82 protein-coding genes and 2 pseudogenes are annotated in these 88,469 nt (G+C 46.3%); 29 read left to right on the forward strand and 55 right to left on the reverse strand.

The window, feature by feature from the left end; genetic code table 11:
* Positions 1-90: 90 nt before the first annotated feature.
* Positions 91-411 carry a hypothetical protein gene (locus tag QUB06_RS12810; RefSeq protein WP_333435569.1) on the forward strand — a complete coding sequence of 107 codons (321 nt, stop codon included), beginning with the start codon at positions 91-93 and terminating at the stop codon, positions 409-411.
* 118 nt (positions 412-529) lie between these two features.
* On the opposite strand, the gene QUB06_RS12815 is transcribed toward QUB06_RS12810, so the two are convergent.
* The 7 genes and pseudogenes from QUB06_RS12815 to QUB06_RS12840 form a co-directional block, all read right to left on the reverse strand.
* Positions 530-931 (reverse strand): HNH endonuclease, encoded by a 402-nt coding sequence (locus QUB06_RS12815; protein ID WP_333435570.1) that lies wholly within the window; start codon positions 929-931, stop codon positions 530-532.
* Positions 931-1,290, reverse strand: a complete 360-nt coding sequence (locus tag QUB06_RS12820) for a hypothetical protein (RefSeq protein WP_333435571.1) — start codon at positions 1,288-1,290, stop codon at positions 931-933. Before QUB06_RS12820 ends, QUB06_RS12815 begins: the two co-directional genes overlap by 1 nt.
* 161 nt (positions 1,291-1,451) lie before the next feature.
* Positions 1,452-3,323, reverse strand: coding sequence for a serine/threonine-protein kinase (locus tag QUB06_RS12825; RefSeq protein WP_333435572.1), 1,872 nt, complete (start codon positions 3,321-3,323; stop codon positions 1,452-1,454).
* Positions 3,324-3,548: 225 nt separating this feature from the next.
* Positions 3,549-4,070, reverse strand: coding sequence for an aldo/keto reductase (locus QUB06_RS12830; protein WP_445251379.1), 522 nt, complete (start codon positions 4,068-4,070; stop codon positions 3,549-3,551).
* Positions 4,071-4,125: 55 nt separating this feature from the next.
* Positions 4,126-4,188: pseudogene (locus QUB06_RS34695) on the reverse strand (hypothetical protein); the annotation flags it as partial.
* A gap of 203 nt (positions 4,189-4,391) precedes the next feature.
* Complete coding sequence (gene gatC, locus QUB06_RS12835; protein ID WP_006635952.1) at positions 4,392-4,673, reverse strand: Asp-tRNA(Asn)/Glu-tRNA(Gln) amidotransferase subunit GatC; 282 nt, start codon at positions 4,671-4,673, stop codon at positions 4,392-4,394.
* A 162-nt stretch (positions 4,674-4,835) separates the two neighbouring features.
* The gene (locus QUB06_RS12840; protein ID WP_333039118.1) at positions 4,836-5,357 is read right to left on the reverse strand and encodes a photosystem I assembly protein Ycf3; all 522 of its coding nucleotides are present in this window, start codon (positions 5,355-5,357) and stop codon (positions 4,836-4,838) included.
* Positions 5,358-5,992: 635 nt separating this feature from the next.
* Between QUB06_RS12840 and QUB06_RS12845 the strand changes: the two genes are divergently transcribed.
* Positions 5,993-7,309 (forward strand): hypothetical protein, encoded by a 1,317-nt coding sequence (locus QUB06_RS12845; protein ID WP_333435573.1) that lies wholly within the window; start codon positions 5,993-5,995, stop codon positions 7,307-7,309.
* Positions 7,310-7,502: 193 nt separating this feature from the next.
* Here the strand turns inward: QUB06_RS12845 and QUB06_RS12850 are convergent, their stop codons facing one another.
* From QUB06_RS12850 to QUB06_RS12860, 3 genes are all read right to left on the reverse strand, one after another.
* Positions 7,503-7,727, reverse strand: a complete 225-nt coding sequence (locus QUB06_RS12850; RefSeq protein ID WP_015174403.1) for a hypothetical protein — start codon at positions 7,725-7,727, stop codon at positions 7,503-7,505.
* 107 nt (positions 7,728-7,834) lie between these two features.
* Positions 7,835-8,140, reverse strand: coding sequence for a hypothetical protein (locus QUB06_RS12855; RefSeq protein ID WP_333435574.1), 306 nt, complete (start codon positions 8,138-8,140; stop codon positions 7,835-7,837).
* Positions 8,109-9,284: a SpoIID/LytB domain-containing protein gene (locus tag QUB06_RS12860; RefSeq protein ID WP_333435575.1), complete on the reverse strand. Its 1,176-nt coding sequence runs from the start codon at positions 9,282-9,284 to the stop codon at positions 8,109-8,111. Before QUB06_RS12860 ends, QUB06_RS12855 begins: the two co-directional genes overlap by 32 nt.
* Before the next feature lie 269 nt (positions 9,285-9,553).
* Between QUB06_RS12860 and QUB06_RS12865 the strand changes: the two genes are divergently transcribed.
* The 5 genes from QUB06_RS12865 (at position 9,554) to QUB06_RS12885 (ending at position 15,747) form a co-directional block, all read left to right on the forward strand.
* Positions 9,554-10,498 (forward strand): ribonuclease Z, encoded by a 945-nt coding sequence (locus QUB06_RS12865; protein WP_333435576.1) that lies wholly within the window; start codon positions 9,554-9,556, stop codon positions 10,496-10,498.
* Positions 10,499-10,893: 395 nt separating this feature from the next.
* Positions 10,894-13,710 carry a preprotein translocase subunit SecA gene (gene secA, locus QUB06_RS12870; RefSeq protein WP_333435577.1) on the forward strand — a complete coding sequence of 939 codons (2,817 nt, stop codon included), beginning with the start codon at positions 10,894-10,896 and terminating at the stop codon, positions 13,708-13,710.
* A 307-nt stretch (positions 13,711-14,017) separates the two neighbouring features.
* Positions 14,018-15,142, forward strand: a complete 1,125-nt coding sequence (locus QUB06_RS12875; protein ID WP_333435578.1) for an RNA-guided endonuclease TnpB family protein — start codon at positions 14,018-14,020, stop codon at positions 15,140-15,142.
* A 118-nt stretch (positions 15,143-15,260) separates the two neighbouring features.
* Positions 15,261-15,515, forward strand: a complete 255-nt coding sequence (locus QUB06_RS12880) for a DUF4160 domain-containing protein (protein WP_333288196.1) — start codon at positions 15,261-15,263, stop codon at positions 15,513-15,515.
* The gene (locus QUB06_RS12885) at positions 15,478-15,747 is read left to right on the forward strand and encodes a DUF2442 domain-containing protein (protein WP_333108088.1); all 270 of its coding nucleotides are present in this window, start codon (positions 15,478-15,480) and stop codon (positions 15,745-15,747) included. The genes QUB06_RS12880 and QUB06_RS12885 overlap by 38 nt, the downstream gene beginning before the upstream one ends.
* A gap of 86 nt (positions 15,748-15,833) precedes the next feature.
* Here the strand turns inward: QUB06_RS12885 and QUB06_RS12890 are convergent, their stop codons facing one another.
* The 4 genes from QUB06_RS12890 to QUB06_RS12905 form a co-directional block, all read right to left on the reverse strand.
* Complete coding sequence (locus tag QUB06_RS12890; RefSeq protein ID WP_333435579.1) at positions 15,834-16,127, reverse strand: DUF3288 family protein; 294 nt, start codon at positions 16,125-16,127, stop codon at positions 15,834-15,836.
* Between the two features lie 98 nt (positions 16,128-16,225).
* Positions 16,226-17,137 (reverse strand): hypothetical protein, encoded by a 912-nt coding sequence (locus QUB06_RS12895; RefSeq protein WP_333435580.1) that lies wholly within the window; start codon positions 17,135-17,137, stop codon positions 16,226-16,228.
* Between the two features lie 55 nt (positions 17,138-17,192).
* Positions 17,193-17,762 (reverse strand): tetratricopeptide repeat protein, encoded by a 570-nt coding sequence (locus tag QUB06_RS12900; RefSeq protein WP_333435581.1) that lies wholly within the window; start codon positions 17,760-17,762, stop codon positions 17,193-17,195.
* 485 nt (positions 17,763-18,247) lie between these two features.
* Complete coding sequence (locus tag QUB06_RS12905; protein ID WP_333435582.1) at positions 18,248-20,326, reverse strand: serine/threonine-protein kinase; 2,079 nt, start codon at positions 20,324-20,326, stop codon at positions 18,248-18,250.
* Between the two features lie 504 nt (positions 20,327-20,830).
* On the opposite strand from QUB06_RS12905, the gene msrP reads away from it, so the two are divergent.
* On the forward strand, positions 20,831-21,814 hold the full coding sequence (gene msrP, locus QUB06_RS12910) for a protein-methionine-sulfoxide reductase catalytic subunit MsrP (RefSeq protein ID WP_333435583.1): 984 nt from the start codon (positions 20,831-20,833) through the stop codon (positions 21,812-21,814).
* Between the two features lie 253 nt (positions 21,815-22,067).
* A pseudogene (locus QUB06_RS12915) lies at positions 22,068-22,754 on the forward strand (Uma2 family endonuclease).
* Between the two features lie 106 nt (positions 22,755-22,860).
* On the opposite strand, the gene miaA reads toward QUB06_RS12915, so the two are convergent.
* Complete coding sequence (gene miaA, locus QUB06_RS12920; RefSeq protein ID WP_333435584.1) at positions 22,861-23,763, reverse strand: tRNA (adenosine(37)-N6)-dimethylallyltransferase MiaA; 903 nt, start codon at positions 23,761-23,763, stop codon at positions 22,861-22,863.
* A gap of 257 nt (positions 23,764-24,020) precedes the next feature.
* On the opposite strand from miaA, the gene gyrB reads away from it, so the two are divergent.
* Together gyrB and QUB06_RS12930 are read left to right on the forward strand one after the other, a co-directional pair.
* On the forward strand, positions 24,021-27,266 hold the full coding sequence (gene gyrB, locus QUB06_RS12925) for a DNA topoisomerase (ATP-hydrolyzing) subunit B (protein ID WP_333435585.1): 3,246 nt from the start codon (positions 24,021-24,023) through the stop codon (positions 27,264-27,266).
* A gap of 259 nt (positions 27,267-27,525) precedes the next feature.
* Positions 27,526-28,242 (forward strand): heme oxygenase (biliverdin-producing), encoded by a 717-nt coding sequence (locus tag QUB06_RS12930; RefSeq protein ID WP_333435586.1) that lies wholly within the window; start codon positions 27,526-27,528, stop codon positions 28,240-28,242.
* Between the two features lie 261 nt (positions 28,243-28,503).
* Here QUB06_RS12930 and QUB06_RS12935 read toward each other — a convergent pair whose 3' ends face one another.
* The 3 genes from QUB06_RS12935 to QUB06_RS12945 form a co-directional block, all read right to left on the reverse strand.
* Positions 28,504-29,169 carry an S-layer homology domain-containing protein gene (locus QUB06_RS12935; RefSeq protein WP_333409174.1) on the reverse strand — a complete coding sequence of 222 codons (666 nt, stop codon included), beginning with the start codon at positions 29,167-29,169 and terminating at the stop codon, positions 28,504-28,506.
* A gap of 120 nt (positions 29,170-29,289) precedes the next feature.
* On the reverse strand, positions 29,290-32,859 hold the full coding sequence (gene mfd, locus QUB06_RS12940; protein ID WP_333435587.1) for a transcription-repair coupling factor: 3,570 nt from the start codon (positions 32,857-32,859) through the stop codon (positions 29,290-29,292).
* A gap of 125 nt (positions 32,860-32,984) precedes the next feature.
* The gene (locus QUB06_RS12945) at positions 32,985-34,178 is read right to left on the reverse strand and encodes an RNA-guided endonuclease InsQ/TnpB family protein (protein ID WP_445251378.1); all 1,194 of its coding nucleotides are present in this window, start codon (positions 34,176-34,178) and stop codon (positions 32,985-32,987) included.
* 408 nt (positions 34,179-34,586) lie between these two features.
* Between QUB06_RS12945 and QUB06_RS12950 the strand changes: the two genes are divergently transcribed.
* The gene (locus QUB06_RS12950) at positions 34,587-35,918 is read left to right on the forward strand and encodes a hemolysin family protein (protein ID WP_333435588.1); all 1,332 of its coding nucleotides are present in this window, start codon (positions 34,587-34,589) and stop codon (positions 35,916-35,918) included.
* 152 nt (positions 35,919-36,070) lie between these two features.
* Here QUB06_RS12950 and QUB06_RS12955 read toward each other — a convergent pair whose 3' ends face one another.
* Genes QUB06_RS12955 through QUB06_RS12975 form a run of 5 tightly spaced genes read right to left on the reverse strand, consistent with a single transcriptional unit; the run spans position 36,071 to position 40,620 of the window.
* Positions 36,071-37,465, reverse strand: coding sequence for a hypothetical protein (locus QUB06_RS12955; RefSeq protein ID WP_333435589.1), 1,395 nt, complete (start codon positions 37,463-37,465; stop codon positions 36,071-36,073).
* 6 nt (positions 37,466-37,471) lie between these two features.
* Positions 37,472-38,797, reverse strand: coding sequence for a hypothetical protein (locus QUB06_RS12960; RefSeq protein ID WP_333435590.1), 1,326 nt, complete (start codon positions 38,795-38,797; stop codon positions 37,472-37,474).
* A 13-nt stretch (positions 38,798-38,810) separates the two neighbouring features.
* Complete coding sequence (locus QUB06_RS12965; protein ID WP_333435591.1) at positions 38,811-40,043, reverse strand: SGNH/GDSL hydrolase family protein; 1,233 nt, start codon at positions 40,041-40,043, stop codon at positions 38,811-38,813.
* 4 nt (positions 40,044-40,047) lie between these two features.
* Positions 40,048-40,212: a DUF5989 family protein gene (locus QUB06_RS12970; RefSeq protein ID WP_190657062.1), complete on the reverse strand. Its 165-nt coding sequence runs from the start codon at positions 40,210-40,212 to the stop codon at positions 40,048-40,050.
* Positions 40,213-40,620 (reverse strand): SxtJ family membrane protein, encoded by a 408-nt coding sequence (locus QUB06_RS12975; RefSeq protein WP_333154419.1) that lies wholly within the window; start codon positions 40,618-40,620, stop codon positions 40,213-40,215.
* Between QUB06_RS12975 and QUB06_RS12980 the strand changes: the two genes are divergently transcribed.
* Entirely contained in the window at positions 40,619-40,744 is a 126-nt protein-coding gene (locus tag QUB06_RS12980; RefSeq protein ID WP_333435592.1) for a hypothetical protein, read from the forward strand. The genes QUB06_RS12975 and QUB06_RS12980 overlap by 2 nt on opposite strands.
* Positions 40,745-40,786: 42 nt before the next feature.
* On the opposite strand, the gene QUB06_RS12985 is transcribed toward QUB06_RS12980, so the two are convergent.
* From QUB06_RS12985 to QUB06_RS13030, 10 genes are all read right to left on the reverse strand, one after another.
* Positions 40,787-42,763, reverse strand: coding sequence for a carbamoyltransferase (locus tag QUB06_RS12985; protein ID WP_333435593.1), 1,977 nt, complete (start codon positions 42,761-42,763; stop codon positions 40,787-40,789).
* Positions 42,764-42,932: 169 nt separating this feature from the next.
* Positions 42,933-43,418: a hypothetical protein gene (locus tag QUB06_RS12990; RefSeq protein ID WP_333372577.1), complete on the reverse strand. Its 486-nt coding sequence runs from the start codon at positions 43,416-43,418 to the stop codon at positions 42,933-42,935.
* A 237-nt stretch (positions 43,419-43,655) separates the two neighbouring features.
* Entirely contained in the window at positions 43,656-44,576 is a 921-nt protein-coding gene (locus tag QUB06_RS12995; protein ID WP_333226232.1) for an NAD(+) kinase, read from the reverse strand.
* A gap of 366 nt (positions 44,577-44,942) precedes the next feature.
* On the reverse strand, positions 44,943-46,676 hold the full coding sequence (locus tag QUB06_RS13000) for a hypothetical protein (RefSeq protein ID WP_333435594.1): 1,734 nt from the start codon (positions 46,674-46,676) through the stop codon (positions 44,943-44,945).
* Between the two features lie 41 nt (positions 46,677-46,717).
* On the reverse strand, positions 46,718-47,413 hold the full coding sequence (locus QUB06_RS13005; protein WP_333435595.1) for a DUF3226 domain-containing protein: 696 nt from the start codon (positions 47,411-47,413) through the stop codon (positions 46,718-46,720).
* Positions 47,413-48,522 (reverse strand): AAA family ATPase, encoded by a 1,110-nt coding sequence (locus QUB06_RS13010; RefSeq protein WP_333435596.1) that lies wholly within the window; start codon positions 48,520-48,522, stop codon positions 47,413-47,415. The genes QUB06_RS13005 and QUB06_RS13010 overlap by 1 nt, the downstream gene beginning before the upstream one ends.
* Before the next feature lie 45 nt (positions 48,523-48,567).
* Positions 48,568-52,722 (reverse strand): cobaltochelatase subunit CobN, encoded by a 4,155-nt coding sequence (gene cobN, locus QUB06_RS13015; protein ID WP_333435597.1) that lies wholly within the window; start codon positions 52,720-52,722, stop codon positions 48,568-48,570.
* Between the two features lie 191 nt (positions 52,723-52,913).
* Entirely contained in the window at positions 52,914-53,774 is an 861-nt protein-coding gene (locus QUB06_RS13020) for an EamA family transporter (protein WP_333435598.1), read from the reverse strand.
* Positions 53,771-54,508, reverse strand: coding sequence for an ABC transporter ATP-binding protein (locus tag QUB06_RS13025; protein WP_333435599.1), 738 nt, complete (start codon positions 54,506-54,508; stop codon positions 53,771-53,773). Before QUB06_RS13025 ends, QUB06_RS13020 begins: the two co-directional genes overlap by 4 nt.
* A 171-nt stretch (positions 54,509-54,679) precedes the next feature.
* Complete coding sequence (locus QUB06_RS13030; RefSeq protein WP_333435600.1) at positions 54,680-55,492, reverse strand: ABC transporter ATP-binding protein; 813 nt, start codon at positions 55,490-55,492, stop codon at positions 54,680-54,682.
* A 51-nt stretch (positions 55,493-55,543) separates the two neighbouring features.
* Here QUB06_RS13030 and QUB06_RS13035 point away from each other — a divergent pair, with 51 nt between their 5' ends.
* The 8 genes from QUB06_RS13035 (at position 55,544) to QUB06_RS13070 (ending at position 60,849) form a co-directional block, all read left to right on the forward strand.
* Positions 55,544-55,843, forward strand: a complete 300-nt coding sequence (locus tag QUB06_RS13035) for a DUF4258 domain-containing protein (RefSeq protein WP_333078238.1) — start codon at positions 55,544-55,546, stop codon at positions 55,841-55,843.
* A 4-nt stretch (positions 55,844-55,847) separates the two neighbouring features.
* Positions 55,848-56,096: a type II toxin-antitoxin system MqsA family antitoxin gene (locus tag QUB06_RS13040; protein ID WP_333435601.1), complete on the forward strand. Its 249-nt coding sequence runs from the start codon at positions 55,848-55,850 to the stop codon at positions 56,094-56,096.
* A gap of 191 nt (positions 56,097-56,287) precedes the next feature.
* Entirely contained in the window at positions 56,288-57,154 is an 867-nt protein-coding gene (locus QUB06_RS13045) for a HEAT repeat domain-containing protein (RefSeq protein WP_333435602.1), read from the forward strand.
* 46 nt (positions 57,155-57,200) lie between these two features.
* A complete protein-coding gene (locus QUB06_RS13050) occupies positions 57,201-57,392 on the forward strand; it encodes a hypothetical protein (RefSeq protein ID WP_333435603.1) in 192 nt (63 codons plus the stop codon).
* Positions 57,393-57,601: 209 nt separating this feature from the next.
* Positions 57,602-57,826, forward strand: coding sequence for a hypothetical protein (locus QUB06_RS13055; protein WP_333435604.1), 225 nt, complete (start codon positions 57,602-57,604; stop codon positions 57,824-57,826).
* Positions 57,827-57,857: 31 nt separating this feature from the next.
* Positions 57,858-58,046 (forward strand): hypothetical protein, encoded by a 189-nt coding sequence (locus QUB06_RS13060; RefSeq protein WP_333435605.1) that lies wholly within the window; start codon positions 57,858-57,860, stop codon positions 58,044-58,046.
* Between the two features lie 4 nt (positions 58,047-58,050).
* Positions 58,051-58,908 (forward strand): Uma2 family endonuclease, encoded by an 858-nt coding sequence (locus QUB06_RS13065; RefSeq protein WP_333409160.1) that lies wholly within the window; start codon positions 58,051-58,053, stop codon positions 58,906-58,908.
* 72 nt (positions 58,909-58,980) lie between these two features.
* Positions 58,981-60,849: a tetratricopeptide repeat protein gene (locus QUB06_RS13070; protein ID WP_333435606.1), complete on the forward strand. Its 1,869-nt coding sequence runs from the start codon at positions 58,981-58,983 to the stop codon at positions 60,847-60,849.
* A 195-nt stretch (positions 60,850-61,044) separates the two neighbouring features.
* Here the strand turns inward: QUB06_RS13070 and QUB06_RS13075 are convergent, their stop codons facing one another.
* The gene (locus QUB06_RS13075; protein WP_333435607.1) at positions 61,045-61,680 is read right to left on the reverse strand and encodes a L,D-transpeptidase; all 636 of its coding nucleotides are present in this window, start codon (positions 61,678-61,680) and stop codon (positions 61,045-61,047) included.
* 669 nt (positions 61,681-62,349) lie between these two features.
* On the opposite strand from QUB06_RS13075, the gene QUB06_RS13080 reads away from it, so the two are divergent.
* Together QUB06_RS13080 and QUB06_RS13085 are read left to right on the forward strand one after the other, a co-directional pair.
* Positions 62,350-62,850 (forward strand): autotransporter, encoded by a 501-nt coding sequence (locus QUB06_RS13080; protein WP_333435608.1) that lies wholly within the window; start codon positions 62,350-62,352, stop codon positions 62,848-62,850.
* A gap of 312 nt (positions 62,851-63,162) precedes the next feature.
* Positions 63,163-64,509 carry a sorbosone dehydrogenase family protein gene (locus QUB06_RS13085; RefSeq protein ID WP_333435609.1) on the forward strand — a complete coding sequence of 449 codons (1,347 nt, stop codon included), beginning with the start codon at positions 63,163-63,165 and terminating at the stop codon, positions 64,507-64,509.
* A gap of 210 nt (positions 64,510-64,719) precedes the next feature.
* On the opposite strand, the gene QUB06_RS13090 is transcribed toward QUB06_RS13085, so the two are convergent.
* The 4 genes from QUB06_RS13090 to QUB06_RS13105 form a co-directional block, all read right to left on the reverse strand.
* The gene (locus QUB06_RS13090) at positions 64,720-65,286 is read right to left on the reverse strand and encodes a DUF924 family protein (protein ID WP_333435610.1); all 567 of its coding nucleotides are present in this window, start codon (positions 65,284-65,286) and stop codon (positions 64,720-64,722) included.
* Between the two features lie 282 nt (positions 65,287-65,568).
* Positions 65,569-65,925 carry a peptidoglycan-binding domain-containing protein gene (locus tag QUB06_RS13095; protein WP_333435611.1) on the reverse strand — a complete coding sequence of 119 codons (357 nt, stop codon included), beginning with the start codon at positions 65,923-65,925 and terminating at the stop codon, positions 65,569-65,571.
* A gap of 130 nt (positions 65,926-66,055) precedes the next feature.
* Positions 66,056-66,694 carry a ThiF family adenylyltransferase gene (locus QUB06_RS13100; RefSeq protein WP_333145281.1) on the reverse strand — a complete coding sequence of 213 codons (639 nt, stop codon included), beginning with the start codon at positions 66,692-66,694 and terminating at the stop codon, positions 66,056-66,058.
* A gap of 54 nt (positions 66,695-66,748) precedes the next feature.
* Complete coding sequence (locus QUB06_RS13105) at positions 66,749-67,576, reverse strand: hypothetical protein (protein ID WP_333435612.1); 828 nt, start codon at positions 67,574-67,576, stop codon at positions 66,749-66,751.
* A gap of 153 nt (positions 67,577-67,729) precedes the next feature.
* Here QUB06_RS13105 and QUB06_RS13110 point away from each other — a divergent pair, with 153 nt between their 5' ends.
* On the forward strand, positions 67,730-68,122 hold the full coding sequence (locus tag QUB06_RS13110) for a DUF4189 domain-containing protein (RefSeq protein WP_333435613.1): 393 nt from the start codon (positions 67,730-67,732) through the stop codon (positions 68,120-68,122).
* A gap of 143 nt (positions 68,123-68,265) precedes the next feature.
* Here QUB06_RS13110 and QUB06_RS13115 read toward each other — a convergent pair whose 3' ends face one another.
* A complete protein-coding gene (locus QUB06_RS13115; protein ID WP_333435614.1) occupies positions 68,266-68,607 on the reverse strand; it encodes a hypothetical protein in 342 nt (113 codons plus the stop codon).
* A gap of 419 nt (positions 68,608-69,026) precedes the next feature.
* Between QUB06_RS13115 and QUB06_RS13120 the strand changes: the two genes are divergently transcribed.
* A complete protein-coding gene (locus QUB06_RS13120; RefSeq protein WP_333435615.1) occupies positions 69,027-69,281 on the forward strand; it encodes a DUF433 domain-containing protein in 255 nt (84 codons plus the stop codon).
* A gap of 81 nt (positions 69,282-69,362) precedes the next feature.
* Here the strand turns inward: QUB06_RS13120 and QUB06_RS13125 are convergent, their stop codons facing one another.
* The 15 genes from QUB06_RS13125 to grxC form a co-directional block, all read right to left on the reverse strand.
* Complete coding sequence (locus tag QUB06_RS13125; protein WP_333435616.1) at positions 69,363-69,683, reverse strand: type II toxin-antitoxin system prevent-host-death family antitoxin; 321 nt, start codon at positions 69,681-69,683, stop codon at positions 69,363-69,365.
* Between the two features lie 47 nt (positions 69,684-69,730).
* Complete coding sequence (locus QUB06_RS13130) at positions 69,731-70,018, reverse strand: Txe/YoeB family addiction module toxin (RefSeq protein WP_006634628.1); 288 nt, start codon at positions 70,016-70,018, stop codon at positions 69,731-69,733.
* 101 nt (positions 70,019-70,119) lie between these two features.
* Positions 70,120-71,559: a hypothetical protein gene (locus tag QUB06_RS13135; RefSeq protein ID WP_333435617.1), complete on the reverse strand. Its 1,440-nt coding sequence runs from the start codon at positions 71,557-71,559 to the stop codon at positions 70,120-70,122.
* Positions 71,560-71,753: 194 nt separating this feature from the next.
* Positions 71,754-72,215 carry a hypothetical protein gene (locus QUB06_RS13140; protein ID WP_333435618.1) on the reverse strand — a complete coding sequence of 154 codons (462 nt, stop codon included), beginning with the start codon at positions 72,213-72,215 and terminating at the stop codon, positions 71,754-71,756.
* Between the two features lie 601 nt (positions 72,216-72,816).
* Positions 72,817-73,017, reverse strand: a complete 201-nt coding sequence (locus tag QUB06_RS13145; protein ID WP_333184028.1) for a hypothetical protein — start codon at positions 73,015-73,017, stop codon at positions 72,817-72,819.
* Between the two features lie 123 nt (positions 73,018-73,140).
* Complete coding sequence (locus QUB06_RS13150) at positions 73,141-73,347, reverse strand: radical SAM protein (RefSeq protein WP_333435619.1); 207 nt, start codon at positions 73,345-73,347, stop codon at positions 73,141-73,143.
* A gap of 377 nt (positions 73,348-73,724) precedes the next feature.
* A complete protein-coding gene (locus tag QUB06_RS13155) occupies positions 73,725-74,687 on the reverse strand; it encodes a GNAT family N-acetyltransferase (RefSeq protein WP_333435620.1) in 963 nt (320 codons plus the stop codon).
* Between the two features lie 58 nt (positions 74,688-74,745).
* On the reverse strand, positions 74,746-74,898 hold the full coding sequence (locus QUB06_RS13160) for a hypothetical protein (RefSeq protein WP_333435621.1): 153 nt from the start codon (positions 74,896-74,898) through the stop codon (positions 74,746-74,748).
* 243 nt (positions 74,899-75,141) lie between these two features.
* On the reverse strand, positions 75,142-77,646 hold the full coding sequence (locus QUB06_RS13165; protein ID WP_333435622.1) for a glycosyltransferase family 2 protein: 2,505 nt from the start codon (positions 77,644-77,646) through the stop codon (positions 75,142-75,144).
* A gap of 347 nt (positions 77,647-77,993) precedes the next feature.
* Positions 77,994-78,167, reverse strand: a complete 174-nt coding sequence (locus QUB06_RS13170) for a hypothetical protein (protein ID WP_333435623.1) — start codon at positions 78,165-78,167, stop codon at positions 77,994-77,996.
* 170 nt (positions 78,168-78,337) lie between these two features.
* The gene (locus QUB06_RS13175; RefSeq protein ID WP_333435624.1) at positions 78,338-78,919 is read right to left on the reverse strand and encodes a hypothetical protein; all 582 of its coding nucleotides are present in this window, start codon (positions 78,917-78,919) and stop codon (positions 78,338-78,340) included.
* A 162-nt stretch (positions 78,920-79,081) separates the two neighbouring features.
* Entirely contained in the window at positions 79,082-80,896 is a 1,815-nt protein-coding gene (locus tag QUB06_RS13180; protein ID WP_333435625.1) for a CHAT domain-containing protein, read from the reverse strand.
* A 475-nt stretch (positions 80,897-81,371) separates the two neighbouring features.
* Positions 81,372-82,511: a Gfo/Idh/MocA family oxidoreductase gene (locus tag QUB06_RS13185; protein WP_333435626.1), complete on the reverse strand. Its 1,140-nt coding sequence runs from the start codon at positions 82,509-82,511 to the stop codon at positions 81,372-81,374.
* 177 nt (positions 82,512-82,688) lie between these two features.
* On the reverse strand, positions 82,689-83,675 hold the full coding sequence (gene gshB, locus QUB06_RS13190; RefSeq protein ID WP_333435627.1) for a glutathione synthase: 987 nt from the start codon (positions 83,673-83,675) through the stop codon (positions 82,689-82,691).
* Positions 83,676-83,742: 67 nt separating this feature from the next.
* Positions 83,743-84,006 (reverse strand): glutaredoxin 3, encoded by a 264-nt coding sequence (gene grxC, locus QUB06_RS13195; protein ID WP_333106127.1) that lies wholly within the window; start codon positions 84,004-84,006, stop codon positions 83,743-83,745.
* A gap of 518 nt (positions 84,007-84,524) precedes the next feature.
* On the opposite strand from grxC, the gene QUB06_RS13200 reads away from it, so the two are divergent.
* Positions 84,525-84,737: a hypothetical protein gene (locus tag QUB06_RS13200; protein WP_333435628.1), complete on the forward strand. Its 213-nt coding sequence runs from the start codon at positions 84,525-84,527 to the stop codon at positions 84,735-84,737.
* A gap of 583 nt (positions 84,738-85,320) precedes the next feature.
* Here QUB06_RS13200 and hflX read toward each other — a convergent pair.
* Entirely contained in the window at positions 85,321-86,913 is a 1,593-nt protein-coding gene (gene hflX, locus QUB06_RS13205; RefSeq protein WP_333435629.1) for a GTPase HflX, read from the reverse strand.
* Positions 86,914-87,204: 291 nt separating this feature from the next.
* On the opposite strand from hflX, the gene QUB06_RS13210 reads away from it, so the two are divergent.
* From QUB06_RS13210 to QUB06_RS13220, 3 genes are all read left to right on the forward strand, one after another.
* Positions 87,205-87,417, forward strand: a complete 213-nt coding sequence (locus QUB06_RS13210) for a hypothetical protein (RefSeq protein ID WP_333435630.1) — start codon at positions 87,205-87,207, stop codon at positions 87,415-87,417.
* A 74-nt stretch (positions 87,418-87,491) separates the two neighbouring features.
* The gene (locus QUB06_RS13215) at positions 87,492-87,704 is read left to right on the forward strand and encodes a chlorophyll a/b-binding protein (RefSeq protein ID WP_333041855.1); all 213 of its coding nucleotides are present in this window, start codon (positions 87,492-87,494) and stop codon (positions 87,702-87,704) included.
* Between the two features lie 298 nt (positions 87,705-88,002).
* Positions 88,003-88,281 (forward strand): Photosystem I reaction center subunit PsaK, encoded by a 279-nt coding sequence (locus QUB06_RS13220; RefSeq protein WP_333435631.1) that lies wholly within the window; start codon positions 88,003-88,005, stop codon positions 88,279-88,281.
* The last annotated feature ends 188 nt before the right edge of the window (positions 88,282-88,469 follow it).

Here is an 88,469-nt window from a genome sequence, read left to right on the forward strand (position 1 = left end):
CTCGACTTTTTTTGACGCTTTTATTGATTTTAACTATTTTACACTTATTCGGATATTTACAAAACCGGGATGCTCCCCAAGCTTTTGCATATGTTATCTGATGTTTTTGATGAACCAGTTGATAAAGGGAATCTGGAATCTGTTCTAGAACGGCAATTAAATCTGAATATAAATTTTGGCGATCGCACTACTAATTTTGGTAATAGCCACACAATTAACTATATCAATGGTTGCTCAGAACCACCCACTCCTACTCCCGATAAAAGTCGGCCTGAAACTCCTGACTTCCAGGGGAACCAGAATCAAATTAAGATTGAAACCGTTGGTAAGTTACGGCTATTTGGCTTGAGCGATGAGCAAATTGCAGAGGTGCTAGGACTACCCTTGGAGGTGGTGAGGCAGATAGATTGAAAAAAATGACTTTATTTCTAGTTTCAAACGCTGTTAATTCGTCAGAATAAAATATAATTTATAAGTGCGATCGCAAGACGTGTTTTGGATTGTTCATTAAGTAACTAAATTAGGCTACTTACGGAAACAAACCTAAACGAATCCATAATTGTCGCGCTATTAACTGTGCTTGAGAGTTCATTCCCAAACCCGTAACTGTTACTCTACCTGTGGGTGTCATTCCGGCGATCGCACCCGACTCGGTTTGCACTTGAAAATGCTCGTCCCACCTATCTTGTCTTGGGTGAAAGAGAGAAACTTCTGTGTTAGACGTAGAATCAATTCCGCTTGTATTAGTCCCTTTCCGAAGATTGCAAGAGCGACAAGCTAATGCTAGGTTTGATATTTCATCATTACCGCCTCGATAAAGTGGAACAATATGTTCAACCTCAAAATGAAAGTTGAATACGATTTCAGGTGCGCGGCAATATTCGCAGCGATGAGCAGCGCGATCGGCTACTAAAGTGTAGTAAGGATTCATCAGTTCAATTGTTGTACGAGAACTCCTGTCCGAACTGTAGCAGCTTTAAGTTCTGCCTCCACAAGACTTTCTAATTCCGCTTGTTGTTTGGGAGAAAGGCTTTGTCCTCGATCGCGTGCTGTACGCCACAAATTCATTAATTCTGATAATCGTTTTTGTTGTTGGACAGTAAAGAATTCGTCAGGGTTAAAGCTTTGAATGACTATTAAGGCGCTGAAGTCTGTTTCACCTAACAAAGCAGTCAAAGCATCTAAAGCTTGACCCGCAGTTCTGCCAACAGACTGCCGATCGCCCGCAATAGCACGATAAGATTTCTCACCGTTGGTATTAAGTACAGGCAGGATTGCTACTGTAGTCATATCTGGTTCAAAGTTAGTTACTTATTAAGTATAACCTTATAGTAAGTGTCTAGTCTTCAATGCTCAAGCCTTTACTATTATAGCTCTGCTGACTCCGAGCGCAATGGTCGGTCAAAAACCCGGTTTCTTTGGTTGGAGTGCGTCCAGGACTGTGTGGGTAATTAAACAAACATCATATTCTGCCAAATTTTAATACTTTTGTCACTGCTGCCGCTAGCCAAAAACTCTCCTTCAGGGCTAAAATTAACCGAATAAACCGAGTTAGTATGACCTGTAATATTAGAAAATTCTTGACCGTCTTTCACTCGCCAAATCTTGATAGTTTGATTGCTGCTGCTAGCCAGAATCTCGCCATCGGGACTAAAAGCAATAGAATCAACATACCAAGAATGTCCTGTGATAGTTAAAACTTCTTGCCAATCTTTGACCCACCAAATTTTAATAGTATTGTCATGGCTGCCGCTAGCCAAAAACTCTCCATTTGGACTAAAAGCTATGCAGCGAACGGAGTCTGTATGACCTGTAAGTGTGCGAATTAGCTTCCCATCTGTGACGCGCCAAATCTTGATTGTTCTGTCCCAACTGCAACTAGCAATAGTTTCGCCATCAGGGCTAAAAGCAACAAAATAAACTAAGTTGGTGTGACCCGCAAGGGTGCGAATTTCTTGCCCGTCTTTGACGCGCCAAATCTTGATTGTTTTGTCCCAACTGCTGCTAGCAATCAGAGTTCCATCGGGACTGAAAGCTGCGCCGTAAACTGAGTTAATGTGACCGATGAGGGTGCGGATTTCTTGTCCATCTTTCATCCGCCAAAGTTTGACAGTTTTGTCGTGGCTGCTGCTGGCTAGCATTAGTCCGTCCGGGCTGAAAGCTACTGTATAAACCGAGTTAGCGTGTCCTGTGAGGGTGACAATTTCTTGCCCGTCTTCAACTCCCCACAGCTTAATTGTTTTGTCATCGCTGCCGCTGGCTACAACTTCTCCGTTGGGGCTGAAAGCAACAGAGTAAATTAAGTTTTTGTGACCTGTTAGGGTGTGAAGACATTGCCAGTTATAGGTTTGCTGTCGGGGCTGGGCGGGAGTTTTTCGTGGTTTTACTAACTTGGAATTTGTTTGAGTAATTGGTAGATCGATCGCAACTTGGGGATTAATTTCTTTTAATACTTCAACACCCGTTTGATAGCGGCGGTTGGTAGCATTTTCAATCATTTTGTCTAAAATTTTCCCGAGTTGTTCACTCACCGGATTGTTAGCCAAATACTGCCGCCATATCCAGGCATCTTCACCAGGATCGAAGAGGTCAAATGGGGAAACTTGAGTTAGCAAATACAAACAAGTTACGCCTAAACTGTACACATCGCTGGTAAAAAATGCTTTGCCTCTAGCTTGTTCGGGGGCGATGTATTCGGGGCTGCCGATGCTGGTTCCTGTTTTGAGTAAAGCTGTACCTGTGGCAATTTTTGCTGCGCCAAAGTCTACTAGAACTAATTGTTTGTCGGCGCGGCGGATGATGTTTCCGGGTTTGATGTCTCGGTGAATAACGTTGTGGGAATGGATGAAGTGAAGGACGGGTAATAAGCTATTGAGTAAGTCTTGAATTTGATTTTCGGTAAATCTGCCTTCTGTTTCTACAATTTGTGCTAAATTTTGCCCGTCGATAAATTCTTGGACTACATATTGTCGGCCCTCTTGGATGGAATAGGCTAATAGTTCGGGAATTTGAGGGTGTTTGCCCAATTCGTCTAATCGCATTGCTTCTTGTTCAAAAAGTTCGGCTGCTTTTTTGCTGTTGCGATTGCTTGCTGATGGGATGAGTGGGGTTTCTGGGGGTAAAAATTGTTTGATGACGCAGCGGGGTTTTGAGGGTTTGTCTTCGTCAACGGCGAGGAATGTTCTACCAAAACCGCCTTGTCCGATCGCCTTTATAGCCCGGTATCTGTCGCGCAGCAGCAGTTTTGAACGGCAATGTTTGCATAATTTGACAGCAGGGGGATTTTGCGGCTTGGAACAGTTAGGATTCAGACAGTAACTCATTCGATTTTAGATTTCGGATTTGTGATTTTGGATTTTAACTTTTTGAATATTTCCACAGCGCAGTAGATATTATACCTCATTAGCTTTTTAGGAACGGGCTAGAAGCCCATTCCACAAGAAATTCACTCTTTGTGGAACGGGCTTCTAGCCCGTTAAGCGAGAATGGTGATCTGGGCGTGAGTTCCGGGATACCTTAATATATATGCCAGTTGCGTCAGTTCTGTTTTAGAAGTTCCACATTACCGGATTATCGTCTAAATGATCGGTGACTGTTCGCCCGATCGCGTCAATTTCTTTTAATTCCTCTTCACTCAATTTTACCTCAGCAGCTTTAGCATTTTCGGCTGCTTGTTCCCCGTCGCGCGCGCCGACAATTGCATTTGTTTGTGGCTGGGAAATCAACCAAGCTAAAGCTAAGTTGCCCAAGCTTGTCTGGTGGCGATCGGCAATTGGCCTGAGTTGATTTAATGCTGTTTGCACTCGGTCGTAATTTTGTTTGATGAACAGCTTATTTTTGGCGCGGTGGTCGCCTTCTTCAAACTTGTGTTCGGGCCCGAATTTACCTGTCAATATTCCTTGAGCTAGAGATGAATAGGCAAGGATGGAGATATGATTGTCCACACAATAGGACATAGCATCTTTTTCTACCCCGCGCCAAAACAGAGAATAGGGCGGTTGCAGGCTGTCGATGCGTCCGTATTGGGTGGCTTCTTCTATTTGGGCACGGGAGAAGTTGGAAACGCCGATCGCACGCGCGAATTTTTACCTGTTTTTTTAACTTGTTCAGGGCGTCCATTGTTTCTGCAATTAGCCCTAACTCGGAATTCCAAGTGCCAGCGGGCCAGTGGATTTGGTAAAGGTCGATATAATCGGTTCTTCCGTATTTAGTATGCTAAATACGGAAGAACCAGATTATTTTGGGTGTGTATCAGTTTAATCTGCTTGTGGGGTGGCTTTTACCGACCTTACTTATTACCTGTTCCAAAGTTAGTTTAATCTGCTTGTGGGCTGTTCACTACTAGCCTGCCCCTCAAGAGATTTTCCTCAGTTAGATACCTAGCGGGAACCCTACATAATCTTAGGCACTTTAAAAAACTCCCCATCGCGATCGGGAGCTCCCTCCAAAATACTTTCTCCCTTAGCAAAAGGTTGCAAATCGTCCGATCGCATTACATTACTAACATCGATCGCCCGCGTTGTCGGCTGTACCTTACTCGTATCCAGTTCGCTCAACTGCTCGAAATAATCCAAAATACCGTTAAGTTGACCAGTAAACTGCTCTTCTTCTTCCGGCGTTAATTCCAATCTCGCTAAATTCGCTACTTTCCGAACTTCTTCTCTGTCAATCATAAAAATTGGGAATGGGGAATGGGGAATTGGGAATTGGGAATTGGGAATTGGGCATTGGGAATTGGGCATTGGGAATTGGTTATTTGTTATTAGAGAAACGACTAACTACCAACTATTAACTACTAACTATGCCCCATGCCCGGTGCCCCATGCCCATCCTAGTTAAAAATACACATCAATTTGCGATCGGCCTGTCGTCTTCAGCCAATTTTGTACCTCAATGTAATTGTTTGGGGCCAAGCGAATAGCCTCCTTCCAATAATCTGCAGCTTTATCAAACAGCCCTTCCGCGCCTTCAATATTGCCAGCTTCCTTTTCCTTTTCCCCTTGATAGTGGTAAATTACAGCAATATTATTCAGTGCTTGTGGCATTCTCGGATTGAGATCCAAAGCCTCGCTGTAATATTCCAAAGCTTTATCGTGTTCGCCGTTGCTAGTATGGATCAGCCCCATATTGTACAAGACATAACTGCGATCGTAAGGATCTTCCTCCAGCTTCAGCGCTTCATGATAATTGTCCAGCGCTTCAGCGTATTCGCCATCAGCTTGAGCTGACATACCATCCCGGTAATAAGCAAAAGCTTCCTTCGCCTGCTTTTTGGCTGGCATAATCTTGAGGATGATATCAGCCATTACCGTGAAACTTTTGTCAATAAAGTTATCGTTGCGTTGAGTTCTTGGCATATGCGATTCTTTGGTTAGTGGCTAATCAGAAAAATTAGCCTGTAAAGTTTTGCTATTAATAATTGCGCCACTGTTGTAGTGGGCCGTTGTGTTGAGGGCGCTAAAAAGTTTAGTCGATCGCACCTGCGAACCTTAAAACACGCCCTTGGGTTTAACACCCGCGCAAGCTCTATCTATTTTATAGAAGTCTTGCAAGACTTGCAAAAAAACTAGATTTCTTTAACATATCTCTGGCACTCTACACAAAACTTACAAAAACCCGCGCCGAAGGGAAAAGTTCTGCTGGAGGGTGCAGGGGCAATCCTCTCCTCTTCGATGGCTTTCCTTCGGATTGCTTTGCTAACCCCAACGGGCGATCGCACACCGTACCCTACTAACTGTACCCATAATCCCCCCTCCTTGACCTCAGAGCAAACAAGCAAAAGCAAAGGCCGAGGAGAAATTCAATCACAAAGTTTTATTAAGCTATTCGATTTCAGCCCATACTTAAAAGTTATTCGGCAAAACACTAGCAATATTTTGCCCCAAAGTCAAGGGCAGCATCAAAAAAAATCCGAAACGCGATCGCCAAAACCAGCTCGAATTCCCGCAATATATAATAAAAATAACCGGGTAATTTTCACAGAGAGAAACCTATGGCTCCGAATCCCACCATTATGCAAGCCGTCGAACAACTTGGCTACCGCGTTACGGTTGGAGACGTGGCGGCAAAAGCTGGATTAGATGTCAATTTTGCCCAGCGAGAACTGTTAAGCCTCGCCTCCGAAGCAGGCGGCAACCTGCAAGTAGCAGAATCCGGCGACATTGCCTACCTATTTCCCAAGAACTTTCGAGATATTTTGCGAAACAAATTCTTGCGCTTGCAGTTGCAGGAATGGTGGCAAAAAATCTGGCGCATTTTATTTTATCTGATTCGGATATCTTTCGGCATAGTGCTGGTAGCTTCCATCCTCTTAATTTTTGTTGCTATCACCATTTTACTCTCCAGCGGCGATAGCAATAACAGCGGTGGCGGAGGAGGAGATAGTGGCGGCGGGGGCGGCAGAGGCGGCGGCTTTTCCTTTTTTCCCTACTTCTGGAACGACTTAATCTGGATATTTTACTGGAACCATGACCAACCATACTACCAGCAGCGATCGCGCTTAACTGACCAAAAACCCCAGATGAGTTTTCTAGAAGGAGTTTTCTCCTTTCTATTTGGAGACGGCAATCCCAATTACAATCTAGAAGAGCGCAAGTGGAGCGATATTGCCACTGCAATTCGCAACAGCCGAGGCGCCGTCGTCGCCGAACAAATTGCCCCATATCTAGACAATCTCGGACAAGGATACGCCCGAGAATACGAAGAATATATGTTACCAGCCCTCGCCCGTTTTGACGGCCGCCCCGAAGTCAGTCCCGAAGGGCAAATAGTCTACCACTTCCCGCAATTGCAAACCACAGCCACCGAGAGAAATTCTGAACCAGTAGCAGCTTATTTGCGAGAAATGCTGTGGCGTTTCAGCAACGCCAGTTCCGGCCAAATCATGCTCGCAGCAGGGTTAGGAGCAGTCAATCTTGTCGGTGCGTTAGTTTTGGGGAATTTATTAACTAATAATTTAATTGCAGGTGGATTTATCGGTTTTGTCAGCGCTGTTTATCCCATGATCCTGATTTATGGCGTCGGATTTCTCGCAATTCCTTTAATTCGCTACTTCTGGGTTCAGTGGAAAAATAGCCGGATAGAGGCTCGCAATCAAGAGCGTCAGCAGCGAGCAATGTTATTAAACGAACCCGATGCCAACTTGCTCAAAAAACTCGCCTACGCCCGAGAATTTGCAGCAGAAAACGTTCTGACTGGAGAAGACTTAGCTTATACAACAGAAACAGAATTAACCCAACAAGAACTAGAACAGTCAGCCAAAATAGATGCCGAATGGCAGCGCAGGCTCGATCGCTCGGACAAGTTGTAATACTAATGAAAAAAACTGTTCTTTGTTGTTAAGTTAGGTTGTAGTGAAATCTTGCACCATTTTCAAGAATAGGCAGTATGCCTGTTCCACAATAATATATTTTTGTTGGGGAACGGGCTTTTAGCTCGTTGCTAATAATTGTGGAAAATATCAATTTTTCTTGATGTCAGAAGTTTTTATACTCCGAGTTTTATTAAATAAGCTTAGGGCGTTTAAAAATCAAACAATTTTGGTCATACTTCGAGTCGTGATCCAGAGCCACAAGTTCCCATCCCTCCTCGCCCAAATGATTGACAAATAGATGCAGCGAGCCTTGTTTCCAATCTCGCTGTTCTTCACCGTTTACATATAAACTAATCAGCTTATTTCCAAAAGGATACATATTCGCATCCACAAATAAATACTCCCACTTTTGCATAGCAATCCTTAATCTAGTTAGTCATGTAGTTAGTGATCAGTCATTAGTCATTAGTCATTAGTCATTAGTCATTAATCATTCCCAATTCCCAATTTCCAATACTTCAGCTACGCGGTTCCTGGCCTGCCACTACGCGGTTCCTGAGCGTAGTCAAAGGGCCGTACAAGTTCCCAATTCCCTGTATCCAGGACACGGAAGTCACAGATACAGGAATAGCCGTTTTTCCCTTCTTCCTGACATCCGTTACATCCGTTACATCCGTTACAGAATCCGTTGCCGAACTTCCTTCTTCCTTCTTCCTGACATCCGTTATATCCGTTACATCCGTTACATCCGTTACAGAATCCGTTGCCGAACTTCTTTCTTGCCCATTCCCAGCAGTTACTGGACAGCAATTCTAGCCAAAGTAGCACCTCGGTAATAGTGCAACAAAATCTGCTGGTAGCCGTATCCTTGTCTAGCCAAATTGTATGCCCCCCACTGACTCATTCCTACAGCATGGCCGAAACCTTTGCCAGCAACTTGAAAACCGGTAGGAGCTTGGCCGCTGTTCCTTGGGTTCCCACCGCCTCCATACTGAGGAATCACGGTGAACCGCGTACTCCTCAAATTTAAAACCCGGCGTAAATCTGCGCCAGTCATGACCCTAGAACCGCCATCTCCGATTACTTTCATCTTCAAAACGCTGCCGTGAGCGGTAGTGCGTTCTGGCTTCATCGAGATCACATTACCCACGCCAGAAATCCTATTGCTGATTTGAGCCCGAGAAAAATTTTCTTTCCATTGGTAAACCGGGGCCCCTTGGTCGAAGTCAGGAACAGCACGCAGGTAAGGCAGAGGTTCCGTCCAAACATCCTCGACATTTTCAGTATGTCCCCCAGAGGCAGAGTGGAAAGCGGCTAAAATAATCTGACCGTTGTAGGCCAGAACTTGACCGGCGGTTGCATCGACTGCGGAATAAGTGCCAGAAGATTCTGTTTGCAGTCCTTTGTAAACCTGGGAATACTGAGTGCTGTCCACGTCGTAAAGGTCGGTTTCGCTTTTCATTCGCTGGTGGATAGCGTAGGAACGGGCGGCGACTGCTTGGGCTTTCAAAGCCTCTTGAGGCCAATTGCCACTCATCTCGGCGCCGAGAACGCTGTAGAGATATTGTTCGATATCGACGTAGTTGATGGCAGTCAAGCCTCCTTTTTGGGGAACTAGAAGCGTGCGTCCCCGATACCAACGATCGCCAATCCAGACATAACCGTTCCCCGTCGGCTCGATCCAAACTTGGTTGGCGGCCCAGCGACCGATCGCCACTGTTCCCGATCGAAATTGAGCTGACTGAGAACTGTTTGCCGGCAGTTCGCCCAAATTGCGCCCGCTACCGTCGCGGATTGCAGCCTTTGTAGAACTGCCGATTTTTATCTGACTTGCCCCGTCTTGTACCGCAACTCGCAAGATCAGCGCGGCCTGTGCTGGGGCTACCATTACCAGCCAAAACAACAGCGAAATCCAAAAGTAGCGTTTTTTTAATGTCGAAAAAACGGAACCAAAAAATACTCCTGACTGCATTTGAAAATTTTACTCCTGTGCTGTATGAGTTTAAGAATTTTTAAGGGAAGGCAAGGCAAGGGAAAAAGGAAGGGGAACGGAAGAAAGAAAACGTTAGAATTGGGTTGATCGCTCTGTGCGCTTGTCGAAAATGATTTTAGCAACTAGATGTTCGCAGGAACAGCGATTTATCCCGGTTCCTGGCTGCGACTATTTCCTGTATGTCGGATCAGCCGCACTCTGGATATATGTAACATATTTTTTAAGACTTAATTGAGGTGATTTGACTCTTGCAGATTACATTTCTCGGAACTAGCTCCGGCGTACCCACGCGATCGCGCAACGTTTCCAGCATCGCCCTCCGGTTGCCCCAGCGAGCGGAACTCTGGCTGTTTGACTGCGGCGAAGGAACTCAGCACCAGTTTCTCCGCAGCGATCTCAAAGTCAGCCAACTGAGCCGCATTTTCATCACTCACCTGCACGGCGACCATATTTTCGGCTTAATGGGTTTGCTGGCTAGCTGCGGTTTGGCGGGGAATGTCAAGCGCATCGATCTTTACGGGCCTCCGGGACTTGAAGAATATTTGCAAGCTGGCGTTCGCTATTCTCAAACTCATTTTTCTTACCCGGTTAAGGTACACAAAATTCACGAGGGAGTCATCTATGAAGATGACGAATATATTGTTAGTTGTGGGCCTTTGAAGCACCGAGTTACTGCTTTTGGTTATCGAGTAACTGAGAAAGACCGTCCGGGACATTTTGATGTAGAAAAAGCGAAGGCTGCGGGCATTCCTTCGGGGCCAATTTACGGCGAGTTAAAACAAGGAAAGACGGTAAAGTTAGAGGACGGGCGACAGTTTAAAGGTACTGATTTTTGTGGCCCGGATCAAATCGGGCGCAAGTTTGTTTATTGTACAGACACGGTTTTTTGTGACGGGGCGGTGGAATTGGCGAAGGATGCTGATTTGTTGGTGCATGAAGCTACTTTTGCCCATCAAGATGCTCAAATGGCCTTCGATCGCCTGCATTCAACTTCGACAATGGCGGCTCAAGTTGCTTTGATCGCTGGGGCTAAACAGCTAATTATGACGCATTTTAGCCCGCGTTATGCTCCGGGGAATGCGATCGTCCTGGACGATTTGCTCAAGGAAGCGCAGGCTATTTTTCCGAATACGAAAATGGCCTATGACTTTTTGACTTACGAAGTGCCCAGGCCTGTTTCAAACGAGGGTTAATCTGACCTGAGATGTGACAGCATTTTCAATAAGGGCGATGGGGCGGGCTAGGAGGGCCCACCCCACAAAAACATTAATCTATGGTGGAACAGGCCGGAAAGCCTGTTGCTGAAATTAGCAACAAAAACATTAATCTGTGGTTGAACAGGGAGATTGCCTGTTACGCCCTGGAATTGTCAGTAAGCACATATACCTGAGTTGCGTTCGCGACCCACCTTCACCAACTTCAATCTAAAATCTAAAATCTAAAATCTAAAATCGGTCGATCGACCCCAGCGACGGCCCAGGAGGGCCAATGGTTGCTACAATCGGGGAGGGTATATGTTGTGGCTAACACTACAGCCCGTAACCCTGAAAGCTAATAGCTAAATTATTAAAAATCTGCCTCTCCTGCCATGTTTAAAAATCTGCTAGGCGATCCCAACGCGCGCAAACTGAGAAAATTTCAGCCTTGGGTAGCTGATATCAATATTTTGGAAGAAGACTTCCGCGCACTCTCAGACGACGGCCTCAGAGGCAAAACGGCGGAGTTTCAAGAACGTCTGGCAAAAGCTAAATCTCTCAACGAAGAGAAAGAGATCCTAGACGAAATCTTGCCGGAGGCTTTTGCAGTGGTGCGGGAAGCGGGACAACGGGTTTTAGGAATGCGCCACTTTGATGTCCAACTCCTCGGCGGCATTATTCTGCACAAAGGCCAAATTGCCGAAATGAAAACCGGTGAAGGCAAAACTCTGGTGGCGACGCTGCCGGCTTACCTCAACGCCCTCAACGGTAAAGGCGTACACATCATCACCGTCAACGATTATCTCGCCAGACGGGACGCGGAATGGATGGGACAGGTGCACCGCTTCCTGGGATTGACTGTGGGACTGATTCAGCAGGGCATGGATCAGGTGGAACGAAAGAAAAATTATAGCTGCGATATTACCTACGCCACTAACAGCGAAGTCGGCTTTGATTATTTGCGCGACAACATGGCTACTGTCATGGAAGATGTCGTGCAGCGTCCTTTTAATTTCTGCGTGATTGACGAGGTTGACTCGGTGCTGATTGATGAAGCACGGACGCCTTTAATTATTTCCGGCCAGGTGGAACGCCCGAGTGAGAAGTATATACGGGCGGCTGAGGTAGCTGCTGCTCTGAGAAAGGAAAATGAAGAACATTACGAGGTTGACGAAAAGGCTCGGAATGTGCTATTGACCGATGAAGGCTTTGGTGAAGCTGAGCGGTTGTTGGGTGTTACGGATTTGTACGACCCGGCTGACCCTTGGGCGCATTACATTTTTAATGCGATTAAGGCCAAGGAATTGTTTATTAAGGATATTAACTACATCGTCACTCCCGATCGCGAAGTCGTGATTGTGGATGAGTTTACCGGCCGGGTGATGCCGGGACGGCGCTGGAGTGACGGTTTGCACCAGGCGATCGAAGCCAAGGAACGGGCGGAAATTCAGCCGGAAACTCAGACGCTGGCGACAATTACTTATCAGAATTTCTTTTTGCTTTATCCGAAGCTGTCGGGGATGACTGGGACGGCGAAGACAGAGGAGACGGAGTTTGAGAAGATTTACAAACTGGAAGTGACGCTGATTCCCACTAACCGGATTACCAGCCGCACAGACCTTTCGGATATGGTTTACAAGGCGGAGGCTGGGAAGTGGAATGCCATCGCCCAAGAATGCGCGGAAATGCACGACGTGGGTCGGCCGGTGCTGGTGGGCACGACAAGCGTAGAAAAGTCGGAGTTGCTGTCGCGGCTGCTGCTGGAGAGGAAAATTCCTCACAATTTGCTTAATGCTAAACCGGAAAATGTGGAGCGGGAATCTGAAATTATCGCTCAAGCCGGACGCAAAGGGGCTGTGACGATCGCCACAAACATGGCGGGACGCGGTACTGATATTATTTTGGGCGGTAATTCTGAGTACATGGCGCGCCTGAAGTTGCGGGAGTATTTTATGCCCCGGATCGTGCAACCCGAAGATGACGAGGGGTTTTCGTTGGTGCAAGTGCCTGGTATTGGTGGCCGCCCCGCACCTCAAGGTTTTGATCCGACTAAGAAAAAGGTAAAGTCTTGGAAAGCTTCGGCGCAGATTTTCCCGACGCAGCTATCGAAAAATGCCGAACAAATGCTCGTGGCGGCGGTGGAATTGGCGGTGAAGGAGTACGGCGCGCGATCGCTCACGGAATTGCAAGCCGATGATATCGTGGCTATAGCTTCGGAAAAAGCGCCGACAAAAGACCCGGTAATTCAAAAATTGCGGGAAGCTTACAATTTAACTCGCAAGGAATACGATGCTTTTACCAGCACTGAACACGATGAAGTCGTGCAGTTGGGAGGCTTGCACGTCATCGGTACCGAACGCCACGAATCGCGCCGGATCGACAATCAGTTGCGGGGCCGGGCGGGACGCCAAGGAGACCCCGGTTCAACGCGGTTTTTCTTGAGTTTGGAAGACAATTTGCTCAGGATTTTCGGCGGCGAACGGGTGGCCGGTTTGATGAAGGCTTTCGGTGTTGAGGAAGATATGCCGATCGAATCTGGAATGCTGACTCGTTCCCTCGAAGGCGCTCAGAAAAAAGTCGAAACCTACTATTACGATATCCGCAAACAGGTGTTTGAATACGACGAAGTGATGAACAATCAGCGTCGAGCAATCTATGCGGAACGTCGCCGAGTATTGGAAGGTTTGGACTCTAAAGAACAGGTAATTAGATATGCGGAACAGACGATGGACGACATCGTGGGAGCATACATCAATCCCGATTTACCTTCGGAAGAATGGGAACTCGACAAACTTGTGAGCAAGGTGAAGGAATTTGTTTATCTGCTGGCTGACATGACACCGGATCAGCTAGAAGATTTGTCTGTTGAGGAAATTAAAACATTCCTGCACGAACAAGTCCGCAATGCTTACGACATTAAAGAAGCGGAAGTTAATGCAATCCGAGCTGAATTGATGCGAGATGCGGAACGGTTCTTTATTTTGCAGCAAATTGATACTTTGTGGCGGGAACACTTGCAACAAATGGATGCTTTGCGCGAGTCTGTAGGGCTGCGCGGTTACGGCCAGAAAGACCCGTTAATCGAGTACAAAACTGAAGGTTACGAGCTGTTTTTGGACATGATGACGGATATCCGCCGCAATGTGGTTTATTCGCTGTTCCAGTTCCAGCCGCAGCCTGCGATGCAAGTTTCGCCAGAGATGGTTTGAAGATAGGTAATAGTTAACAGTTGACAGTTAACTGTTGACTGTTGACTGTTGACTGTTGACTGTTGCTTCCAGGCTCTTCCTGGAAGTTGATTTTACCGAAAAATGGGGTCTAAAGCCCCGTCCTTTTAGGACGGCTTTTCCTCTTTAAGCTTATCAATCCAGTCCTCTACAAGTTGGGTCATTGTTTTTTCTTTCTGTTTGGCAATTCTCCGCAACTTCTCTAGCCGACTCACGGCAATGCGAATACTTAATCTTTCTCTGACCATTTGGCTACCCAATTGCTACCTATTATGTTATCATAGTTAGCATGAAAACATTGAAGTTCAAGCTATATCAAAGCAAGCGGAATAAACACCTCAAGCGAAGTATCAATGCTGCGGGGGTGATTTATAACCATTGCATTGCACTCCATAAACGGTACTACCGGATGTGGGGAAAGCATTTGAATTGTGCAAAACTTCAATCGCATATTGCCAAACACAGAAAGCGTAAAGCGTTCTGGCAAACGGTCGGCTCTCAAGCTGTGCAGGATATCTGCCAACGAATCTCGATCGCCTACCAACTGTTTTTTAAGCATCACAAGAAAGGAGTTAGACCTCCCGGATTCAAGAAAGTTCGCAGATACAAATCGTTCACTCTCAAGCAAGCTGGCTACAAATTATTAGGCGGCAATCGAATTAAGATTGGGAATCGCGTTTATCAGTATTGGAATTCCAGAGAGATAGAAGGGAAGGTTAAGACGTTAACCATTAAACGCACGACATTAGGAGAGTTGTTCATGGTTGTGGTCGTTGACAGCGTTGGAGAGCCTGAAACCAAAGTCGAGACGAGTAAAATCGCTGGCTTTGATTTCGGCTTGAAAACGTTTCTCACCTGCTCAGATGGAACAAAAATCGAATCACCGCAATTTCTGAAACAGTCCCTCAGCGCTATTAAGAAAGCAAATCGTCAGCATTCCCAAAAACGGAAAGGCTCAGCGAACCGAGAAAGAGCAAGACTTAATCTAGTTCGCAAACATGAAGCCGTAGTGAATCGTCGCTCTGATTGGTTCTGGAAATTGGCTCACGAACTAACTGATAAGTTCGACGTGCTGTGCTTTGAGACGTTGAATCTAAAAGGAATGCAACGACTTTGGGGACGTAAAATCTCAGACCTGGCATTCGGCGAATTTCTCCAAATTCTCGAATGGGTTGCCAAGAAGAAAGGAAAACAAGTAGTTTTCATTGATCGTTGGTATCCATCTAGTAAGACTTGTTCCCATTGTGGACACGTTCTGAAAGAGTTGGATCTGTCAGTTCGTGAATGGCGCTGTCCGTCCTGTCAAAAGGTGAATGATAGAGACGAGAATGCAGCTAAAATTATTTGTGCGGTTGGGGCATCAACCGTTAAGTTAGGTGATGTTAGACAGGCTATGCCTGCAATTGCTGTTTGAGCTTAGAATCCCCTCGCCTTTAGGCAGGGGAGTATGTCAAACCACCCGTGTCATGGAAGAAGAATATAAGAAGACCAAATACAGATATTGGCATTGAAATATTGTATAACCGGGAATTATGCCAACTATTTTACGAATAGGCCCTTACCGACTTTACTTTTACAGCCATGAACCAAATGAACCACCTCATGTTCATATTGACAGAGACAAATCATCGGTTAAATTTTGGTTGGAGCCAGTCAGTTTAGGAAACAACCTTGGTTTTAGTGCTAAAGAACTTCGTAAAATACAGTCGGTAGTACAAGAAAATAAACAAACGCTATTGGAGGCTTGGTATGGGTATTTTGGCGATTCGAGCGGACGAGAGAGTTAAGCACATTCATTTTACAGAAGAAACCATTAGTGTTGATTTGATGGATGGACGAATCATTACCGTTCCTTTAATTTGGTATCCAAGATTGTTTCATGCAACGCCCGATCAAAGGGAAAAATGGGAAGTATGTGGAGGAGGCTATGGCATTCACTGGGAAGAAATTGATGAAGACCTCAGTACAGAAGGAATGCTGCGAGGTGCACCGGCTCCGAGGCCTAAAATTACTCATTAATTTCGCTCCCTATTTCACTTCTAAGCTTTCGTAATATAGCCTTTCTCAGGTAAGAGATAAAGGAGGTATTTAAGGTAGATTTGAGATTAAAGCCAATCTTCTTGATCGCTTTTTTGTTTCCTGTAAACTTCACCTGTGGCGTGAATTTTACGGGTTTGTTCGTAAAGACTTTCTTCGGTATGATTCCATTTTTGCAATACTTTTTTTAAGTCGGATTGAATATCTCTAGCGCCGGGAAAGCCGCGGTAGCGAATTATTAATCTTGCTAATTCCGATAAATTGTAGTCGGTTGCTTCTCCTCCTAATAAAGTATTGACACTGGCTCGATCGCGCTTGTATTGCGGATGCTGCTGATCTTGAGTTTTTTCTACTGAATCCATACTATTTATGTTTCCCAATCATTTAGAATACCGAGATACCCGACTTCTTGAAGAATTCGGGTATCTAATTAGACGTAGGGACTTAGCCTGCGCCGTGTCTAAAGCTGCACTTCTTGAGTCATCCCCAGAAATTTTTGTGTTTGTTCCGTAATCCCAAATAGTCGATCGCCGTGACAAAAGATTTCCCAGGCGCGAATTCCCATAAAACCAATACCTGCAACCGCTAAGGGCATCGCTGCGGCACCTAAAAGCGCGGCAATGGGGGGAAATATCATGCACAGTGTTAACAGAATGCCAGTAATAACACCGCCAGCAATGCCAGCTTTGGCGGTGGCAGTGGCGACTTGTTCGACTAACTCTGACTGGGTAATTTTGCCTTCCACGCACAATAGCGAATGTTCTAAGATAGAAAATATTAACTCAATTACTGCTGCGGCGATCGCCCCTTTCATTGCAGCCCCAACGATTTCCGCAACTGCTGCTTTAAACGCTGCATCCGCTAAAACTTGCTTAGCGACTGCTAATTCTGCCGCAGTCATGTCTACACCACCGCGAGCACGATTCACCCAAAAATATTCAAAAATCCCGTTAGTAGCTTCGCTTCCGCCTCCATTGACGTGCGCTTGGATGTGGCTCCAATCTTTATCTTGACAGAAGTTGCGAATTGCTTCTGCGCCTTGGGCACGAATTTGGGCGGGTATGGATTCAAATACTTTTGCTGCTTCTTGCACATTTCGGATGCCGTCACGCATCCCAGCCGCAGCAAATTTGGATTGCAGCTTTGTTGGCAGGTTCTCAAAACGGATGTTATGTGCTATTTTAAAAGCTTCTTGAGTGGCGATCGCCCCGGCACTAACCATTGAACTTGGCGCTGATTGTACCCACGCCGTTAATACAGTTGCACTTTCATCAAATTTTGCATCAATTTGGTTGCCTAAGTTTTGGATATCTGCAACAGTTTCTCGTACTTTAGCCGTTAGCAATTCCAGCGGATTCGGGTTAATTTCCATGTCGATCCAGCTTGCATCGTGAATGATTGAATTATTCCGACTATAACATTCCTCTTCAGTAAGTGTTATTTTTTACTGAATTGCTTCTCGCTTCTAAGTCCGGCTGTAAATTTAGAGCTTTTTTTTGATAAAATAAACCTTCATTGATTCGCCCTTGCTCTTCCAAACTTTTGCCTAAATTCCAATAAGCGACGGCTAAATCTGGTTGAAGAGCAATAGATTTTTGATAATAAGTTATGGCCTCATCGAGCTGACCTTGTTTGTAAAACATACTGCCCAAATTAACATATGCTTCGACAAAATTAGGGTCGAATTCGATCGCCTTGGAGTATGCACGAATCGCCGCGTCTATTTTGCCTTGGGCTTGCAGAATATTGCCTATAGTTTTGTAGGCGGCAGGGAAATTCGGTTGCTGGCGAAGTGCTTGGTAACAGGAGGCGATCGCATCGGCAAATTTTTGTTGAGCATAGTAAACTTCAGCGATCTTGTTGAGTGCGATCGGGCTATCTGCTTGAAGGGCTAATATTTTTTGATATTGAGCGATCGCCTCCTCAAGCTTTCCTGATTTCTGAAGGCTATCGCCCGCTGACAAATACTGCTGTGCTAACTCGGAATTTGCGGTCATAGATTTTATTTTAACAGCCGAAACTACTTTACCACAAGTGTTAGTTAGCAACCGCGTTTTCTAGGCATATTCTGATTATTTGAGATTTGAAATTTGTTTTTGTACCAACATAGGACTTACGCAATCATTCCAGGTATGGGGGCAACCGGGCGTGGGGAGAGCCCCTACAAAACACTATCTATTGAGGCTGTGCGTAAGTCCTGCAACAGTTCGGACAGTTTTTGATTACCAACCGTAGAATAGAGGTTTCAGGGAACCCCGATTAAAGCAAGATAAAAGCCAGCAAAGTCCTAGACGCACTCTTGACGATCTGAAACCCAGTTGCTGACTATATTTCTCGTTCCTGTTAGCAAAACTCATAGAAACTGGGTTTCTAACACCCGATGCGTGGGCATTGAAACTGTCCGAAGTGTTGATATATCAAGTAACTGAATGTTCGATCGCCCTAACTGTTCAAAAATTGATCGAACGGGCGATCGAAAAAATTAAGGAGACAGTCGCCACACCTTAATCGTGTCGTCAAAACTGCCACTGATCAGAGTTTTGTCTTGAGGATTAAAAGCCAAATCCACCCAGGTAGAATGACCCTTCAGCGTGCCCACCGTGTCGGCGGGACTCATCTGCCACCGCTCGCCGGGACTCATCCGCCACAGCTTAATAGTGCCGCTCAAATCGGCGCTGGCAAGCTTGTCTCCGTCGGGACTGAAAGCCAAGGACTTAACCTTGTCGGAATGGCCGATTAAAGTCCGTAGCAGAGAACCGTTGGGCTCCCCGGAGTGATTATTGGGGCTGATATCCCACAGCTTCACCGTCTTGTCCCAACTGCCGCTGGCGAGAGTTTGACCGTCCGGGCTGATGGCCAGAGACCAAACCGCCTCGGAATGACCCCAAAGAGTTTCTTTAAATTCCCCAGTCTGCCAGTTCCACAGGTTGATTTTACCGTCGCTGCTGCCGATCGCCAAAGTTTCTCGATCGGGACTGAAAGCCACCGACTGCACCTCGTCAAAAACCCCGTTGAGAGTTTCCAACTCGGCCCCGCCTTCGACTTGCCACAACTTCAAAGTTTTGTCCTTACCCACACTGGCCACGGCCTGGCTATCGGGACTGAAAACCACCGAGAACACGCCGTCTGTGTGTCCGTCCAAAGTCCGAATTAACTTGCCCGAATAGAAACTCCACAATTTAATCGTACCGTCAACGCCACCGCTGGCGATCGTCCTGCCGTCGGGACTGACAGCCACCGACCACACCGGCCCCAAATGTCCTGCTAAAACCTTGAGCAGCTTGCCGTGACGCTTGTGCAGCAGGTGAATTGTGCCGTCGTTATTCCCGCTGACAATCACGCGGCCCTGGGGAGCAACTGCTACCGCCCAAACCGGGTTTTTGTGTTGATCCGCCAGAGTCCGTACAGCAGGCCCTGACGGCGATGCCTCACCCCTGAAATTCTGCATCGGGGGCGGATTGAACCGAATTTCGGGAATGCTAGAAGCAGGCTCACCAGAAGTGAAAGCCTGCGGTGCAGGAGATGGCAAGCGAACACCCAGCACTACGGAAAGCATGGCAACCGTAGTTGCTCCCCACATGGCCAAAGTCCACTTGGGTTTGCTGAGAATCACGTCTACCGGTGCCGGGCCGTATTTCATGTCTGTCAGAATGGCCTCGGTCGATCGATAGCGTTTTGATGGTTCTCGCTGCACCATTTTATCCAGAATGCGGCCGAGTCGCGCCGAAACTGGTACTTTCAAATAATGTCTCCAAGCCCAACTTTCGGCTTTGATGTCAAACAAATCAAAGGGCGACATTCCCGTTAACAAGTGAATGCAAGTGACGCCCAAACTGTAGATATCGCTGCTCTTAATCGCTTTGCCTTTAATTTGTTCCGGGGCCGCGTATTCCGCAGAACCTGTCACCGTTTCGGTTTTGAGCGGCCCGCTATTAGCCGGAATTGCCGCCCCGAAATCGACTAAAACTAGCCCAGAGGAACTTTCCTGGGACAGGGGATGTAGATCCTCTTTCCCTGCCAAAGCTGGGGATGCTTGGGGAGTTTTGCGGTGAATAATATTCGACGGTTTGATATCTCCGTGAATCAGTTGATTTTCGTGAACAAATTGCAGGACTGGCAACAATTCGCTCAGCAGATACCAAATTTGAATTTCTTTAACAACACCTTTTTCTGAAAGCCGATCGGCTAAATTACGGCCTTCGATGTATTCTTGCACTAAATACTGGCAGCCTTCGAGTTCAAAAGATGCCAGCAGTTTCGGTATTTGCGGATGTTTCCCCAACTCGTCGAGAACTGAGGCCGAGGCGCGAAATGTCCGGTTTTGCTGTGTGCGACCGTCGGCGACTGCCGCGGGCGCGCAGAACTGTTGAATGACGCAACGGGGTTGCGAAGGTTGGTCTTCATCGACTGCTAAGAAGGTGCGGCAACTGAGACTTTGACCGAGGGTGTGAAAGACTCGGTAGCGCCCTTTTAGCAGCAAGTTCGACTCGCAACTTTTGCATACTGTCGCGCGATCGAGATTTTGGGGATTCTGGCAATGGGGATTGATGCAGTAACTCATTTCTCTTTCCGCTGGAGACCCCCGTCCGACATTCTTGCTGGTGGGGGAGGAAAGCGGGGCGGTGCGTGCCGCTTCCTGTGGACAAATGAAATAATTGGAATCTTTGCTTGATCATAATTGTTTCCCAGATTTTCGCCACAATTGCTTGGGTCGATCGCACGTAAATTATTGCTGAGTTTCCTGCGAGGGAGGTTTAATAGGTCGATCATACGGGCGGGCAGGATGCCCAACCCCTACTCCCCACAAGAAAATCATTCTTTGTGGAACAGGCCCGAAAGCCTGTTCTTGAGAATGGTGCAATATCTCAGTTGTTACCGAATTAAGCTATACTGTCACTGCGAATACTTGCATTGCGATCGCAGCAAAGCAAGCGCGAGGCATGGCCAAATATCAGCGATTTTTTGTTCTGTGGAGTCAATCTAAAACTGCAAATTTCCCATCGACTAACAAATTAAAAATTTGGCAACTTTCGCCAAACTAACTACTAACTTTTAACTATTACTTATGCCGTTAATTCGCGTACCCAAGTCTTGGGAAATTCTCGAACCCCAAATTACCCCAGAAACAGCCTTTCTCAACCGCCGCCGCTTCATGAGAAATTTAATTGGCGCCGGCGTGACTGCTTCGCTGCTACCGCTGACCGGCTGCCAAAGCAATGCTAGCTCAAAAACTGCTCTGGAGCAAAGCTCAACCGAAGCATATTCGGAATTGAGCCGGAATCGGGCCTTTGCAAAAGTCGATCGAGCGATTACGGACGAAGCCTTAGCTACAAAATACAACAACTTTTACGAATACGGCGGCACAAAATCTATTTGGCAAGCCGCTCAAGCTTTGCCAACAGAAAACTGGAAAGTAGAAGTAGGCGGTTTAGTAAAAAATCCCCGCACTTATGACATTGACGACCTCTACAAAAAATTTCCTATCGAAGAACGAGTTTACCGATTTCGCTGTGTAGAAGCGTGGGCGATGGTAGTTCCTTGGGTCGGATTTCCCATGAAATTACTGATGGCTGATGTCGAACCGCAATCGAAGGCTAAATTCGTTCGCTTCACCTCATTTTACGACCCCAAAATTACTCCCGGCCCCGGTTTGATGTCGCAATTTTATCCTTGGCCTTATACCGAAGGTCTGCGAATTGAAGAAATGGCCAACGATTTAGCATTTTTTGCCACAGGCTTGTATGGCCGAAGGCTGCCAAAACAAAATGGTGCGCCGCTGCGGCAAGTGATTCCTTGGAAATACGGTTTTAAGGGCGCAAAGTCGATCGTAAAAATTGAATTTGTAGAACAACAGCCCGCCACTTTTTGGAATACAATTGGCCCCAACGAATACGCTTTTGAAGCAAATGTCGAACCCGACAAGCCACACCCCAGATGGTCCCAGGCTAGCGAACGGATAGTCGGCCCCGGTAACAGTTGGTCGTGGGAAACTCGCCCAACTTTGCCATATAACGGTTACGGCGAATATGTAGCTAGTTTGTACAGTTAATTAACTACGCGAGATGTAATTTGAGAAACAGGCTTTTCTGCTTCTCAAATTATTAATTTATCTCTTTTCTCTTTCTCTGCGTTCTCTGCGGTTAATAAAAAAAAAGATTTTTTTTCGGTTCAGCAAAATGAAAGACAGGACACGGCAATGCCCTATCCCTACCCTATACCTGCACTTTGTTTGTAAATTTTACCTTGATTTTGCAGTCGATTGACTACAATAAAAATAGATGAAGCTACCAAGGACTTGTTAAATGGTAACAACAACATCAACTCCTGTCGAGCAGCAAACTACCCCAGAAAACCGAGTTATTTTAAAAGGTGTCAGTTGGTCAACTTTTAAAGCATTGCTGGCAGATGTTGGGGACGATAGAGCTTGGAGAATTGCCTACGATTGAGGAGTATTAGAAATCAGGATGCCACATCTAGAACATGAAGTTCCCAAAGGACTGATAGAAAGCTTTATTGAAGCTACAGCAGACGAGCTAGAAATCGAAGTGATGAAAGCTGGTTCTCTGACTCTCGAACGGGAAGATTTAACTCGTGCTGTCGAACCTGATACTTGTTTCTACATTCAAAATGAAGCCCGCGTCCGAGGTAAAAGAGATATCAACCTCCCAGAGGATGTGCCGCCGGATTTAGCAATAGAGTCGGATTACACGAATTCTTCAGTTAATAAAGATTCCATATATGCTGCTCTTGGTGTTCCCGAACTTTGGAGGTATCGGCGGGAATCTCTGCAAGTTTATCACCTGGTAGAGGGAAAATATGAAATGTGCGATTCCCTACGGGATAGCTTCGCTTCACGTAGTTTAGCTTTTCCATTTTTACCCGTTGCCGAAATTCCCGGTTTCATCGAACAAAGCAGGACAGTCGGACAGCGGGCGGCGGTGCGTTTGTTTCGGCAAATAATTAGAGAAATTTTACCGATTCAAAGTTAACGCAAAAATCCGAGTGTAGTTTAAAAACGAGCCAATCAATTTAAATTCCATCAGCGTTAATCAGCATTCATCTGCGGTTAAAAAAATCTTTAATTTCGATATAAAATCAATTGATAAACTCCTGCACTCTCAGCCACACTCGTTCTAGCAAATCTGGCGTGCTAACATCAAACCATTCAATTTCAGAATAAGCTCGAAACCAAGTTCGCTGTCTCTTCGCAAATTGCCGCGTGTGCAAAATTGTTAATTCTTTGGCTTCTTCAAGCTTAATGTCGCCAGCCAAATATTGTTTCATTTCCTGATAGCCCAGCGTGTTCAACAGTGGCAAGTCGCAGCCGTATTTTTTACACAAATATTCTACTTCAGCAATCCAACCGCGCTCTAGCATTTGTTCAGTGCGCTGTTCGATCCGATCGACCAAAACATCGATCGCGCAATCCAACCCAATTTGTAAAATAGGATAATTGGGAGGATTTTCGCCCTGCTGTTCGGAGATAGGGCGACCGGTGACATAAAATACTTCCAGTGCCCTCAAAGTTCTTACTGGGTCATTGACGTGAATTTTCTCAGCGGCAGAGCGATCGACTTGCTGCAACATCGCGTAACATTGAGATTGTCCGAGTTCCGCAAGTTGCGATCGCAATTCGGGCATCGGCCCTACCCTCGGAATTTTTAAACCGCGCACGATCGATTTAATATATAAGCCCGTCCCTCCCACCAACAACAGGGGGGGAGAAACAGGAAAATCGACAGCAGCAATTAAATTTTGAGCTTGTTGCTGGTAATCTGCGACTGTCAGCGTTTCCGTCGGATCGCAGATGTCAATAAAGTGATGCGGTACACAGGCGCGATCGACCGCCGTCGGTTTTGCGGTTCCGATGTCAAATTCGCGGTACACTTGACGGGAGTCCGCACTCAGGATCGAGGATTGCAGTCGCCCCGCCAAAGCCAAAGCCACTCCCGACTTCCCCGTCGCCGTCGCCCCGCAAATCGTAATTAATCTAGGCATAAGCTGTCGCACATTTCCCTATAAAAACTCTCAAATCCTCTCCTCTCCATGCTTTCCCCTTTCTCCTACACTGATTCACCGCGATCGGGCTGGGCAGTCCTCAAGCAATCTCAAAACTATTCCCCTCCCTACCCCCGATAAATTTCCCTTCAGAAAGCCCTAGCATCGCCTTTAACGGTTTTGTGCTATAATTTTAGGAGTTTTCCCATTTTAGAAGCTTTCGGGGCTTTAGGCCTCATTATTGGAGCTATTTTTGTATGACCAGCAGCTACAGCGCCGACCAGATTCAAGTTCTCGAAGGTCTCGAAGCAGTCCGTAAACGACCGGGGATGTACATCGGTACCACCGGGCCGCGAGGACTCCACCATCTAGTTTACGAGGTTGTGGACAATTCCATAGATGAGGCGCTGGCTGGCCACTGCACTCACATCGAGATTGACATCAACGCCGACGGTTCCGTTACCGTGACAGACGACGGCCGGGGTATTCCGACCGGCATCGTTGCCAAGACTGGCAAATCGGGAATAGAAACAGTAATGACTGTACTCCACGCCGGCGGTAAATTTGGCGGTGGTGGTTACAAGGTTTCTGGAGGATTGCACGGTGTAGGTATTTCTGTTGTTAACGCGCTGTCCGAGTGGGTAGAAGTGACAGTTTGGCGCGACCAAAAAGAACATTTACAGCGCTACGAAAGAGGCAATCCAGTTACTGAACTTACTGCCAAGCCCAACAAAGGCACTCGCACCGGCACTTCAGTTTCTTTCTTGCCAGATACTCAAATATTTAGCACTGGCATTGAATTTGATTACACTACACTCGCGGGGCGCTTGCGAGAATTGGGTTACTTGAATGCGGGCGTGAGAATTACGTTTAGCGACCACCGTTTGGAACTGCTTAAAAGTAGCGAACCTCGCATCGAAACATACTGTTATGAGGGCGGAATCAAGGAATATATCGCCTACATGAACCGCGAAAAGCAGCCTCTGCACGAAGAAGTGATTTACGTGCAAGGCGAACGCAATAACGTGCAGATAGAAGTGGCTTTGCAGTGGTGCGTTGATGCTTTTAGCGACAATGTTCTCGGTTTTGCTAACAACATTCGGACGATCGACGGTGGCACGCACTTAGAAGGTTTGAAGGCTGTTTTGACGCGGACGATGAATTCGATCGCCCGCAAGCGCAACAAAATCAAAGAAAACGAACCCAACCTAGCCGGCGAAAACGTTCGCGAAGGTTTGACAGCAGTGATTTCTGTCAAAGTCCCTGATCCGGAATTTGAAGGCCAAACTAAAACCAAGCTAGGCAATACAGAAGTTCGGGGAATTGTGGATTCCTTGGTAGGCGAAGTATTGACAGAATATTTAGAGTTTCGCCCCCAAGTAGCTGACGCTATTTTGGAAAAAGCAATTCAGGCATTTAAGGCTGCTGAAGCAGCCCGTCGTGCCCGCGATTTAGTCCGCCGCAAATCAGTCTTAGAATCGTCTCCTTTGCCTGGAAAATTAGCGGACTGTAGCTCCAGAGACCCCGCCCTGTCTGAGATATACCTGGTCGAAGGCGATTCCGCGGGCGGCTGTTTTTTTTCATTTCAAGAAATAAAATTAGCTGACGGTACGACAAAAACTATCAAACAGATAGTTGACGAACAAGCAGAAGGCAAAGAACACTTTTGCTACACCATTCGCGAGAGTGGAAACATCGGGTTTGAGCGAATAACTAATGCTCGGATGACTAAAGCAAATGCTGAAGTTGTCAAACTGACATTAGACAATGGGGAGACAATAACTTGCACTCCCGACCATCCATTCATGTTGCGGGATGGCACTTACAAAGCAGCAGCCCTGCTGACACCGGAAGATTCATTAATGCCGTTCCACTGCAAGTTGTCGGAAAAAAACAAACAGGGTCAGGGACTTAACGGTTACGAAATGGTTTGGAATCCCAACAGTGATAAGTGGATTTACACCCATCTTTTAGCGGATTTCTACAACCTGAAACACGGCGTTTATCTCGCATGTGACGGCAATCACCGCCATCACGTTGACTTTAACAAACTCAACAACAATCCGACAAATATTCAGCGAATGTCGGCTGAGGATCACTTGGCTTTACACCGCGCGAACCTTGAGAAAACCTTGCACAGGCCCGATGTCATTGAAAAGAGCCGTCAAGCTCACATGACCGATGAATTTCGGGCGATGATGAAAGAGCGGATGCGGCAGCCCGAAACGCGACAAATTCTTTCGGAACAGGCGAAAGCTCAGTGGGAAGATGAAGAGTATAAAGCTTACATGACGAGCAAGTGGCGGGAGTTTTACGACACTAATGAAGCTTATCGCGAGCAAAATAATGAAATACTGAACCAAGCGCAGCAAGAGTATTGGAGTAGTGAAGAAAACCGTTTGGCTCAGTCGGAACGGGTGAGTAATCATTTTGCTAACAATCCTAAAGCGCGGGAGACTCATTCTCAACTTGCTCAAGAACAGTGGCAAGATGAGAATTTGTTGGAGTGGCGGCGCGAAAAAACTAAGGAACAGTGGACGCCGGAGTTTCGCCAGAAACGTAAAGAAGCTTTGAACGAAACTTATTACCGCAAAACTCTTGAAGCTTTGAAGGCTGTTGAGATGAAAATGGGCTGGATTGATGTTGATTATTACAATATCTACCGCCGCACGAAAAAAGATAAGTGTTTGTTGAAGTATGAGAGTTTTTGCGATCGCTACTTTAATGGTGATGCACTATATGCTCGCCAAGCGGTTCGGAATTACAACCACCGCGTTGTCAAGATCGAAGCTGTAGAGGAACGCTACGATGTTTACGACATCGAAGTGCCCAACAGTCACAACTTTGCATTAGGGGCGGGAATTTTCGTGCACAACAGTGCAAAACAAGGGCGCGATCGCCAATTCCAAGCAATCCTGCCTTTGCGCGGTAAAATTCTCAACATTGAGAAAACCGACGACGCCAAAATCTACAAAAATAACGAAATTCAATCGTTAATTACAGCCCTGGGTTTGGGCATCAAAGGCGAAGAATTCGATCCGGGTCAATTGCGGTATCACCACATCGTAATTATGACTGACGCTGACGTAGATGGTGCTCACATCCGCACGCTGTTGCTGACTTTCTTCTACCGCTATCAGCGGGCACTTGTAGAACAAGGTTACATTTATATTGCTTGTCCTCCTCTCTATAAAGTGGAACGGGGACGCAATCATTACTACTGTTACAGCGATCGCGAAATGAACAATCTCATCCGCAATGAATTCCCGGCGAATGCTAACTACACCATTCAGCGGTTCAAAGGTTTGGGTGAAATGATGCCGACACAGTTGTGGGATACGACGATGAACCCAGAAACTCGGACGCTGAAACGGGTGGAGATTGAAGATGCTGCTGAGGCCGATCGCATCTTTACGATCTTAATGGGCGATCGTGTCGCCCCCCGTCGCGAATTCATCGAAACCTACGGCCCCAAACTCAACCTCCTCGACTTGGACATCTAAATTAGCCAGTAGTCAGTAGTCATTAGTCATTAGTCATTAGTCATTAGTCAGTAGTCATTCGCTAACAGCCAATGACTAAGGACTAATGACTAAACTGCTTGTGCCTTCTACCTTCGGATGCCTTCTGCGGAGTCTAGGTTTTGTTATAAAAATTAATACAATCTCTCATCAAATCGATCTAAGGTAAATGCTTAGGTAAATTTTAGATTTTTGGCGCATCCATCAGCTACCACAAAAATAGAAGGTTGGACAGTATAGCATGAGCATCAATTTAGCGACCAAATTGCGTGAGGGAACGAAAAAGTCCCACACAATGGCAGAAAACGTCGGTTTTGTCAAGTGTTTTTTAAAAGGCGTTGTAGAAAAAACTTCTTACCGGAAGTTAGTAGGAAACCTCTACTTTGTCTACTCGGCAATGGAAGAGGAAATGGAACGCCAAAAGCAGCATCCGGTTGTTTCAAAAATTTACTTTTCTGAGTTGAATCGCAAACACAGCTTAGAGCAAGATTTATTTTACTACTACGGTGCGAATTGGCGCGAACAAGTAGCCCCCTCAGCCGCAGCTAAAGCTTATGTGCAGCGCATTCACGAGATTTCGGCGACCGCACCGGAACTGTTAGTAGCTCACTCTTACACTCGCTACCTTGGCGATTTATCTGGCGGACAAATCCTGAAGGGAATTGCCCAGCGCGGGATGAATCTTTCCGAGGGAGAAGGCACTGCTTTCTATGAATTCCAGGATATTCCTGATGAAAAAGAATTCAAGGGTAACTACCGTCAGGCAATGAATGAACTGCCGATTGACGAAGCAACAGCAGAGCGAATTGTTGACGAAGCTAATGCAGCTTTTGGCATGAACATGAAGATGTTTATGGAGTTAGAAGGCAATTTGATTAAAGCTGTCGGTCAGATGCTTTTCAATACCCTGACTCGGAAGCGCGGCGGTGCTAGTACCGAATTGGCTACTGCTGATTGAGTTAAAGCTCACTGGGGATAATTTGAGCCTCGTTTAAGAGGAAAACTTTAAATCCTGGGGGTTTGATGGCTGCTTTTACAGTCACCAAATCTCCGGGATTTTGCATGGTGTTTGAATTGCGGGCGATCGACTTTTTAACTCATATCGTTTCCGGTTGTATCGGAATGATTTAACCGCAGAGGGCGCAGAGAACGCAGAGGGAGAGAATACAGAGAGGAATAATTCCGATGCTACCGGATTTGATATCACAATTCAACACTATCACCTTCCCACGCCGCGATCGGGAGGCTCCTCGTCCGGGACAGGCAAAGAACTGGGTCTTACCTGCCGCTCCAAATACTTGCTCAAAGCGTAAGCGATATCCCCGCGAGTCATCGGTTTCAAAGGATTAATCTTATTAGTTGCGATATCAACATTAACAAACCCTTCATAAAGTGCAGTAGCTATAGACTTTCTAGCCCAATTAGGAATTTCGCCTGCATCTGGATACTTAGCTAAAATTTCGGAAATGCTGGGATCGGGAAACTGAAAAACCCCGTAAGCCTGAGCAAAAATCGCCAAAGCTTCAGCGCGAGTCACCCTTTGATTTGGGAAAAACATTCCGTCGCGATATCCACTCATCGTTCCCGTTTTCAAAGCAGTTTGAATCGCACTGTAAGCCCAGTAACTCTTCGGTACGTCCGGCAATTCCCTATCCGGTTTCTGAGCGGTTTTCCGGCGTTCCAAACCAAAAGTTTTCACTAAAATCACCGCCAAATCGGCGCGACTGACAAGGCCATCAGCATTAAAATTGCCACTGGCATCTTTATTCATCAATCCAGCACTCACAACCCGATCGATCGGGTCAATTATTTGTTGAGATTGAACCGCCATTGGGACTCCTTGCATTAGCGCGATCGCCAAAAAAATACTCACTAACTTTTTCACGATTTTAATCCTTTCTGTCGCTAAAACCATCATGAAAACAGCAGTAATATTTTTTCTGGTTCCATCGGAATTATTCTGTGGTTTCGGCGGTGCGCTAGATTTGGGGATTATATATTAAAATCAAACATTTGCTTCTGGCAAAGCGCCCTGCATTTTACCCAGCCAATCAATCAAATTATCTAATTGCTTTTGGGCCGTCAAAACCGCCATACCCCGAATAGTAACCTTCCCCTTGCTGTAGACAAAACGAGAGCGCAAATGTTCCGGCAAATTAGCCTTGAGCAAATTCCAAGCAGGCTCTTCCATAGCTGTTTCCAAAACTATGTTCTGCTTATTCTCCGGCTTAATCCGAGAAAAACCGATTTTTTTAGCGATTTGTTTGAGTTCGACCACACGGATAAGTTGCTGGGCTGGCAGAGGAATTGGCCCATAACGATCGCACCAATCAGCCTGAATCTGCTGTAATTCTTCAGGAGTATTAGCAGAAGCCACAGACCGGTAAGCGCTCATCTTTTGATCCAAATCTGCGATGTAATCGGCAGGAATAAACGCCGTCAAAGTTAGGTCAATTTGCGCGTCCTCCACTTTCGGAATTTCCTGACCCTTAATTTCGCGAATAGCCTCCTCTAACATTTCAGCATACAAATCAAAACCGATCGCCTCCATTTGGCCAGACTGTTCAGTACCCAAAACATCACCCGAACCGCGAATTTCCATATCTCGGACGGCCAACTGATAGCCAGAACCCAACTGCGCGAACTCTTGAATTGCCCGCAGCCTCTGCCTTGCAGCATCAGACAGTTGGTTCTGCTTGGGGTAAAACAGCCAAGCATGAGCTTGAATCCCCGCGCGTCCCACCCGTCCCCGCAACTGGTAAAGCTGACCCAAACCAAACTTCTGCGCGTCTTCAATTAAAATGGTATTGACACGAGGAATATCCAAACCCGACTCAATAATCGTCGTACACACCAAAATATCAAACTCCGCCGCACTGAAAGTCAGCATGATTGATTCTAGTTCCGACGCCTCCATTTGACCGTGGGCGATCGCAATTCTGGCAGACGGAACCATCTCCTGCAACTGAACGGCCAACTCATCAATCCCCTCAATCCGCGGCACCACGTAAAAAACCTGACCGCCCCTATCCAATTCTTGACGAATTGCCGATCGCACCACTTCCGGGTTATAAGGAGCCAAATGCGTCTGAATCGGGCGCCTGCTGGGAGGCGGAGTCGAAATCAAACTCATCTCGCGAATCCCCGACAGCGACATATACAAAGTCCGGGGAATCGGCGTTGCTGTCAAAGTCAGAACATCTACCTCTGTTTTGAGAGATTTAATCGCTTCCTTTTGCTTAACTCCAAACCGCTGTTCTTCATCCACCACCAACAAGCCCAAATCCCGAAATTTAATGGCTTTGCTCAAAACAGCTTGAGTACCGACAATCACATCTAATTCCCCAGTCGCCAAACGCTTGTGAATCTCCCGGCGCTCGGTTTCAGTGCGAAAGCGATTGAGCAAACCAACTTCGATCGGATAAGGGGAAAAACGCTCCGAGAGCGTGTGATAGTGCTGTTGGGTCAAAATCGTCGTCGGCGCGAGCAAAGCCACCTGCTTACCCGCCGTAACCGCCTTAAAAATCGCTCTCAGAGCAACTTCTGTCTTACCAAAACCAACATCGCCACAGACCAAGCGATCCATCGGTCGATCGCCCTCCATGTCGCGTTTCACATCCTGAGTTGCCTTTAACTGATCGGGGGTTGGCTGGTAAGGAAAAGAATCCTCTAATTCTTGTTGCCAAGGCATATCAGGAGGAAAAGCGTAACCTGTTTGTTTAGCTCTTTTAGCATAAAGATTCAGCAAATCCACTGCCAATTTTTTAACAGCTTTGCGAACCTTTGTTTTAGTTTTTTCCCAAGTTTGACCTGTCAGCTTGTTTAGATCCGGTACTTTATCGGCTACAGTCCGAAACCGCGACAAAGCACCCAATTGATCTGCCGCCACCCTCAGAGTACCGTCAGCGTATTGAATCAGCAAATATTCGCGAGTTTCGCGATCGATAGTCAAACGTTCTAACTTGAGAAATTTGCCCACTCCGTGCTGGCGGTGAACCACATAATCACCTGGGCTTAATTTATTCGGGTCTACTTGCTTAGAAGCAGCGCGGCGGCGCTTGCGGACATAGCTAAAAGTAGCTAAAGAATGCTGACCGTAAAATTCCCGATCGGTAATTAACACAATCCGAAAAGTCGGCAGAATAAAACCTTCCAATTCTGCCAGCCCGCTGTACTTCAAAGCAACCGGAATGTGCTGCAATTGCAACTTGTCGATCGCCAAATAATCGCGCGGATTCACCACAAACTGAGCCGGACAGTCGTGTTCCGAGAGCAAAGAAACAGAACGACTCGGTTGAGCAGAAACTAGAAAAATGGTAAAACCCCGATCGCGCTCTTCCCTGAGCATTTGAGACAGCTTCGCAAATTGGTGAGGCATCACCGGCACAGGCCGAGAAGCCAAATTAATCGCAGACGGTAGCTGGTCGCCCTCCGCAGAGCTTTGAAATTTTTTAGCTGTAGAATCTTCTGCCAATTCAGAAAGTTCTAGCCTCTCGAAAGCTGCGACATCTGCCATAGATTCAGCAAAAGTGCGGTGAATTTTCGGAACTTTCAAATGAGAAATTGGCAACTTTTCTGTTCCCGCATCCGCAACAACAGATTCCCGATTGCAATTATTCCACTGTTCATGTGCATTTTCATACCAGCGGTCGCTGTGACCTTCGCACCCTTGGGGTTCGTCAATAACAACTAAAGTATTTTCTGGCAAATAATCTAACAAAGATGCAGGTTGCTCGAACGCTAAACCCAACAACCTGCGGACATATTTTTCCGCTTCATTTTCGGGTTCATTTTCTGTGTCAACAGATCCTATGTGGTTGATTTCGTCAACCTTTTTTTCAGATAAAACTGCTTTAATAATTGTGTTAAAATTAGTAGGAGTTAACACCAACCGATCGACCTTATCGAGCGATCGCTGCGAAGACGGGTCAAACTCCCGAATTTGCTCCAAATCATCTCCGAACCATTCCAGCCGCACTGGCAACTCCGCCGCTACCGGAAATACATCGACAATATCGCCCCGGCGACTCCACTGGCCCTCCATTTCCACCAGAGTCACTCGATCGTACCCCATCGACACGAGTTGGCGGTCAAGTATCTTCGAGTCTTGAACCGCACCTCGCTTCAGCGTCAGACAGTAGGGTTCAAAAGCAGCAGGTGGTGGCAAGTGAGACTGGAGAGCTCTTTCGGTAGCTACAATTGCGATCGGCTTAGAATTAGCGTTTGTTTCTCGTTTCTCGACCAAATCCGCCAGCACCTGCATTTGTCCCCAAGTCATTTCGTTCTCGTCGGAGTAAGATAGCTCGTAGGGTGAAGCCTCCGAAGTTGGGTAAAAATGCACAGTCTGCCAGCCCATAGCCTCCAGCCCTGCCACCCAGCGGCCGGCTTCTTCTAGAGTGGCCGTCACTACCAGTAAACTCCGCCCTTCTTGCTGTGCGAGGGCGGAAGCTACTAAACCTTTGGGCAACCGGGCGATGCCGTTGAGTTGCAAGCAGCGATGGCGCTTGAGCTTGTTGAGGAGTTCTGTGGCTAGGGGCGATCGCCCCAGGGTACGAATTATTGAAGAGAAAGTCATGCGCTTTTAATTTTAATCCCTGATCGGCGAAGGCTCTTTCCCTTGGCCTGTTAAGGAGATTGTACGACAAACATCCTTGACATCCTCCCCGCCGTAGAACGGCGACGATTCCCAAGACTCACGACTTAGGTTTCTGCTTCTTTCCCGAAACGGGGATTTCGCAACTGCCCTTCAACCCTATGGTTGTCAAGTCTTACGTTCGCTCCACAGACTGATACGGCAAGTCCTGCCGCCAAAATGTTATTTGCCGCGTTGATATCTCGGTCGTGTTTAGTCCCGCATTCCGGACATTCCCACTCCCGCACATTCAACAGCATTTTATCTACTATATGCCCGCAGTTGGCACAGCTTTTAGAGCTAGGAAACCATCGGTCAATTTTTACCAGCTCTCGACCGTACCACGCTGCTTTGTAAGTCAGTTGTCGGACTAATTCACCCCAAGCGGCATCACTAATAGCATTAGCCAACTTGTGGTTCTTGACCATATTTTTGATAGCCAAATCCTCAACTACGATCGTTTGGTTTTCACGTACCAGTTGAGTTGTCAGCTTATGCAAAAAATCTTTACGGGCGTCGGCGATCTGCCCGTGTACTTTGGCTACTTTCAGCCGTGCTTTGTGTCTGTTATTGCTCCTTTTCTGTTTCCGAGACAGAGCTTTTTGTACCCGTCTCAATTTATTGTGCAACCGCTTAAAGTGTTTGAGGTTAGCAATTTTAGTTCCATCGCTAGTAGCAATCAGGCTGGTAACACCCAGATCCAAGCCGATAGATTTATCGACTTCGGGCAGGGGTTTAACGGTGGGGTCATCCACCAACAGGGAGACATACCATCGCCCTCTAGCATCGAGCTTAACGGTGATAGTGGATGGACTGCAACCATCAGGAATCTGTCTGCTCCAACTAATGGGCAATGCTTCAGTACATTTAGCCAAAAATACTTGGCCATCTTTCCAACGAAAGGCAGATTTAGTAAATTCAGCAGTACCACCATTGCACTTTTTCTTGAAGTTGGGATACTTGGCACGACCGGCCCAAAAGTTAGTAAATGCCTTTTGTAGGTGTCTGAGTCCCTGTTGAAGGGGTACACAACTAACCTCGTTGAGAAAATCAAGCTCTTGCTCTTTTTTCCAACTTGTTAGCATAGAAGAAGTCTGTTCGTATCCAACGCGCTCGCTTGTTTGATACCAAGCATCGGTGCGAGCAGCTAAAGCCTTGTTGTAAACTAACCGCACGCAGCCCACTGTCCGCCTCAAGAGTGACTCTTGTTCGGTGGTTGGGTAAAATCGGTACTTGTAGGCTCGCTGAGTCATGCCTGACATTGTAACATATTCCCTGTAAAGCCGTGCTAGAAGCACGGGGTTTCCCACCAAACTTTTCTGATGATTGTGCCGATCGGCTGTTGACGCCTTGGAACTTAACTGGAGATAGATTTCTGCTTTAATATGTCGATCCTGCGATCGCGATCGAGCGCGGGACGTTAATCTAGTGACAGGTTTAGAAAAAATTTCGATTTTGCGATCGAGATTCGCAGCTTCCAGACCTCTCCTGTGACTGCACCCAAAGACGGATACCCTGCCACGTACTCAAGTTGTGAAGATCGAAGAATTTTAGACATTAGGGAAATCCCCCAGATACTGGCGGCGTCGTCAATCTAAAATCTAAAATCTAAAATCTAAAATCGACTAACCGGGCAGAGCGCTTCGCCGTTACTACCGAAAATTTTAGAAATGTCCCCAAGTACCGATATTCTGATTGTTCTCCTGCTAATTTTCCTCAATGGCTTGTTTGTGATGTCAGAGATGGCCATCATCTCTGTACGGAAGGTGAGACTGCAACAGATGGCCAACCAAGGTTCAGCCAATGCCCGCGTAGCCTTGGATCTGGCTAATGCCCCCAATCAGTTCTTGCCGACAGTTCAAATCGGGATTACGATGCTGGCCATTCTGTCGGGCGCTTTCGGAGAAACGACGATTTCTAGAAGGGTAGAGCCTTTGTTGCGGCTGATTCCTGCCCTCGCGCCCTACTCTAAGACGATCGCCTCAGTAGTAGCAGTTTTAACCATCACTTATCTGACTTTAATTATCGGCGAACTCGTGCCGAAGCGGCTAGCGCTCAACAACCCGGAGCCGATCGCCTCAAGCGTAGCAATTCCCATGCGAATGCTCTCAAAAATTGGCGCTCCTGCGGTTTATTTGTTAAGTCATTCCACTGACTTAGTGATGCGGCTGATGAGGATATCGCCCTCGACAGAACCGCAAGTTACAGAAGAGGAAATTAAAGTTTTAATCGAGCAAGGAACCGAAGCCGGAACCTTTGAAGAAGCCGAACAAGACATGGTAGAAAGAGTCTTTCGTTTGGGCGATCGGCGAGTCAGCGCCTTAATGACCCCGCGTCCCGATCTTACCTGGCTTGACCTCGACGACTCAGTAGAAGAAAACCGCCAAAAAATGCTCGGCAGCGGTCATTCTCGGTTTCCCGTGTGTCAGGGAGGGCTCGACAACGTTGTAGGTTTAGTACACGTTACTGATATGCTGTCTCGGACTTTAACTGGTCAACCCCTAGATTTAAGCGCTTCTTTACGACGACCGTTATTTGTACCGGAAAGCACGCGGGGTTTAAAAGTATTAGAACTTTTCAAACAATCTAGCAATCAAATTGCCTTGGTAGTAGACGAATACGGCGTCATTCAAGGATTGGTTACAGTCAACGACATTTTAGTCGAACTCGTTGGCGACTTTCCCTCGATTGAAGATGCTGACGAGCCGGAAGCCGTGCAGCGCGAAGACGGTTCTTGGCTGTTAGATGGAATGCTAGCAGTCGAAGATTTTTTTGAGATATTTGGCATCGAAGAATTGTCAGCAGAACACAAAGGAAGTTACCACACAATGGGCGGTTTTGTGATTACAAATTTGGGCAAAATTCCCACAGCAGCCGAGCATTTTGAGTGGAACGGTTTGCGCGTGGAAGTAGTCGATATGGACGGGAACCGAGTTGATAAAGTCTTGGTAATGCCGATCGACTCAGCGGGCGATCGAGCTAGAACCGAACCAAAAACCTAAAAACCATTGGCCAGCGTCAATTGTTCTCATCATCCCTGATAAAAGGTACATTTCCTTCTTCTGGGGCGGGTTTGAGCAATAATCTCGGCAAAAATGCAAAATATAAATAAACCCGCCCCCACTCCACGGTAAATCGAAATGTAAATTCAAATTTACCGTGGGGCGGGGGCAGGTTTTTGAGATTGTTTGTTTAAGTCGTTGAGGGTTAGTCGAACGCGCTTCTTCTGTTTTCTTTCATCTTTCCGCAAAGCTTCCAGAATAGAACGGCCCACATAATCACTAAAAATTACTGCCCCAGCTTGATTGTAATGACAGCAGCTATCTACATAAACAGCATCTTTAGTCTTGTCAAAAACCTTGACAGCATTCACTAGATTGATATTATTTTTTTCCAAATTAGGAAACTTCTTGAAAAGAGCCGGATATCCAATTTCTACAGATTTAGCATAAGGAGTCTCCTTGTTAAAAGCAATCTTCTTTTCTGCTTCACCAAACACCCTTTTCGTCTGATAATATTGATTAGGCTGAAGAACATGAAAATAAGGCACATTGCTAGCTGACAGCACTTTGTGCATAAAAATTGAACTTTTTGCCCAATTCCCTGCCATTTTTTCAAAAGCTACTGAATCCGGTAAAACCGACTTATTAGTATTGATATAAATAACGCTCCCCCTGTCATCTTTTTGTTGTTTAGTCCGTTCTTCTTCAAACTTAATTACATCTGTTTTATAGTTATTAACTAGATTTTGAACGTAAACAGAAGTCAAAGCATCGCACGCAGCTAAAGAGCAGTTTTGCAAACTTGACAAACCCTGATTAATCCTAGTTTTATTTTCTTGAATTCTGAGAGTGGCTTCCATAGCCTTAGTAGAAAGGCTATTATTCGCGAAGTTAGACAGCGGCCAAATATGCTGAATACTTGGCATAGCAAAATCGACTTTATTTTTATTGTTTAAATTAGAAAGTGCTACTTCATTAAAACCATCTATATTGACGACCATATCTAATTCTTGACCTAAAGCCAAAAAGTAGTTTAAAATTAATAATTGCTGCGGCTGTTTGTAGCCTCCCGTTGCAAAAGACAAAATTACAAATTCTTTATCTTTTAAACCGGGCAACTGTTTGAGGTATTTAGGTAAAATTTGATTCTGAACTTGAAATATGGCATAATCGGAAGCCACAGAACCGCCAAAAACTCCGATAAAAAACTGATTATTTTTAGTTTTTTTGAGAGGGTAATCGTAAGGAGAGATAAATCCGTAATTGTTAATTTTAAAACCAGGGCGAAAATCGGGACCTGGTTGTTGAATAAAGCCGAAAAAAGGATGAAACCTTTCAACAATAGACTGATTCAGCCGCACTCCTTCTAAATTAATTCCTAAATCTGACTTATCTTGCACCTTTTCTCTAGTATAGAAAAATTGCTTGTGCTTGACAAAATACCATCCCAAGGAACCGAGTTCCAGGAAAACCAGTAAAAGCGCTAAGTTAATCAAAGTTATCTTGAGAACTTCTTGTCCGTTTTTGAGGAATTTTAAATCTTTCATAAACCTCTATTTCGACTCCCTGACTACTTTAATAATAGAACTGGAAACAAAATTTGCCAATACTTCCTCTCCCACTGAATTATAGTGGCAGCAGGCATCTTTGTAAACCGTTTCTTTGGTATTGTCTAAAATATTCACTGCACTAAAAATATTAACCCCAGCTTTTTGCAAATCATCGACTTTGGACAACAATACGGGATAACCTTTTTTCACCCCTTCAATGTAAGGACTCTTCTGGTCGATCGCGATTTCGTTTTCCTTGGCGGTAAACGCTCGCTTAGTGGGATAATACTGGTTGGGCTGGACAAAGTGAAAATACTTAATCTTTCTACTTGATAAAATTTGATTCATCCCGATCGACGATTGATACCACATCGATGCCATTTTGTCAAAAGCAGCGGCATCCTGCAAAACAGAGTCAGCTTTGGGAATGTACACTATACTGCTATTTGCCGTGTCTGGGTTGGATGGTTTGACTTGCGAATCGTACTTGACAACTGCTTGCTGGTAATTGTTGACTAATTGTTTCACCTGTAGCGAGGTGACAGCGTGACACAAAGCAAGTTGACAAGTTTGCAATTTGTCAATACCTGCTTTCAATTGTTTTTTGTTTTCGTTAATTTGTACGATCGAACTCATCACTTCTGGGGACAAGTTATTGCTCGCTAAACCAGTCAGGGGCTGTATGTGCTGAACGCTGGGCATTCCTATTTCAACTTGGGCTTTGTTGTTTAAATTTGACAGTGCTACTTCGTTAAAACCGTCAATATTGATGACTAAATCTAATTCTTGACCCAAAGCCAGAAAGTAATTTAAAATTAATAATTGTTGGGGCTGTTTGTATCCGCCATTGCCAAAATTTAAAACAATAATTTCCTTGTTTGCAAATTCGGGATAAGTCTTCAATTTGTTAGACAATCTGCGATTGACGTATTCAGAAACGGCAAAATTATTCGCAACTGAACCCCCAAACACTCCGATGATAACTTGATTTTTATTGGTTTTAACAAAGGGATATTCGTAGAGTGAAAAAAAGCCGTGTTTGTTGACTTTTAACTTTAATTTCTCATTGGTGAAAGCACCTTGCTTTAGCACGTAGCCAAAAAGTGGGTGCAGTCTTTCTACGATAGATTCATCAAGTCTAATGCCGATCCTTTCAATATCTTCTACTACTTTTTCTTTGGCTTTAGTTCGGGTATAAAACAACTGCTTTTGGTTGACCAAATAAAAAGCTAGCGATAAAGCTTCCAGACAAATAAAGGCGATCGCCAAATTAACCGCGATTATAATTAATATATTTTTGCCTTTTTCGAGCGCAGTTGCATCTTTCATGAAATTTGACTGATTACGGTTGTTTTTTGGGGAGTTGAGACTGCTTCAATTGTTGGCACAAATTTCGGTTAATCAGGATACTGGCCAGCCGGTGTCCGAGTTCATTCCAGTGACCCCCACAGGGTACAGAATTCTCAAAACCGTGGGCGCAGACTTGATATTTTTCCGTGTAACCTTGGATCTGTTCGGATAAATTCAGTACCCGAAAACCCTCGCGCGCGCCCAATTTTTCCAGCCGCCTATCGGGATAAAACAAATCCTGAATGTTGTTCTTTGTCATAAAATCTTTTCGCACCGGGGCCTCCGGTCTAACTTGCATCGGATCGCCGATCGTCACAACCAAGAAATCAGCCTTTTTCTGCACGACTTCATTCCGCATCGTCACAATCAAACCCTCTGTCACCCTCCAAGCCTCTTGCCAATCTGGATTCTGAGGTTCCTTGAGGTTTTGGGTACTTAAAGTGGTAAAATCCTCAGATAACTCGCGCTTTTTCCTTTCTAACTCTACTTTTTTAATAACCTGCAAAATGCGCGAATTGTTGACGATCAAACTGGGCATTCGGTCTACGAAGGAAACTGCTCTTTCGTTGCGATCGATCGGCGCCCGATTGCGAAAAGACATATCCGGCACTAACTTGCCGCTAGCATCATAAGCAAAAAATGGTCGGTAAAGGTCATATTCCAATTGCGGCGAATTGTTAATCACATCATTGCCAATAAAAAAAGCAAGAATTACAATATCAGGATTGTAATCCCACACTTTTTTTCTCAGCATTATCAATGCTTGAGCAGTACCGTAGCCCTGCACCCCGAAATTCATGACCTCAACATTTTTCCGTCCCTTAACAGCTTCGCAGTTGCCTAACTTTCGTTCCAATTTTGACCAGAAAGTTTGTTCGATAGGTACCTGAATTGCTTCGGTGAAAGAATCGCCCAAAACCGCAACGCGCAAAGTATTTGGAGGTTTTGCTTTTGTATGTTCACGATCGCGCAAACCCTCGCTATTCACCTGCACAAAACTCGCACCTTCCTCATTCCACTCCCCCGACGCACCAGGTTTCAGCTTCCAGCCCAAATTCGGATCGGAAGTGTGAAAACGAGTTGGCGCCGACTCTGCGAAATTTCCTATTTTGGGATAGCCTTCAATCCTCGCTACTCGCAATCCAATTTCACCAATTACCACCCCCATCAATAAACCGCCGAGTGTCAAACCCAAATTGACACCCAAATTTTTCAACTTGCTCATTATTTCAAAACAGCGTGTAAATAAATGGAGCAATCACAGAACCCTGACTCAATACAATCAAAGCTCCCAAAAAGACTAAAGTCACAATGAGCGGCAACAGCCAATACTTTTGGCGTTCTTTCATAAACGCCCACAAATCTTTGAGAAAATCTAAAGTTGCTTCAAACACTTAGAAAGGACGCTCCATACTAACTTTTGTTCTTGCTTTACTTGGGACGCGGTAAGTATCCATTTTAGGATTGAGTTTTCGCCGCATGGCATCTTCGCCGAAAATGTTTTTGATCACTCCCATCGGCCAAACTATCAGGTAAAAAACTATCCCTAGGACGATCGGCGTTTCGATTTTGTTAAGAATAATTCCAAAGCGCATCCACGCGTGATAAACGGGATTCAGCGATTTCGGCGCAACCAATGCTAGCAGCACCATCACTCCGCAGATTGCCCAAGGCCACCAAGGTAGAGAATGCCGCCGCAGTAAAGGTACTGCTAAACCGAACAGCACTGCAATCAAACCGCCAATTAGCAGCCCGAAATCGCGCAAGCCTTTTTTGTCGAGTTTTTTAATTTCGTCGCTCATGGGGAAGAAGGAAGAAGGAAGAAGGAAGAGGGAAGAAGGAAGAAGGAAGAGGGAAGAAGGAAGAAGGAAGAGGGAAGAGGGAAGAGGGAAGAGGGAAGAAGGAAGAATGACAATTGCCAACTAACAACTCACAAATGCCAACTGCCCACTGCCAACTGACTAATAATTAATCCAATTCAAATTCATTTTTCCAAGCATCATCTTGTTTCCAAGGAATTTGTTCGGACTTGGGAAGCAAGAAATTTTCCAAAACCAGATAGTCCATTTCGGTTCGCATGAAACAGCGGTAAGCATCCTCTGGAGTGCAAACAATGGGTTCGCCTCGGACGTTGAAAGAAGTATTTACCACAATAGAACAGCCCGATCGCTTTTCAAAATGGCTGATTAAGTCATAGTAGCGAGGATTGGTTTCTTTGTGAACAGTTTGGATGCGAGCCGAGTAATCGACGTGGGTGACAGCCGGAATCTCGGAACGCGGAATGTTGAGCTTTTCAATGCCAAACAACTGCTCTTGTTCCGCAGTCATGGGAATGCGGAGACTGGCTTTGACAGGTGCTACTAATAGCATATAAGGGCTAGAATGGTCAATCTCGAAATAATCCGCAACTCGCTCGGCTAAGATTGACGGCGCAAAAGGTCGAAAAGATTCCCGATATTTAATTTTCAGGTTCATCACGGACTGCATTTTAGCACTGCGGGGATCGCCAATGATCGATCGACCGCCCAGAGCCCGCGGCCCAAATTCCATCCGCCCTTGGAACCATCCCACCACATTTCCCTGTTCCAAAATTTCCGCCAACTGCGGCATTAATTCGGCATCATCTAATCGGTGATAGCTGGCTTTGACAGCATCCAAATATTCGAGAATTTCTGCGTCAGTAAACCTCGGCCCCAAATATGAGCCCCGCATTTGATCGTGACAAGTTAAATGAGCAACCGACTTCGCCACAGTTGCCACCGCTGGGTTTGCAGTGAGAACTTCAGTCCTCTCCTCAACCGCTGAGTTTGTAGTGATAAGTTCAGTTTTGAGGGATTCTCTACTATTTGCTGTCGAGTTCGCGCTCACAGTGCGAGTTTGTTCGCAATACTGATACCAAATCGCCAAAGCCGCGCCCAAAGCACCGCCAGCATCTCCCGCCGCCGGCTGAATCCAAATATCTTTGAAAATACCTTCCCGCAAGAGTCTGCCGTTAGCAACACAGTTGAGAGCAACGCCGCCGGCAAGACAAAGATAATCGACATCCAATTCTTTTTTAACTGTTCTGCAAAGTCGCAAAACAACTTCTTCGGTAACAACTTGAATGGAAGCGGCAATGTCCATTTCCCGCTGAGTCAATTTTCCTTCAGCTTGACGCGGTGGCCCTTCAAACAGTTCGTCAAACTTCTTGTTTGTCATGGTTAAGCCAACAGTATAGTTGAAATAATCCATGTTCAAACGGAAAGTTCCGTCATCTTTGAGGTCGATTAAATAGTTGAGAATCTTGTCTACATACTTGGGTTCGCCGTAAGGAGCTAAACCCATGAGTTTGTATTCGCCAGAGTTGACTTTGAAGCCGGTGTAATAGGTGAAAGCTGAATAAAGCAAACCCAAGGAGTGGGGAAAATCGATTTCCCACTGAGGTGTCAGTTGGTTCCCGTCTCCCAACCAAACCGAGGTTGTGGCCCACTCGCCCACGCCGTCGAGGCACAAAACGGCTGCTTTTTGAAACGGGCTGGGGAAAAATGCCGATGCTGCGTGGGATTGGTGGTGTTCGGTAAATAGCAGAGATGGCAGTTTATTTGTTTTGCAGTTTGCTATTGCTGCCAGATCTCTTTTGAGCATGGTTTTGAGGTAAAGCTTTTCTTTGAGCCATATCGGCATGGCTGCTAGGAAAGAGCGAAAACCTTGGGGTGCGTAGGCTAAATAGGTTTCGAGAAGGCGCTCGAATTTGACTAAAGGTTTGTCGTAAAAGACTATTTGATCGAGTTCCCGCAAATCTATTTTCGCTTCTTTCAAGCAATAAGCGATCGCATTCTTAGGGAATCTGGCGTCATGCTTTTTGCGGGAAAATCTTTCTTCCTGCGCTGCTGCTATAATTTCTCCGTCGCGAATTAAGGCTGCGGCGCTGTCGTGATAGTACGCCGAGATTCCAAGTATGTTCATCGCTCTCCTCACAAATCGCAATGCGTTTGCTTTTGACTATTTAGAATAGCTAACGATTATAGCTGCTTCAGTGCTGATTGGGAATTGAATTTTGCGATCGCCTCTAATTTTACCTGGATCGATGTCGGTGGGCCGGCCTCGGACGATCGGCTGTTAGAGAGCATTTAAGCTAGCGCCGGCTTATCCTGCGCCCCCAAGCTCTGAAGTAAGTGACCACCGGGAATTGATAAAATTCACCTATCAACCACAGCACAATGCCTAAATGGGACAAAAAAGCTAAGCCTGTCCAAGCTGCGGGCAGCCACGACAACCGGCTGCCGGGAACCGGGGGAAAATAGTAAGCTGAAAGTCCCAGCAAGGTAGTGGGAAGGAAAATTAGACCCAAAGCCGCTGCCAAGTAGGGCCATCCGAATTCTACGCCTTCGAGGTGGGCTCCTATCCACTGTTTGCCGTTCCAGTGCCAAGTTACGGGCGGTTGGCGATCGGCCATTTGGAGCGATTGTCTTTCAACGCTGGCGGTATAAATGTGCTGGCAGAAGTTGCAAGCTAGGGCGTCCATCAGTGCTAGGGTGGAAATTTGACCGGTGCGGCACACGGGACAGGGATAGGTATCTTGAGGGTTGAAAGGTCGGGTTGATTTTTTGGAAATCTGCATAGATCAGGCTGTTTGTCAAGATATTGAGCGATCTTAACAAAGTACAGAGATTATGGGTTGGCTGATGGCGGTTTTTGTATCTAGATTGTTGGGGATTTAACAGGTTTTTTCACGCTTACTCGCCCCTACAGGTTAATGCGGGTTGATATTAGACCTCTCCAATAATTATTATTGTGGAACAGGCATCCTGCCTGTTCAAGACTGGCTTTTCGGGAGATGTCTATTGAATGATTCGGATTAATTGCGGTGATTGTTGCTGTACCGAATTCTGGCTCCTGCCCAGTGAAGTTTTTCCCTCAAAGTGTTGAAATAAGAATAGTTTTCCCGCAAAATGATAAACTTGGCTTCGCAGTCTGCCCTCCGCACGTCTACGCGCTGTCCTGGCCAAATTGCAGTACCCAAAATGCCGTCTGTCCAGAGTTTGGTACTGAGTTCGTAATCTGCTAAAGGCCAAATGCTGACGACTGAACCGGGCGGGAGTACGATCGCCCGACTGGATAAACTCAAAGGGCAAATTGGAGTAACTGCGATCGCCTCCATTCCAGAGTGCATAATCGGCCCGTTGGCAGATGCGGTGTAGCAAGTCGAACCGGTGGGAGTTGCCACGATTAAACCGTCGCCTTGATATTGATCGACTACTTCGCCGTCAACTTCCATTTCTAGAATACAGCTCGGCATTCGATCGGCTGAAGCAGGTTTGACACACATTTCATTGAGTGCCAAAAATCGATCGCTTTGGGGTTCGAGATTGCTTCTGTTTCCCTCAAAAACTGTTGCCTGCAACATCATTCGCGTCTGCACAGCATACCTGTCTTCCGAAAGTCTGTCCCAAATCTCCTCAGTATTTTGGAAATCATCAAAAGACTCGGTTAAAAAACCCAGATGTCCCCCCACATTCGCTGCCAAAATCGGGATGCCGTCAGCCGCCAAATTCCGCGCCGCAGCTAGGGCAGTACCGTCGCCGCCGAGCACCACCGCTAAATCTATTGGGCTGTTACTAGAAGCTAAAAACACCGGATACGGGTTATCTTTGGGGCCACTCGGCCCCATTAAAACCTGACACCCGCGACTTTCTAATTGGCGGGCACACTGTTCTGCCCACCGCTGGCTGAGGGTATCTCTGGCTTTGTGGGCGATAATTACTTGTTTTAGTTGCACAACCTATCGATTTTAGATTTTAGATTTTGGATTTTGGATTGTTAGATTTTAGAGTGAGCTCACAATCTATCGATTTTGGATTTGTGATTGTTAGATTTTAGGCTGAGTGAAATATCTTAAAATGTTCGATCGCACAAATTGGTTTTGGACATCAGGTTAAATCTTAAACTATTTTTGAGCATTGCGAGGCCGAGCCTGTGGATCTGCGTTACCAGGATTTGCCTGGTAAAAAGAAAGCCGGGAATAAGAAATATTATTATGACTGCATTTCGACATCTTCCGACTTCCCTCGGACTGACATCCGTTACATCCGTTACATCCGTTACATCCGTTACATCCGTTACAGAATCCGTTGCCGAACTTCCTTCACCCGTCGCTGCGGCTGGATTTGGGCCGTGGCCAGATAATGCTGGAATCGGCCGCGAGTAGGCTAGAAACTGCGCTCGCCCCAAAGCGGTTGAGGTGGCTGGGGTCCAAAAAATAGTCGTTGCGGCCCGGCCACCGCTGCGACAAGTCGCGGAAAGCGAAGCCTTTTTGCCGCGAGAGTTGCTGCATTCGCTGCCGGAACTGCTGTTCTGCCCGCAGGCGAGTTCCGTCTAAGTAGTCGTCGGTGAGGGGCAAATTGACGAAAATCAGGGGAATTTTGCGAGCTTTGGTAAATGCTACAACTGAATTAAAGGCAGTTGCTTGTTTGCCTCCGAGGTTGAAGTTTTCGTAGTCGCGATCGTACTGGCCTGAAACGTAAGCGCGTTCTCGATAATAAGTGTTGGGATTGTACTTGCCCGACATAGCCATGAATCCGTTGGAGTCGATCGAATCTGCCAATTGGTTGAGTTGTCGGATGGCTACTGTTGTGCGTCGCGAGACTGGAATCAATTGTGCTTTTTGGGTTGCTGCATCTGCTGCGATCGGTTTTAAGTCATATCTTGCAGCATTCTCAGCAACGGGCAAGATGCCCGTTCCACTTGACAGGAATTTGATTGTGGGGAGTTGGGGTTGGGTGTTAGCAACGGGCAAGATGCCCGTTCCACTAGAGAGGGATTGGATTGTGGGGAGTTGGGGTTGGGTGTCAGCAACGGGCAAGATGCCCGTTCCACTAGAGAGGGATTGGATTGTGGGGAGTAGGGGTTGGGCATTTTGCACGCCCGTGAAAGGTTGATCGACAGATGCCAATGCTTTGCGGAAAGTATTTTTAGCGCAGGGCTGCGGGAATCTGTAACACTGGGGAATCACATTTGGTTCATCCGACGGCAGTTCGGGGCGAACGCCTGCGGCTATAAGTTGGCTGCCTTCAGAATCGACGATCGAATTAAAAGTGCGATCGTCCCGGCCGCTGTTAAATGCGCGCACACCATCCGCCCAGACAATCATTTGAGGCAAATGATCCGGCTTCAAAAGTCGCCGCAGTTGAAAGTCAATTACTTGTGCAGTTGCGCCGTTGACTGAAAAGTTAAATACTTTTAAGCCCGGACGGCCCCTTTGGGCCAAAGATTGTTTTAGTTGTTTGGGATCTACGCCCTGCAATGCGCGGGAACTGCCGACAATCAAAACATCTGGTGGCCCGACGGCAGCAACGTAGGATAGGTAAAGTTCGAGTTGTTCGTTGAGTAAATCGCTGCTGAAGCTGACTGTACTGGCTTGCGATCCGTTTGCGCCCGCTTGCTGTTGGGAATAAACCAGGTTTCTCATGTACTCCACCACTTTTTTCTCAGCAAAAGCCCGCCTGGGACTGCCGGGGGGAACGGCTTGCATCCAGGCGACGGCCTGCACCCACAGGGCGGCTACTTCGTCCCAGTTTTCTTTTGAACTGGCTGATTGAGCCAAATTAGAAGCTTGGGTGGCAAAGTTAACTGACTCCGTAAAGGCATCGTTTTGGGGGCATGAGGGAACGCTGACGGATTTTTTGGTTTTGTTGCGGTTTTGAGCTAACAGAGACGTGGGGGACTGCGCTAGGACGGCGGATTCGATCGAACCCGATGGCGCTGCGGTGTTGGGCGGCTTCGTTGACGAACATCCCAAAGTTACGGCTAATACAGCGGCGGCGGCGCAGGTACGTTTGAGGATGCTGGTGCTGATGCTAGCAATGTAGCGGCGAATCATAAAGCTTTCAGCGATCGCGAAACATTACTAGATATTACTCATTATTCGGCGGATCGAGCAATTAGCTCAAACAGATGTTTTAACCATTCAATAAAAATTAAGGCGATCGGGGAATCGCAGCTAAGCACCTGCGCTGTTATTGCTTGTCCCATCGGCATTGCAGGCGTTTTCTGCCATGCCAGCCAAGTGTGGATTAGCGCTTTGGGATGATGAATTAAAGTGTAGCGGTTAAGTCCGGCTTGTTCGAGCTCTTGTAAAATTGCTTCGGCTTTCGGATGCAGGGTGTCGCCAGGGGGGATGAGATAGGCGACAAAATCTTCTAACATTCCAGGAAGTTGATTGTTTGGCATCAACCAAACTCCGACGCGAGGCAAGTATGGATCTGAAGGTGTGCAAACCCAGCCTTCGGGAGGGGGAGATTGGGGGATGTCTCGATAGCCGATCGAACTCAGTTTATCTTTAAGAGATTGCCACCGCCCACTTAAATTGCGATCGGCATCAACCACAATTCCCAAGGTGCGTAAATTCTCTGCTTTCAATCTTTCTGGCAAGCCATTTAGCAGCGCTTCAACTCCTTCTGTACTTCCTTCTCTACCTTCTTCTTGCGGTACTTCGACGGAAAATGTTTCTGGCAGTTGATATTGCTGGCACAAAGCCCAGATTACGTGTCGGTCATTCTTACCTTCTACCAATAACTGTTGAGCTTTTCGTTGAGAAGGTGTTCGTGGTTTTGGCATCAGCGCACCTCGATACTTTGGCGCACTGCAACGGACAATTCATCGGGAGTGTATTCAACTGCACGAATATCCTCACCGCGCCGACTCAAGCGAAATAATTTGCCAACCGAACTATCTTCTGACTGTTCTAAGGCTTCTTGAAATGCGGCTATACAATCCCAACTGTGGGTAGTTGCAAAGACTTGAACGTTCAATCGCTGTGCTGTTTCAAATATCAATCGCCACATATCAGTTTGGGTTTGATAGTAAAGACCTGTATCAATTTCATCAACCAACAAAAACCCATTCTCTGATGAGACGGCTGCCATTGCTATACTAAGAATTCGTTGCATACCCTCTCCCATACTGCCTAGAGGAACTGGGTGAGGCTGTCCCCGAAGTTTAAGCAAAATACCACTGTTATTAGTGGGATTACTGGTAAAACTAATACGTTCTACATCTGGTTCTAAGATTTGCAGTGCTGCTACTACGCTTTCTTCTTTTGGTGTCAGTGTAATAGCATCCCAAAACACAGCCATTTCGTTAAAAGTTATTGCCGTAGTTTTGAGATAATTAAAATTATCTTGACTGGAACCAACAAGCGATAAATAGTTATTTTTTCTATCGGTCAATTTAGAAGAAACTAAATGAGCAATAGAAGCATCGCGTAGCAGTGAAATTTTGACTGTGGCAGTCTGATTGTAGCAAACAATTAATTCTACTGCTAAAAACCTTGTTTCTACTTCTTCAGCTACCGGAATTAATACCTGTTGGTTTGTAGGGTTTGCTTGAATTTTGAGTGAGAGGAGTTCTTCTTTATGAGATTGAATGTAAATGTTTTTATCGGGAATTAGTTGATGTCCGTAAAAAATATGTTCAAATTGATACTTGATCCGGTTTACTGCTTGATCCGATGCCAGTTGAGTTTTTATGTTGCTCATTTCGCCACGGCCATTTAGTACATCAAACAAAGCTTGAATACTCTGTTGTTGGACTAATAAATAAATGGCTTCCAAAAAAGTAGTTTTACCGCTATTGTTCTGACCGACTATCAGATTAACCCTAGCTAGATCGTCGATATGAAAATCTTTAAAACAGCGATAATTTTGGATGGTGAGATCGCGCAACATTGATTCCTCGCATATTAACTATATTCTATCATTTCTCCGTTCAGACTAAAAACCAGTATGGGATTCGATGACTGCTTCGGCTTGCAGGGCGATCGCTCTCAATTTATCCAATGTATCCTGGTTCGCACTCTGCCACAACCCCCGCTGACGAGCTTCTAGCAATCTTTCCGCCATATCTCGCAGTGCCCAAGGATTGTTTTCTTGAATAAATGCCTGCACTTTTTCATCAAAAATGTAAGCCTCTGCGATTCCTTCATACATAAAATCCTCTACACAATTTGCCGTAGCATCGTAAGCAAACAAAAAATCAACAGTTGCGGCAATTTCAAACGCGCCTTTATAACCGTGTCGCATCGCACCTTCTATCCATTTGGGATTCACAGCCCTGCTGCGATAAACCCGCGCAATTTCTTCTCTCAGTTGCCGCACTTTCGGATTCTCGGGAATCGAGTTGTCTCCGAAATAGGTTTCAGGATTTTTACCTTGCAAATTGCGAATTGCGGCCGTCATTCCCCCTTGGAATTGATAATAATCATCCGAGTCGAGGATGTCGTGTTCGCGGTTGTCTTGGTTTTGCAGAACTATTTGCATTTGGCCGAGGCGTTTTTCAAATGCTTCGGGTGCAGAACATCCCCACTCACTCTGTTTAACTCCTGCTACATCTCCCGGCAAATTTGAGGAACTAGAGGAGGTATAGGCGTAACTGCTCCAATTAATGTAAGCTTTTGCTAAATCGCTGTCGTCTGTCCAGTTTTGAGCTTCAATTATGCCTTGCAGTCCTGCGCCGTAAGCCCCTGGTTTTGAGCCAAAGACTCGAAATTGCGATCGCCCTTGCGCCTCTTCCTGACTCAAACCTGTAGATTCCCAATACAAAATCTCTTCCTTAACTTGTGCTGCTAAAGGGTTGTTTTCTGGCGATTCGTCTAAATCTGCCACAGCTTTTACCGCACTATCAAACAAATCAATTAAATTAAAAAAAGCATCGCGGAAAAACCCAGAGATTCGCAAAGTAACATCAACGCGCGGCCGCCCCAAAACAGAAACTGGCAAGATTTCAAAATCTACAACCCGGCGCGAAGGGCCATCCCAAACTGGTTGAACTCCTATCAGCGCCAAGGCTTCGGCGATGTCGTCTCCCCCCGTCCGCATCGTGGATGTTCCCCACACTGACAAACCCAAAGTTTTCGGATATTCGCCGTTTTCTTGGGTGTATCTTTCGATTAAAGTTTCAGCAGCAACTCTGCCAACTCTCCAGGCGGTTTCTGTGGGAATGGCGCGGATATCTACTGAGTAAAAATTGCGACCTGTGGGCAATACATCTGGCCGGCCGCGAGTGGGTGCGCCGGATGCGCCGCTTGGTATGTGCCGCCCATCTAGTCCGCGCAAAAGGTTGGTAATTTCTTGGTTTGTTTGGAGGAGTGAAGGTAAAAGATAGTTATTTATCCACTCTAATTCTTGTTGAGTTGCTTCTCCTATTTGGGAATTTGTGACCGCAGATGAACGCGGATTAACGCGGATATTTTCGATTAAGTTATCTACTAATTCAGCGGCTTTTTCTTCGAGTTCTGCTGTTAAATCGCCTGCTGTGCGGTGCTGAATTATCGAGGTTGGATCGCAGGTTAAGGGGTCGAAATCGTAGCCTGAGTCTTCTGCTAGGGCGCGGGTTAAGCCCGATCGCCCGTTGGTGGGATGGCGGGCGATCGCAATTATCAAATCTCTCAACTGTCTACCTTCGGGACACTGACCGAAAATGTGCAACCCGTCCCGGATTTGGGATTCTTTGAGTTCGCAAAGGTAGCCGTCTGTGCGCGTGATAAATTCTGTAAATTCCGATTTATTTAGTTGTATTCCTAAGTCTTTATCTAAGTTTTCTTTGTTGGTGAGGGCGAGAATGCGATCGCGAATCATGGGCAATCTGGACGGATCTAAACTTTGGGCTTCGCAATACTCATCAATTAAGGTTTCCAACTGCTGCAAAGGCCCGTAGAGTTCGGCGCGAGTCATCGGCGGTGTCAGGTGGTCGATAATCACAGCTTGCGATCGTCTTTTTGCTTGGGAACCTTCCCCCGGATCGTTGACAATGAAGGGATAAAAATTAGGTATCGCGCCTAACGCTACTTCTGGATAACATTTGTTAGACAATGCTATACTTTTACCGGGAAGCCATTCTAAATTGCCGTGTTTTCCGGCATGAATTATAGCGTCAATTCCAAATTTTTCTCGCACCCAATAATAGTAAGCTAGATAATTATGAGTGGGTTCTAAGTCTGGGGCATGATAATTTAAGGCGGGGTCAAGTTCATATCCCCGCGATGGTTGAATTCCCACAAACACATTACCGAACTGAATCCCCGGAATTGGAAAAGACGTATTGTTACTTATAAAATCTTGTGCATAGCTTGCCGGAAGCCCCCATCTTTTACAAATTCCCTCTTGCACTTCCTGCGGCAAACTAGCAAAATATTCTTCATATTCGGCCAATTCCAAAGATTGATGAACAGGGCGCAATTCGCGTCCTTCCGGGTCATTTGTTACGCCAGAAGTTAACAGTTCAATTAACTCGTTGCCGCTAGCGGGGATGTTTTCAATTTGATAGCCAGCTTGCTGCATAGCTTTGAGGATTTCGACACAGCTAGCGGGCGTATCTAAGCCGACGCCGTTGGCTAAGCGGGCGTTGCGGGTGGGGTAATTTGCTAAAATTATGGCGATGCGTCTGTTGGCGGCTGGGGTTTGTTTCATCTTCACCCAATTCGCGGTTAAATCTGCTACAAATGAAATGCGATCGCCCGCTGCTACATAGCCTACTACATCTGTTTCTAATTCGCTATTCCAAGTCTGTACCGCTTTAAAAGAAACAGCCCTAGTAATGATTTTTCCGTCTACTTCCGGCAATGCTACATTCATCGCCACATCGCGGGGCGAAAGTCCCTGAAGTTCCGTTTCCCACTGTTCCAAACCGCCACCGCTGAAGATTGCTTGCAATACGGGAACGTCTAAGGATTTTAAGCTGTTTTGTTCCGGTTCTTGACTGCTGAAACCGGAGACTGCAAAACTTGTGGTGTTTAGCAATAATTGAATTGGTTCTGATTCTTTGGGCTGGAAATATTCCAGCAATTCTATTTGCAAATCCGGTTCCCGCAAAGAAGACACAAAGACGGGAACCGGTACTAAGTTTCGCTCTGCTAAAGCTTGACAAAGTGCATCAATTGGTGCTAAGTTTCCTGATAAGTAATGAGCGCGATAAAATAAAATTCCGACCGTAGGGGCGGTGCCCCCGTGCCCGCCCTCGCCGTGCCCTTTAGGGAGTGTTTCCAAACCCGGAGATCCCCCCCAGCCCCCCTTAATAAGGGGGGAGCAAGAAGTTGTCAAAGTCCCCCTTGTTAAGGGGGATTTAGGGGGATCAGCGTCGGTTGGTAAACCCGGAGATCCCCCCCAGCCCCCCTTAAGAAGGGGGGAGGAAGAAGTTGTCAAAGTCCCCCTTGTTAAGGGGGATTTAGCGGGATCAGCGTCGGTTGGTAAACCCGGAGATCCCCCCCAGCCCCCCTTAAGAAGGGGGGAGGAAGAAGTTGTCAAAGTCCCCCTTGTTAAGGGGGATTTAGGGGGATCTGAATCTGGTTGTAAAGTTGCAAAACACGCCCCCGCTTCTCCGCCCCAATCATAAATTCCGACGCGGGAGACTGTTTGAGGTAGCGGTGGATTATAAGCAGTTTTCAAGCAAGTATCGGCAGCCAATTTTAGTGCATTAACAAAGTTTTGGACTCCGCCTTCTGTGAAATAGCGCCAAAGTTGATTGACTGCTGACAGCGATACATTGGAATGGCTGATTAAATCCGGATCGGGACTGTCTTCTCCCGGCATTACAATCAGGGAGGCGTTAGTTTTTTGCACAGTTTCTCGCAGGATTTCTAACCCGTAAGACCAATAAGAACGCCCTCCTAACAGTCTTAAGATTATCACCTCGGCGCGTTCTAAAACTTCCTCGGCATAAGTATCAATTGTTAGTTGTTGCTGCAACTGAAGCAGGTTTACTGCCCGCACTTTGGGAAATTTTGCCGGCATTTTGGATGCGGCGGCTGCGAGAGTTTGAATGTCGGTGTCAGCAGCACTAATAAATACTATTGGTGCTGGGGTTTGCTGAATAAAAATTACTCCTTCTGCTTGAGGGTTCCAACCTCCGGGTGTGGCGGCTATTTTGTGCATTAATTTTTTTTATCTTAATAAATAGTGAGAGAAAGTGCGATCGCCTTGAGTATAACATGACTTATACATCAATAGAGGCTAGGGCGTGTTTCCCACCCGGACATTCCCACCCAAGCGAGAGAGGGCGAGCACGGGGGCACCGCCCCTACATTCGGGGAGAGAACGAGCGTGAAAGTCCCGGAAATCTCAACCTATAAACTGATAAATAAAACTCCCAAAATCATGATTCCGGCCCCTAATAATCTTTCTTGAATATCTTTTTCCTTAAAAATGAAATGACCGAACAATACACCCATTAACACGCTAGTACGCTTAATCGCGATAACTTGCACTACCAAAGTTAATGTCAAAGCTTGCATTTGAAAAATCACTCCAATAGCATTAAAAAACCCCATAGCAGCTAGCATTGGTAATTGTTTGAGAATTTTCTGCCCTGGATTTGGGGTTTTGTACAATAAAACTGGCAGTAGCAAGACAGTCATTGTACCAAACAAAGAGAATAGCCAAAAAATAGGGTAGGAATTTGTAACTCCTATTTTGTCACAATTGGAGGCAATACTCCATAGAAATGCGACGATTAACATCAATTTTGGGCCTGGCTCATCCAACAGTGCTTTGAATGGGGCTAAATATCCTTTAGATTTCTCTTTGATATTTAATAAATAAGAGCCTGCTACGATTAGTAAAATGCCAATATAATCAAAAAACTTGGGATATTCACCCACAATTAACGGTGAAGTTACCAACATGAATAATGGTGTCAAAGCTACCAGCGGTAGTGTCAGGGATAAATCTGATAGTTTGATGGCTTTGATGTACAGGAGGGCTGTGACAGCGTTGATGCTACCTCCGATTAATAGGGCGAGCCAAAATTGAGAATTTAATGGCGGAATTCCTGTATATAATACCCAGGGAGTCAAAAAGATGACTGAAAAAAATGAGAGAGACCAAGCGACGACATATTCGTCACTTTTTTTGAGGTTTTGTTTGCCAAAAACGTCTTTGACGGCTTCAAAGAAAGCGGTCAAGAGTCCTAAAATTAACCAAGTCATCCTAAATATGCGCTCCTGACTCGCTCGTCGTTTAGCAAATCTGATCCAATACCTGTGAGAGTAATGTTACCAGCTTCTAGTACGTAACCCCGATCGGCAATTTGCAGTGCTAAACTGGCGTTTTGTTCGACTAAAAGGATTGTAACGCCTGTGGAACGCAGATTTTGAATAATTCCGAAAATTTCTTTGACGATCGCAGGTGCTAAACCTAAACTAGGCTCGTCTAATAATAGCAGCTTCGGGCGGCTCATCAGAGCACGGGCGATCGCCAGCATTTGCTGTTCCCCGCCGCTGAGGGTTCCTGCTAGCTGGCGGCGCCTTTCTGCTAGGCGCGGAAATATCTCAAATTGGCGCTCTAAATCGGCTTTTACTGCCGCCGAGTCCGATCGAATATAGGCCCCCAATTCTAAGTTAGTTAACACCGTTTGCTGCGCCAAAACCCGCCGCCCTTCTGGGCTGTGGGCGATTCCCAATTTCACAACTTCGTGAGCTTGGCGGCGGCTAATATCGCGCCCGTTATAAATAATTTGTCCTTGGTGTATATTAACTATTTTAGAAATAGCCCTGAGTGTGGTACTTTTGCCCGCACCATTAGCGCCGATGAGACTGACAACCTCGCCCGCATTAATCGTGAGATTAATATTTTGGATGGCTTGAATGCCACCATAATTTACAGAAAGATTCTTGAGTTCTAAGAGAATATTTTGGGTGGTTTGGGGTGGGCTATGTTGCATTTTGTGGGACTTGATTGTTGATAACAAAACTGTCTCTCTTCCCGCAGTCCGCCAGGGGTTTCAACCCCTGGCTGATAGCTGAAGTCCTCGCTATGAGGACTGGAAGATTCATTTATGACTAACTATTAATTTTCCTCGTTCCCCGCCAGAGCAGGGAAACATTTACAATGTCTAGGTTTCATCTCCCAAATAAGCCTCAATCACCGCCGGGTCATTCCTCACAACAGCAGGCTCGCCCAAGGCAATAAGCTGACCGAAATGCAAGACGGCAATGCGATCGCACAATCCCATAACTAGCGGTACATGATGCTCGATCAATATTACAGTTAAATTGAATTGTTGGCGCACTTCTCGGATAAATTCGCTTAATTTATGCTTTTCATTGGGATTCATCCCCGCGGCAGGTTCATCTAACAAGAGTATTTGCGGTTCTAGGGCTAAAGCGCGGGCAATTTCTAAGCGCCTCTGGTCGCCGTAGGCCAAGTTTTTGGCTTGTTCGCCCGCGCGATCGCCCAATCCGACTAAATCCAACAATTCTAAAGCTTTTCGCTGGGTTTTGCGTTCCATTGCGTTAGATGCTGGCAAGCCGAAAATCCCCGCCAGCACCGATAAAACTGGATTGCCCGATCGACTGTGGATGTGTCGGGCGATCGCCACATTTTCCACAGCAGAAAGTTCCCCAAATAACCGGATATTTTGAAAAGTTCTGGCTATACCTTTATTGGCAATTTGATAAGGCTTCAATTGGGAAATATTTTCATTTTGATAAATCAGGTTGCCACTAGAAGCAGGTATCAGTCCAGTCATTAGATTAAATAGAGTGGTTTTGCCCGCGCCGTTAGGGCCGATTAATCCAAAGATTTCGTGTTTTTCAACTGTAAAAGATACGTTGTTTACAGCAATTAAACCACCAAAACGACGGGTTAATCCTTTGCCTGCTAAAACCGGATTGCTTGTTGAGAGGGTAAGGGGTTCGGAAATCATCAAATATGATAAAATAGTGATTCTCTAATTATGCCTTAGACTTAAGTATAAATGAAAGTAGAGGAAATTAAAGCAAGAGTTCGCCAAAATCTGTATGTTTACACAGGTCATGGAGATATCGAGCGTCAGGCTGATGGGTTAACCTTTACTCAGGTTGAGGAAGCTTTACTCAACGGAGAGATCCTTGAGCAATATCCTAACACTGGTCGAGGTGAAAGTTGTCTAATATTAGGTTATGCAGGTGAGATTCCTATTCATATAGTCTGTGGTTGGCGCGGTGAAAGAGTAGCAATTATAACTGTATATATTCCCAGTCCCCCCAATTTTATTAACCCTAGAACTAGAGGATAGACCCATGCGAGAAATCCGATGCAATACTTGCGGTAGCAACCGCTATGAGGAACGTAGAATCGATTACCTTTACAGTCATAAAGGTAAATACTTGCTAGTTCCTAACACGCCAGTAGAGATTTGTGTTGATTGTGGCATGATTTATTATGATGCAGCAGTTCTCAAAGAAATTGAGCGCCGTTTCTTTGCGATTCACCAGCAGAATGAAATGCCGGATTCGTATATTCAAATTCCCAGCAAGAGTTACACGTAAAGAAGGGTTTTTCAAGGAAAGAACCAGAATCTTCTTAAAGTGGCGCTTTTTAAGCAGTATTTAGGGCGATCGATTTCACCACGGACAAGTACAAATTTAGATCGCCCGGAGTCCTGAAACAGTTTGATGAGAATGTATACACAATTATTCAAATGGCTGAGACGGCTCATCAAACACAAGGATTCTAGCCCATGACGAAGCACTACCGACAAAGATTAGCTGCCGTAATTGCCCTCTCGTTTCTATCTTTCACATCGCCTTTGCTGTTGACTCGCAATGCTGCGGCTGGAATTGGGGAGGAACCCACAGCTAATCCCAAACAGATTGCCTTCCTCACCGAGAAGTTAAATATTAACGATGAAACGGCACTTTATCCAGCTATTAAGCTGTTACGAAAAAGAGGTGAACCCGCCATCCCTGATTGGATGGAAGCTTTGCAGGATCAGAATTTGTCAGTCGGCCAGAGTGCTGCTGAGGTTCTAAGACAAATTGGTCTTCCTGCTATTCCTACCTTTGTCAAAACCTTGAAAGACTCAGATGTGTCGGTGGGTGCAGAAGCTAAAATTGCACTGCCGCAGCTAATTCTGTTGCTGAAAGACTCCGATGCAACTGTGCGTAGCCGTGCAGACTATGCTTTGGGAAGGATGGGTGCAGAAGCTAAAACTGCTGTGCCGCAGCTAATTCTGTTGCTGAAAGACTCCGATGCCACTGTGCGTAGCCGTGCAGCCAATGCTTTGGGAAGGATGGGTGCAGAAGCTAAAACTGTTGTGCCGCAGCTAATTCTGTTGCTGAAAGACTCCGATGCAAATGTGCGTAGCCGTGCAGACTATGCTTTGGCAAGGATGCGTGCAGAAGTTAAAACTGCTGTGCCACAGCTAATTTCCCTGCTTCAAGACTCAGATGCAACTGTGCGTAGTAGTGCAGCCAATGCTTTGGGAAGTATCGGTGCAGAAGCTAAAACTGCACTGCCGCAGCTAATTGTCTTGCTGAAAGACTCCCATCCAAATGTGCGTAGTAGTACAGCCTCTGCTTTGAATAAAATCCGTGCAAAAGCTTAAACTGCACTGCTGCAGCTAATTGTCTTGCTGAAAGACTCCAATCCAAATGTGCGTAGGTAGTGCAGCCTCTGCTTTGAGGATGATTGGTGCAGAAGCTAAAACTGTTGTACCGCAGCTAGTTCCGCTGCTGAAAGACTCCGATGGCAATCTGCGTAGCCCTGCGGCCCCTGTCTTGCTAAGTATTGCTCTTCACCTTCAAGAAAAAGCAAAGACGCTAACTTCACCGGAGTTAAATTAGGCTGTATCAAACCTAGAATCAGCCTTAAAAATTTTGGATTAACCTAAAGCTAATTTGTCACAACCAAGGAGCGCAAATCTCCGTGTATACATCAATGATCTCAAAGCTGAACAAAGCAATCGTCCCTTCATCAAATCACTTCCAAAAAGTCCCTATATCAGGGGAATTTACTTATTTTTTATATTCCGAACCTTTGGCATCCGCCCCCTGTGGCTGCTCAAAATCTACGAAACCTTAAAACCGAAATAGCCGGCGGCAGAAACATCACCCTTTTGCTAGCAAAACTCTATGTCAACCCACTCATTGCCAAGAAAAAAGGCACGACATACGGCAATTTAGCCGCTACTATTTTTGAGTTAAGGCTGCACTATTTAAACCAAATAAACCGCAGCGAAACAGAGGATAAAGTCAGCGATTACACCGCTAGATATTAACGGCAACGATGAGAGTTAATGGCAAGATTTATTGAAGGTAGCCGACTCCCAAAATTCATCAGAAGCGATCGCCGGGTTTTTGTTAGGAGTAAAAAATTGCTATCTCGATAAAATTCCCGGTGCAAAAGATACCGACTTTCTGCAGCAAGAAATCACATCGCGCTATAATATTACAATTGCCGTACCGCTTCAATCTCCTCAAGCCGTCTCGCCCGGGTAATCTTATGACGATGTACGTACCGGATTCGCAGCATTCCCAGACAAAAGTCCTCCCTACGATGTACGATCTACCCAGTGAAGACCCGGAGGAACCCGGTTTGCCTGACGAATATCATCGGTGGCAAGCACAACTTTTGTGCGATAGCTGCCTCCCCTCTAATTATCCACCCGATCGCCTCTTCTCGGCCAGCGATCTCAATCTATACTACGACTCCAACCATCCCAATTGGTACAAAAGACCCGATTGGTATTTAGTTGTGGGGGTTTCGAGATTTTACCAAGACAGAGACTTGCGCCAAAGTTACGTGATTTGGGACGAAGCAGTAACTCCTTTAATTGCGATCGAATTTCTGTCACCTGGTACGGAAGATGAAGATTTAGGACTGACAGAATCAGAACCAAACAAACCGCCGACTAAGTGGCAGGTTTACGAAATAATTTTGAAGATTCCTTATTACTTTGTTTTTAGCAAATACAACAACCAATTGAGGGTATTTCGGTTAATTGGCAACCGTTACCGCGAACAATTGTTAACAGGTTCTCGATTTTGGATACCGGAAATACAGTTAAGTTTGGGTTTGTGGGAAGGTGCTTTCCTGCAAAATCAAAGGTTGTGGTTGCGCTGGTATGATATTAATGGCAATTTGATTCTGACTCCAGAAGAATTTGAAAGACAGCGAGCTCAATTGGAAAGCCAACGAGCCGAGTTTGAAAGGCAGCAAGCTGAAATTGAAAGACAGCAAGCTGAATCAGAAAGGCAACGAGCCGAGTTTGAAAGGCAACGAGCTGAATCAGAAAGAGAGCGAGCCAATCGATTAGCCGATCGCCTGCGAGCAATGGGCATTAATCCAGATGAGCTGTAAAATTAAGGAGCAGCATGAAATGGTGCAAGCTGCAAGCGCTGTCCATAAAAACTTATTAACTAAAAATAAATTATGCCAGACTCTACCTCATTGCGCGATCGCTATCTAGCCCTAATCGACAAAATTGTCGAAATCACCCTCAAAGGTCAAATTCGCTCCAAAGAACAAGTTTATCAAATGCTAGTGCAAGACATTAGTACCGGTACTGGCGAAATCTTTGAACGCTGTTTCGGCGAACGCCTTGATGCCGCCGAAAATCAACTCAGAAATGAAAAAGACGAAATCAAACAAGCAAAGGCAAATCGCACCCTCAGAGCTCTCAAAACCATCCAAGGAGAATGGGAACGCTGGCAGAAAGATAACCGCGTCGATCGCGCAATTGCATCCTCAATCCAACAAATCGTTACTGCCGAATCTAACGCCCGCCTTCTGGCATTATTGCAAGTAATCGATCCGAATAAAGAACATCCGCTGACTCTCGCTCAATTGCAGCAATTGGCAAAATCCCTACACCAACAAATGCTGCAGACTGCCAATCCTGAAACCGAACAAGATTTGCAGCAAATCACCGCCGGCATAGCCAAAGGTTTAGAATCTTGGCAGCGTTTGGAACCGGAACTTGTGGGCTGGATTTATCAGCCACAGCAGCTAGGATTTGCCGGTAGTCCAGAACAAAATGGGCCTTGGGCTTTTTGGGCAAAAAAAGTTAACAGTCCCTTTCCCCACGCTCTCTTGAATACTATTGCGCTTGGTGAATCTGTAGTTCAATTCGCAGCCAAGGAATCGAATTTAGAGTTAGGCATATTGGTGGAATTGGCGATTATTTTGCAGTGCTTGCAGCGGGCGTTGGCGACATGGTTTGACAAGCAAGTTTACGATTCCAAAGTGTCAACAAAAGCTTCAATTTCTACTTACATTACTTTTGCGGTAATTTGGAGTCAGCTAGCGAGTGGGTTTAATAATTCTACCAAGAGCGGGGAGCAGTTGGCAAATGCTTGTTTTCAAGTAACTTTGCAAATTTTGCGCGCTTTTTCTCAGCGGGAATATTTTCCGCTTTACGGCGGGATTTTTGCTTCCTTTGATGGTAAAGCCCTGCGACATACTTTGGATTATTTAGATGAACCGCTGCGCCGAGTTGAAGGCACTCAAGCAAAAGCTCGAATTCTGACGCTTTTGGGTTATTCGATGCAGGCGGCGGGGGCTTACGAGCGATCGCTCTTGCTGCACAAGCAAGCGCTGGAAATTGCCCGTACCGAAGGAGACAAAGCTTGCGAAGTTGCCAATCTCAATCATATCAGCCGCAACTATGTTGCTCAAAAAAATTATCAGGAAGCGATTAATTACAGCCAGCGGGCTTTAATTATGGCACGACAAGCGGGAGAGCGACAAGGCGAGGCAAATGCTCTGGCTAATTTGGGTTACAGTGAAGTGTTTCAAGCGCGGCAGTTGGAGGATGTGGAACCGGAGGTTTACGAGAGTGCGATCGGTTATTTGGAACAAGGTTTGTTGCTATCGGAAAAATTGGGCGATCGCCAAAGTCAAGCTTTTTGTTCCAGCAGTCTCGGTATTGCTAAAATTGCCCTGGAAAATGCTGAATCTGCGATCGAATATTTGGTCAAAGGTTGGCAAGCGGCTCAATTCTCAGGGGATTTATATTTGCAAGGTCTGAATTTGGCTTACTTGGCTCAAGCTTATTACAGAATCAACTCACTAGAAAAAGCGATATTTGCAGGCAGTTTGGGGATGTATACTTTGGAGCAAATTGGTGCGATGGAGTGGCGTCAATCGGCTGGTTTGTTGACAATTTTGCGGGGTCAAATGGGGGCGGAATCTTTTAAACAAGCTTTGGCGAAAAGTCGAGCGAATATCATTCCGGCGATCGGTGTTGATGGCTACGATTACATCCCGGAGTTGCTGGAAAAATATCAGCAATCTATTTAACTCTTTGTGGAACAGGCATCTTGCCTGTTGCTGAGAGGGGTGCAAAATGTACGTTTTAACTCACCCAATAGCTGCATTATCAATAAGTCTTTCATGGGCGGGCAGGATGCCCAGCCCACAACCAAATTTAAGTCTTTGTGGAACAGGCATCTTGCCTGTTCCGAAATGTTTTTATGCACCCCAATCTCCAAATAATTAATGCTCAACTATCACTGGTGTGCCAACGGCGACTTTCTCAAATAAAGCCTGTGCATCTTTATCAAACATTCTGACGCAACCATGAGAAGCCGCCCCCCCGATCGACTCTGGATTCGGAGTACCATGAAAACCAATCACATTCTTGCCATCCGTCCAAAACCCCATCCACCTACTCCCTAATGGATTGTCTGGCCCCGCAGGAATAAGTTCTCCTGTCCAAGGATTTTGCCAAACTGGATCTTTGATCATTTGCATAACTTTAAAATTGCCTGTAGGAGTTTCCCAGCCACCTTTTCCCACAGCAACCGGGAAACTGGTTTGCACCTTATTTTGTCGGTAAACATAGACGCGGCGTTCTCGCAATTTCAGCACTAAACGCACTTCCTCAATAGGATTTACCGCAGGCGTTGGTTCCTGGGGAATATACCGAAATGGTTCTCCCAAGGGCGGCAGTTCTGGGGTTCCGAGATTCGGCAATTTTGTCTCGGATGTGGGCCGCTGCGCCGCGATCGCACTATTACTTGAATTAGCCACCAGTTCTGCCGTCGCCTGCTGCTGTATGCCCACCGACAGCGCGGCTGCACTCAAGCTCAGCACAATTAGCTTATTAAATAAAATTTTGCTGTTCACCATTTTTTTGTTCGCTAAACTCCTAACCAGCAGTTCCTACAAAGTTCCTATCTAATTATCCGCCAACCGCACCCGATCGGAAAAATTTTGAGATGCTTTTTGACCGCAACTGCGCTGCACAGTTTTTAGTTGAAATTCCACCACTGATAACTTGTAACTCAACACAAAGCTTAGGCAATAATACCAAAACCACAAGGTTTTTATAAGCTGCCCAGTGGAGTTACGCAATAGAATGTCGTTAAAAAACCCGGTTTCTGCGTAAATCTTGCAAGAAAATGATTAAATTTTCCCTCCGACTAATTTGATTTTTTAGGAATGGCCAGCGGGCGATCGACTATTCAAACTATGGCGGTGCTGTATCCGGCAAGCACAATCTGTCTTTAGGTAGAGTTGCTCCCAGCAACAGTTAGGTCTGCGGAAAAAAACTGCTACGGTCGATCGAATAAACTCAATATATCACGGCAACACTCTAGAGATGCAAACCGCTGAACTTGTTGTAAATCGGGAACTTATGATGTAAAATTTAGTCTTTCAATACTTGTTCGATAATCTTTTTTTGAGATTGTCATAAATTTCCTACTCTGGGGATTAAACTGGATTAGGTATAGAGGTTGGGACTTTCGTGCAGCGGAAGCAAACCCGACCCTGAATAGCAGTTAATGTGAGGTTTCAATGCGTCTTCAGAACATCAAATTATTGACAGGTGCAACACTGTCGGTGGTAATTTCGGCGGTCTCAGTAAATCCTGCGATGGCTAACCCTGCAACTCAAATAGCCCAAACGCAGACCACCACAACAGCAAACACTACAACCATTGTCGGTTTTGTCAAAAGTATTGTCGGCGATGTAGTAACTATTCGCGAAGAAAGCGCGCCGTACAGGACTCTCAGGGTTCAAAGATGCGTCCTGAGAATTATTGGCCTAGTACCGGGAATGAAAGTCAGAGCCACCGTCGCCGGCTCTCAGATACAAAATATCGCCGTGATCCCCGATTATAAGGTTGTAGCCACAACGGTTGCTCGTCCCGCAACCCCAGCACCGGCACCGCGTCCGGCTCCAGAACCGCCACCGCGTCCGGCTCCTCGTCCGGCTCCGGCTCCGGCTCCGATGCCGGCTCCCCGTCCAATTCCGGCTCCTCGTCCGGCTCCGGCTCCTGTGAGAGGACTTTGGTAGACCTAGGTTATACCCTTTTAGATTTGAGATTTGAGATTTGAGATTTTCGATTGGGAATTGGCAATGACGATCAAGCAATTTGATCCGGGGCCCCCGGATTCATTCGTGGGGTCGCGTTCTTCAATCTAAAATCTAAAATCTAAAATCGATTGACTGATCGAGCTCAAAGTTTGGAGCACTGGCCTACAATTGCATTCTTTTTTGCAACTGGTATCAGTAAATGGAATTAAGCCACCGCGCCGGCGGTGGCTTAGCTGTTGAATAGCAGTTAGAATAATAGAATTGTCCAGCAATTGTGGAGAAATCGCTGCTATGTATTACCTGCGTTTCTTGCTGCTAATTCTGCTGTTGCCGATGATTGCGTGCGATCGAGCTACAGATGCGAGATCCCCTGCTGTGGGCGACAACGGCCCCCTGTCGCAAATTCCCTCCCGTGCACCGCTGGTAAATGTTGGGACAAATCAAATTGTACCCACCAAACCGCTGTCGCCGCAGCCAATCCGCATTGTTGCAACTACTTTGCCACAGCCAGGAGCCAGCGAAAGCGCCTCAAAACCTCCTCAAGTAATACCGATTCCCGCATCGCCAGTGCTGCGAGTGCCTCCTGGCTTTGTTGTTAACGTTTTTGCTGACAATTTAGATGCTCCCCGATGGCTAGCTTTGACGCCGACAGGCGATGTTTTGGTAACAGAAACCCGGCAGAATCGGATTACACTGTTGCGGGATGCCAACGGCGACGGGGTTGCTGAGGTTCGCAAAACTTTTGCAAGTGCCCAAAACGGGTTAAATATTCCCTTTGGCATGGCTTTTGCCGATCGCTATTTTTTCCTCGGAAATACCGCTGAAGTCCGCCGATTTCCCTACACAAAAGGGCAGGAACAATTAACAGGTACTGGTCAAAAAATTGCCGATTTACCGGGCGGCGGCTACAACCAACACTGGACGCGAAATGTTGTCGTTTCCCCGGACAATAGCAAGCTTTTCGTCTCAGTTGGCTCGCAGTCTAATGCCGATGTCGAACCGCTGCCGAGGGCGTCTGTTCAAGTCATGAATTTGGACGGCAAGAACCAGCAAATTTTTGCTTCAGGGTTGCGAAATCCGGTGGGATTGGATTTTCACCCAAAAACCAATCAACTCTACACCACAGTCAACGAACGCGACGGTTTGGGAGATGATTTGGTGCCCGATTACTTGACAAGAATTCGTCAAGGCGAGTTTTACGGCTGGCCTTACACTTATTTTAAGCCGAATTTCCTCGACCCGCGCCACTCCAGAAATGGCAATAGCGATCGACCTGATTTAGCGGCTAAAACCTTAATGCCAGACGTGCTGTTTCAGGCGCACTCGGCCGCTTTGGGGCTTCAGTTTTACGATGGCAAAACGTTTCCCAAAAGATTCCTGAACGGGGCATTTGTGGCGTTTCGCGGCAGTTGGAACCGGAACGCTGGAACTGGTTATAAAATCGTGTTTGTACCTTTTAATGCGGCGAACGGACGCCCTCAAGGTTATTATGAGGATTTTCTGACTGGTTTTCTCACAGATCCGTCTGGCCCGAAAACTTGGGGGAGGCCGGTTGGTTTGCTGGTGTTACCTGACGGGAGTTTGCTGTTTACTGAGGAAGCGAACAACCGGATTTATCGAGTGCAGTATCGCGGGTGACGATGGGGGAATTAATAAATTCTTCACCAGCGTCTACTTTTTGTTGAATCAACAATGGATCTTCTTTTATAATTTCACTATTTAATTTGAGAGTCACTGGGTGGGGGCGGGTTTTGTAGACAGATTGCCTGCTGTTGCTTCTGATTGCGCGCTCAAACCGCCTCTACAACCTCGAATATATCAGAACGATCGAGATTTTGCGATCGCGCTTTAAAATCCCGAACCGGGTTGTTTGAGAAATTCCGCTTCTTCGGGGGTTGTTTCGCGTCCGAGAATTTCATTGCGGTGGGGAAATCTCCCAAAACGCTGGATTATTTCCAAATGCTGCATCGCGTATTCAATGAGTGAGTCGCTGTCAGGTTCGCCGCTGAGTTGGCGAAATAGTTCGACAGATTTTTGCTGGTTTTCTAAATTTTCGCTGTGTTGAAAAGGCATATAAACAAATAATTTTTGTACAGTCAGCAATTGGCGATCGAATTTATTATTAACAGCGTATTCGGCGGTGGCTAAAGCTTTGTTGTCTGTGGCGAATGCTTGGGGCGTTCCGCGAAACATATTGCGCGGAAATTGATCGAGCAGTATAATTAATGCGAGGCAATTTTCGGGGGAATCTTGCCATGAGTCGAGTTTACCGGAGGCGGCTAGTTCGTATTGTGGCAGAAAGCGCGATCGCACTTGGGCATCAAAATCCGCATCTTTTTCAAACCATTTCTTGTGGACTTTGCCAAACTCAGGAGAGTGCGATCGACCAAACCAAAAATCTAAAACTTCATTCATTAGCAATCTAGTAGGCGATTGATTGTTGATTAAAGCTTCTGTGTCTGTAGTTGCACAAAATGCGCTATCTGTCCAACTACAAACCGCAGCGATTAATGATTACCAAAGATGACTCCACCCAAACACAGGTACTTGCTTTCCGAGGCTATCGAGGGTCTAGAAAAAAAATTAGATTACAGAGTTTAAGCTTCCAGATTCATCTGTTATCGAGTAAATCTAAAATCTAAAATCTAAAATCTAAAATCGACTGACTTAGGAACCTTTGTTGTCCGGTGCTTAAAGTTACAAACTAGCAAACAGTCTGTCCCAAGTTTTGCCTCCCACAACTCCGTCTACAGGAATATGAGCTTGCCGCTGAAATCTTTTCACTGCATCTTCGGTTGTCGGACCGAAAACGCCATCAATTACGATCGGGTGTGGGGACAAGCCCCGCGCGTTCAACAACTTTTGCAGTTTCTTCACATCGTGCCCTTTCGAGCCGCATTTTAAAATCCTTTTATGGTGTCTCACTGCTGGTCGATGGCAATCATCAGTGTGGCAAACTGCGGAGCTAGCTGCATAGTTTGCTCTACTTGTGCCCGTCAAAACTAATAGACCGAGAATTGCTAGTAAATAATAAAAAGTCTGTGTTCCCGCCATAGTTTCCCTGTTAATTTTCTCAAGCGTTTTTTGCAAGTTTGACGATTGTTTGAGAGTGAGAAACCGGGTTTCTAGGATGGGCGCATCCAATCTCGATTCACCTGGTTTCTGGCAACAGTCAACCGACATTCTACAATATAAGTGGCTTTACTGCAAAATCTCCGATCGTGCAAGTTAAATTTTGTTGCTGTTTGGTAGCAGCAAAGGTAACAATTACTTCGCAGGCAACTGCAACTGTCAGCATTACCAAGTTTCTCGCCAGCGGGTAATCGCAAACGTCATCATTCGCCGCTGAAGGAACCCGATAGTGTTGGTTCCAAATTATTTCGGAGTAATCGGCAGCTAATCCGACGTGCACGCAGGGAAGGGAGGCACTCGCACAGTAATCCTTGACTGCTTGTCGCCCGACACTGTTATCAAAAGTATCGATGACTGTGGCGCTGTTGGCAAGCAGCCGATCGGCATTTGCGGGTGTCAATTCTTTGGAGTGCGCGTCAATGCTGACTCCCAAAGCCCGGTAGAGGTTGTTGGCGAGAATTTTGGCTTTGAATGCGCCGATGTCCGATCGATAATAGGGTTGAGTGGAAAGGTTGCGTTCCTCGATGCGATCGCGATCGATGACTTTTAACTGACAAAAGCCCGATCGCGCCAGACTTTCTGTAATATTCGCACCCAAAGCGCCCGCGCCGCACACCGTTACTGGGAAATTTTTGATCTGCGACATCACTGCGGCACTTCTGTAAAGTTGTTCGTGAAAAAATATGCTCATGGTCAGTAGTCAGTAGTCAGTAGTCAGTAGTCAGTAGTCAGTAGTCATTATTTCCTATCTATCTTCAACTACTCCAACTAATGATTGCAAGTCGAAGTCTTTGTCCAATCCGCTGAGACAAATGCCAGCACTCATAACTGTCAAGTCATTTTTGGCGATCGCAGAAGTGTGATGTTCTCCAGTCCCGCTAGTCCATTCAACCAGCCAATAATTTTCGCGATCGAAAAAATCTCGCAATTCACCGCCACCCATTTTCAACGCCCCCTGCAAGCGCTTTTCTGCCCGCAGTTTCGGATCGAAACCTTTAATATTTCGGGACACCAACTCATAAACTGTTCGCATTTCCGGCGTCATCCCTTTAAAGCGAACATCTTGAGGCAAAATCAACTTTTTTAAAGCTGCTTTTAACTTCTCAGAAGGCAGCGGATCGGCGCGCCTGTCAATCTCTTCAAACCACAAACAATGACCGTCCCAGCGCGCAACAATCGGCTCAAACTGCGAACCTTCTGTTACTAAATGCACTGGTACGGGTTTCGCAACACCCGTGCGCTGTTTAGCATCAGATTCGTTAACAGGATAAGCCAGCCACGTTTGCCCTTGCAGTACGTAAGCCAAGTGCAAGCGAACGGGTACGAGCAGTTGCAAATACTCGGCCACTTGCGCCAAACTCGGCTCCTCAATTACCGCAGCAATTTTCTCATTTACTGGCGCAAAAATAGCCCATCCTTCAAAGTTGCGCGCCTGCGGTTGAAAAGTATAAACCATTGAGCTAATTCGTGTCCGCACGCTTCCCCCGGGCACGCAAGGAGCCAGGAATTGGGTATCGAGTAGGTGCGCTTCTTGGGCAGCGAGTTGGCTGAGAATTTTGCGGATATCTGCCACTGAATTGACCTCCGTCATCTTACTTTTTGTTAGCGAAGACACTTTTAATTTAAGAAACTCTAAAGATTTATAAACACTCTTGACAGCAATTAATCTCCTAATCTAATATTGAGCGAACCTCGCAACTTAACCTTGTAGATATCTTAAGTAAATATGCTGCAAAAGCTTTTTTCTAAGTGGGTTGTAGTCACAGCTTTGACACTTCCTCTTTTTGGCTCAGTCCAGGTAGCTAAAGCTCAGGACACCTATGGAGCTACTGCTTATTCTCCGACTTCTGACGCCACTGGTATTAGTTGGGATCATGCTACAGAGAAAGAAGCACTAAACGCAGCAGTAGCCGTCTGCAATGAACAAAGCGGAGGTGCTAACGATTGCGAAGCGCTGACATCTAATAGCAATAATTGTGGAGCGATCGCAGTAGGCAAAGGAGGAGCAGGTGCGGGCTGGGGCGACGATCAAGCCGCAGCAGAAGCTCAAGCTCTCGCCGGTTGCAGCGAACTAGAGGGCGGCAGTTGTAAAGTGCAGCTTTCAGCTTGCAACAACTAATTAAACTGATAAAAATCGGTGGAAGAGGTGTATATGTGGGCTGCTAAAACAGCTTAAAAAATAGTAAATGTATGGTGTGCAGTGCACACCATACCAAATACAACTCAGCTAAAATTAGGGTACGCAATGCACACCCTACGGAGTTAATCTCCTACTTCGGAAGTAACTGCATCGGGTGGCAGCAAACTTTCTAATCTATCTTTAGACCAATATTCAGTAGGGTAAGCGAGTGCAATAATATCAGAGAGTCGAATCAGCCACGTAACTTGCCCGTAAGCATCGATATGTTCCGCCTGTTCGTTAGGGGGAACTATCACCAAAAGTTCCACAAACTCCCCGAACAAATTAGTCGGGATGCCGCCGAAACTGCTATTATTTGTTTTAATCCAAACTTTGCTGCCTCGATCGAGAGCTTCTTGGAGTCGCTGGGACAGCAAACTGGATTTTTTGACCTGGGATTTTTTGGCTTTCGACTTTTTTCCCATAGTTTTAAGAAGTTAAAGTAGTTGTATTGTGGGTTGCACAGTTCGTTGCACAGTTCGTTGCACAGTTCGTTGCACAGTGGGTTGAGATTTACCGCAATCGCAGTTTGGTATAGAAACGGACTGAAGCAAAAAGGTAAATCGCCCCGTTGCTACCCCATCACTCTAGTCTATAAGAAAGCGCTGTACTGCGATCGTAATAACAATTTAATCGCAAAATGGGGAAATGACACCCGCTCAAAAAAAAATCCCACTGTCGCCAAACTCCAAACCCTGGTTGGCATCAGTGATTCCCAATCTAAAATCTAAAATGGTATTACCTGCCGTATCATGTTACACAATCAGTCAACGAGATCCGTGTTTCTACTGTGCCCAAATGCAGTATAATCGGCGGAATCTTCCCAAATCGTTTAAGTAAAACAATGGACTGGCGAAAGCTCATTCATCCAAACCCGAAAGCTTCAACAAGTCAACCAGCAGCGCCAGAAACTCGATTGTCTGTAGAATTTTTGCTAGGGCTCTTTGCTGCGGGATGGACTCAACAGCAGGTGTTAGAGAAATATCCTGCACTCACTGCGGAAAAGTTACGCGCTGCTTTAGCTGCTGCTGATTCCCAGCTAGTGTCATCCATCGCTAATCCAGAATTACTAGAAATTATCGCTCAAACTAGAGAATAATTTACAATAGGGAAAAAGTTGCCGCTTGAGGATATTGAGGGAGATGTTTGGGAGTAAAGTGCGATCGGATTCCTCACTCTCTTACTTTACTCTCATTTGTAGGATTGTTTCAGTATCATTCTCTTCATCAAGCCCAAATTTTTTGGAAATTTCATCAAGTGTCTGAGGTTGAACGACTCTTGATTTAGCTCGCTTCAGTGCCGTTAACAAGCGAGTTGCATTAGCAGGCGACCTCAGCAAATAAAGCGTTTCTAGCAAACTTTCTAATTCTGCCTCAGAAATCAAAATCGCATTTTTGCCGTTAGGTCTAGTAATAACTATTACTTCCCCAGTTTCAACAGCGCGATCGCAGAAATCTTTAAAATTTGCTTCAGCTTCAGTGTATGTAATCTCAGTTGACATAAATTTATAACTCCGACTAACTTAATGACTCAACTTTTATCACTTTACTAATAGTGATAGCGCGCTTTCAGAAAATCAATACGGTCATCACTTACTAAATAAACAATACGATGTTCTTTATTCAAACGACGCGACCACGCGCCAGAAAACTCATATTTCAAGGGTTCCGGCTTGCCAATGCCTTCAAACGGGTCTCGCAGAATTTCTCTGACCATTTTGATTAAGCGTAACGCCATCTTGCGGTCAGTTTGTACCCAATATTCTAGGTCTTCTAAAAACTCCGGCTGAAAAACGGCCTGACGTTCTACGCGATCGCTCTCACCCTCAGCACTCATCTGGCAAACCCTGAATCATTTTTTCAATTTTATGCTCCCTCCTAGAAAAAATAAAGTGAGCATTGCCCGCCAGCTTAACTCACGAGCCATGCCCAATTATATCACTTGTCATCCCTCACAGGCAGGGACGTATCAAGAATTTCCATCAACAATTCCAGCCGCGAAGGACGGCTCAACATCGGCACTAAATTCGGCAAGGAGTAGTAATCGCCCGAAAACGTAAAGGTTTCTACCGATACTTGTTTGCCCTTTAATTGCTTCTGGACATATTCGCACCAAGCGCCAACTCGCACAATCACAACATCAGGAATTACCCCCAAACTGCGGCAGTAATTTTGATAAGCATCTGCAAAATAAGGTGCAGCGTTTTCGCCTTCATCTGTCACCATAATGAATTGCTCGACAACCTGCTTTTTAATTCGCATTGCTTCCACCGCGCAACCGCAACTTGTGCCGCCGCCAGCGCGAATGTGCTTGAAAGCGCCTTCCCAGTCTGTCAATTCGCTGCCGTTTGCTTGCACTGGATACGGCATCGTGTCAAAGGCATAAACGAACAGTGCAGCCTCGGAAATGCCGGAAATCAAAGCAGCGAGACGCTTCCCGACTTCGATCGCACTTTCCATGCTTCCCGACTTGTCAATCAACAAACCGGTTGCTTTCGCAATCTTGCCGCGCTTCTTCACCTGTTCGTTTGTCACCGCTTCCAGCTTCGCCGCCGTTGCTGCGTCGAAGTTCGCGCCCGCACCCGCCACACTCGCTTTGTAAGCAGAAACCCGATCGCACTTTGCCGCTTCATCCAGCTTCGAGTCAATCAACTGCTTCACTTCCGCGTGATCCATCGCGCCGCGAGACTGAATCGATTTCAAATTGTTGATGACTTCCTGCGGCGACATCGAGTTAATCAGCGCGGCCAAAACCGTTGGCGTTAGCTGTCTGATCGCACCAACTGCGATCGTATACGGAATCTTGTACTCAACAATCAAATTCGCCTGTTCCGCAGGTGTCGCCGCCTTGGCCAACTGCTTCAAAACGAATGCCAGAGAGTCTTCCGGCGGATTGTCTTTGAAGAGAATAGCGTTAGCGCGAGCGCTCGGCTTGACGTGCAGCGTTGCGTACAAATGCTTCATCGCCTTGCGATTGCGGATGGCGGCGCGATCGAAAAACTGTGCATTCTTTTCCCGCGATTTCAGATAGCGAGTAACAGCAGTGCGCGCGCTGCGAGGCATCTTATTCTGGTGCCGCTTCATAAAGTCCACAATCCGCGAAACTTCGTAGGGAGGGAACTCTTGCAGCATCATAAACCCGGCATCTCGGTGTTCCGTCAGCGCCGAAGTTAGCAAATTTCCGACAAAAACTTCCTTGTGGTCGCGCACGTCGCCTTGACGCTGATACCACACTGCTAAATGACCGTAAAAAATCGGGTCTAATTCGACAATTAACTTGTGGATTTCTGCTACTTTTTCTAATTGGCGGTGAGGAGTTGTCAGCAGGCTGTTGAGCATTTCCAAACGCAAATCGCGTTCTGCTGTATTCATATTCATTGTTTTTACCTTCCTATTGATTTTGGATTTTGGACTTGAGAAGTATTCCAAATCGGCGGTTGGCAGTTGTTGCACGCTAGCGAGTAAAATTTAAAAATCACCGCGCAAGTTTGGGGAGCTTTTTTTGGTAAACCTCAATAGGGCTTGTATGTAAGCTCTCGCGATTAGGGCGCGGCAAAAACTGCTATTGAAAATTATTTGAGGGAAACTGTTTCTAGTTCAAGGGATCTCAAATCTGGTTCAACCCAGTTAATTCGAGCTTCCGAAGACATCAACCGATCGCGCGTGTAGTAGGTAAAAGGTAAAGTGCGCTCGGCATATTTTGCAATCAAACCGTTAGCAAGATTTACCATCGATCGATTCCGGCTTTCATCGGCGAGATACCGGCGAATAGTTCGCACCCAAAACAGCGTTAGGGTTTCGTGATATCCGCCATCTTTTGTAGTCTCAATTCCCTGAGCCGAGTTGTAACGTTTAATGCCATTCCGCACCGCATTTATCGCTTCTTGTTCCGAATCATAAAACAGATACCAAAGGGCCACGGTTAAATGCGCTTCGTGAGTCCATTGACTTCGCGGCAGGCTGCATTCTTGGAAAGCGTGAATCAGACTGTCTATCTCGCTGGGCGATCGGTAAATTAGAGTTGTATTTTTCATAATTTAAGTCTCCTCACACACCACTTTTACATCTAATATTTATAAATATGAGATGTTCCGCACAAGTTAGCAAAGCGTTTTGACTGTCCGATCGCTCTACCCCTGAGCTACAGCCCCTTAAACGGGGCTGGCAGGATTTGAACCTGCGACAAATCGATTATAATGTGTGTATTCGCTTCACTCGTTAGGGTGCGGAACAAAATTTTTCTAATCTCTAAACTAGAAAGTTTTGACTTGTGATTCTTCTAAAATGCTCAATTATTTTTGCCTTTTATAGCATTAAAAGTCACTCCACGCAAGTTAAGAAAGCCGTTGGCACATACGCAGGAGTTGAACCCGCGACCTTTTCTTTTAAAGAGAAATGCTCTACCAATGAGCTAGTATGTAAGCTTCCTTTGTTGGGGCGCGAAGTGGAACTTTTAAGCGCCTGAAAGATATAAAAAATTCAGCTATAAAAGGCAGCGCACAAGTCAGAGAAGCTTTTTTTCAGCCGAGGGGCCGGTAGGAATTGAACCTACAATTGGATTTTATGTTGAACGTTTCCAGTGTGTAAGCTTCTTTAGTTGGGGTGCGCTGCCTAATACCTGCTTTAAGTTAATTTCTAGCCGTAAACGGCTTCTGGGCGGACAATTAAATCACCGCTGGGACGGCGATCGAGTACGTAAGACTCGAAGCGAGATCCCTTGACATCAAAATGATTTGCCAGACGTTCCTTAATAGCCTTGTCGCTCATTCCTGCCGCGATACCCAGTTGGTTTTCCGCCAAGTCATAGGAACGTCCTTCAAAACGAATGTGAACCATTACCGATACCTCCTAGAGCAATTTTGGATTTGGAATTGGTAGCTTATCTGCTCTCGAATTTGGCTTTTTGTGAGACTTAGCAAATTGCCAGTATCGGTAAAGATTCACGAGATATGATAATCTTTACTGAAAAAAACGCCGTTCTAAATGATAAGCTTGTTTGATTTTGCGGATTTCCTCAGCCTTTTTGGTTGCTTGAAATCTGGCCGAACTTGTCTGTTCTGAATCCGCATGAAATTCATTGAAATGAGACTGATTTCCTACAGCATCTGACTCTGGTCGAGTCAGTTTGTAACCGAACAGTCTCGTATAAAGTAACAACATGACCATCGAGTCTGTATTGCAAGACTTCCAAATTGATGTTCCTTGAAATTTTGAGCGTTTATTCAGTTGTCAAGGTTCAGAATTTGCATGAAAAATACAGGTTTTTGCTTGTCCTGCGCTTTCCCTATCTACATACTACATAAATACTACATGGCTGTCAAGGGGGTAGCAAAAGTTTTTTTAGATCGCATATCTCGCACTATTGTCAGGAACAGGCAAGATGCCTGTTCCACAAAGAATGAATTTGATTGTGGGGTGGGCATCCTGCCCGCCTGTGAATTTGATTGTGGGGAGTAGGGGTTGGGCAGGAGAGCCCGCCCATAATTAGATAGGACTTATGCACGGGTAGCCAGAAACCGGGTTGTTTCACCAAAAAATATCGATTAAACATCCTTAACATAAGAAATGCTATCGCGAATATTGTGGAAGCCAGCAGACTCGTAAAGATGCAATGCACCTGATGAATTTTCAGCATCGACGCCGAGAATAGCAGTAGCGACACCGGCAGCTTTGAGCCGATGCAAACCAGCGAGCAACATCGCTCGTCCCAATCCCATTTTGCGGAAGCCGCGCCTAGTGCCGAGACAAGCAATCCAGCCTTCATTGCGCCCGGTACGATCGCACTTTTCCACACTAATCTCGCAGTAACAAAAACTGACAAATGTGCCATCATCAGCAACAGCAATCAAGTCTAAATCATTTCTGTAATCGGGTTTAGCTAACTGGTGCTTAAATTTATCTACCGTTAAATCGTGATGATTCCAGTGATCGATAAACGACTGGTTGAACATTTCTACCCAAGCTGCCGCATCCTCTTCGCCGGGGAACTGAATGAGGGCAAAACCTTCGGGGAATTGCGGTTCAGGTATTGGTTCAGAGAGCGATCGCGCCATTCGGTAAAAATAGCGATCGACCTTAAAACCGCAACTTGTCAGCACAGAAATGCGATCGCAATCCTCCGCGCGCGCGTAGGTTCGCAGTTTCACGCGCGCGCCCCGCATCGCAGACACTTCGCGCATCCGCACTTCACCCCAGGCGATCGCGGCTGCTTCCACATCGCCTCCGCGCGCGTCGGGGTAGACGCGAAACCACAGCCAACCGTCAATTACTTCCCCAGGCTCAGAAACCGACAACTGAGCAAAACCGATTAATTTTCCCTCCGCATCTTCCCAAAGGCGGATATCGCGTGCTAAATCTAGGGACGGTGCGTTAAATTCTTGTTGTAGTTCCGAGATGGAAGTGCCTTCATCGAGCCGATCGACTTCTTCGCAAGTATTGATTAAATGGGCGATCGCATCTAAATCGCGATCGCCCCCATAGCAGCGCGCCGAGAGACTTGCCATCATAGCTAATCACCATTCCCTGTTGTTATTCAGTTTAAAAATAGCTTGGGCGATCGCACTTTTATCGATCGGGCGGGTCGATTGACATTAAAAATCCGACCACGCAAACACCCCGGCGCATCAAACCGCCGCGAGTTTCGATAAATTCAGCTTCAGGATTTGGGATGCGAGTAGAAGGAGTTGAATTAGCACGTTGCTGTTTCGGGGCAACCACGGGGGGATTGCCCCTACGGAAAACCAGGGTTTTGTAGGGGCGGTGACAAGAGTGCCCGCTTAGCCCATAGACGAGCGGATCGGGGCTTCAGATATCGGGGCTCTTCACGAGGGATTGCCCCTACAAGAGAATGAAACAGCCCTGCGCGGGTTCGGGGAGGGTTGGGGCGGGGTAAAAAATTTACGACTCCCGCAAGGATTGCTATCTCTGCGGTGAAAAATTCCCAACGAGGAGAAACTCGATCTAAAGTTGCGAAACTCCGATCGGCCTAACTGCCCTATTCCTCTCAAAAACAGCCCTCGGTTTCAAAGCAATTCTCAACAACAGCCACAGCGATCGCCATTCTCCGGGAGTTTCCTGCCGCTGCCACTGGCCCGGGCGACAGTACAGCATTTCGATCAAACAGCGGTGCTGGCTAATGTTCAGGCGATCGAACGCAATTCGCACAGTGGGAAATTCCACAAAACTGCCGTCTTTTCCATCCCCAAAACTCGACTCCAACTGAGATTTATCGCTCACCAACTCAATCTTAGCCACAGGAATAAAACAGTTCTCTTCCATAATTTTCATAGTCGCCGAATCGCAATCAATCAAACCTTGGGCCAAAGGACGCTCAGTGCCCAACTCAACAACAGACGGCGCTACGGATCTGCTTGCTTTGACTGCCGCACTGCGAGAGAGAGCTTTTATTTTACCCGGCCATAAACTTGTCTGAACGGCATATTTTGGCCAAATCTCTGCTGGGGTCAAACTCTCTTTACTACCTTTACCTTTCACCGCAAAACTTGGCCACTGCGTCAGAGCAACTTCAGCGCCACTTTCCGAAATTACAGTAGTTATACCCCAAAAACTTTTACCGCCAATATTTAATTGTACCACCCTGCGTAAATTGAACCATTCGTAAATGTCCGGCTTAGGAATATCCACCAAAATTAGTAAGGCAATCCCGATCATCAGCAGGTTGTACGCGCTCCAAACCCATCCCAAACTCATTCCTTTTGACAACAAATGTGCACTTTCTGATATTGACTGTACGGTGCCTACATTTTTCACTAAATTAATGTTTAAATTGTGCCATAAACTGAATGCTGTAGCTGCGAACAAGACAATCAAAGGCCATCCCAAATTCCAGTTAAAACGAAAGCGATCGCTCGCAATTCCTTTTGGCGTCACCTGAAACCCTTTCCCAAAGGGATTCAGCAGGGAACTCACTACCGTCACCGCTAAAGGAATACACTGGACGAACGAATAAATATCGGAAAGTAAAGCCGATCCCGATCTGCGGTTCAGCCAAGAAAACACAGTAAGTTGCACCAAATAGTAAGGCAGGAAAAAGTACAGCAATTCCGGCGCACTTGCCCGCAAAGGAATTATGCCTAGAAATGAATAAGCTAAAGGTATCAACAGATATAACACCTTGGTTAAACTGGTAAACCAGTGCAGCAATCCTTCCAAATGAGATAGCCTTTGTACGAATGTAAGACCGCGAATTGTTAAAGGATTGGAATCAATAAAAAATGCCTGAAGCGTGCCTCGCGCCCAGCGTAGCCTTTGATTTAGATGAGCCTCTATATTTTCAGCCGCCAAACCCGCACTCAATTTTTCATCTAAATAAACTAAGCGATATCCACTTGCTGACAGCCGAATTCCGGTAAAATAATCTTCGCAGATTGAATCTGTGACCAAGCCTCCCGCTGTTTCTAAAGCACTCCGCCTAACTACAAAAGATGTTCCGCAACAAACCACGCTGTCGGCGCTGTCTTTGATAATTTCAATTTGCCTGTAAAAAATTTCTTCTTCCGGCGCGATCACATTTTCTAAACCTAAATTACGGGAGATGGGGTCGTGGTTGTAAAAGCTTTGCGGTGTTTGAACGAGGGCGATTTCGGGATTTTGAAAAAATCCAACTGTTCGAGTTAAAAAGTTTTTAGTGGGAATAAAATCTGCATCGAAAACTACAATTAGTTCTCCATTAGTTAGGGCTGTGGCATGATTGATGTTTCCAGCTTTGGCGTGAATATTATCGGGTCTGGTTATATACTCGCATCCCAGTTCTTTTGCCAGCAACTTGATTTCAGGGCGCTTGGTATCGTCGAGCAAATATACTTTTTTGTGGGGATAATCTAAAGCTTGACAGCCGATTACACTGCGCCGTAAAATAAAAGCCGGTTCGTTGTAAGTTGGGATAAAAATATCTACTGGCGGGGTGAAGTTTCCAGCTTCAACTGCAACTGCCATGCGATCGGCTTCTCGACGCCGGTCTTTCATTCTCAGCATTAAATACATTTGAATACTGGTGTTGAAAACCAGTAGCATTTCTAGGAAAAACAGCCCTAAACTAAAGATACCGTTGAGGGGATCGGTTAAATTTAGAGTAGCGAGCGATCGCCATAAAACGTAGCGAATGGTTAAAGCTAGAATTATTGCAACTACCACAGCGCGCGACCATTTCTGCGGTTGAGGCGAAATTTTAATTGCTGCTAAAGCGGCCGAAACCAGCATAAAAGTCGGCACTAACAAATACATCTTGCTCGTAGCAGGCACTTGCAGCCACACAGGCGGGTTTTGCTGCCAAATGTTGATTGTGGCAAAAATACCGCTGACTGTACCTTCACCGGCAAACCAGGCCCCGGCGATCGCACCTGCGAAAGCAACTGCCCCCAACACGACTAGCGTTGCCGCCCGCACCCGCGAAATCCGCCAAAAGCGGCGTTTCAAGTCTTGAAGATCAAATCTTGAAGTTGTCATAAAATAATTTTAAAGTCCCGATCGTGCCTGCAACAGTAAGGGTTTCCTGCTGTCCACTTTTTAATTCAGTTGAAAATTCCGACACACCCCAATTACTATTTTTACATTTTTTAACATTCTGACCCTTGTATGATAATTCATCTTGCTTGCTGTTGCCAAACTGCTTAGCGAGTCCAAACCTGGCCAAATATAGCAGAAGGAAGAAGGAAGAAGGCTTGAGTTACCGAGGAGAGAATTCATATCAATTGCGGTAACACTCTTTATGATGGGGAGTGGGGAGTGGGGAGTGGGGGAATGTGGAATTGCGCGACCTTGACTTTATCATTCCCACCCAACCGGAAAAGATATCAGAAGCAATCTTCGGCAAGGATTTCAGCAATGTCAGCAACAGGCTTTCGGGCCTGTTCCACAATTAAAAAATATTTCTTGTGGGCCGTTTCTGCGACGCCGCCCATAAAAAGCTGATTGAAAATGATCCCACATCTGAGTCCTAACCGTCGGGCGCGTTTGCTATAGTTCAAAAAAAAATTATCTTGTCTACAAATCAAATAGGATTGCTATAGTCTGATATAGCAATCCTATTTGATTTAACAATTAGACGAATTTGACATCTAACTAAAGGTAGATTAATTTTATATTAATTTTAAAAAAATTACCGCTATTGCAGCACAAAAACCCAGCCATCACAGAACTAATCAGCAATTTCTAATTGCGAGATTGCATAGCGGGCGACAGCCAAACTAACTCTGGCTTGTTCTATTTCCGACAATTGGGCCCAAGGTCTTTTAGTCGCCATGACCAATTCCCCCCCTTCCGAATCCACATCTCGCATGGCATAAGCCAAAGGACGTGCCAACACCTGCAAATCTTCCTCAGCCCACTGAGGCAAAATATCTAAGACGCACTCTACCATTTGGTCAGCTAAAGATTGATACTTAACAGTTGCGTTTTGCACGCTTTGAGCGATGCGGGCCAGAAAATCTTGAGGAACGCGAGCAAATTTCTCGCGCAAAGACTTTTGCAGAGCAGTCGTCAGCCAAACTTGTTCTAATTGCGAGAATAAAACTTGGGACTTCAGGGCAATATCGCTGTCGCTGAATGAATCAGATAGCGCAAATTCCTGCTCTAGGGCAGTTAAATAATATTCCGATTCAAGCTGTGCAGGATTCCAGGGATAAGCAACATCAGTCTGAACAATTGTGGCGAGAAGTTCCATCTGGGCCTGAGTTTGAGAGTCGCGAAAATATTCAGAATCAGCAGATTGGGTAGCCATGATGTAATACCTAAGTAGGAAAAGGAAAAGACAGAGGGGGGACTGTGCCAAGAGCTAGTTGCGAGCTATCAGTGGTAAATAACTCTTTTAAATTCAGACTGGAGACTCAACAGAACTTTGCTGTGCCACTCGCCGCTTGTCTTCATTAGCTACACCCGCACCTTAATTCGTTCCGCAATCAGTCTCACTGTACCCCGAAGTTTTAGGAACCTCAATAGTGAACTCAAAAATCTGACCTTGAGAACTGCCAAATTTTAGCTGAGTCCCGCTGCGTAGCAGCAATTCTTGGTGGTGAACTCTCTGCCATCCCTCAGATCCCAAAACTAGAGTCCCGTAGCGAGAAAAATCGCGCAGGAAGTAGCTAGGTTCTTCCCGGCTATCTCCGATAGTGTTTCGGCAGAAAATCTCGGCGTGTTTTTGAGAAACCCACTGTTCTCGAATCACTACGTCGTTTTCTTCCCAGCGTCCGACTCGAACCATACCTGCGCGAATCGGCCAAACCTGATTGGTCGATTCGGTGGATTTGGCATTTGGTCGATCGCGCCCCCGCAAATAAGCACAAGACGGCAACCGTCCCAGCCAAGTAGAAGAATTTAAAGGCAATTCAGTTTTTAGGTCATCTACCGGCTCAGTTAGCTGACCGTCAAACTCAGGGTGCATATACAGCACAGGCAGCGTCCAAGCCGGTTGATTGAACTTGTAGAGCGTCAGTAACTGCTGTCTGGCGACGGCGACTGCCCGATCGATCGACATCCGTCCGGCCAAAGCTTGGGCAAAACTTTGGATAAAACTCAGGGCCTCGCGATCGGCGATCGAGTCCCGCATCCCCAACACCGCAGGCACCCCGTGATGGATCAGTACCTCAGCCAAACTGCTGCGGGCGATCGCCTGTTGCTGGCCGTTAGTTGAGTGCAGCCTCTCCACCGCCGGCTGAGCTCCCCAGCAGGCATTAAACACCGCCAGCGTCACGCGGCACCGAACTAAAACCTGAGCTAGTTCAGTGCCATTAATCACCGTTTCCGGCCCCAAAAACAGCAAACCGCCGTCGGGGCCCGGTATCCCGTGGCCGGCGTAGAACAGAATGTTGTAACCTTGCGTTTCCAGCCGAGAAATGAGTTCCGCCGGAGTAGGTTCGATTAGAGTATCGACACGAGTCGGAACGCTGATGTCAGAATATTTGCCGCTGTCGTCGGTTTGAAAAGCGCTTTCGAGAACCCCAGCTAGGGCAATTGCTTCTGCTTCCAACTGCAAATGACGGTTGTTGCTGCTGGAAAATTGAGAATTAGCACCGCGGCCGGGTTCTGCTTGTCCTAAAACTAGCAAAATGTTGAGCGAGTCCGCAGGATGCAGGGGTGGCAAAGGTTCAACATTGCTGGTAGTGCGGCTGAAAAACAGTTGCTGCGACAGAGAAATTGCCGGTTGACCGGCTTGAGGCTGCATAATTTCCCAAGGCAAAGCAATTAAATACGGTTCGCGCAAGTCTAAGCGCACTCGCAGGGGTAGATTTTGCCCGATCGCGATACCTTTACTTTCCTGGAGACTACCCTGAATCGGCCCTTCAAACAGCCACTGCCAAAGATTAATCCCCAAATGCTGCATCAGGCGACTGCTGTAGCTTGCCGGTGGCCGAGGCGGATGCTGATCCCCCTTGTCGCCCCACCCCTGTTGACCGAGGTGGAGCGGCACTGAGGGCGTCGGTATTCGTTGTTCAATTTCTGCCAGTATATTCTGGTTGTTTTCCGCCGAGACGAAACTGCCATCAGGATTTAGGGGCAATTCGTGAATTGTCCCGGAGGGCGAAAACATTTCCTGCCAAGCTTTCCATGATTGGGAGAGGGTATCGGGCCACATACAATCGTGGTGAACGTACCCGCTGGGATAGGGAGCTTGTAGAACCCAAGTGGCAAAATGGTTTGCCCCAGCGGTTCTCAGGCGAGCGATCGCTATACTGAGGCAAGGACTTTCAGGGCGCGCCATTCACAAAAAAGCTCGGTAAGTGGGAAGCTCAGAGACTTTAGTCCTGAGAGGAAAACGACCCGGCGATTTCAATCGCTTTGAATCCCCTTGCGGGGTAGAGGGGTATGGTTGCCCCTCTGGTGAGGTATGGTTGCCTCGATCTCCCTTGCGGGGTAATGTTAGCTTCGCCAATGTTATAGAGGCTTGTTAGGCTGGCAGCACTGCCTCAGTGACTTTAAGGCTGTTTAACTACTAGCGACAGAGCAAGGGACTAGCTTCGCATCCCAGGGTGTCGTGACCTAAATAACGTAGCCAGTTAAGGCTTAGGCTGGTCAGTACAGCTTGCTCGATCGCTCTTACAAGCTCAGTGGCTTTAGCCCTGAGTTACTGACAACTACCGACTCTGGATATAGGGTGGGATTGAGTTTCTCTATTTGTAGTTTATCGGGTTTGGGGTGCGATCGAGTGCGAGAGATTGCTTTGGGAGTTTGTACTTTTACTTAGTGCCCAAAAATTTATCTATACTCGGTAAATCTACCCAAGTCCCCGTAGCATTCGACTCCTGGGTCAAATCCATCAACAACTGCGAGTAAACCCCTTCTCTGAGGGACGGTATCAAGGATTTACCGGCATCTATTGCTTCAACCCACCTATCTACTACTCGAATAAACGGTGCAATTCTCCCGTCTGGATAAACTTTAGGAAACTCCAATCTTTGAGGAATTTTGATTTCAGCTAAAGGTTCTCCACCTTGGGAACCCCACAAGCGAAATCCGTGGACGTAATCTTGCTGGTTGTCGCTTCCTAACACCAACGTACCCTTACTCCCGTATATTTCCACCCAGTGTCCCCGCCCTTGATAAGTAACAGAACTCAAACAAACTTGACAAGGCGTTCCCCCGGCTAATTCCAACATCAACGTGCAAGAATCATCTGCATCAACTAATTTTAAATTTCCCGAATCATTCGGATCGGGCCGCCGCGAAATTCCTGTAATCAATTGCCCAGAAAGCCTTTGGGGCGGGCCGAACAGCCAGCTAATATAATCAAAAACGTGAGAACCAGTCGCGCCCAAAACGCCGCCGCCTCGCTCTTTTTGCGCGTACCAATTCCAAGGGCGACTGGCATCAGCACGGCTCGATACCAGCCAATCAATTTTAATTAAACGCTTTTCTCCCACATATTCTGCTGCCAATAATTCTGCTAGCATTTGCCATGCGGGGATGAAGCGAAACTCAAAGTCCATTGTGGCAATTGCTCTCGAACCACCATTTTTAAGCTGGGTTTGAGATTCGTTGTTTGCCAATCGGTAAAGTTCCCTGGCTTCATTTGCTGTCAGGGCGGTGGGTTTTTCTAATAATAAATGCTTGCCTGCTTCCAAGACGGTTTTTGCCATTTCAAAATGCAAAAAGGGCGGTGTGGAAATGCTGACGCCCGCCACTTCTGGGATCGCTACTATATCTGCGATCGAGTCGCAAGCGTAGGGGATATTGTAGGTAGAGGCGAGATCCTTTGCTTTGTCTAAATTCCGGTGGTAAACAGCTACAACCTCTGTCCGGTGATGGGCCTGGAATCCGGGAATGTGTACTTTTTGACCGAAACCGGTACCGACTACTGCAACGCCAATTTTTGACATAATTTAATAATTTGGAATTGGTAATTTGAAATTTGGAATTTGGAATTGGGCATCGGGCATCGGGCATCGGGCATTGGTAGCAACTAACAAATAACTAATGACTTCAACATCCGCCTGACGCTCGATAATTAATCCGTGTATCCGTGTCCTAATCTGTGTCGTGCTTTCCTTCTTCCCTCATCCTTCTTCCTTCTTCCTTCTTCCTTCTTCCTTCTCCACCCATTCAATTACTTGTTTGCCCAAACTAACGCCGTCAAACAAGTCAATTTCTCTGATCCCTGTAGGGCTGGTGACATTAACTTCCGTGAGATAACCGCCAATGATATCAATGCCGACAAAGTACAGTCCGTCCCGTTGCAGCACGGGTTCTAACTGAGTGCAAATTTGCCGTTCGCGATCGGTAATTTCGGTTTTGGCGACTCGGCCGCCGACGGCCATGTTGCCTCGAAATTCATTGCCGGTGGGAATGCGGTTGATAGCACCGATGGGTTTACCGTCCAACAATATAATCCGCTTATCTCCCTCTTTGGCTTCCGGCAGATAAGTCTGAACCATCACTGGAATTTGCCCTTGTTGAGTGCTAATTTCGACCAGGGAGTTGAGATTGCGATCGTCCGCTTCCAAAAATAAAATCCCCTCCCCAGCTTTGCCGCCCAAGGGTTTAAGAACTGCCGCTCCTTTTTTCTCAACAAATTGCCGAATTACCTGCTTGTTTTGAGAAACAATTGTTTCGGGGATCGCTCCCTCAAATTGCAAAGCATACATCTTTTCATTCGCCGCCCGCAATCCTTTGGGACTGTTAACTACCAAAGTTTTAGCCGGATCGATGCCGTCTAGAAGGTAAGTAGCGTATAGGTAAGGAATGTTGACTGGGGGGTCTGTCCGCATAAATACTGCGTCCATTGCTTCGAGAGGCTGCAAAGTAGGATGTTCTACCTGGTACCAAGCCTCAGCCGCCTCCCAGCGTCCCTCTACCACTTTTACTGGGGTGAGGGCTACCCGACTGAGCATTGCCCAGGTTTTGCCGCCGATGACGCTTAGTTCGTTGGCTTGAGTCGCCCACACTTCGTGACCCAACTCTTGAGCTGCCTCCATCAGGGCTACGCTGGTATCGTGTCCTGGAATTAGTCGCGCGAGGGGATCGATGATGAATGCAAATTTCATTGTCAATTAAAATTAAGAATTGGTCGCAGGAAAATTTGGGCTAACGGAAAATTCGACAGGGAATGCCTCATTTTGCTGCTAGCAGGGGGTCTAGCTGGCCTAGAGCATCGAGTTTGTGCATTTCGTCGCAGCCGCCTATGTGTTGGTCGTTAATGAATATTTGTGGCAGGGTGCGGCCTCCGTTGGCTCGATCGCTCATTTGAGCCCGTGCTGCTTCATCTCCGTCGATCGCGTACTCTGTAAAATCAACCCCTTTTCGTTTCAGCAGTGCTTTGGCACGAATGCAAAACGGGCAGGTTCTCCAAGTGTAAATTTCTACTTTAGGGGTCATGGGACGCTCAAACAATAAGAATATTTTTTAATTGTAATCTTAACCATAGTGCGGACTGTTTTTAGTTCCTAGGCTGAAACCCTCGATTTTTCGTTTGTAGCGAACTTGCCTTGGAGCCTTGAAACCCTTATTCTAAGGTTGGCTATCCAAAACTGTCCGAAGGATTGATCTTAACCAATCTTATTTTAATTTTTATATATATTTTAATTTTTATATTTTAATTTTTATTATATATAGCAACCTTATCTGTTGCACCGGAGGTTATTGATTGCTGAAACCCTTGCCGGGAAGTGCATTTGCCTTCTTCCTTCTTTTTACCCTGACTGAAGTCGCTATAGCTTTCTTCCTTCAACATCCAGCTCTATTTGCAGCGCACAAGCTAGGTGTCCAGTTATTTTTTATACAATTTTTTATTTTTTATATATTAAGTAAACAAATACCCACGCTTAAAAAAACGGAGACATTGTAAAGGCAAACAGGTTGGTCATCAGCCTGCCTAGCGCTGCGGACCAACCTGCTTGTTTCGCTTTCTGCACGAACAGATCATTCCTGCACCTGTCACTAGGACTGCGATCGCAGTACCCGGTTCAGGAATAGCAGTTGAGTTTCTCGAAGGTGTGCCTGTGTATATTTGGGACAAACTCGGCTGGGTCGCCGGCGGTTCGGGCGGCGGGTCGGGTTCCGGGTTGGGGGGTGGTGGTGGCGGGCTGGGGAAACAGACAGGAGAATAATTTCCAGGCCCACACACATCTTGTGCTGAAGCCGGAGGGGCGGCAGCTAGATAGTAAAACGCTGTTGCCATTGTGGCAGAGAGTCCAATTGCTAGTTTTGCCAGTGGCGTACACATAACTATTTAGTTAAACAGTGGTAAAATCGAAAAATAGAAATAGTCCTAGAGATTAGCGCTGTACGACGGGCAAGGATTTTTGAGTTCTTACAATAAATGGATGTATTCTCTGGCCGACGTCTGTAAAAGATAGTATAGCGCTTGAGGTGAGTGCCCAAACACTTTCATAATAATATTATTCTCTTTCACCTTTACGTCGCGTACCGTGGTTGGGCCAGAGTGAAGCAACATCTTTTTGCAACCTCTGAACCAACAGCCCTTACAGCCATTAACAAAGAGTGTTTTGACCTTGACCGCGGCCTCCGGAAATTATTTATTTAACCGATCGCAAAATAGAGCTGCTGTATTGTACTTTGCCATGCACAATCTGACTACTCTTTTATAATCTCATAGTTCGACTATATCTGTCCTCAGTATATGTACGTATATTCCCCGATGTCAACTATTCAAAAGGAATATTTAAGTGTTTACCGAGGGTAGAGGGCGTATTGAATGAGCTGAGCTAATCGGTCGCGGAGAGTTTCCATCCCCAAACCCTTGGCCGCCGAAATAAATACTGCTTGAGGAAATTCTTCTCGCGCGAGGGCGAGAGTTTCTCCATCTACGGCATCAATTTTGTTAAAAACTACAAGGGCTGGCCCGGGAGTTACGGGCATATCGGTCAAAATATTCATCACCGATCGAATTTGGCTCTGCCACGCGGGATGGGAGAGATCGACGAGGTGCAGCAAAGCATCGGCGTCAGTGACTTCTTCGAGGGTAGCCCGGAAAGCGTCGATCAAGGCGGGGGGCAGTTCGCGAATAAAGCCCACTGTATCTGTGAGGACGATCGACAGGGGTTCCCCGGTGACGCCGGGAATGGTTAACCGTCGAGTTGTGGGGTCGAGGGTGGCAAATAACTGGTCGGCGGCATAGACTTCGGAATTTGTGAGCAGGTTGAGCAGAGTAGATTTACCGGCGTTGGTGTAGCCAACGATCGCCACTGAGGGTACCTCGTGATGATGCCGATTCTGCCGCAGCCGGAAGCGGTGCGCCAGCAGTTGATTTACTTCTTGCTGCAATCGAGAAATGCGTTTGGCGATCGTCCGCCGTTCGGTTTCTAGTTTGGTTTCCCCTGGGCCTCTGGTACCGATGCCGCCACCCTGTCTCGACATTGCCTGACCGCGACCTCTGAGCCGGGGCAGGGCGTACTCTAGCTGAGCGAGTTCGACTTGCAATTTACCCTCGCTCGATCGAGCTCTTTGGGCAAAGATGTCGAGAATTACCTCTGTTCGATCGACTACGCGGATACCTATCTGAGTTTCCAAGTTCCGTATTTGTGCGGGGGTCAGGTCGCGATCGAATACCACGAGGTTAGCGCTAACCGTCTGAGCGGCGAGGGAAATTTCCTGAACTTTGCCTTCGCCGACAACTGTCTGCGGATTGGGGCGCGATCGTTTTTGGCGCACTGTTTGCAGTACCTGACCCCCCGCGCTTTCAACCAGGCGCGTGATTTCTGCGAGCCCGTCCTCAAACTCCAACTGAGTCATGTGCTGAGTCATTACACCTACCAACAGCACTTTGTCTTGGTCGGCATCGACCTGCTTAGCGACAAACTCTGCTTCAAACTCTGCTTCGAGTCCTTCCACCAAATCCAGAAAGTCTTGGTCAGCGAGTTCGTCCAAATTCAGCGGTTCTGATATTTTCCAGGGAAAGTGTGGAGTTTTGATTAGTGACTTTGGAATTGAAGGCTCTTCTATTTCATCAGTTGAATCTGGTTCTAACTGAGCGCTCAAAACAGAGAACTCAAAATTTGGCTGATCTCCCTGGGGTATTAGGTGAGCGAGATAAGCTTCTTGGATGTAACCAGTCGCACCGCCCCCGCGGCGCTGAAATCCTCCCCCCGTCAGTGTGAGCCAAACCAGGGCATCCAGGCGCTGAATTGCCATTGCTGTGAGGGCTGCTTCGCTTGGGGTTTCTGGCTTTAGGTGGGTGGCGATGCAGCGAATGCCGCTGAGGCGACCTCCCCCGTAGCGGGGCAATTCTAGGGGCGCAATCTGCGTTTGGCGGGGTGTACCCACGCCGACGCGAATTACTTGTCCGCGACGGTTGATGTAGGTGCAGATTGGTTTGTCTATTTCCGTGCTGATGGCTGCGACGCGCTGGGCGAATTCTGCAGTGGTGATGCGATCGCCCGGTAGTCGCTGGTGGTAAAGCTTTTCGAGTTGCTTGAGCTGGCTGGACTTTAAACCTTGAAGATTGCCGTAGATGGTTTCGATAACTGTTTCTCCCGATCGATCTGTTTATCTCTTATTTTAGTTAACTCAAGGACGATCGTGTTCGGGTTTTAAGTTCCAATTTAGTAAATTTTCTTGCCTCTATCAGAGCGCGGCTTCAGTATTGTCGAGTCACCAGCGCCGTTGTTTGCCGCTACGGGGCGATCGGGCTTTTCACAGCAGCAATCTCAACTTCTAGTTTTATTTAGTATCTACAGATACAGGCGATCGCTGAAAAATCTCGCGCAACAAAAGTTAACACTTTATTTTTTGTTTCAAAATCCTCCTTTAGGCTTGTCTGTATCTTGAGCCTAGAGACAGATAGCAAAGCAGAAATTAGGTCGCTACCATGAGAAGCGAACATTGTTAAGGAATGTAAAAACATGGAAACTCGTCCTACTAACCTGCCTCCTACGGCTAATGCTTACAACGGCAAAGATCGGAATGCCTTTTTGTTTGGCTTCAACCCGCAAGCAGAACTTTGGAACGGTCGCTTAGCGATGATCGGTTTCTTAGCTTATTTGCTCTGGGATGCTGCTGGATATAGCGTTCTGCGCGACATTCTCCACTTTCTGCCTACCTACATTGCTCAGTAATGACGAGCAGTCTATCCTGTCTGGCAGCGTGAGAAAATGCCACCACTGCCAGACAGGCTAAAAGTTACAAATGGCAGCGAGTATGGTTTTGTCCCTTTGTATCTTTCGTTACTTTTGAATGGCATTAAAAGACTTCTTGCCGTGATTCGATGATTATGGGTGGGGGCGCTGTCGCTGGCGCGGTGAATATTAATAGCAACAGATATTTATTGCGTAAAGGCGATCGCCCCTGCTGTATTTTTGGCAAGAAATCTCATCGAGCATTTCTGATAATTTATGAAAAATAGGAGCATCAACGATGATTAACTCAAATTTACTGGCAGTAGTAGCATCGACTGTGACTGACACAGCATCAGGAGATTGGCAAAAGCCTCTGGTGATGTTTGTTTGCAATATCTTAGCATTGCTAGTTCTCAGCCGCCGAATTTGGTATCCCCACGTCGGGCCGAAAATGCCTTTGCCATTCCCGTCTTTGTTCAACAATGTTAGCGTACCGGCATTTTTGGCTTGCATGAGCGCAGGTCATTTGCTGGGAGTATTCACGATTTTGTCGCTGAGTACCGGCAAGGCTATCTAGTAGCAATTGAGATCCTTTTGTGGCGAGTTCTTGCTGCAATTGGTTTGTTAAAAAGCGGACAAAAAATGGCTGGGGTAAGTGAAAAGCACTGACCCCTAATTTTAATTTTATTAGGACTTACGCATTGACAAAAAACATTATCTATGTATTCTAGACTCTAACATCATTGCTAAGGTTCGCCAAAATAT

The organism is Microcoleus sp. D2_18a_D3, from assembly GCF_036702455.1.
GTDB lineage: Bacteria > Cyanobacteriota > Cyanobacteriia > Cyanobacteriales > Microcoleaceae > Microcoleus.

Excerpts from the sequence above, each read along its gene's own strand:
- QUB06_RS13175 (WP_333435624.1), bottom strand. The coding sequence starts at position 78,919 with ATGGCTACCCAATCTGCTGATTCTGAATATTTTCGCGACTCTCAAACT.
- grxC (WP_333106127.1), bottom strand. The coding sequence starts at position 84,006 with ATGACCCCTAAAGTAGAAATTTACACTTGGAGAACCTGCCCGTTTTGC.
- QUB06_RS12980 (WP_333435592.1), top strand. The coding sequence starts at position 40,619 with ATGGGGAAGAAGGAAGAAGGAAGAAGGAAGAGGGAAGAAGGAAGAAGG.
- QUB06_RS12990 (WP_333372577.1), bottom strand. The coding sequence starts at position 43,418 with ATGCAGATTTCCAAAAAATCAACCCGACCTTTCAACCCTCAAGATACC.
- QUB06_RS13145 (WP_333184028.1), bottom strand. The coding sequence starts at position 73,017 with ATGGTTCACATTCGTTTTGAAGGACGTTCCTATGACTTGGCGGAAAAC.
- QUB06_RS12845 (WP_333435573.1), top strand. The coding sequence starts at position 5,993 with ATGGCTCCGAATCCCACCATTATGCAAGCCGTCGAACAACTTGGCTAC.
- QUB06_RS13100 (WP_333145281.1), bottom strand. The coding sequence starts at position 66,694 with ATGAGCATATTTTTTCACGAACAACTTTACAGAAGTGCCGCAGTGATG.
- QUB06_RS13025 (WP_333435599.1), bottom strand. The coding sequence starts at position 54,508 with ATGCAACATAGCCCACCCCAAACCACCCAAAATATTCTCTTAGAACTC.
- QUB06_RS12885 (WP_333108088.1), top strand. The coding sequence starts at position 15,478 with ATGGGTATTTTGGCGATTCGAGCGGACGAGAGAGTTAAGCACATTCAT.
- QUB06_RS13045 (WP_333435602.1), top strand. The coding sequence starts at position 56,288 with ATGACGAAGCACTACCGACAAAGATTAGCTGCCGTAATTGCCCTCTCG.
- miaA (WP_333435584.1), bottom strand. The coding sequence starts at position 23,763 with ATGCCTAGATTAATTACGATTTGCGGGGCGACGGCGACGGGGAAGTCG.
- gshB (WP_333435627.1), bottom strand. The coding sequence starts at position 83,675 with ATGAAATTTGCATTCATCATCGATCCCCTCGCGCGACTAATTCCAGGA.
- QUB06_RS12950 (WP_333435588.1), top strand. The coding sequence starts at position 34,587 with ATGTCCCCAAGTACCGATATTCTGATTGTTCTCCTGCTAATTTTCCTC.
- gatC (WP_006635952.1), bottom strand. The coding sequence starts at position 4,673 with ATGATTGACAGAGAAGAAGTTCGGAAAGTAGCGAATTTAGCGAGATTG.
- QUB06_RS12880 (WP_333288196.1), top strand. The coding sequence starts at position 15,261 with ATGCCAACTATTTTACGAATAGGCCCTTACCGACTTTACTTTTACAGC.
- QUB06_RS12965 (WP_333435591.1), bottom strand. The coding sequence starts at position 40,043 with ATGAGCAAGTTGAAAAATTTGGGTGTCAATTTGGGTTTGACACTCGGC.
- QUB06_RS12960 (WP_333435590.1), bottom strand. The coding sequence starts at position 38,797 with ATGAAAGATGCAACTGCGCTCGAAAAAGGCAAAAATATATTAATTATA.
- QUB06_RS13110 (WP_333435613.1), top strand. The coding sequence starts at position 67,730 with ATGCTGCAAAAGCTTTTTTCTAAGTGGGTTGTAGTCACAGCTTTGACA.
- QUB06_RS13020 (WP_333435598.1), bottom strand. The coding sequence starts at position 53,774 with ATGACTTGGTTAATTTTAGGACTCTTGACCGCTTTCTTTGAAGCCGTC.
- QUB06_RS13120 (WP_333435615.1), top strand. The coding sequence starts at position 69,027 with ATGGACTGGCGAAAGCTCATTCATCCAAACCCGAAAGCTTCAACAAGT.
- QUB06_RS13085 (WP_333435609.1), top strand. The coding sequence starts at position 63,163 with ATGTATTACCTGCGTTTCTTGCTGCTAATTCTGCTGTTGCCGATGATT.
- QUB06_RS12900 (WP_333435581.1), bottom strand. The coding sequence starts at position 17,762 with ATGACCGCAAATTCCGAGTTAGCACAGCAGTATTTGTCAGCGGGCGAT.
- QUB06_RS12890 (WP_333435579.1), bottom strand. The coding sequence starts at position 16,127 with ATGGATTCAGTAGAAAAAACTCAAGATCAGCAGCATCCGCAATACAAG.
- QUB06_RS12825 (WP_333435572.1), bottom strand. The coding sequence starts at position 3,323 with ATGAGTTACTGTCTGAATCCTAACTGTTCCAAGCCGCAAAATCCCCCT.
- QUB06_RS13035 (WP_333078238.1), top strand. The coding sequence starts at position 55,544 with ATGAAAGTAGAGGAAATTAAAGCAAGAGTTCGCCAAAATCTGTATGTT.
- QUB06_RS13065 (WP_333409160.1), top strand. The coding sequence starts at position 58,051 with ATGACGATGTACGTACCGGATTCGCAGCATTCCCAGACAAAAGTCCTC.
- QUB06_RS13000 (WP_333435594.1), bottom strand. The coding sequence starts at position 46,676 with ATGATTCGCCGCTACATTGCTAGCATCAGCACCAGCATCCTCAAACGT.
- QUB06_RS13040 (WP_333435601.1), top strand. The coding sequence starts at position 55,848 with ATGCGAGAAATCCGATGCAATACTTGCGGTAGCAACCGCTATGAGGAA.
- gyrB (WP_333435585.1), top strand. The coding sequence starts at position 24,021 with ATGACCAGCAGCTACAGCGCCGACCAGATTCAAGTTCTCGAAGGTCTC.
- QUB06_RS13180 (WP_333435625.1), bottom strand. The coding sequence starts at position 80,896 with ATGGCGCGCCCTGAAAGTCCTTGCCTCAGTATAGCGATCGCTCGCCTG.
- QUB06_RS13090 (WP_333435610.1), bottom strand. The coding sequence starts at position 65,286 with ATGAATGAAGTTTTAGATTTTTGGTTTGGTCGATCGCACTCTCCTGAG.
- cobN (WP_333435597.1), bottom strand. The coding sequence starts at position 52,722 with ATGCACAAAATAGCCGCCACACCCGGAGGTTGGAACCCTCAAGCAGAA.
- QUB06_RS13095 (WP_333435611.1), bottom strand. The coding sequence starts at position 65,925 with ATGGCGGGAACACAGACTTTTTATTATTTACTAGCAATTCTCGGTCTA.
- mfd (WP_333435587.1), bottom strand. The coding sequence starts at position 32,859 with ATGACTTTCTCTTCAATAATTCGTACCCTGGGGCGATCGCCCCTAGCC.
- QUB06_RS13080 (WP_333435608.1), top strand. The coding sequence starts at position 62,350 with ATGCGTCTTCAGAACATCAAATTATTGACAGGTGCAACACTGTCGGTG.
- QUB06_RS13070 (WP_333435606.1), top strand. The coding sequence starts at position 58,981 with ATGCCAGACTCTACCTCATTGCGCGATCGCTATCTAGCCCTAATCGAC.
- QUB06_RS12955 (WP_333435589.1), bottom strand. The coding sequence starts at position 37,465 with ATGAAAGATTTAAAATTCCTCAAAAACGGACAAGAAGTTCTCAAGATA.
- QUB06_RS12820 (WP_333435571.1), bottom strand. The coding sequence starts at position 1,290 with ATGACTACAGTAGCAATCCTGCCTGTACTTAATACCAACGGTGAGAAA.
- QUB06_RS12930 (WP_333435586.1), top strand. The coding sequence starts at position 27,526 with ATGAGCATCAATTTAGCGACCAAATTGCGTGAGGGAACGAAAAAGTCC.
- QUB06_RS13130 (WP_006634628.1), bottom strand. The coding sequence starts at position 70,018 with ATGAGTGCTGAGGGTGAGAGCGATCGCGTAGAACGTCAGGCCGTTTTT.
- msrP (WP_333435583.1), top strand. The coding sequence starts at position 20,831 with ATGCCGTTAATTCGCGTACCCAAGTCTTGGGAAATTCTCGAACCCCAA.
- QUB06_RS13050 (WP_333435603.1), top strand. The coding sequence starts at position 57,201 with ATGTGCGTAGGTAGTGCAGCCTCTGCTTTGAGGATGATTGGTGCAGAA.
- QUB06_RS13165 (WP_333435622.1), bottom strand. The coding sequence starts at position 77,646 with ATGACAACTTCAAGATTTGATCTTCAAGACTTGAAACGCCGCTTTTGG.
- QUB06_RS13140 (WP_333435618.1), bottom strand. The coding sequence starts at position 72,215 with ATGAAAAATACAACTCTAATTTACCGATCGCCCAGCGAGATAGACAGT.
- QUB06_RS12850 (WP_015174403.1), bottom strand. The coding sequence starts at position 7,727 with ATGCAAAAGTGGGAGTATTTATTTGTGGATGCGAATATGTATCCTTTT.
- QUB06_RS13135 (WP_333435617.1), bottom strand. The coding sequence starts at position 71,559 with ATGAATATGAATACAGCAGAACGCGATTTGCGTTTGGAAATGCTCAAC.
- QUB06_RS13115 (WP_333435614.1), bottom strand. The coding sequence starts at position 68,607 with ATGGGAAAAAAGTCGAAAGCCAAAAAATCCCAGGTCAAAAAATCCAGT.
- QUB06_RS13075 (WP_333435607.1), bottom strand. The coding sequence starts at position 61,680 with ATGGTGAACAGCAAAATTTTATTTAATAAGCTAATTGTGCTGAGCTTG.
- QUB06_RS13215 (WP_333041855.1), top strand. The coding sequence starts at position 87,492 with ATGGAAACTCGTCCTACTAACCTGCCTCCTACGGCTAATGCTTACAAC.
- QUB06_RS12905 (WP_333435582.1), bottom strand. The coding sequence starts at position 20,326 with ATGAGTTACTGCATCAATCCCCATTGCCAGAATCCCCAAAATCTCGAT.
- QUB06_RS12975 (WP_333154419.1), bottom strand. The coding sequence starts at position 40,620 with ATGAGCGACGAAATTAAAAAACTCGACAAAAAAGGCTTGCGCGATTTC.
- QUB06_RS12810 (WP_333435569.1), top strand. The coding sequence starts at position 91 with ATGTTATCTGATGTTTTTGATGAACCAGTTGATAAAGGGAATCTGGAA.
- QUB06_RS13010 (WP_333435596.1), bottom strand. The coding sequence starts at position 48,522 with ATGTTGCGCGATCTCACCATCCAAAATTATCGCTGTTTTAAAGATTTT.
- QUB06_RS12945 (WP_445251378.1), bottom strand. The coding sequence starts at position 34,178 with ATGTCAGGCATGACTCAGCGAGCCTACAAGTACCGATTTTACCCAACC.
- QUB06_RS13030 (WP_333435600.1), bottom strand. The coding sequence starts at position 55,492 with ATGATTTCCGAACCCCTTACCCTCTCAACAAGCAATCCGGTTTTAGCA.
- QUB06_RS12840 (WP_333039118.1), bottom strand. The coding sequence starts at position 5,357 with ATGCCAAGAACTCAACGCAACGATAACTTTATTGACAAAAGTTTCACG.
- QUB06_RS12875 (WP_333435578.1), top strand. The coding sequence starts at position 14,018 with ATGAAAACATTGAAGTTCAAGCTATATCAAAGCAAGCGGAATAAACAC.
- QUB06_RS12985 (WP_333435593.1), bottom strand. The coding sequence starts at position 42,763 with ATGAACATACTTGGAATCTCGGCGTACTATCACGACAGCGCCGCAGCC.
- QUB06_RS13150 (WP_333435619.1), bottom strand. The coding sequence starts at position 73,347 with ATGGTCATGTTGTTACTTTATACGAGACTGTTCGGTTACAAACTGACT.
- QUB06_RS12860 (WP_333435575.1), bottom strand. The coding sequence starts at position 9,284 with ATGCAGTCAGGAGTATTTTTTGGTTCCGTTTTTTCGACATTAAAAAAA.
- QUB06_RS13155 (WP_333435620.1), bottom strand. The coding sequence starts at position 74,687 with ATGATGGCAAGTCTCTCGGCGCGCTGCTATGGGGGCGATCGCGATTTA.
- secA (WP_333435577.1), top strand. The coding sequence starts at position 10,894 with ATGTTTAAAAATCTGCTAGGCGATCCCAACGCGCGCAAACTGAGAAAA.
- QUB06_RS13220 (WP_333435631.1), top strand. The coding sequence starts at position 88,003 with ATGATTAACTCAAATTTACTGGCAGTAGTAGCATCGACTGTGACTGAC.
- QUB06_RS12815 (WP_333435570.1), bottom strand. The coding sequence starts at position 931 with ATGAATCCTTACTACACTTTAGTAGCCGATCGCGCTGCTCATCGCTGC.
- QUB06_RS12895 (WP_333435580.1), bottom strand. The coding sequence starts at position 17,137 with ATGGAAATTAACCCGAATCCGCTGGAATTGCTAACGGCTAAAGTACGA.
- QUB06_RS13125 (WP_333435616.1), bottom strand. The coding sequence starts at position 69,683 with ATGTCAACTGAGATTACATACACTGAAGCTGAAGCAAATTTTAAAGAT.
- QUB06_RS13185 (WP_333435626.1), bottom strand. The coding sequence starts at position 82,511 with ATGTCAAAAATTGGCGTTGCAGTAGTCGGTACCGGTTTCGGTCAAAAA.
- QUB06_RS13005 (WP_333435595.1), bottom strand. The coding sequence starts at position 47,413 with ATGCCAAAACCACGAACACCTTCTCAACGAAAAGCTCAACAGTTATTG.